This window comes from Bacteroides caecigallinarum (assembly GCF_016901995.1).
In the GTDB taxonomy this organism is placed as follows: Bacteria; Bacteroidota; Bacteroidia; order Bacteroidales; family Bacteroidaceae; genus Phocaeicola; species Phocaeicola cellulolyticus.
The window spans coordinates 1-80,986 of record NZ_JACJLE010000011.1 but is presented as its reverse complement, the minus strand read 5'-3'; the positions used below and the strand labels follow the sequence as shown (position 1 = coordinate 80,986).

At 42.6% G+C, this 80,986-nt stretch carries 66 protein-coding genes, 1 tRNA gene and 1 pseudogene; 26 read left to right on the top strand and 42 right to left on the bottom strand.

Translation table 11 applies throughout. From position 1 onward, the window contains the following. The 14 genes from H6A61_RS04505 to H6A61_RS04440 all read right to left on the bottom strand — a co-directional run. Nucleotides 1-454 (bottom strand): hypothetical protein (locus tag H6A61_RS04505; protein ID WP_204391417.1); only part of this gene is annotated, 454 nt, incomplete at its 3' end. Between the two features lie 14 nt (nucleotides 455-468). After that, the gene (locus H6A61_RS04500) at nucleotides 469-885 is read right to left on the bottom strand and encodes a hypothetical protein (protein WP_204391415.1); all 417 of its coding nucleotides are present in this window, start codon (nucleotides 883-885) and stop codon (nucleotides 469-471) included. 653 nt (nucleotides 886-1,538) lie between these two features. Further along, on the bottom strand, nucleotides 1,539-2,126 hold the full coding sequence (locus tag H6A61_RS04495; RefSeq protein ID WP_204391413.1) for a tyrosine-type recombinase/integrase: 588 nt from the start codon (nucleotides 2,124-2,126) through the stop codon (nucleotides 1,539-1,541). Nucleotides 2,127-2,426: 300 nt separating this feature from the next. Beyond that, on the bottom strand, nucleotides 2,427-3,449 hold the full coding sequence (locus tag H6A61_RS04490) for a DUF3871 family protein (protein WP_204391411.1): 1,023 nt from the start codon (nucleotides 3,447-3,449) through the stop codon (nucleotides 2,427-2,429). Nucleotides 3,450-3,877: 428 nt separating this feature from the next. Next, nucleotides 3,878-5,722: a hypothetical protein gene (locus tag H6A61_RS04485; RefSeq protein WP_204391409.1), complete on the bottom strand. Its 1,845-nt coding sequence runs from the start codon at nucleotides 5,720-5,722 to the stop codon at nucleotides 3,878-3,880. Between the two features lie 138 nt (nucleotides 5,723-5,860). Beyond that, nucleotides 5,861-6,838, bottom strand: coding sequence for a hypothetical protein (locus H6A61_RS04480; protein WP_239469106.1), 978 nt, complete (start codon nucleotides 6,836-6,838; stop codon nucleotides 5,861-5,863). A 222-nt stretch (nucleotides 6,839-7,060) separates the two neighbouring features. Next, the gene (locus tag H6A61_RS04475) at nucleotides 7,061-8,260 is read right to left on the bottom strand and encodes a site-specific integrase (protein WP_204391407.1); all 1,200 of its coding nucleotides are present in this window, start codon (nucleotides 8,258-8,260) and stop codon (nucleotides 7,061-7,063) included. Nucleotides 8,261-8,382: 122 nt separating this feature from the next. Next, nucleotides 8,383-8,455, bottom strand: a tRNA-Phe gene (locus tag H6A61_RS04470). A gap of 265 nt (nucleotides 8,456-8,720) precedes the next feature. Further along, nucleotides 8,721-9,344, bottom strand: a complete 624-nt coding sequence (locus H6A61_RS04465; RefSeq protein WP_154044942.1) for a hypothetical protein — start codon at nucleotides 9,342-9,344, stop codon at nucleotides 8,721-8,723. 183 nt (nucleotides 9,345-9,527) lie between these two features. Continuing rightward, nucleotides 9,528-10,562, bottom strand: coding sequence for a thiamine-phosphate kinase (thiL, locus tag H6A61_RS04460; RefSeq protein WP_204391405.1), 1,035 nt, complete (start codon nucleotides 10,560-10,562; stop codon nucleotides 9,528-9,530). Nucleotides 10,563-10,576: 14 nt separating this feature from the next. Continuing rightward, entirely contained in the window at nucleotides 10,577-11,386 is an 810-nt protein-coding gene (locus H6A61_RS04455; RefSeq protein WP_154044940.1) for a purine-nucleoside phosphorylase, read from the bottom strand. Next, the gene (gene lpxK, locus H6A61_RS04450) at nucleotides 11,325-12,461 is read right to left on the bottom strand and encodes a tetraacyldisaccharide 4'-kinase (RefSeq protein WP_204391403.1); all 1,137 of its coding nucleotides are present in this window, start codon (nucleotides 12,459-12,461) and stop codon (nucleotides 11,325-11,327) included. Before lpxK ends, H6A61_RS04455 begins: the two co-directional genes overlap by 62 nt. 23 nt (nucleotides 12,462-12,484) lie before the next feature. Next, nucleotides 12,485-14,248, bottom strand: coding sequence for a signal peptide peptidase SppA (gene sppA, locus H6A61_RS04445; RefSeq protein WP_204391393.1), 1,764 nt, complete (start codon nucleotides 14,246-14,248; stop codon nucleotides 12,485-12,487). 9 nt (nucleotides 14,249-14,257) lie between these two features. Then, entirely contained in the window at nucleotides 14,258-14,671 is a 414-nt protein-coding gene (locus H6A61_RS04440; protein WP_204391391.1) for a hypothetical protein, read from the bottom strand. Between the two features lie 302 nt (nucleotides 14,672-14,973). Here H6A61_RS04440 and topA point away from each other — a divergent pair, with 302 nt between their 5' ends. The 5 genes from topA (at nucleotide 14,974) to H6A61_RS04415 (ending at nucleotide 21,611) form a co-directional block, all read left to right on the top strand. Next, nucleotides 14,974-17,292, top strand: a complete 2,319-nt coding sequence (topA, locus tag H6A61_RS04435) for a type I DNA topoisomerase (RefSeq protein ID WP_204391389.1) — start codon at nucleotides 14,974-14,976, stop codon at nucleotides 17,290-17,292. A gap of 93 nt (nucleotides 17,293-17,385) precedes the next feature. Beyond that, entirely contained in the window at nucleotides 17,386-17,919 is a 534-nt protein-coding gene (locus tag H6A61_RS04430) for a shikimate kinase (RefSeq protein WP_204391387.1), read from the top strand. Nucleotides 17,920-17,979: 60 nt separating this feature from the next. Further along, complete coding sequence (speA, locus tag H6A61_RS04425; RefSeq protein ID WP_204391385.1) at nucleotides 17,980-19,872, top strand: biosynthetic arginine decarboxylase; 1,893 nt, start codon at nucleotides 17,980-17,982, stop codon at nucleotides 19,870-19,872. 109 nt (nucleotides 19,873-19,981) lie between these two features. Beyond that, nucleotides 19,982-20,758, top strand: a complete 777-nt coding sequence (gene argB, locus H6A61_RS04420; RefSeq protein WP_204391377.1) for an acetylglutamate kinase — start codon at nucleotides 19,982-19,984, stop codon at nucleotides 20,756-20,758. A 142-nt stretch (nucleotides 20,759-20,900) separates the two neighbouring features. Continuing rightward, complete coding sequence (locus H6A61_RS04415; protein WP_204391375.1) at nucleotides 20,901-21,611, top strand: YgjP-like metallopeptidase domain-containing protein; 711 nt, start codon at nucleotides 20,901-20,903, stop codon at nucleotides 21,609-21,611. Here the strand turns inward: H6A61_RS04415 and H6A61_RS04410 are convergent. From H6A61_RS04410 to H6A61_RS04380, 7 genes are all read right to left on the bottom strand, one after another. Then, the gene (locus H6A61_RS04410) at nucleotides 21,592-22,950 is read right to left on the bottom strand and encodes an MATE family efflux transporter (RefSeq protein WP_204391373.1); all 1,359 of its coding nucleotides are present in this window, start codon (nucleotides 22,948-22,950) and stop codon (nucleotides 21,592-21,594) included. The genes H6A61_RS04415 and H6A61_RS04410 overlap by 20 nt on opposite strands. Before the next feature lie 75 nt (nucleotides 22,951-23,025). Continuing rightward, nucleotides 23,026-23,802, bottom strand: coding sequence for a pyrroline-5-carboxylate reductase (proC, locus tag H6A61_RS04405; protein ID WP_204391371.1), 777 nt, complete (start codon nucleotides 23,800-23,802; stop codon nucleotides 23,026-23,028). 12 nt (nucleotides 23,803-23,814) lie between these two features. Beyond that, nucleotides 23,815-24,939 carry an aspartate aminotransferase family protein gene (locus tag H6A61_RS04400; protein WP_204391369.1) on the bottom strand — a complete coding sequence of 375 codons (1,125 nt, stop codon included), beginning with the start codon at nucleotides 24,937-24,939 and terminating at the stop codon, nucleotides 23,815-23,817. Nucleotides 24,940-25,101: 162 nt separating this feature from the next. Then, nucleotides 25,102-26,070 (bottom strand): N-acetyl-gamma-glutamyl-phosphate reductase, encoded by a 969-nt coding sequence (argC, locus tag H6A61_RS04395; protein WP_204391367.1) that lies wholly within the window; start codon nucleotides 26,068-26,070, stop codon nucleotides 25,102-25,104. Then, a complete protein-coding gene (locus H6A61_RS04390; RefSeq protein WP_154044927.1) occupies nucleotides 26,067-27,272 on the bottom strand; it encodes an argininosuccinate synthase in 1,206 nt (401 codons plus the stop codon). Before H6A61_RS04390 ends, argC begins: the two co-directional genes overlap by 4 nt. Nucleotides 27,273-27,302: 30 nt before the next feature. Continuing rightward, nucleotides 27,303-27,872 carry a GNAT family N-acetyltransferase gene (locus H6A61_RS04385; RefSeq protein WP_204391365.1) on the bottom strand — a complete coding sequence of 190 codons (570 nt, stop codon included), beginning with the start codon at nucleotides 27,870-27,872 and terminating at the stop codon, nucleotides 27,303-27,305. Nucleotides 27,873-27,919: 47 nt separating this feature from the next. After that, nucleotides 27,920-28,396 carry an arginine repressor gene (locus tag H6A61_RS04380; protein ID WP_204391363.1) on the bottom strand — a complete coding sequence of 159 codons (477 nt, stop codon included), beginning with the start codon at nucleotides 28,394-28,396 and terminating at the stop codon, nucleotides 27,920-27,922. A gap of 178 nt (nucleotides 28,397-28,574) precedes the next feature. Between H6A61_RS04380 and H6A61_RS04375 the strand changes: the two genes are divergently transcribed. The 4 genes from H6A61_RS04375 (at nucleotide 28,575) to H6A61_RS04360 (ending at nucleotide 30,933) form a co-directional block, all read left to right on the top strand. Next, nucleotides 28,575-29,306 (top strand): class I SAM-dependent methyltransferase, encoded by a 732-nt coding sequence (locus H6A61_RS04375; protein WP_204391361.1) that lies wholly within the window; start codon nucleotides 28,575-28,577, stop codon nucleotides 29,304-29,306. A gap of 129 nt (nucleotides 29,307-29,435) precedes the next feature. Beyond that, entirely contained in the window at nucleotides 29,436-29,660 is a 225-nt protein-coding gene (locus tag H6A61_RS04370) for a helix-turn-helix transcriptional regulator (protein ID WP_154044923.1), read from the top strand. Beyond that, complete coding sequence (locus H6A61_RS04365) at nucleotides 29,660-29,998, top strand: HipA N-terminal domain-containing protein (protein ID WP_204391358.1); 339 nt, start codon at nucleotides 29,660-29,662, stop codon at nucleotides 29,996-29,998. Before H6A61_RS04370 ends, H6A61_RS04365 begins: the two co-directional genes overlap by 1 nt. Next, nucleotides 29,995-30,933 (top strand): HipA domain-containing protein, encoded by a 939-nt coding sequence (locus H6A61_RS04360; RefSeq protein WP_204391356.1) that lies wholly within the window; start codon nucleotides 29,995-29,997, stop codon nucleotides 30,931-30,933. Before H6A61_RS04365 ends, H6A61_RS04360 begins: the two co-directional genes overlap by 4 nt. A 3-nt stretch (nucleotides 30,934-30,936) precedes the next feature. On the opposite strand, the gene H6A61_RS04355 is transcribed toward H6A61_RS04360, so the two are convergent. After that, nucleotides 30,937-31,713, bottom strand: coding sequence for a Cof-type HAD-IIB family hydrolase (locus H6A61_RS04355; protein ID WP_204391354.1), 777 nt, complete (start codon nucleotides 31,711-31,713; stop codon nucleotides 30,937-30,939). A gap of 357 nt (nucleotides 31,714-32,070) precedes the next feature. Between H6A61_RS04355 and H6A61_RS04350 the strand changes: the two genes are divergently transcribed. The 5 genes from H6A61_RS04350 to H6A61_RS04330 all read left to right on the top strand — a co-directional run bounded on the left by H6A61_RS04350 (nucleotide 32,071) and on the right by H6A61_RS04330 (nucleotide 36,490). Continuing rightward, nucleotides 32,071-32,697 (top strand): hypothetical protein, encoded by a 627-nt coding sequence (locus tag H6A61_RS04350; protein ID WP_204391352.1) that lies wholly within the window; start codon nucleotides 32,071-32,073, stop codon nucleotides 32,695-32,697. Beyond that, a complete protein-coding gene (locus tag H6A61_RS04345; protein ID WP_204391351.1) occupies nucleotides 32,682-32,966 on the top strand; it encodes a winged helix-turn-helix domain-containing protein in 285 nt (94 codons plus the stop codon). Before H6A61_RS04350 ends, H6A61_RS04345 begins: the two co-directional genes overlap by 16 nt. Nucleotides 32,967-33,128: 162 nt before the next feature. Next, a complete protein-coding gene (proB, locus tag H6A61_RS04340) occupies nucleotides 33,129-34,211 on the top strand; it encodes a glutamate 5-kinase (RefSeq protein ID WP_204391349.1) in 1,083 nt (360 codons plus the stop codon). 52 nt (nucleotides 34,212-34,263) lie between these two features. Continuing rightward, nucleotides 34,264-34,821 (top strand): helix-turn-helix domain-containing protein, encoded by a 558-nt coding sequence (locus tag H6A61_RS04335; RefSeq protein ID WP_204391347.1) that lies wholly within the window; start codon nucleotides 34,264-34,266, stop codon nucleotides 34,819-34,821. A 13-nt stretch (nucleotides 34,822-34,834) separates the two neighbouring features. Continuing rightward, nucleotides 34,835-36,490: an AMP-binding protein gene (locus H6A61_RS04330; protein WP_204391345.1), complete on the top strand. Its 1,656-nt coding sequence runs from the start codon at nucleotides 34,835-34,837 to the stop codon at nucleotides 36,488-36,490. Nucleotides 36,491-36,616: 126 nt separating this feature from the next. Here H6A61_RS04330 and H6A61_RS04325 read toward each other — a convergent pair whose 3' ends face one another. Genes H6A61_RS04325 through H6A61_RS04305 form a run of 5 tightly spaced genes read right to left on the bottom strand, consistent with a single transcriptional unit; the run spans nucleotide 36,617 to nucleotide 39,796 of the window. Further along, nucleotides 36,617-36,841: an immunity 17 family protein gene (locus H6A61_RS04325; RefSeq protein ID WP_154044916.1), complete on the bottom strand. Its 225-nt coding sequence runs from the start codon at nucleotides 36,839-36,841 to the stop codon at nucleotides 36,617-36,619. 2 nt (nucleotides 36,842-36,843) lie between these two features. Then, on the bottom strand, nucleotides 36,844-37,266 hold the full coding sequence (gene tsaE / locus H6A61_RS04320; RefSeq protein ID WP_204391343.1) for a tRNA (adenosine(37)-N6)-threonylcarbamoyltransferase complex ATPase subunit type 1 TsaE: 423 nt from the start codon (nucleotides 37,264-37,266) through the stop codon (nucleotides 36,844-36,846). Nucleotides 37,267-37,306: 40 nt separating this feature from the next. Then, nucleotides 37,307-38,116 carry a metal ABC transporter permease gene (locus H6A61_RS04315; RefSeq protein WP_204391333.1) on the bottom strand — a complete coding sequence of 270 codons (810 nt, stop codon included), beginning with the start codon at nucleotides 38,114-38,116 and terminating at the stop codon, nucleotides 37,307-37,309. A 26-nt stretch (nucleotides 38,117-38,142) separates the two neighbouring features. Further along, nucleotides 38,143-38,562, bottom strand: a complete 420-nt coding sequence (locus H6A61_RS04310) for a phospholipase (RefSeq protein ID WP_204391331.1) — start codon at nucleotides 38,560-38,562, stop codon at nucleotides 38,143-38,145. Between the two features lie 4 nt (nucleotides 38,563-38,566). Further along, the gene (locus tag H6A61_RS04305; protein ID WP_204391329.1) at nucleotides 38,567-39,796 is read right to left on the bottom strand and encodes a 3-phosphoshikimate 1-carboxyvinyltransferase; all 1,230 of its coding nucleotides are present in this window, start codon (nucleotides 39,794-39,796) and stop codon (nucleotides 38,567-38,569) included. A 131-nt stretch (nucleotides 39,797-39,927) separates the two neighbouring features. Between H6A61_RS04305 and H6A61_RS04300 the strand changes: the two genes are divergently transcribed. Continuing rightward, nucleotides 39,928-40,932 carry an aldo/keto reductase gene (locus H6A61_RS04300; protein WP_204391327.1) on the top strand — a complete coding sequence of 335 codons (1,005 nt, stop codon included), beginning with the start codon at nucleotides 39,928-39,930 and terminating at the stop codon, nucleotides 40,930-40,932. A gap of 56 nt (nucleotides 40,933-40,988) precedes the next feature. Here the strand turns inward: H6A61_RS04300 and H6A61_RS04295 are convergent, their stop codons facing one another. The 15 genes from H6A61_RS04295 to H6A61_RS04225 form a co-directional block, all read right to left on the bottom strand. Continuing rightward, complete coding sequence (locus H6A61_RS04295; protein ID WP_204391312.1) at nucleotides 40,989-42,296, bottom strand: sensor histidine kinase; 1,308 nt, start codon at nucleotides 42,294-42,296, stop codon at nucleotides 40,989-40,991. A gap of 11 nt (nucleotides 42,297-42,307) precedes the next feature. Next, complete coding sequence (locus H6A61_RS04290; RefSeq protein WP_204391310.1) at nucleotides 42,308-43,663, bottom strand: sigma-54-dependent transcriptional regulator; 1,356 nt, start codon at nucleotides 43,661-43,663, stop codon at nucleotides 42,308-42,310. Nucleotides 43,664-43,703: 40 nt separating this feature from the next. Continuing rightward, entirely contained in the window at nucleotides 43,704-45,203 is a 1,500-nt protein-coding gene (locus H6A61_RS04285; protein WP_204391308.1) for a TolC family protein, read from the bottom strand. Between the two features lie 27 nt (nucleotides 45,204-45,230). Further along, complete coding sequence (locus tag H6A61_RS04280; protein WP_204391306.1) at nucleotides 45,231-46,484, bottom strand: ABC transporter permease; 1,254 nt, start codon at nucleotides 46,482-46,484, stop codon at nucleotides 45,231-45,233. 3 nt (nucleotides 46,485-46,487) lie between these two features. Continuing rightward, the gene (locus H6A61_RS04275; RefSeq protein ID WP_204391304.1) at nucleotides 46,488-47,837 is read right to left on the bottom strand and encodes an ABC transporter permease; all 1,350 of its coding nucleotides are present in this window, start codon (nucleotides 47,835-47,837) and stop codon (nucleotides 46,488-46,490) included. Nucleotides 47,838-47,873: 36 nt separating this feature from the next. Further along, the gene (locus H6A61_RS04270; RefSeq protein WP_204391302.1) at nucleotides 47,874-49,175 is read right to left on the bottom strand and encodes an ABC transporter permease; all 1,302 of its coding nucleotides are present in this window, start codon (nucleotides 49,173-49,175) and stop codon (nucleotides 47,874-47,876) included. Between the two features lie 4 nt (nucleotides 49,176-49,179). Next, on the bottom strand, nucleotides 49,180-50,499 hold the full coding sequence (locus H6A61_RS04265) for an ABC transporter permease (RefSeq protein WP_204391300.1): 1,320 nt from the start codon (nucleotides 50,497-50,499) through the stop codon (nucleotides 49,180-49,182). Between the two features lie 20 nt (nucleotides 50,500-50,519). Continuing rightward, nucleotides 50,520-51,185, bottom strand: a complete 666-nt coding sequence (locus H6A61_RS04260; RefSeq protein ID WP_204391425.1) for an ABC transporter ATP-binding protein — start codon at nucleotides 51,183-51,185, stop codon at nucleotides 50,520-50,522. A 55-nt stretch (nucleotides 51,186-51,240) separates the two neighbouring features. Next, the gene (locus H6A61_RS04255) at nucleotides 51,241-52,551 is read right to left on the bottom strand and encodes an ABC transporter permease (protein ID WP_204391298.1); all 1,311 of its coding nucleotides are present in this window, start codon (nucleotides 52,549-52,551) and stop codon (nucleotides 51,241-51,243) included. Nucleotides 52,552-52,557: 6 nt separating this feature from the next. Continuing rightward, a complete protein-coding gene (locus H6A61_RS04250) occupies nucleotides 52,558-53,862 on the bottom strand; it encodes an ABC transporter permease (RefSeq protein WP_204391295.1) in 1,305 nt (434 codons plus the stop codon). 14 nt (nucleotides 53,863-53,876) lie between these two features. After that, on the bottom strand, nucleotides 53,877-55,127 hold the full coding sequence (locus tag H6A61_RS04245; protein WP_204391293.1) for an efflux RND transporter periplasmic adaptor subunit: 1,251 nt from the start codon (nucleotides 55,125-55,127) through the stop codon (nucleotides 53,877-53,879). 180 nt (nucleotides 55,128-55,307) lie between these two features. Next, nucleotides 55,308-56,723: an AAA family ATPase gene (locus tag H6A61_RS04240; RefSeq protein WP_204391291.1), complete on the bottom strand. Its 1,416-nt coding sequence runs from the start codon at nucleotides 56,721-56,723 to the stop codon at nucleotides 55,308-55,310. A 311-nt stretch (nucleotides 56,724-57,034) separates the two neighbouring features. Then, nucleotides 57,035-58,153 (bottom strand): PepSY-associated TM helix domain-containing protein, encoded by a 1,119-nt coding sequence (locus tag H6A61_RS04235; protein ID WP_204391289.1) that lies wholly within the window; start codon nucleotides 58,151-58,153, stop codon nucleotides 57,035-57,037. 61 nt (nucleotides 58,154-58,214) lie between these two features. Next, nucleotides 58,215-59,615 carry a DUF4374 domain-containing protein gene (locus tag H6A61_RS04230; protein ID WP_239469105.1) on the bottom strand — a complete coding sequence of 467 codons (1,401 nt, stop codon included), beginning with the start codon at nucleotides 59,613-59,615 and terminating at the stop codon, nucleotides 58,215-58,217. Between the two features lie 28 nt (nucleotides 59,616-59,643). Further along, nucleotides 59,644-61,974: a TonB-dependent receptor gene (locus H6A61_RS04225; RefSeq protein ID WP_204391421.1), complete on the bottom strand. Its 2,331-nt coding sequence runs from the start codon at nucleotides 61,972-61,974 to the stop codon at nucleotides 59,644-59,646. 307 nt (nucleotides 61,975-62,281) lie between these two features. On the opposite strand from H6A61_RS04225, the gene H6A61_RS04220 reads away from it, so the two are divergent. The 11 genes and pseudogenes from H6A61_RS04220 to H6A61_RS04175 all read left to right on the top strand — a co-directional run bounded on the left by H6A61_RS04220 (nucleotide 62,282) and on the right by H6A61_RS04175 (nucleotide 80,200). After that, nucleotides 62,282-63,559: a hemolysin family protein gene (locus tag H6A61_RS04220; protein WP_204391287.1), complete on the top strand. Its 1,278-nt coding sequence runs from the start codon at nucleotides 62,282-62,284 to the stop codon at nucleotides 63,557-63,559. 872 nt (nucleotides 63,560-64,431) lie between these two features. Then, nucleotides 64,432-67,368 (top strand): SusC/RagA family TonB-linked outer membrane protein, encoded by a 2,937-nt coding sequence (locus H6A61_RS04215; protein ID WP_204391285.1) that lies wholly within the window; start codon nucleotides 64,432-64,434, stop codon nucleotides 67,366-67,368. Nucleotides 67,369-67,413: 45 nt separating this feature from the next. Then, nucleotides 67,414-68,928: a RagB/SusD family nutrient uptake outer membrane protein gene (locus H6A61_RS04210; protein ID WP_204391283.1), complete on the top strand. Its 1,515-nt coding sequence runs from the start codon at nucleotides 67,414-67,416 to the stop codon at nucleotides 68,926-68,928. A gap of 18 nt (nucleotides 68,929-68,946) precedes the next feature. Next, the gene (locus H6A61_RS04205; protein ID WP_204391281.1) at nucleotides 68,947-69,864 is read left to right on the top strand and encodes a DUF4984 domain-containing protein; all 918 of its coding nucleotides are present in this window, start codon (nucleotides 68,947-68,949) and stop codon (nucleotides 69,862-69,864) included. A 307-nt stretch (nucleotides 69,865-70,171) separates the two neighbouring features. Continuing rightward, entirely contained in the window at nucleotides 70,172-71,905 is a 1,734-nt protein-coding gene (locus H6A61_RS04200) for a hypothetical protein (protein ID WP_204391279.1), read from the top strand. Nucleotides 71,906-71,920: 15 nt separating this feature from the next. Further along, the gene (locus tag H6A61_RS04195) at nucleotides 71,921-74,698 is read left to right on the top strand and encodes a DUF4458 domain-containing protein (protein ID WP_204391277.1); all 2,778 of its coding nucleotides are present in this window, start codon (nucleotides 71,921-71,923) and stop codon (nucleotides 74,696-74,698) included. 30 nt (nucleotides 74,699-74,728) lie between these two features. Then, entirely contained in the window at nucleotides 74,729-76,699 is a 1,971-nt protein-coding gene (locus H6A61_RS04190; RefSeq protein ID WP_204391275.1) for a BACON domain-containing protein, read from the top strand. 21 nt (nucleotides 76,700-76,720) lie between these two features. Beyond that, complete coding sequence (locus H6A61_RS04185; protein WP_204391419.1) at nucleotides 76,721-78,835, top strand: S8 family serine peptidase; 2,115 nt, start codon at nucleotides 76,721-76,723, stop codon at nucleotides 78,833-78,835. Between the two features lie 8 nt (nucleotides 78,836-78,843). Further along, a pseudogene (locus H6A61_RS16275) lies at nucleotides 78,844-79,284 on the top strand (DUF1573 domain-containing protein); the annotation flags it as partial. 51 nt (nucleotides 79,285-79,335) lie between these two features. Continuing rightward, complete coding sequence (locus H6A61_RS15920) at nucleotides 79,336-79,659, top strand: hypothetical protein (protein WP_239469104.1); 324 nt, start codon at nucleotides 79,336-79,338, stop codon at nucleotides 79,657-79,659. 43 nt (nucleotides 79,660-79,702) lie between these two features. Beyond that, complete coding sequence (locus H6A61_RS04175; RefSeq protein ID WP_204391272.1) at nucleotides 79,703-80,200, top strand: lipocalin family protein; 498 nt, start codon at nucleotides 79,703-79,705, stop codon at nucleotides 80,198-80,200. Nucleotides 80,201-80,986 lie beyond the last annotated feature (786 nt).

Sequence of the window (80,986 nt, the reverse complement as noted above, 5' to 3'; positions counted from 1 at the left end):
CACCATTTTGCATTAGATATGTTATATATTTATTATCATCTGGCTCTTGAACAGTTGGCAAATTAATATCCATCCATTCAGTAACTTTATTAATGACTTTATCTGTAGCACTAATATTTTGTCCCAAGAATCTATCCAATAATCCTCCATTTGCTGAAAATCCACATGATTTGGTCTGTTGGGTATTTGTAAATGAACTAATATATCTCTTTGTATATAAGAGGTATTTTTCATAGTCAGCTTGTCTGTAAGTACCTCTTTTTTTCAGTATCTGTTCAACTTCATCTGGCACAATAATATTCCAATAATCAAAGTCAATATGCGGTGGTATAAATGTTGCTTCAACTTTGACATCCTTAAATAAATCTATCTTTTTTTCTAATTTTACACGCCATCCTTTATACCTAAAATGTATAGGAAACATGTAATTATGAATAGTTACTTTTATGCTCATACTCTTTATCCCGTTTAAAAGTCCATAATTTCCCCATCACTAAAGACTACTCTATCCAACATTATTTTATCAAAAGAATATTCAGCTCCAAGTATTGTAGAACAATTTATTTTGCGTGAACTATAACTTGAAATTGAAACATCTATTGTTTTTTTATCGTAATTATAAGCACTTGTGTCAAACATATCACGGCTTGTATCATAAGAAGAAATAGTAACGATAATTTTTATTATATCTTTATTGGTATTGTTATTAATGTCAGCAGATATTTGATAATTACGTCCATCTCCACTTTTTTGAGCATTACTGATAGTTACCGTGCCTGTCATAGCATCTTTAGCTTTCTTTATGGCATAAGGGTCAAAATGTGGTATCTCCTCTTTTTTAGTTTCAGATTGTTCAAGAGCTTTTTTTTCCTCATCTGTAGCCAAAGATTTAACAACTTGTTTCCTTACCCTCATCACATGAGATAAAAGATGTTGAGATAAAAGTAAAAATAAGCACACCTGTTAATTTAGTATAGTACTTCATTCCTTTAGTTTTGCACTATCCAGTACCCAAAGATAGCCGTTTCTAAAAGTCTGTTAGCATATAAAGAAAAGGTGTGGGTACTTTGGCTTATTATTCTACTGTGGCTCTGGACTGCCTGTCATGTATAATAAGCAAAGCCCACACCAAGATAGTATATAGTTTACCCCATGAGAGGTAAGTATATAGCTATGGTGTGGGCGTTTCTGCTCATTACCCACATGACGAGAATTGTCCAGATTCCAGTAGAGGATAATTTTAGCTAAACGCCCTTTCGTTTATATGTCCTTTCAGCTTCCTAACACCTTAGTCCGTTGAAATTGCTACAAAGTTACTGAAAAGTGTTTGTTTTAGCAATTTTATTCTATTTAAAGGTATGTAACTTATTGACTTTAACACATTATCCATTTATAAAGTCTGAAATTTTCAGTAGTGGAAAAACTTAATGGACTGCATATAGCATCTCAACTATCCGTTTTTTCCACTATAAACAGGTAGAAAATCCAATCCTGCCCATATAAGAGCAAAATTTTCAGATTTCCTACCTGTAACAGATTTAGAAGCTAAGACATTCGTAAGTATTCAAAAGTTCTTCCTGTCTTAGTCCAAGATACCTTTTAGTAATTGCAATACTTGAATGGTTGAAAAGTTCCATGAGCTTTACTAAAGCCAACTCTGAATTTTCACTGTTCATGTTATAAACCTGTCTGCCAAAAGTCTTTCTAAGAGAATGACAGCTAAAGTTACCTATATGCAACCTGTATTTCTTTTTCAGTTCTTTTAGTATGATGTTTATCCTCTGAACTGAAAAGACTGTACCTTTCTGGCTTACTAATACAGGTGCATTGATTCCTGTTGGTCTGATAGATTTGTAACATTCAGATATATGCCTTTGGAGTTGTGGGTTTATACGGATAGTTCTTTTCTTTCCTGTTTTCTTTTCTATTATGGTGAACTCACTTGTATTTAGAATCTGATGCCACCTTAAAGAAAGAATGTCACCTATCCTTAAACCAAAGAAACAACCTAAAGCTATCAATAAACTCATGTTGTAATTTCCATCCTTATAAAGTTTTCTGATAAGGTTCATAGCTTCGTCCCATTCCAAGAAGTCAGCCGTTGTATTACTATATTTCAAACTCATAACATTTACTTTTGAGGGTTTAATAATAAAAGTGAATGTCCGCTGTATATCCATAATAGCTAACTGATTGAATGATAGCGAAACATTCACTTTGTGCATTAGTGATTGTCTGATAAATAAAAGAATAGCCCTACTATAAAAAACGCAAATGTAGGACAGACGAAAAGCAATATTATTAGTACAAATAAGAATAATATAGCCAAACTCATAATTTTGAAATTCTTCTGATTCATAAAATCTTTAGTAGTAGAAAAAATGGAGAATACTCATTTTATAGAATATCCTCCATTTAAAGATTAATTAATCAATAAACCATTTGTAACGCTCGTCACCGTGTAATGCTTCATTTATTCCAGTTGCTATTTCCGTTGCATTTAAGGAACGGTCTAAAAATGAATCTATGTAGCTACTTTTATTCGCTCCAGTGAGTAAATTATAAAACTTCCACATATTCAAGTCATTGCCAAAACTTCCAAAATTCTCATCCTGTATGTATGCTTTGGCTACTGAATTAATCTGTGTATCAGTAATAAGCAAACGTGGAATACTCTTTTGAAAACCTTGTGGCAGACATTGATATAAGCGCATCTTTCCTAAAATCTGTGCAAATTGGTGTTCACTCATACAGGTATTTCCCAACTGCTGCATTAAATGAATGTGTTTTGCAGGATTGTAGGCATGAAACATTTCCAAGACAGAACGATATAAATCACATGTATTTGAAACTTCCAAGTTACTCAAATATCCATCCGTTGAAACGCATAAATTGCAGCATACCATATTCTTGAATCCTATAAAAACCTTGAATTTCTCTACTGTTTTCTTACTGTAGAGATTCATGTGATTATAAGCACGCACGCCACCTACTGAAAGAGTGAGTTTGTTCCCTTCTACCGTTTCATAGATAGTAGGAATTTCAATGCAAAACATCATCCTTTCAAAGTATTGTGTTTTGTCACTTTCCAAAAGTTGGTTTGCAGGCTTATGGATTGCTTCTGGTATTCTGCCTTTGATAATATGAGAAACTCTAATATCTGGTTTCTCTATCGTTTCACCTGTAAAGAATGAGTTTGCGGCATCCCAAACTGTTTCAATAAAGGCATTATGAGATATTGTAAGCTCATTGTCCTTACTGAATACTGGAACTATGCAATCACTCTTTAAATGCTGTAAATCAATCTCCATAGTGTTTGCTTCTATGAAATGATTTACTTTCTGGACTTTTGTAGTTTCTTCTGTGATAATCGTTGCGTCTTCTGCATACTGATTAAAACCACTACTTCTTTTCTGTGCCTTAGATGGCAATAAGATAAAATTTTCCATACTTTAAAATTTAAAATGGTGAATAATATTGTTTTTATTATCTCTTTTTGTTCAAGTATGGTAGGGGGAGTGAAAACGTAGTCAACACGTGAGCCTGTAATCATCATAATTTTAAAAGACAGTAACCAAAGTAACAGATAGGGGGATTTATTTGTAAGTACCTGTATATAATTGTGTGTGCCTTTATTTATGCTTTTTCAATCTGATTAAAAATCAAGTAAAATCAGTGATATTATGTGTATTTCCTTATTATATTGATTTTTTGAGTTTGGCTATATTCACTGTAATAGTAGGGATAATTATTTAATAGATAGGAGATTAATTCCTTTATTTGGTTACTTGTGTACTCTCTTGGCATAAAAAACTCCACATTTTAAATATGGAGTTGAGGTATATTTTTTGAAAATTTTGCTCTTTATAGGCTCTGCCTAGAAATCTACCAAACTGAATTTAAAAGCTGTAAGTTTATATGAGCCACCATTTATTGAGCCGCTGTTGTCTGTATCGTAGTAATCTTTAATAGTGTCCTGTTTTACTTTAAATTTTATGCCATATTCGTCATATATAGCTTGTAGTGTATTCTTTATTTCGTTCTTGTTTATATAGACATTCATTTCAAATTCCTCATATATGGCTTTTTTCACTTCAGGAGAGAATCTAAGGATTTCAGCCTGTTCTTTTTCGTATTGGTTGATAGCTTTGTCTATTTTTTCTTTCTGATATTGCGCATTTTCAATTCCCACCTTTCCAATTTTCATATAAGTATTAATGGTATATTGTGCATCTGTTTGTTCACCTAATAACTTGATATAGCTATCCTTATCCTCAAAACTGATTCTGCCATTTTCAAAATCATTATGAATCTTGTCTAAGAGTTGCACAAGTATCTTTCTTCTTTCTATTGCTTGTTTGGTTGTGTTGAGTTTCCTTATATCATCATCACCAACACACTCTGTAACGTCATTTAGTGTAACATTAAAGAATCCTGTATCTTTATAGGCTTGATATAAAGTCTGTGCTGAAATATAATAGGATTTAACACGTTCTTCATTATAAAGGTTATCTATTGAAAAAGAATTTATTTCACCTTTTTCATCTATCAGTTCTTGATATTTTAAACCTTTCATATCGTCAAATATGGCTTCTTTTCTTATGTAATCAATTTCCTTATCGTGTCTTTCTTTCAGTATATTATAATCATCTATAAACTGATGGATTCTTATATCTAATTCTTCCTTACTTCTGATTCTCATTTCAGGATTGATAGTTGAGATATGGGTTAGTGAGTTATAAGTAACATTATCATTTTTCTTGGTCTTTCTGAATCTGCCCTGTATTTGTATAGCTTCTGTGAAAGGGTCTATCATCGTCCAATTTGCACTACTAAAATCTGTTAGCATAATAATATCAGGTTTGCATTTTCTAAGCACTATATCCAACCCTGAATAGAAACGGCAAGTGAAGAAGTTGTATTTTGCTAATGGATAATCTATCATAGAATGGGCTTTGCTTATTCCTTTTTTCATTAGCTTATCCACACTCTTTTGTGAACAGAATATCTTATAATCAGTTATGCCAAGATTCTCTATAATTTCATTGATTCCGTCCGTCACATTAAAAAAGATACAGACACATTTACTGTCTTTCATGCCGTCAAGCACTTTTTTCAATCTCTTATAATAGCTGTTAGTTACAATCAGCTCCAAGTCTTTCTTATAGTCATATTCAGGCTTTATTTTTATTTTCTGAAATTTCTGTCGTTCAAATTCCTTATGCGTCATGGGTAAAGGTGTGGCAGAAACAAATGCCTTGTTTTCAAATTTAAAGAAGTCATAGATAGGTTGTGCTATTTTTCTTCTGTAATCAATATCCTGTGTGACTTTCTCGCACTCGTCAAACAGGCAGAAATATTCTTTATAGATGTTGATTCTTAATTCTTCTGCTGCCTTTCGTATCTTATGGAAACTTTCAGGGGTGCAAAGTATCTTCTTGTATGGAATATCCATTTGTAGGTACTTCTTTATATTATAAGGTGTACATTTCTCATAAACTGCTTCCAAGTTTTCATTGTTATTCAACTTGCCAAGTATAACTGTAACATTAGGCTCTATGATTATGGAATTACGTTTTGAATGTATTTCACTATGGGTCGCACCCAAACCTGTTAAAGTCTTGTCAAGAATGGTATTTGTGGGTATCAGGTCATAACCGATGCGTTTTAATGCGTCAAGTAACCATTCTCCTTTTTTAATGATAGCTTCTTTTATCTCCATATCTTCTCCTTTATATTAAAAGTGCATTCTACTTGATTTTTCAGGATAGGTAGAAAATGGGAAAAATTCGCTTGTATATAGCCATTCTCCAAAATTCTACCTATTCTTAGATTCTCATGTTTTGTTGCATTTATGTATTCAATTTTGTGTCGTACCTTGATATTCCAGCCAAACAGATTGTAGGGCATCTGTATAAGCTGCTATTTCCATTGAGTGCCCTTTCTCCGCAGTAAAATGGTTTTCCCATATATCGTTGTCTATAAGGGCAATCACATCAAGCAATGTCTGAAAGTCCTGATTGTTATCTATATAGAACTTTTTTAGGGCTGTTCCAAATCGACCGTTGCAGCGGTCAGATGTAAATGTTTTATTCGCTTGTATCGTTTCCATAACTTTATCTCCCATTTCTGTTGTTATAGGTGAAAGTTGCAGTTTCTTAAAATCCTGAATCTTTTTATAGCCTTGTTGTAGAGCTTTTATCTGTTTGGCTTTCAACGTGCTTGTAGTGAGGGTATAAATGGAATAAAAGAAAGTATCCTCAATCTTACTACTTTTGCATTTAGTGAGTATATGGTCTATCTCTTTGTTGTTAGTAGCAATTCCTGAATGGGTGAAGTCATTGTTTTTCCACGGCTTTCCATTATTGCGTATTGCGACATAAGCAAGAATATCCATGTTTTGAGGTATTTCAGCTTCTGCATAAGTGACTTCCTCATTCTGTAAGTTACTAAAAAGGAGTGCTAATGTACGGTGCTGACCGTCCACGCAAACACCGTCATAGTTATCGTATTCTTCGGGCTTAACCGTTTCAGTCCTTATGTCAAAGTTGGAAATTGTAGGTTCTCCCTCTCCAGTCTTGCGAATTACAGTAGCCTTAAATAGAGCCTTGTTGCCAATCTTGGATTTAGCCTTATCCATTGGAACGTACTCCAGTGCCATAGATTTTATAAAGCCATATTCCTTTATTTTCAAGTAGGCTTCTTTTACGTTGGTTTTATCAATTTTCTGTCTGTTACCCTCAATAAAGAGCAAGTTCAATCTTTTCATGCCATTTCCGTTTTTATTGTTATCTACTATGTTCATATTATCACTGTTGAGATTTTTAATTGTTTCCATTTTCTTTCTTTTTTTTATTTGTTTATATTCCGTTTCCTTGTAATCATTCAACTTATGCGCGCTTGGCTTTCTGATTATGACGCAAAAGTATAGCGAAGCTGAAAGTAACTTAGTGAATAAAAAATGAGCCATTTTCATTTTACGGTAATGAAATAGCTGATTCTCAATCAGGTATAAAAAAGAAAAAAACTCACTCTTTTTTCAAGAATGAGGTTGTATAAGTTAAAGTAAGTTCTTCATTGCGTCGTTAATCTGCTCATTATCGAAGCTATCTAAATAAATCTGTGTTACCCTTTCTGAACTGTGTCCCATTATCTGACCTATTATAGCTGTTGAAACACCTGCTTTCTTCATTATGGTAGCTTGGCTGTGCCTTGCAACGTATGTCGTAATGGATATTGGCAGTTTCAGTTCTTCGCCTATCTGCTTCAATCTTTTGTTTACGTTGGTGATAACCTTGTGCAACCTGTTTGCTTTCTGCTGTTCCGTGATATGCTGTGCTGAAAATATAGGAAATAGATAAGGACTATTGGGGTTGTGGTACTTGCTTATGATTTCCTTTGCTTGTTGTGTCAATGGCAGTTTTATTAGTTTTCCAGTCTTGCACCTTTTATAAATAATCCTATTGTCAATGATATTGTCTTTAGTGAGGTTGGCAATATCCACAAAGTTTATTCCACCTGCATAATAGGTAAATGCAAACAGGTCTATTGGCAGACGCATGAATCTGTTTTTGGATTGATAATGCAGGATTTTATCTATATCCTCTTTGCTCAATGCCCTTTTAGCGGTTTCTTGGTTCAACTTGGAAACCTTGTATTTCTTAAAAGGATAGTATTCAGCCTGTACGATGCCTTTCTCTATGGCATAGTTGTAGATGGTGCGTAATGTTCTGAAACGTATTCCAATGGTATTCTCTGCAAGTCCGTTGTTTCTGAGCCATGCTTCATATTTCTTTAGCCATGCAGAATCCAAGTCTGTGAAATAAAGGTCTAAATGTCTGTTGTACTTTATCAGTGAATTGTACACTTGTTGTACTGAAAGCATATATCCCCGTCTGTTTTCTTCCTTTAAAAGCGAAATGTATTCTTTGAATGTTTCTTCTACTGTTCTTGGTTTAACTGAACTTGTAATTCTGTCATTTAAAGTATTGGCAGTAAACAGTTTATCCTCTGATTTCAGTTTAACTATCTCTGCTTCGTATTCCTTTTTCTTGTTGGCAATGAGTATGTTTATGTGTTCCCTGTTGGGACAATTAGGCTTTGGAATGTTTTTTTCAAAGTTCCAATGCTCTGCTTTTACTGACAGTCCAAGACTGACATACTTCTTCTTTCCATTCTTGCAGATACGAATCATTAATGGGTGTTCACCGTTACTAAGAGTTTTTGACTTGTAACACAGTACGTTAATAGTTTCAGCCATGATGTTTCTTGGTTTAACTCATGGTTTAACTCTGTGGTTAAAAAACGGTAGTTTTGGAGAAAAACAAGTGGAGATATAAAGGAAAAAGCAGCTACAAATTAATGTAACTGCTTGATTATCAGTGGTGCCACCAGGAATCGAACCGGGGACACAAGGATTTTCAGTCCTTTGCTCTACCAACTGAGCTATGGCACCGTTGTTTCTCGTTTGCGGTTGCAAAGGTAGGCATTTTTTTTATACTACCAAATCTTTTTGAAGAAAAATTTAATAAAAAGTGATTTTTTGACGGTAAAACAGTATTTCAAATATTATGAAGTTGTGGATTATAGTGCCGGCAGTGTATTTAAGGAAGGCTATAAATCAAATAAGGATGTACCGAATGGCACACCCTTATTCTAGTTAGAAAGAGTAGTAAAGTTTTTGTGAAAAGCTTAGTCAAGCTGTTTAGATATTGTGTTGTTTAGAATTTGAAGCTTACACCGGCAGTTACGAATCCTTTAGTTCCAAGACCTGCTTCAACGAATCCTCCTACACGGTCGTTACCTACTCTCAGAGCTATAGGGTTTACCTGGTATGCAAAGTCTGTATTTAATGTTGATTTGCCTGCTGTCGCGTTTTTAGCCAATGCTGTTTCTGAATGTCTTGACAAGTTTACACCTGCTGCAGCCGAACCGTAAAGCTCTACCAGTCTGCGCTTGAAGTAAACGAATTCAGCAGTAGGAAGAACCAGGAATCTCAAATCCTTTTCCTTTATTGATGGAGAGTTTTCTCCTGCCAATGCAAGCTTGCTTGTTGTCATTCCGAATCCGAGGTCTGCACCTAATCTGAAGCGGTTGATGCTGTAACGGTATCCAAATCCGTAAGTGAGGCTTGTTTTACTGTCGGAACGTTTTGATCCTAATACAGCATCAGCGATACCCATTCCTAAAATGTCCGAAGTTCCTTGTGTCAGTCCGTCGCTTACAGACAGGCGGATATCATGTTTTCTGTCTTCCGATACGTAATCTTTGGTTGAGTTCTGTGCGTTAACCATGTTTACACCAGCTACCATTAATAAAGACAATGCTAAAAATTTCAGTTTCATAATTTAAATAGTTTAGTAAGTTAGTATTCAATTTTTGTTTATTTCTTTGTTTCTTTCACTGACATAACGCAGGTTTATTGGAAAACCCCTATGCCCCTACGAAAAAAAATAAAAAAAAATGTCAGCAACACTCTTTTATAAGTATCGCTGACATTTAAATCAGTCTAAATTATAATGGTATTTTTATTTCAAAGGGTTCCATCCCTGAGCTTTAAGTTCAAGCTCGTTGCCGTCTCTTGTCACGAGCGCACAGCCTAGTTCTTCTTTTGTGATGTGACCAATCACTTTCACATCCTTTATCTGTGAAACTGCTTCGTGCATAGTCAGTGGAACAGTGAAAAGAAGTTCATAGTCTTCTCCTCCGTTCAAGGCACAAGTGCTGAGGTTCATGTTGAACTCTTCTGCCATAACGGCTGTCTGATAGTCTATAGGAATACGTTCTTCATAAACGCGACATCCGCATTTGCTCTGGCTGCATATATGCATCAGTTCAGATGAAAGTCCGTCTGAAATATCCATCATTGCAGTAGGTTTGATACCGGCTTTTGCCAGTTCCTCAATGATGTCTTTTCTTGCTTCCGGTTTAAGGAATCTTTCCAGTAGATATTCTTTTCCTGCAAAGTCTGGTTGTACATCCTTGCTACCGTTGAATACAGCCTTTTCGCGTTCCATAAGCTGGAGTCCCATATATGAAGCTCCAAGGTCGCCTGTCACGCAGATAAGGTCTGTTTCCTTTGCGCCGTTACGATAGACCACGTCTTCTTTTCTTGCTTCACCTATACATGTAATAGAGATGGCAAGTCCTGTTACAGATGAAGTGGTGTCGCCACCCACTATGTCAACATTATGCAGCTGACATGCCAGTTTCAATCCTTCGTAGAAATCTTCCAGATCTTCAATACAGAATCTTTTTGATACTGCAAGCGATACTGTTATCTGCTTCGGTGTTCCGTTCATTGCGTATATGTCGGAGAAGTTTACCATTGCCGACTTATATCCCAGATGTTTCAACGGTGTATATACCAAATCGAAATGTACACCTTCCATCAGCAGGTCTGTAGTAACGAGCACCTGACGGTCGTTATATTCCAAAACGGCAGCATCATCGCCGATACCGTATTTTGTTTCGTTGTTTACTAACTTTATATTGTCGGTCAGATGTTTTATCAGTCCGAATTCTCCCAAAGTGGAAATTTCTGTTCTGTTTCCTTCGTGCATGATTATATAATTGTTTATACTCTGTTTATAAGTTCTTTCATTATGCTGGTCATTCGTGGCTGTGCGGCATCGGCTGCTTTCTGTACTTCTTCATGTGATACTTCCACTATCTTGCCTTCCACACCCAGGTCAGTGATTACCGAAACACCGAATACTCTGATTCCGCAATGGTTTGCCACAATCACTTCCGGCACTGTTGACATGCCTACAGCGTCAGCTCCCAATATTCTGAACATCTTGTATTCTGCAGGAGTTTCGAAGGTCGGTCCCTGAGTACCGATGTAAACTCCTTTCTGAAGTTTTATACCTTTTTCGGCTGCAATTTCGAATGCCTTTTCAATAAGTTCGTGTGAATAAGCTTCGCTCATGTCCGGGAATCTAGGACCGTAGTCTATGTTTTTGCCTCTCAGCGGATTGTCCGGGAAGAAGTTTATATGGTCTGTAATAACCATCAGGTCACCGATTTCGAAATCAGGATTAGTTCCACCTGCCGCGTTCGATACGAAAAGTGTCTTTATGCCGAGCTCTCTCATTACTCTGACAGGGAATGTCACTTCTTTCATCGAGTAACCTTCGTAGTAGTGGAAACGTCCTTGCATCGCTAGGATGTCCTTACCTCCAAGTTTCCCGAAGATGAGCTTGCCGCTGTGTCCTTCTACTGTCGATATAGGGAAATTCGGTATCTCGGAATAAGGAATTTCATACTTGTCGGTAATGTCGTGTACCAAGCTGCCCAGTCCTGTGCCCAATATGATGGCAGTCTCAGGATTTGTCTGCATCCTTGCTTTCAGGAATGCTGCTGTTTCTTGAATTTTTTCTAACATACTCGGTTATTTTTTGGTTGAACTTTATTGTTTCGTTGTTTAGAAAGCTTACTTCCACAGGCAGAGCGTAGATATATGGTTTCAGTTCTTCGCTCAGGTGCGGATGGGTGATAAGCCTTGCTGCATCTTTCTCGGTTGTTATTATCATTCTTCTGCCTTCGGGCATTGACATGAATCTGCTTCTGAGGGTTTCCATATCTTCCCGGCTGAAATTATGATGGTCGGCAAACACCATTGATTCTATGTTTCCGGTATATTGCTTCAGCTTCTCTGTTATAGCCTTTGGTGATGCTATTCCGGTGAGCAGCAGTATATGTCTGTCCGGTGATATATCCTCAGGCTTCATTTCGTCGTTATTTCCCTGACGGAATATGCGGTACAGATTTCCGTATTTCATATATGTGAAGAACACTTCCTGTTCTGCTGTAGGTGATATTTCAGAACGCAGCCTGTCCATCTCCTCTGAATTCAGGTTCTCCGGACATTTACTTACTATGATGATATCAGCCCTGCTTTTCCCGCTTGCCGGTTCCCTTAGTCGTCCGGCGGGTAGGAGTGTGTCATGACAGATACGTCTGTTATAGTCTATCAGCAGTATGTACATTCCTGCCTTGACATATCTGTGCTGATATGCATCGTCCAGCACTATTACCTGCTTCTTCTCACGGGTGCCGGCCTTGGCGATAAGATTGTCAATACCGTTGCATCTGTCGCTGTCGGTGGCTACATTGATATCCGGAAACTTCTGCCACATCTGGAAAGGTTCGTCGCCTATATCTTCTATAGTGCTCTTCCCTTTCTCTGCCAGAACGAAACCTTTCGATTTACGTTTGTATCCTCGACTCAACACACACACACTGAATTCATCTTTTAGCAGTTTTATCAGATATTCAGTGTGAGGCGTTTTTCCGGTTCCACCCACGGTGATGTTACCCACGCATATCACCGGTATCGGGAAACTCCTTGATTTCAGGATATCCCAGTCGAACAGCTTGTTTCTTAGCCATACAGCCATGCCGTATAATGCCGAGAAAGGAAGCAGCGGAATGTATATGCGTGGTTTGTCTTGTTTCATCTTCGTGTGGTTGGGTTATACATTTAGTTTATTGATACGTCGAAAGGCATTCTTGCCTGTATGCGGTCAGCCTTGTCAAGGTTCTTTATCATCATGAATCCGTTGTAGAATTCTCCGAACGAATCTTCCAACTTGCTGCTGATATATCTTTCTGGCTTGGCGTTGCTGATGAGGCTTGTGATGAAATCCACTTTCTTAGGATAAGAAGCCACCTTATAGTCTCTTATACCGCAAAGCTCAGAAGCCTTCTTGATAGCACATTCAAGATTTCCCAATTCATCAACAAGTTTCAGTTCTTTAGCCATTTCACCAGACCATACACGTCCTTCTGCAATCATTTTCAGACTGTCGATAGGCATATTTCTGCCTTCGGCGCATCTCTTGGTGAATAGTTCGTAACCGCTGTTTACCATACCCTGTATCAGTGCACCTTCTTCGGTGTTGAACGGACGGCTCATATCGCCCATATCAGCAAGCTTGTTGGTTTTTACGCCATCGAAATGTACTCCGAGTTTCTTTGTGATAAGTTCCGATGCATCAGGAATCATTCCGAATATACCGATAGAACCGGTAAGAGTAGTTGGCTGAGCCACAATCCAGTCGGCTGCACAAGAGATATAGTAACCGCCTGAAGCAGCATAGTCACCCATAGAAACTACTACCAGTTTCTTTTCTTTCAGCAGTGACACTTCTCGCCAAATCTGTTCAGAACCGTATGCGCTACCACCCGGTGAGTTCACTCTGAGGACTACGGCCTTAACATTGTCGTCATTTCTCAGGTCACGCAGATGTTTTGTCACTTTTTCAGATACGATACCTTCATTATATGGGTCAGCAGCATTGTCTATCTCTCCGAAAGCATAATATACAGCTATTACGTCACGGCTCTTCGCTGTCGAAGGTACTGCCAGGTTCTTCATGTCGTCCAGAGTCAGAGTGTTCAGAGTTGATTTTTCGCTGATATTTGTCAGTTTCTTCAGATACGACAATACCTCATCCTTATACATCAGCTGGTCCGCCAGTCCGTTTTCAACGTATGCTTCAGCAGGCTGGAAATCCATACATTTGTCGGCCATTTCATTCAGCTTTTCTACTGAGATGTTTCTAGATTCTGATACTTCGCTCACAATCTCATTCCATATTGATTGAGTGAAAGCAAGAGTCTGTTCTCTGTTTGCAGGGCTCATTTCTGTAGCGATGAACGGTTCTACAGCCGATTTGTATGTACCTACTCTGAATATCTGCATTTTTACTCCCACCTTGGCAAGCAGGTCTTTCAGGAACATAGTCTGTGCAGAAAGACCGTGCCATGAAATACTACCTGAAGGATTAAGGAAAACCTTGTCGGCTACAGTAGAAACATAGTATGCTCCCTGAGTATAGGCGCCCGAGTAAGCAACTACAAATTTGCCTGATTCTTTAAAGTTGGCTATTGCAGTTCTGATGTCCTGGAGCGATGCTGTGGAACAGGCGAAAGCTTCGGCATTGATAAGCATACCTTTAATCTTTGGATCGTTTTTAGCTTTCTCTATTGATGCAAGGATGTCTTCAAGTCCTCTTGTGGTTATTTCTTCACCCAAAAGCTGTTCGAATGGGTTATCTTCATATCTCTCCACTACGCTACCCTTAAGGTCAAGCACGAAAACTGAATTTTCCTTCACTACAGTTGCCACCTCAGTAGTAGCCACCATTCCGCCTATAACTGATATACCAATTATGAGCAATACGAAACCGGCAATCACCATTCCGATGATTGAGGCAAATGTCATTTTCAAAAAGTCTTTCATATCAATAAATTATTTGGATTGTTCGTTACCCTCGTACAGAAAGAATATCTGTCCATTCTTTTTCTCTACAGTGACCTTACCTCCCTCTTTGCTGAGGTTGAAAGGAGTCATGATGTCTGTTTTTGCATCTACCACCATAAGTACGTTTTCATCTGCAAATCTGTTTACCTGGAATGTGATGTCGGCATTATTCATTGTACGTGCCATTATCAGGCTGTCATTGATGAATATGTTCAGTGAATCACCGGCAAATGATTTTGTCAGGCATACTTCGTAGATGTCTTTGTATGTTTGCTCAATGGCAACTTTCTTTTGAGAACGAAAACCGAGATAAAGGAACAGGCATACGATGAAGAATACTCCGAAAGCAAGGAGACCGTTGCCTATCATGAACTGTTTGTTACTTTCTATACTTTTACTCATATAAATGTTATGTATTTTCTATTATACAAAAGTAGTAAAAAAACTTTGTTACACAATTACGTTTTGTTTCATTGTTATTTAAAATTATCATCTTTGTGTAATAGTAAAGGTGTAATAAAACAACAGGAGAAAAGATATAACATTGATATATGTTTTTGCGTGGAAACTAGTAAAGAAAATATACGATATCGCATTTAATTCGGTAAAAAAATAAGAAAAATCATCTTTTAATACCTTATTATATAATATTCCCTCAATTTTTTTTCTACATTTGTTCCCATAATTAATTTCATCCTGAAAATATGCAGAATAATCTGGTTATAGTAGAGTCTCCCGCTAAGGCCCGTACCATAGAAAAATTTCTGGGCAGCGGATATAAGGTGATGTCCAGTTACGGACATATACGCGACTTGAAGAAGAAATCGTTCAGTGTGGACGTCGAACATGGGTTCGCACCTATATATGAAGTGCCTGCCGATAAGAAAAAGCTCGTGGCACAATTAAAGGCAGAAGCCGACAGTGCTGACATTGTATGGCTGGCAAGTGATGAGGACCGTGAAGGAGAAGCCATAGCATGGCATCTGCAGGAAGTCTTGAAACTAAAGCATGAAAACACACGTAGAATAGTATTTCACGAAATAACTCCAAATGCAATAAAGCATGCAATAGAGACGCCACGAGGTATTGACCTCAGTCTGGTGGATGCACAGCAGGCACGTCGTGTACTTGACAGAATAGTAGGTTTTGAACTTTCTCCGGTATTGTGGAAAAAGATTAAACCGTCGCTCTCGGCAGGAAGAGTGCAGAGTGTTGCGGTAAGACTTATAGTGGAACGTGAACGCGAAATCAATGCATTCAGTCCGAAACCGGCATTTAGGGTGATTGCTGTGCTGACTGATGCTGATGGAGCTGAAATAAGGGCAGAACTGTCCGTACGTCCGGAAACTGAAGAAGAGGCACGTCGCATACTTGAACAATGTGCAAGTGCGGATTTTGTGGTGGAAGATATCAATACCCGTCCGGTGAAACGTAGTCCGGCACCTCCTTTTACTACTTCTACACTTCAGCAGGAAGCTGCCAGAAAGTTGGGCTACAGTGTTGGACAGACTATGATGCTGGCTCAGAAACTTTACGAAAACGGATATATCACATATATGCGTACCGACTCCGTTAACCTTTCGGAATTGGCTCTTGGAGCATGTGCTAAAGTAATTACCGAAAAGGCAGGAGAAAAATATCTGCGTACGCGACAATATCATACTCACACCAAAGGAGCACAGGAAGCACACGAGGCCATCCGTCCTACATATATGGATAAGGAGAAAATTGATGCTACAGCTCAGGAACAGAGACTTTACGATCTTATACGCAAGCGTACTTTGGCTTCGCAGATGGCTGATGCCGAACTGATGAAGACTACTGCCGTTATTGCTGCCGAAGGTACAGACTATAAGTTCAATGCTGCCGGACTGGCTGTTACATTTGATGGTTTCATGCGTGTATATAGCGAAAGTCTTGACGATGATTCAGAACGCGAAGACGAAAGCCGTCTGTTGCCACCTATGAAGGCTGGACAGAAACTAGAGCGTAAAGATATACGTGCTACGGAGCGTTTCAGTCAGCCACCGGCAAGATATACAGAAGCCAGTCTGGTCAGAAAACTGGAGGAACTTGGTATAGGACGTCCTTCTACATATGCTCCTACAATATCTACAGTACAGCAGCGCGGATATGTGGAAAAAGGTAGCCGTGAAGGTGTGGAACGTGAATACAGATTGCTGACACTTGACAAGAAAGGCAATATCTCATGTGAGACCAAGACAGAAACAGCAGGTAGTGAAAAGCAGAAACTTATGCCTACGGATGTTGGTGTGGTAGTGACTGACTTCCTGATGGAATATTTCCCGGAAATTATGGATTATAACTTTACTTCCGGAGTGGAAAAGGAATTCGATGAAGTGGCTGCAGGCGAAAAATCATGGACAGACATGATAAGCCGTTTCTATACAGCATTCCATCCGCTGGTAGAAAAGACATCTGCTTCGAAGGCTGAACACAAGGTGGGCGAAAGACTGTTGGGCGAGGAACCTTCAACGGGAAGACCAGTATCTGTTAAAATAGGTCGTTTCGGTCCTGTGGTACAGATTGGTAGTGCCGATGATGAGGAAAAACCACGTTTTGCACAGTTGCGCCGTGAGCAGTCTATGGAGACTATCACTCTGGAAGAAGCTTTGGAACTGTTCCGTCTGCCACGTATGCTTGGCGAACACGAAGGAAAGCAGGTGAGTGTGGGAGCCGGAAAGTTCGGTCCGTATGTCAAGTATGACAATATATATGTGTCTGTACCTAAGGATAAGGATCCTTTGTCAATTACTTTGGAAGAAGCTGTACAGATGATAAAGGACAAACAGGATGCAGAAGCAAAGAAGGTAATAAAAGTATTTGCTGATTATCCTGACCTGCAGGTGTTGAACGGAAGATACGGACCTTACATTGCAAGTGAAGGAAAGAATTACAAGATACCTTCTGGTGTAGAGCCTGCCGACCTTACTGCAGAGGCTTGTTTCAAGGTGATTGAACTGCAGAAAACAAAGGCTGAGACACGAAAAAGAAAGAAATAAGTATAGTAAGAGTTGTTAGTTTTTAGTTCTGGTATTTTTCTAATAAAAAAGAACTAAAAACTAACAACCGATAACTAAAAACTAAAGAAATCAATGAGAATTTTCCTGACCGGATATATGGCATCGGGTAAGACTACTCTTGGTAAAGCTTATGCTAGGGCATGTGGTCTTAGTTTTATTGACCTGGATTGGTATATCGAGGAGCGTATGCATTCTACCATACGCGATATATTTGCAACCCGTGGGGAAGATGGTTTTCGTCAACTCGAGAGAAAGATGCTTCTAGAAGTCGCAGAATTCGAGAATGTGATAGTTGCATGTGGTGGAGGTACTCCGTGTTTTTTTGACAATATGGAGTTTATGAACAGCTGTGGGGTAACTGTCTTTTTGGATACGGCATCCGATGTACTGTTCAGAAGGTTGAAACAGGCAGCGGCCAACAGGCCTTTGGTGGCAGGAAAATCGGATGATGAGCTTAAACAGACAATTGCCGATGGACTGGAACACAGAATGCCTTTCTACTCGCAGGCTGCGATAAGGCTGGATGGAAGCAGACTTGAAAGCAGAAGTCAGATAGACGAAACAGTGGAAGAACTTAGAAAATTGATAATAAATATTGATAACTAATAATTGGGGGCGGTTTACAAACTCAGATACTTATTAACTCATAAATTCACAACTTACAAAATGCGAAAATGGCGTATTGAAGACTCGGAAGAGCTTTATAACATCACCGGATGGGGTGTTTCTTATTTTGGAATAAACGAGAAGGGACATGTGGTGGTTACTCCGCGAAAGGACGGAGTGGCTGTGGATCTGAAGGAATTGGTGGACGAACTTCAGCTTAGGGATGTCACAGCTCCTATGCTGGTGCGCTTCCCGGATATCCTGGACAACCGAATTGAGAAAATTTCGAATTGTTTTGTAGAGGCATCGAAGGAGTATGGCTACAATGCTCAAAACTTCATCATCTATCCCATCAAGGTGAATCAGATGCGTCCTGTGGTGGAGGAAATAATCAGCCACGGAAAGAAATTCAATCTAGGACTGGAAGCCGGTTCAAAACCTGAACTGCATGCCGTGATAGCCATCAATACCGATTCTGATTCTCTTATAATCTGTAATGGATATAAGGATGAAAGCTACATCGAACTGGCTCTTCTGGCTCAGAAGATGGGTAAACGTATTTTCCTTGTAGTGGAGAAAATGAACGAACTGAGACTGATTGCCAAGATGGCAAAACAGCTTAATGTCCGTCCTAACATTGGTATCCGTATCAAGTTGGCTTCGTCTGGTAGTGGTAAATGGGAAGAAAGCGGTGGCGATGCAAGTAAGTTCGGACTGACTTCAAGCGAACTTCTTGAAGCACTCGACTTCATAGAAAAGAAGGATATGAAGGACTGTCTGAAGTTGATCCATTTCCATATCGGTAGCCAGGTGACAAAAATTCGCCGTATCAAGACTGCCCTCAGAGAGGCCTCACAGTTCTATGTGCAGCTACATCAGTTGGGATTCCCTGTAGAGTTTGTCGATATAGGCGGTGGTCTGGGAGTAGATTACGACGGTACCCGTTCTCCTAACAGCGAAAGTAGTGTGAATTACTCTATTCAGGAATATGTGAACGACTCAATTTCTATAATGGTGGATGCCAGCAACAAGAACGGTATCCCTCATCCTAATATTATTACAGAGAGTGGACGTTCGCTTACTGCCCATCATTCTGTATTGATTTTCGAAGTGCTCGAAACAGCTTCATTACCTGCTATGGATGATGATTTTGAGGTGTCACCGGATGATCATGAACTAGTGCAGGAACTTTACGAAATCTGGGATAATCTGAACCAAAGCCGTATGCTGGAGGCTTGGCATGATGCTCAGCAGATTCGCGAGGAAACTCTTGACCTGTTCAGCCATGGTATCGTAGATTTGAAGACAAGAGCGCAGATTGAGAAACTTTACTGGTCTGTCACACGTGAAATAACCCAGATAGCTTCAGGATTGAAGCATGTACCTGAAGAATTCAGAAATATAGACAAATTGCTTGCCGACAAGTATTTCTGTAATTTCTCTCTTTTCCAGTCTTTGCCTGACTCTTGGGCTATCGACCAGATTTTCCCTATCATGCCTATACAGCGTCTTGATGAGAAACCTGACCGTACAGCTACTCTGCAGGATATCACTTGTGACTCTGATGGTAAGATTGCCAACTTCGTTTCTTCAAGGAGTGTATCCCATGATTTGCCTGTTCATACTCTTAAAGGCAAGGATTCGTATTATATCGGTGTATTCCTTGTAGGTGCTTATCAGGAAATCCTTGGCGATATGCACAATCTGTTCGGTGATACAAATGCGGTTCACGTAACTGTAAACGAGAAGGGTTACAGCATCGACCAGGTGATAGACGGTGAGACTGTAGCGGAAGTGCTCGACTATGTACAGTACAATCCTAAGAAACTTGTGCGTACGCTGGAAACTTGGGTTACCAAGTCTGTGAAAGAAGGACGTATCTCGCTCGAAGAAGGAAAGGAATTCCTCTCTAACTATCGTTCTGGACTTTATGGATATACTTATCTTGAGTAATTTTGTTAGAAGTTAACAAGGCTTCAGTTACAAGTTGACAAGGTTCTCCATCCGGATGGTAACCTTGTTAACTTGTCAACTTGTTAACTTGTAACCTAAAAAAACATTTATGGAAAAACTTACTATTATAAAGGTGGGCGGAAAGATTGTAGAGGAATCTGATACGCTTGCACGCCTGCTTGACGATTTCGCTTCAATACCAGGATATAAACTGCTGGTGCATGGCGGTGGACGTTCTGCCACTAAGGTTGCTGCACAGTTGGGAATAGAAAGCACTATGGTGAACGGTCGCCGTGTAACCGATGCTGAGACTTTGAAAGTCGTTACTATGGTTTATGGCGGTTTGGTGAACAAGAATATAGTAGCCGGATTACAGGCTAGAGGTGTGAATGCCATCGGTCTGACAGGTGCGGATATGAATGCCATTCTTTCTGTAAAACGTCCTGTCAAGGATGTGGACTATGGTTTTGTGGGCGATGTTAAGGAAGTGAACGGAAAGATGCTTTCTGCGCTTATTTCCCAGGGTATAGTTCCTGTAATGGCTCCGCTTACTCACGACGGCAAGGGAAATATCCTGAACACAAATGCAGATACCATAGCCGGAGAAACTGCAAAAGGTCTTTCTCCTTACTTCGATGTCACTTTGGTGTTCTGCTTCGAAAAGAAGGGTGTTCTTAGTGATGAAAACGATGATGACAGCGTAATACCTGTCATTACTCCTGAACTCTTCCGCAAATATACTGAAGAGGGTGTAATCCAGGGAGGTATGATTCCAAAGCTGGAGAACTCTTTCTCTGCTATCGACAATGGTGTGAAGCAGGTAATAATAAAACAGGCATCGGATATAGGAGATGTTTCTGCAGGAACTGTTATCAGAAATGATTAATTATACTGGATATAGGGGTGGACTTTTGATTCCGCCCCTTTTCTTTAATGATTTTTACCAAAACTAAATGTGATAAAATTGACTTCATCAACCTTCACCCTTTAACTCTTAATTCTTTAATTTTTAATTCTTAATTCAAAACGTGGCAACAAAACGAATAATCCCTGATGATGATTTTGGTAAGATAGTGATAGGTACACGCATAAATGCCAGAAACATTTCCATACGCATAAAGAAAGATGGTCTTTATGTCACTGTTCCTCCGTTCACTAAGACAGAACGCATTATGCAGGTTATAGCCGATTACAGGCAGAAACTACTTGCCTCTTTCACCAAGGTATCCCCGAAGATGATAACAGACGGATTTTCGATTGATGCTCCATGTTTCAAGCTTACCGTTGGAGTGGGAGGGATGAAGTGTTTCTCTGTCCGTCGTGAGGAAGAGGGAGTTATGAAGATTCTATGTCCACAAAATGTGGATTTCAGTTCTTCGCAGACACAGAAATTACTTAATGCAGCCATTGTGCGAGCCATGAAGAAAAGTGCCGAAGAATTTTTGCCACCTTTGCTCGGATTTTGGGCTGAAAAGTACGGTATGTCATATCGTAAGGTGAGAATAACCGGAGCCAAATCGCGTTGGGGAAGCTGTACCTCGCGTGGAACTATCAGTCTTTCATGTTATCTGATGCTGTTACCTGTTCATCTGATGGATTATGTCATCTTGCACGAATTGGCACATACAAAAGAAATGAATCACGGGCCTGAATTCTGGAAACTGCTTGACAGTATGACTGAAGGTAATTCACATCAGCTCAGGGCACAACTCCGTAAATTCAAGACCGATTTCTTGTAAAGCTTTTCTTGGCCCATTTCATGCTGTTCCATCGTTTTACAAAAACTATGGCACGAATGTTCTCGTCGAATAGGAATGCTACCCACATTCCTACGAGTCCCCATCCCCAGTAAATACCGAGCATGTAGCTCAATCCTACAGAGACACTCCACTGTACGATGACACCAAGGTAGAACGGGAAGTTAACATCTCCTGCAGAACGAAGTGCATTTGTAGCATATATGTTTACGGTTCTACCTATTTCCACAAGTACGTCTATCATAAGAATAGTAACCCCCAGTTTGATTATTTCTTCGTTGTTTGTGAGCATGCTGAATATGGCATGACCGCATACAGCCCAGATACATGAAAGGATGAGAGATACCAGGATGGAAATACGCATTACAAACTTGCCTAACAAATATGCGGCACGTATCTTGTTTTGTCCCACAAGGTGTCCGATGCTGATTGCGCCACCCTGAGCCATTGCGATGGCAAACAGATAGACAAACATCACAATGTTTACGGTGTATGTACGTGTGGCAAGTGCATTGTTGCCCAATATATTTATCAGATAAGTGATTACAACCTGTGAGAAACTGTATGACATGTTTTCTCCGGCAGAAGGTATTCCTATTTTAAGCAGGTTTTTAAGCTCAATCCATGGGAATGGTCTGAACAGTTCAAGAGGAAATCGTGAAATATGTTTTCTGAAAAGAATCACGAACAATACTACCATACTTACACCTCTTGCTATGGATGTTGATATAGCGGCACCTTCGGCACCCATGGCAGGGAAACCGAATTTTCCGAATATGAGGATATAGTTTCCTATTATGTTCATTATATTCACCAGGACAGTGACAAGCATAGGGTAAATGGCCTTGTTGGCACTACGGAGTGATGCTGAAATGGTGAGTGATATTGCCTGGAAGAAAGCGAACGCTCCTACTATTTCCATATAGCCTATACCATATTGGAGAAGTTCGGGGCGAAGTCCCATCCAGTTTAACAGGGTTACAGCACCGAAATGCAATATAGCACTGACTATTAGTCCTACAACAAGGTTTAACAATAGTGATACTCCTACCACCTGTACCATTTTCTGTTGTAGTTTGGCTCCCAGATATTGAGAACAGAGTACTGATGTTCCGATGTTTATAACCTCGAATATGAGGAATGCGAACATTACTATTTGGTTTACCACTCCAACTGCAGCTACACTTTCGTCGGAATATTGGCTAAGCATCACTGTGTCGATAGCTCCCAGCATCATTATCAGGAGCGTTTCTATAAAAATAGGGACTACCAGTTTGGTAAGTCCCCTTTTAATATTAGTCTGTTGAATAACTTTGTCCACTTGGCTTTTGATTTTTCCGGCTGCAAAGTTACGTCATTATTCCAATATGGCGTATTGATATATGTCAAGTTATTTTCAGATGCAAGTTTCTTTTATTGCATTTATCACAGCCGATGTAAATCCGTCATGTTCCAGTCGGTTCAGCCCCTTGATGGTTATACCGCCAGGAGTGGTAACCTTTTCTATTTCAGTAGCCGGATGTGAGTCCTCATCATTAAGTAGAATCTGTGCGGCGCCAAGCATGGTCTGTGCAATCATTTTCTTTGCTTCCTTTGGCTTGAATCCAAGTTCGATACCTGCCTGCATGGCTGCCTGAACATATTTGAGAACGTATGCTATTCCGCACGATGTGAGCGAAGTGCCTGCCGGAAAAAGCTTTTCTTCTATCAGTATGGCAACTCCCATCTCATTGAACAGCTTGATCATCATGTCAGTCTGTTTTGTCGAAGCGTTTCTTGAAGCTATTAGTGTAAGACTTTCGTTTATGGCAATTGCAGTGTTAGGAATTACACGGAATATAGGCATCTCCGGATCAACAAAATGAGCCAGATCCTCGAAGGTAAGTCCTGCTGCAACTGATACCAGAATCTGTGGCTGTCGCAGACGTAGAGGCTTGAGCACCTCTTCCATCTTCCATGGTTTCACAGCAAGGATTACTATGTCAGCTCCGTCGGCCGCTTCCTTATTGTTGTTGGTTATGTTTATGTCAGGATATTCTTCTTTCAGTTTCTCAAGCTTTGCGTTGCTTGGATTTGAAACTGTTATGCTGCCTGCATCAATATACTGTCCGTGTGCCAGGCCGCGCGCAATGGCGCCACCCATGTTTCCTGCACCGATAATTGCTATTTTCATACTTTTCTGCCTTTATTTTACTACATTGTGAAGTCTTTCCAGGAATTCGTCAGCTTCTGCCATACTCAAGCAGAGAGGAGGCAACAGACGGATGACATTTGTTCCGCTTACACCTGTAAATACTTTCTGTTCGAAAAGAAGTTTGCTGCGGATTTCCTTGATCGGTTCTTCAAACTCCAAACCAATCATAAGTCCCAGTCCGCGAAGTTCCTTTATTCCCTTGAAGGATTTGAGCTCTTCCATAAGGTGTGCACCTACTTTTGCAGCGTTTTCTATCAGGTTCTCTTCCTTCATCACGTCAAGTACAGCTATTGCGGCTGCACATCCCAGATGGTTTCCGCCGAATGTCGTACCAAGCTGTCCGTATACCGGAGTGAACTTAGGGCTGATAAGTACGGCTGCCATAGGGAATCCGTTTGCGATTCCTTTTGCTACAGTAATCATATCCGGCTTGATACCCATATACTGATGAGCAAAGAATTTACCGCTTCTTCCGTAGCCTGACTGTATTTCGTCAAGAATGAGTACAGTATTTGTCTCATCACATGCACGTCTAAGTTCTTTCATGAACTCTGTGTTTGGCACCTGGATACCGCCCACACCCTGTATACCTTCGATGATAACTGCGCATACATCACCTTTTGAAAGTTCTGCCTTTACAGCTTCAGTATCATTAAGAGGAAGATATGTTACATGTCCGTTGTCGTTTATCGGAGCTATGATTTTAGGATTGTTTGTCACTTCCACTGCCAGTGAAGTACGTCCGTGGAAAGCTTTTGCAAAAGAAATAACTCTGGTACGTCCGTTATAGAATGAAGCCAGTTTCAATGCATTTTCGTTGGCTTCGGCACCTGAGTTGATCAGGAACAGCTGATAATCATCGTAACCACACATAGCTCCAAGCTTTTCGGCAAGGTCTTTCTGCAGCGTATTGATTACCGAGTTTGAATAGAAGCCCAATTTTGCTACCTGATTGCTTACGGCTTCTACATAATGCGGATGGGCATGTCCTATTGATATTACTGCATGTCCTCCGTACAGGTCAAGATATTCATTTCCTTTCGCGTCCCATACGTGACAGCCTTTACCTTTCACAATGTTTACGTCGAAAAGGGGATATACGTCGAAGAGGGTCATAATCTAATTAAGAATTAATAATTAATAATTAAGAACTGAGAGTTGGCTATACCAATAAATAATTATTCTTTATATGATTAAGAATTAATAGTTGGTATTTTGAACTTGAAATATAGTTCGCTGTATCCAAATATTAATTCTTAATTTTAAATTATTCATTAACTAAAACGCACTTGGTTTCAGTCTCAGTCCTACTGTTTCCTCAAGGTTGAACATCAGGTTCATGTTATGAACGGCCTGACCGCTTGCACCTTTCAGCAGATTGTCGATACATGATATGATGAGCAGCTTATCGCCATGTTTCTCCAGATGGAGCAGACACTTGTTAGTGTTTACCACCTGTTTCAGATCGATATTTTTGTCTACAATATGTACGAAAGAATCTTCTTCATAATAATCTTCATACATCTTTTTGATTTCCTCAAGTTCTACTTTAGTCTTTACCACAATAGTAGCGAAGATTCCTCGTGCGAAGTCGCCACGGTAAGGAATGAAATCTATATCAGAATCGAAACTGTTCTGCAGCTGACACAGTGACTGCTTGATTTCAGGAACATGCTGATGCTGGAACGGCTTGTAGATGCTCATGTTGTTGTTACGCCAGCTGAAGTGGCTCGTAGCGCCAGGTTTTACTCCTGCTCCTGTACTTCCTGTGATGGCATTAACCATTACATCTCCGTTGAGCAGCAGGTTCTTGGCCAAAGGTAGAAGTCCCAACTGGATACAAGTGGCAAAGCATCCCGGATTGGCTACATGCTTGCTATGGCAGATAGCGCGTCTGTTCAGTTCCGGCAGTCCGTAGATGAAATCATGGTCGTCGCTCTTTATACGATAATCCATAGACAGGTCAATAATCTTCAAGTCTTCAGGTACGTTGTGGCTGTCCATGAACTTCTTTGTATCGCCGTGAGCTGTACAGAAGAAAAGAACGTCTATCTTGTCTAATGGGAGCTCGTCTGTAAATGTAAGTTCTGTTTCTCCGTACAGACCTTCGTGAACATCTGTAATCTTGTTTCCGGCGTTGCTCGAACTGTTGATAAATACTATCTCTACTTCAGGATGGTTGATAAGCAGACGAATAAGCTCGCCTGCCGTATATCCTGCACCACCTATAATTCCTACTTTTATCATACGTCCGCCTCGTCTTTATGGTTAGCATAATAGGCTCTGAGCGGAGTAGAAAGAACCTTGATGAATCCTTTTGCATCGTCGGCTGTCCAGCCTTTCTGCATTTCACCGTATTCACCGAACTTGTTCTTCACTAGGTCATCCTTAGAATCAACGCCTACAGTTGAGAAGCAGTAAGGACGCAATTCCAGAATAACAGTACCGTTTACGTTACGCTGGCTTTCTGTAAGCATAGCTTCGATGTCGCGCATAACAGGTTCCAGATACTGGCTTTCGTGAAGGAACATACCATACCAGTTGGCAACTTGATCCTTCCAGTACTGTTGCCATTTGCTCAAAGTATATTTTTCAAGGAACTTGTGTGCGCCGATGATAAGCATAGGAGCAGCAGCTTCGAATCCTACACGTCCCTTGATACCGATGATAGTATCTCCCACGTGCATATCACGACCGATACCGTAAGCAGCACCTATTTCTTCTATCTTCTGGATAGCCTTAATCTTGTCGTCAAATTTCTCGCCGTTTACAGCGCAGATTTCACCTTTCTTGAATTCAAGTCTAAGTTCTTCCGAACCTGTTTTCTTTACCTGCTTCAGATATGCACTTTCTGGCAATCCCTGAGTAGAGTCCAAAATTTCTCCACCGCAGATTGAAGTCCCCCATATACCTACATTGTAAGAGTATTTCAGTTTAGTGAAATCAGCTTCGAAACCATGTTCTTTCAAGTAGTTGATTTCGTATTCACGACTCAAAGCCATATCACGTGTAAGTGTGATGATTTCAACACCTGGAGCCATAACAAGGAAAGTCATATCGAAACGAACCTGGTCGTTACCTGCACCTGTAGAACCGTGTGCTATGGCGTGTGCACCGATTTCGTTTGCATAACGTGCAATGGCCAATGCCTGAAAAATACGTTCCGAACTTACAGATATAGGATAGGTTCCGTTACGGAGTACGTTTCCGAAAACCATATATTTCAGACTCTTTTCGTAGTATTCCTGAGTAACGTCAAGAGTAACATATTTTACAGCTCCTAGTTTATAAGCATTTTCTTCGTTCTGTTTCAATTGTTCCGGGCTGAAACCTCCGGTATTGGCACAAGCCGCATATACTTCGTATCCTTTTTCTTTTGCTAGATACATAACAGTGAATGATGTATCAAGACCGCCGCTGAATGCCACAACTACTTTTTTCTTTTCCATATATGTATGAGTTTTTGGGGTTCTTTAATTTTAGAAATTGTTTACTTTGTCATCCTGGTGTAAAGCAGGATCATACAACATAGCTGTACAGATACAGAATTTTCTGTTCTTAGCCATCAGAATTTCGTGGTTGATGCAACCTTCGCATCCTTTCCAGAAAGCTTCATCGTCAGTAAGTTCGTTGAATGTTACTGGAACATATCCAAGTTCTGTATTCATTTTCATTACTGCTGCTCCTGATGTAAGACTGAATATTTTTGCTTTAGGCCATCTTAGTCTTGCTAAAGTGAACGAAGCATGTTTGATCCTTTTTGCAAGTCCCAGTCCACGATATTTTGGATGAACAATAAGTCCCGATGTGGCAACATATTGCTTGTTTCCCCACGATTCGATATAGGTAAATCCTGCAAGATCATCTCCACACAGCGCTATAATAGCTTTACCTTCTTTCATTTTTGTAGCTACGTATTCATGAGTACGTTCGGCTATACCTGTTCCTCTTACTTTAGCAGCCTCTCTTATGGTGTCCAGTATATAATCCACATATTTTTCATGTGAAGCGTCAGCCACCATTACGTCTATTTGTTTTTCTTTTTCCATCGTTTTTTGTATGTTGTTTCCTTCAGCTTTTTTTATGTTCTATTGTTTCAGTTTATATTTGGAATTATCAGTCTAAGTGTGTCTGTCACATTCTGGCGTGAATAACCTTCTCTGATTACCAGCATTATGGTATCATCACCAGCAATGGTACCTATTATTTCGTTAAAGTTATGATCATCTATATCGTATGCCAGACTGCTGGCATATCCTGGTCTTGTTTTGATTACAGCTATGTTTCCTGAGAATTCTATTCCCATGAATCCGTTATGGCGCAACATCTCTGTAGCTCCAGGCGGATTGGTCATTCGCTTGTACATAGTATTGTTCGGAAGTACATACACATAGTTGCCGTTCATGCTGGCAGCTTTAGCCACTTTCAGTTGTTTCAAGTCCCTTGAAAGCGTGGCCTGTGTCAGGCTGAAACCCTCTTTAGTCAGTTCCTGAAGAAGTTCATCCTGGCTTCCGATTTCTTTTACGGAGATAATCATTTTAATGGCATCAAGCCTTGTACTCTTACTTTTCATTGTATAATTATTCTATATTGAGCGCAAATATACACCTATTTATTTGATTTCATGCATAAATACGAAGTTTTTTATATGTTTATTCGTAAAAAATGTGAAATTGGTGCATAAATAATCATCAGTACGGTATATGTATAACTTTTTTGTAACTTTGTGCATTGTAATATAAATAATGTATATGAACTACGGATTGCTTGAAACAGGCAAAGACCCAATGGGAAATGCCATTTATGATTACTTCTGTAAAGGTCAGGCCGGAAGGCTCAGAGTTTTCTCGCCACAGTTTGATGAGGATGAAATTCCTGTAGAGACTCTTTTCCGCGAATATGATGAAATGCCCGAGCTGGAGCGAAAGGCGTTGGATATGGCTACAGGCAAAATTCTTGATGTAGGTGCCGGAAGTGGTTGTCATTCTGTCGCTTTGCTAGATATGGGCAAGGATGTTGAGGCTATAGATATATCTCCTTTATCTGTAAAAGTGATGGAAGAGAGTGGGGTTAATGCCCGTCTGGTTAATCTTTTCGACCCGTCGTTTGTCGGTGGTTATGACACTATATTAATGTTAATGAACGGTTCCGGAATTATCGGTTCTTTGCAGAATATGGAGACATTCTTTACGCGTATGAAGGAGCTGTTGAAGCCGGGTGGATGTATCCTTATGGATTCGAGTGACCTGAAATATCTGTTCGAGGATGAGGACGGAAGTATGCTTATTGATCTGGCTGCCGATTATTATGGCGAGATAGAGTTCAGTATGCAGTATAAGCAGATAAAAGGCGAACAGTTCAAGTGGCTGTATTTTGATTACGAAACTCTGAATTTTTATGCATCTCAGTATGGTTTTAAGACCGAACTTGTATATAGCGGAGAGCATTACGACTATTTGGCAAAACTGACTATTGCGGTATAATTTTAATTGGCCCTTAATTTTAAGCTATACCCGTTTGGGTATAAAAAATAATTTTGGATACTGAATTATACCCTAAAAGGTATAATAAGTCGAATATATTATTATATTTGTACCCGAAAGGGTATAATTATGGAATACACAGTAATAGCAGATTTTGTAAAGGAGATGCGTCGCCAGTTCGGATTGACACAGGTCGATCTGGCTGATAAGTCCGGAGTAGGGTTGCGCTTTGTTCGTGATTTGGAGCAGGGCAAACAGACCTTGCGTATGGATAAGGTAAATCAGGTTCTCAGTCTTTTCGGTCGTCAGGTAGGTCCTGTTGAGCTGAGTCCAAAATCAAGGGAGGATAAGTAATGAAACGTGCAAAAGTATTTCTGCATGACCGCTTGGCAGGCAGACTGGTGGAAGACGAAAACGGATTCACCTTTACATACGACACAGATTATCTGAAGCTGCCGGATGCAGCCGCAGTCAGTCTGACACTTCCTCTTGGAGAGAAACCGTTTCACGATATGGTGCTGTTCCCGTTCTTTGACGGTATGATACCGGAAGGATGGTTGCTGGATATTGCCGAGAGAAGTTGGAAAATAAACCAGCGGGACCGTATGTCGCTTCTTTTGGCTTGCTGCAAGGATTGTATAGGAGCCGTAAGTGTTATACCCGACGACGAAATAGAGGAGGATAAATTATGAGCAGATGCCTGTATTGCTATAAGGAATTAGGAGAAGGCATGAAGGATTTTCATCCTGCATGTGCCAAGAAATTCTTCGGAACTCGTACCGCACCTGAGTTACCATACGTACGTGCCCAATTGGGAGATTTGGCTCGTCAGGTTGTACGTAGCCAGACTACGCTGACAGGTGTGCAGGCCAAGTTGTCGCTTGATATTAACCGGGGCGGACGCAATGAGCCTGACCGTTTTACAATAGTTGGTCTTTGGGGACGTTTCATCCTAAAACCTCAGACTCATTCATACCGTGCCTTGCCCGAACTGGAGGATGTTACCATGCATCTTGCCGAGGCTGTGAAAATCAATGTGGTTCCCCATAGTCTGATACGTTTCAGTGATGGTGAACTGTGTTATATTACCCGCCGTATAGACCGCCAGCCGGATGGTCGTAAGATAGCTATGGAAGATATGTGTCAATTATCCGAAAGACTTACCGAATATAAGTATAAGGGTTCATACGAACAGATTGCCAAACTTATCCGCCGTTACTCTTCTGCGCCGCAACTTGATGTTATAAATTTTTGGGAAGTCGTGGTCTTCTGTTGGATAACCGGCAATGCCGACATGCATCTCAAGAACTTTTCTCTTTATAATCAGATGGGCGGTTACACACTTACACCGGCATACGATATGCTTTCCACAAATCTTGTTATGCCTGAAGATACTGAGGAGCTTGCTCTTACCCTCAACGGAAAGAAAAGCCGTTTGCGTAAGGCTGACTTTTACAAGGCGATAACGGCATCGGGAGTTGACGAGAAAGTTATCGAGAATCTTTCCCGCCGCTTCAGCCGTGCATTGCCCAAGTGGTTCGAACTGATAGATAATTCTTTTTTGCCCGATGATATGAAAAAGCAGTATAAACAGCTTATCTTGCGCCGTGTGGTAATGCTGCGTTGAGTACTATAATATATTGAAATGTCTCAAAGCATTTATGATGCCGTTATCATCCACAGATGACGTGATATAGTCGGCTGCAGCTTTGACTTTGTCCGATGCATTGTCCATGGCAACCCCTATTCCGGCATGTTCAAGCATGTTGATATCGTTTCCGCCATCGCCGAAAGCCATTGTCTCTTCGAGCTTTATGCCGTAATGCTTTATTACTTCATCTATGCCGCGGCTCTTGCTTGTACCTTTATTTATGATGTCAGCAAATAGCGGGTGCCATCTCATTGTTTCGCAATGAGTAAGTATCTTGCCGAAGATTTCTTCATCGGCTTCAGTAGGGAAGTATCCCATAATCTGGAGAATATCTTTTCCGAGTGCTTCTTCTCCCGGTTTAACAGGAGGAATGGAAATCTCTATCAGTTTGGCTATGTCTTCCACCGCTTTATCCACTTTTGTGATAAACCATTGATTGTCGTGCACAAAGACGAACGGATAGTCGTGGTTTTTAGTATATTCCACAACTCTTTCTATATCTTCGGCAGGTATCAGTCCCTTGTATATATCCTTGTGGTCAGCTGTAAAGCAGTGGGCACCGTTCAGGGTTATATATCCGTCGAATTCAAGATCTTCAAGATTGTTTATAAGCAATTTCGGGCGTCCTGTAGCGATAAATACCTTTATACCTTTTTCTCTTAACTCTTTAAGTGCCTGTTTGGTTGATTCCGGTACTCTGTGTGTCTTGAACGAAACCAGTGTTCCGTCGATGTCGAAAAATATAGCTTTAATCATAAAAGTCCAATTGTAATTTAGTCAGGCAAAGTTATCAATAAAAACTGATATCAGAAAAAATGTAGGATGGTTATTGATTGACTGATGCTTTGTACGAGCTTTGTCTTAATAATACACGATATGATATTTCAATTGTTTAAAATGGTATTAGATATAAAAATAATTGCTTTTTTATTTGGTTTATAAAATAAACTGTTTTATATTTGCACTGTAAAGAAGACAAGTCTTCTTTTTTTTAATAAGTATATGGTTTATTTTATAAACTAATTTATGTATGAATAAACTGATAAACGGGAAATGAGCTTTTTGTACAAAAACGTCCATATAGAAGTGTAGAACATTAAAAAATTATTGTGTATGAAAGAAAATCTATTTTCGGAGAAAGACAGTTTGGAACTGATTTCCCAGATGTTAAAACAGACAAAGCAGAATATGGAAGTTGGAAGCGGCAATGTTTTCCTTTATTATGGTTATTCGGCTTTTATTATTTCAATTGTTGCTTTTGCTATGGTTTATTTCACTGCCAATCCGTTATGGGCAGCTTTATGGTTTCTGATGTTTGTTCCGGGTATAGTGATGAAGATCAAGGACAGAAAAGAGAAGCATCAGGTTGTGACGTATATGGATAAGGCGATAGCAAATACATGGTCTGTTATAGGCTCAATGTTCTTGTTGACTATTATTGCTATAGTTCTTTTCGGTTTTCATACAGGAGTATGCAGTTTTACTCTGATGCTTCCGTTGAGTCTGCTCTATGCAGGAATAGGAACATCCATTACAGGCGTCATAACCAACATGAAAGTTCTTGTCTATACACCGCTGTTGGCATTTTTTATCGGTTTGTACATGCTTGTAGTACTTGTTTCGGATGGCAATTCCACAGTATATTGGCATTTGTATTTCGGAATAGCTTTTCTATTTATGATGATTATACCTGGACATATTATTAACAGAAATTCCAGACAACAATGCTTAAAGAATTAAATCCTCTGATACATTCTCAGTTAAGGCTTGCGATAATGACTCTTTTACTGTCAGTTGATGAGGCTGATTTTAATTATTTGAAAGAGAAAACTAATGCTACTGCAGGTAATATCAGTGTGCAGCTTGATAAACTGAGCAGTGCAGGATATATTGAAGTGACGAAAGAGTTTATCGGAAAGAAGACAAGAACTTCATGCCGTATGACTGAAGCCGGAAGGAAGGCTTTCGAAGAATATGTGGCAGTATTAAAGACGTATATTGATTTATGATATGGTGAGGCAGTCCGGTGTCGCGCTGCCTTTCTGTTGGTAATATTCTTGTGAAAATTATGTCAATAAGTAATCTGAAATAAAAATACAGCATGATTTTGTAATTTGATGTCCGTAATTTCTTATATTTGCGTCATTAATAGATATGAAATCAAAAAATGTATGGAATGTAAATATAAAAGAATAGCGGTAAAAATTGGCAGCAATGTACTTACACGCAAGGATGGTACGCTCGATGTTACGCGAATGTCCGCATTGGTTGACCAGGTGGCAGAACTTCACAGGGCAGGAGTTGAAATAGTACTTGTATCATCTGGAGCAGTGGCTTCCGGACGCAGTGAGGTAAAGCCTTTGCGCAAGCTTGACAGTGTTGACAGCCGTCAGTTGTTTTCGGCAGTAGGGCAGGCCAAGCTGATAAACAGATATTACGAACTGTTTCGCGAACATGGAATTACGGTAGGTCAGGTGCTTACAACTAAGGAAAGTTTCTCCACAAGACGACATTATCTCAATCAGCGCAACTGTATGCAGGTTATGCTGGACAATGATGTTATTCCCATTGTGAATGAGAACGACACTATTTCTGTTACGGAACTTATGTTTACTGACAATGACGAACTCTCAGGACTGATTGCAGCCATGATGGATGTTCAGGCATTGGTTATTCTAAGCAATATTGACGGCATATACAATGGCGCTCCTTCTCAGCCGGGAGTGACTGTTATCAGAGAAGTGGAACAGGGTAAGGATCTGTCAGATTATATCAGTACCGAAAAATCAGGATTTGGCAGGGGAGGTATGCTGACTAAAAGCAGCATTGCCCGCAAGGTGGCAGACGAGGGGATTACAGTATTTATTGCCAATGGAAAGAAGGACAATATACTCGTTGATCTGATTTCCAATCCTGAAGAAACCGTATGCACGAAGTTTGTTCCTTCGGAGAACGGTGTGTCAAGTATCAAGAAATGGATTGCCCACAGCGACGGTTTTTCAAAGGGTAAGATTGTAGTCAATCATAAAGCTGCGGATAAACTGCGTGGTGACAAGGCGGTAAGTCTTCTTCCTGTAGGAGTGACAGATATAATAGGCGATTTTGAGAAGGATGATATTGTCACTATCGTAAATCCTGATGACGAGAAGATAGGTGTAGGTCGTGTAAGTATGTCATCAGCTGATGCAAAGGCTGTAATGGGTATTCACGGTAAACCTTATCTTGTACATTATGATTATTTATATTTAGAATAACTTTCATAATGACATACTTTTTATTATTTTTGTGGCAAATAACTTAAAGACTATGGATGAACAGATAAAACAAATAGCAATGCGCTTGCATGGATTGCGCGATGCTCTTGACCTGACAGTTGAGCAGGTAGCTGAAAAGATTGGAGTAACTCCAGAACAGTATGTCGCTATGGAAAGTGGTGAGACAGACCTCTCGGTAAGTACACTTCAGAAGATTTCGGCCGAGTTTGGAGTTTCATTGGATGAACTTATGTTTGGCGAAGAACCTCATATGCGCTCATATTTCCTTACACGCCGTGGAACAGGTATTTCAGTGGAAAGAACAAAGGCTTACAAGTACGAGTCATTGGCCTCAGGTTTCAAGAACAGAATTGCAGATCCGTTTATTGTAACGGTAGAACCTAAGCCTGAAACCACACCTATATATTATAACACTCATGCCGGACAGGAATTCAATATGGTGATTGAAGGACGTTTGTTGCTTGATATCAATGGCAAGGAGCTTATCCTCAATCCGGGCGACAGCTTGTATTTCGATTCCTCTCTTCCTCACGGAATGAAGGCACTCGACGGAAACAACGTTAGATTCTTAGCTATAGTAATGCAATAATCAGATACGAGATATGTTAGAGAGATTTGTAAAACAGACACATTTTACCTCACAGGAGGATTTTATAAAGAATTTCAGGATAGAAGTTCCTGAAAATTTCAATTTCGGCTACGATGTAGTGGATGCGTGGGCTGCCGAAGAGCCGGAAAAAGAAGCGATATTATGGACAAATGATAAAGGTGCATGCATTCATTTTTCATATGCCGACCTTAAGAAATATACTGATCAGACTGCATCTTACTTTCAGAGTCTCGGTATTGGTCATGGTGATAAGGTTATGCTTATCCTAAAGCGCCGTTATGAGTTCTGGTATTCCATTATTGCTCTTCACAAATTAGGTGCTGTTGTAATTCCTGCTACACACCTTCTTACCAAAAAAGATATTGTTTACCGCTGCAATGCTGCATCTATCAAGATGATTGTAATGGCGGGCGAAGAAGTGATTACAAAACATGTGATAGATGCAATGCCTGAGTCTCCTACAGTAGAGAAACTCGTTAGCATAGGTCCTGACATACCTGAAGGCTTCCTTGATTTTCATAAGGGAATAGATAATGCGGCTCCTTTTGTCCGTCCTGAGCATGTAAATACCAACGACGATATATCATTGATGTATTTCACATCCGGTACCACAGGCGAACCTAAGATGGTGGCACATGACTTCACTTATCCGTTGGGACACATCGTTACAGGAAGTTTCTGGCATAATCTTCATAAGGACAGTCTTCATCTTACTATTGCCGATACCGGATGGGGTAAGGCTGTTTGGGGAAAATTGTACGGACAGATGATAGCAGGTGCAACAGTCTTTGTATATGATCATGAGAAGTTCACTCCTGCAGATATTCTTCAGAAGATACACGACTATCATATCACATCTCTTTGTGCGCCTCCTACAATATATCGTTTCCTCATACGTGAAGATCTGTCCAAGTACGATCTTTCATCATTGGAATACTGTACTACTGCCGGTGAGGCTTTGAACTACTCAGTATATGAAACATTCCTCAAGATAACAGGAATACGCCTGATGGAAGGTTTCGGACAGACAGAAACAACATTGACACTTGCCACATTCCCATGGATGGAACCGAAACCGGGAAGTATGGGTGTGCCTAATCCACAGTATGAGATAGATCTTATCAAGCCAGACGGACGCAGTGCCGAAGATGGCGAGCAGGGACAGATTGTGGTACGTACAAATCATGGCAAGCCATTAGGATTGTTCAAGGAGTATTATCGTGCCCCTGAGCTTACACACGAGGCTTGGCATGACGGTGTTTATTATACTGGCGATGTGGCATGGCGCGATGAAGACGGTTATTACTGGTTTGTTGGCCGTGCTGATGATGTAATCAAGAGTTCCGGTTACCGTATAGGCCCGTTTGAAGTGGAAAGCGCGTTGATGACACACCCTGCTGTAGTTGAATGTGCCATTACAGGAGTTCCTGACGAAATCCGCGGACAGGTGGTCAAGGCTACAATTATCCTTGCAAAGGATTATAAGGATAAGGCAGGCGATGCGTTGATAAAGGAACTTCAGGATCACGTGAAGCGTGTTACCGCTCCATACAAATATCCTCGTGTGATAGAGTTTGTGGATGAACTCCCAAAGACTATCAGTGGAAAGATCCGTCGTGTGGAAATTCGTCAGAAAGATAATCAGTAACTGTAGATTAAAGTCCTGAATATAAATCTGAAACTTTTCTCGGAATACAATATTATTTTATGAAAAAACAGCCGGTTGGGATTTTTCCTGACCGGCTGTTTTTTGATTATGTAAAATAATAATTGTCTATTTGTAGGCTTCGCGTACGGACAGAAAGAAATATATCCCTGCCGCAATCATAGCCAAACCAAGTATTGCATAGAATATTCTGGATTTGTTTCTCCCAAGAGTTCTCACTATGAACTGTGAGTTCTGTGCTGTGAAGAACCATTCCCAGTTAAAGACTGATGCCATGAGAGACAAAATCCCTACCAGTACAAAAACCGATTGTATTATGTAGTGTGCAATCATCGTTATTCAGTTTCGAAACGTACGGTACGTGTTCCGTCTTCTGTCTCTTCTATATATACGTTTACGGTGTTACCCGGAAGCACGTCCTCTATCAGTTCAGGCCATTCTATGAAGCAGAGTGCGCCACTATAGAAATAATCTTCATATCCCATGTCGTAAACTTCTTCCAGCTTCTTGATTCTGTAGAAATCGAAGTGATAAATCAGTTCGCCTGCAGTTTCAGAACGGTATTCGTTTACGATAGCAAAAGTAGGTGAGTTTATAACATCTGTCACTCCAAGTTCTTCACACACAGCCTTGATGAATGTGGTTTTTCCTGCACCCATCTTGCCGTAGAAAGCAAAGACTGTATTGTCGCCCATTTCAGCGATGAATTGTTTCGCTGCTTCATGGATCTGTTCCAGTGAATTAATCTTTATTTCCATAATTATATGAGTTTGTTGAATCCTTTAATACTTAACTTCATTAACTTTTCCTTCTTATAATCTTCGCTATGGCATAAATCACTATAGAAGTAAATATGATTGATGCTCCTGAGGGTACTTGAAGCTGATATGACAGTATCAGACCACCCAGACAGCTTATGTAGCCTATCAGTATTGACAGCCAGATAATCTTCTTGAAACTGTATGTAAATAGATTTGCTGTCATTTGTGGCAGTGTAAGCAATGAGATGACAAGAACTATACCTATCATTCTTAGACAAGCCACTATGGTCAGTGCAATGAACATCATCAGCGTATATTCGAACAGTGTCACCGGCAGACGCTGTGAGCGTGCAAACTCCCTGTCGAATGCTATTGATACTATAGGTCTCAGGAATATTGCAAAGAATACGGCGAGTGCGAGACTTATTATGCCAAGCAGTATGATATCACCGGGAGTAATGGTCAGAATATTTCCAAAGAGGAATGAAGAAAGCTCAGGCGTAAATCCCGGAGCGAGAAAACTGAAGATAATTCCCACTGCCATACCGAAAGTCCAGAACACGGCAATGGCGGAGTCTTCCCGCATGTCGCTTCTCTTGCTTAGCCATTCCACTCCAAATGCCGACAACACAGAGAATATGGCAGCTGTAAGAAGCGGCGAAATACCTGTATATAGCCCTATTCCTATTCCTCCGAATGAAGCATGGGTTATGCCTCCGCTGATGAAGACCAGGCGTCTTGTCACGATGTATGTACCTATTATTCCACAGGCAATACTTGCAAAAAGACTTCCCAGCAGTGCATTCTGGAAAAATGTATATTGGAACAGTTCTATGAAATCGGTCATAATTAGTTTTTTTGTTCTTAACTAAATCAATGTATTCTTCTTTCTCCCACAATCAGGAACAGTTCGTCCTTAAGTTCGTCCGGCAGTTCAATGCCGCGCAATTGCAGGCTTCGGCACCATCCTGCCACCTCTACTTCCTGAGTGGAGTAAAGAATGTCTCTGAATTCTTCTATCTCTTCCTCGGTGTAGCTATCTGATGTACGTCCCTTGAAACGGTCCAGCTCTTCATCGTCGTAGTATTCTATTTTCTTGCTTACGGCTGCCAGAAGACTATCCTTCTCGCATGTCTCGTGCTGACCGCAGCATTCGCTGTCCACCTCAACCACTTGCGGCTCTTCGGTTATTTCTCCTTTTTCAATTTTCTTCTGGATGTTGCGGTTATAGAAGTATCCGGCAATAAGTCCGAACAGCGCAACACCGATGAGTGCTAAAACGAGTATCCACATGTCTTTATTCCTCCATTATGTTGAAACCTGCCTTGGTCAAATCATTCCAGAAACCGGGATATGATTTTGATACCACTTGCGGATTGTTTATTCTGATGTTCTTCAGCTTCAGTGCTGCTGGTGCAAATGCCATTGCCATTCTGTGGTCTTCGTATGTGTCTATGGCTGGGTTTGCGTCACTTTCGCATCTTTCTCCGTCCCACGACAATACCGAACTGTCGCTTTCCGATATTACGTATCCCAGTTTCTTCATCTCGTTTATAAGTGCAGCCATACGGTCTGTCTCCTTTATCTTTAGACTTTGCAGACCACTGAAACGGAACGGTATTCCCATCATGCAACAGGTCACTACGAACGTCTGTGCCAGGTCTGGCTGGTTTACGAAATCGTATTCCATTTTGTCTGTTACTTTTCCGCTTTTGGTCAGAACTACATTCTTGTCTCCATATTCGGTTGTTACACCCAGTTGCTCAAACAGTTCTGCCACTTTTGAGTCGCCCTGAAAACTCTTTTCGAAAAGTCCTGGAAGTTCCACACGAGCGTTGTCCGACAGGGCTGTCATCTCATACCAGTAAGAAGCAGCGCTCCAGTCACTTTCCACATAGTATGGAGTAGGTTTGTAAGTATCGTTGCTTATGCATATAGTGTGTTCGTCTGCCCATACGGCATCAGCTCCGAACTCTTTCATTATCTGGATTGTAAGATTGATATATGGTTTTGAAACAATATTGCCTGTCAGGTTTAGAGTAAGTCCGTTTTTAAGAGTAGGACCTATCATCATAAGAGCGGATATGTATTGTGAACTGATGTCTCCCGGCAGTGAGATAGAATTCCCATTAAGTTCTTTTCCTCTGATTTTCAGTGGAGGGAAACCTTCTTTTTCGGTATATTCAATGTCTGCTCCTAAGCTTCGCAAGGCATCCACCAGAATTTTTATAGGGCGTTGTCTCATCCTTTCAGTCCCCGTAATGATATGTTCGCCTTCTGTAACCGAAAGATATGCAGTGAGAAATCTCATGGCTGTACCTGCCGCCATGATGTCTATAGTGTCGGTCATTTCACTAAGTGCGCGCACCATCACGAAAGTGTCGTCGCATTCGGACAAGTTCTCTATTTTCCCGTCATGTTTTGACAGTGCTTTTATAATAAGAGCCCTGTTGCATATACTCTTTGACGACGGTAAAAGTATGTTTGTATTTATATTTTCAGGTGCTGAAACTTTTATTCTACCCATATTGCAATCTTTCAGTGTTCGTTTAGATTGCAAAGATAATGTATTTATTTGTTTTTTTGATGGAAAGCAGTTTCATATAATATTTTTATCTTTGTAACAGATTAACTTAAATACTAAAATCTGGTATAATTATGATAGAACCGGTATATTCTGCATCTCCCGACAGATATGACGGGAAGATGAAGTATCGCAGATGCGGTAAAAGTGGAATTCTTCTCCCTGAAATTTCATTGGGATTGTGGCATAACTTCGGCGATGTTGATACATTGTCAAACAGTAGGAAAAAGTTGCATTTTGCCTTCGATAATGGTATAACCCATATAGATTTGGCCAATAATTACGGACCTTCGTACGGTTCAGCGGAAGAGACCTTCGGGCATATAATGAAGACATCATTCGCTCCGTATCGTGACGAACTCTTTATTTCTACCAAAGCCGGACATGATATGTGGCCCGGACCATACGGAGAGTGGGGCTCAAGGAAATATCTTTTTGCCAGCCTTAACCAGAGTCTTAAAAGAATGAACCTCGAATATGTCGATATTTTCTATTCCCACAGGTATGACCCTGAAACTCCGTTGGAAGAAACATTGCAGGCGCTCGTGGATATAGTAAGAATGGGCAAGGCATTATATGTCGGTATATCGAAATATCCTGCCGACAAGGCCAGGTTCGCATACGAATATCTGAAATCCGAAAAAGTACCGTGTCTGTTGTATCAGGGCAGATATAATATTATTAACCGTGAGCCTGAGGAAGAAGGTGTTCTGGATGAAGCTTATAATACAGGTGTTGGCTTTATAGCTTTCTCTCCACTTGCCCAAGGCTTGCTGACAGACAGATATCTGAATGGAATACCCGAAGATTCAAGAGTCGCACGTGGTGGATACTTGAAGAAAGAAGCGCTCACCCCTGAGATGTTGGCGAAGATAGCTGAGTTGAACCGTATAGCTTTGGAACGTGGACAGACTCTTGCCGAAATGTCATTGGCATGGTTGCTGAAGGATAATAAGGTGACATCCGTAATAGTAGGCGCAAGCTCTGTGGAGCAGTTATCCGATAATATCAAGGCTTTGAACAACACATCGTTCGATGAGACTGAACTCAAGCGTATTGATGAAATTATAAAAGGTTGATTTTAACAGACTATATATGGAGGTAGTATAGTACCAATGTGTGCTATACTACTTTTTTATTGTATATTGGGGAAAGAGATGCGGAAACGGGTCAGTCCGTCGGAATATGTACGCAGCGAGAAAGTACATCCGTGCTTGGTCAGTACTTCACGGATGAATATCAGACCGATACCCTGGCCGTTCGGTTTTGTGGAGAAGAAAGGGCTGAAAAGTTTGGCTTCAACTTCCCGGCTGATACCCTTACCTGTATCTGCTATTTCTAGCGTTACTGGTGAATCCGTAGTACGGATGTATATGTCGCCACACTCGCCGATACTTTCAGCGGCATTCTTTATTATATTGACCAGTACCTGTTCAAACAGTACAGTATCTATTTTTACAACAGGATTTTCCGGACAAAGCTCGTTGTGGAGAGTTATTTTACGGTCGCGACAGATAGTTTCCATAAACATCCGGCAGGCGGAAACTCTGTCGTTCAGCCTTACCTGTTCAAGATTTGGCTCCGGTATCTTTACTACATTTGCAAAATTGGTTATGAAGCTGCTCATGCCATAACAGCGTTCCACACATACTTTCATAACTTCCTGTACGTCTTCCGTATCTTCCATCTCTTTCAGTGCCTCGCTTGCTGTTTCCAGAGTAGATGTGATTCCGGCCGTGGTATTGTTTACCTCGTGGGCTATCATGCGGATAACCTTCTCGTATGCCTTCTTTTCGGCTTTAACCACTTCGGCAGTCAGACTTTCTATCAGAACAAAGGGGTGTGCAAACCCTCTGTCAACAAACGAAAGCCGTGAGCAGCGGTAAATCATCGAGTCGCTCAGGCGGATAGTGTCGGTCGTATCTTTGGGCAACCGGTCTATCTCTTCAGCCAGCGGACATTCCAGATTCTTGAACTCTTTTCCTATCAGTTCGTTTGTCGTTGTGTATCCCAGAAATCGTAGTGCGGCAGCATTAAGCATGGAAATCTTTCCGTCGAAATCGAGTATGATAACTCCCATTGGGGAAACATTGATGAGCAAATCAAGGAAGTAATTCTGTTCGCGGAGTCTTAAACGTTCGTTTTTCAACTGGTCCATCATTCTGTTGAACATATCTACTATACGGTCTGCTTCAGCCTGTCTTACAGGAGCGAGACGGCTGCTGAAATCCTGCTCGCGAAGCAAATCCATTCCGTTGGCTATACTGTCCAGAGGTTTTACCACTTTGCGGTAGAAATAAACCAGAACAATAAGGCTGAGCGTTATGACTGCCTCGCCTACATAGTGGAGTGTTCCCTTTTCTTTTAAAGTGAAGAAGAACAGGATACCCCATGCGAACATCAGTAATATAGCCAGCAGAAAGAACAGGTTTTTCAGTTTCATCCTTATTGGGTTTAGTCGTTGAACGAAATGCCGTATTTTTCCAGACGGCGGTATAGAGCCGCGCGGCTGATACCTAATGAGAGGGCAACTTGAGAAAGATTATTGCCGTGTGCTTCAAGTGCCTGCATGATGGTACGTTTCTCCAGTTCCTCCAAGGTCAGACCTTGCAGGTTTTCAGTTACGGATGTAGTAGAAGTCGGATGATACTGTGCCTTGAAGTCATCTGCTGTAAGCTGCTGTTTGCCGCATACCAGTAATGTACGTTCTACCAGATTTTTCAGCTCACGTATGTTTCCGGGGTAGGGCAGGCGGCTCAGGTAATCCAGAGCATCGTCAGTCAATTCAACTGGAGAAAGTCCATCGGCTTTGCAACGACTGTCGGCAAAATGACGTGCAAGTAATGGTATGTCTTCCCTTCGTTCGCGCAATGCCGGAAGATGTACCGTTATCAGATTTATACGATAGAAAAGATCTTCGCGGAATGTGTGTTCACGTACCATCTGCTCCAGATTAGCATTTGTGGCGCACACCACTCTCACATCTACCTTTCGCGGACGGCTTTCGCCAAGAGGTTCGAATGTCTGCTCCTGCAGGACACGTAGCAACTTGACTTGACATGACAGATCCAGCTCACCTATTTCATCGAGGAAGATTGTTCCTTTGTCCGCCAGTTCAAAACGTCCTTTACGGTCCGTCACGGCATCGGTGAATGCCCCTTTCTTATGTCCGAACATCTCACTTTCGAAAAGAGTCTGTGAGATACCTCCAAGATTGACTTTTACAAACGGCTTGTTCCTGCGCGGACTGTTCATATGTACGGCCTCAGCAATAAGTTCCTTGCCTGTTCCGCTTTCGCCTGTTACCAGTACCGAAGCACCTGTACGTGCCACTCTTTTTACTGTAGTAAGAACATCAAGCAATGCCTTGCTCTTGCCTATGATATGGCTGCGGTCGAATCCGTCATCGTCAGTTAAAACCGTATCTGCAGACTTGTCTTTTGATGTAAGTTCCAGAGCTGTTTCTATGCGTTGCATAAGGGTAGCGTTATTCCATGGCTTTGTGATAAAGTCGAAAGCTCCTGCCTGCATACCCTGTACTGCCAACGGGATACTTCCCCACGCTGTCATCAATATTACAGGAACATCAGGGCAGAACAGTTTGACCTGCCTGAGCAGTATCAGTCCTTCTTCGCCATTGGTGGAAAGACTGAAATTCATATCCATCAAAATAAGTTGTGGTGTAACGGAACGGACTGTTTCTATAGCCTCTTTAGGACAGGAAACAGCCAGAACATCGTACTTTGCCCGCTTCAGCATGAAACTGAGCGAGGAACGTATTGCACTATCATCATCAATTATCAGTATCATAACTCTGCAAAAGTAAATATAATTCCTTTAATCTGTGGTTTTATCTTCTGACAATCTTTTCAAAGTCTGCATCAATTCCGGTGTTCGTCGCGAAATCCCAAAGTGTCAGACTGCGCAACTGATAATAATAATACCAGTAATAAAACAGTTCGTTGATATGCTTGCGGCGTGCCTCATCCTTCTGGCTTTGCGAGTCGTTCAGGTCGAGTGTGGAAATCTTTCCTATCATGAAAGTCTCTACATTGGTGTGATAGCGTTTTCTTGCTATCTGATCAGCCTCATCTGCCAGATGAAGCTGTGTCTGCTGGTTGTTGAACTGCTCAACCAGTATAAAGATATTCTGATTGAAATTCATGGACTCCTGACGCAGTTTGCTTTCTGTCACTTCGCGGTTACTCTGTGCCACTTTTACCTGTCCGCGACGCTTTCCCCAGTCCAGTATTGGAATCTTGAATCCTACTTCCACAACCTGATTGTCTTTCAACCGGCGGTAGGCACTGTCGAAATTGTTGTTTGTACCAGTGAAACCTACCTGGGCGAAGAGAGTAATTTCCCGCATATTTCCTTTTGCCTTTGCCACCTCATAATCAGCCTCAAGTTGTCGGCGACGTATATTGTGGGCGAAAGAGTTATTGGCAAGAGCTTTCTGGAGTACATCATCATAATCTAACCGTACGTCCGGTACAGAATCGGGAACTATTGGTTCGAGTTCTTCGTCTTCACTTAAGGCGAGGAAAGAACGTAGAGTAAACATACAGCTCTTCAACGAGCTTTCATTTGAAGTCAGAGTAGAACGGGCATCCAGCACATTCAGCTCCAGTTGCAGCAGATCATTCTCGCTGATCTGTCCCATACGGCGTTTAGCTTTTGCCACTTCGTGAAGCTTTTCGGCATTGGCAAGGTTCTGACGTGCTATCATTACATTTTCCTTTGCCAGCAGCAGATTGAAGAAATGATTTATGGTTGTCATTGTCACTTCCTCGGTTGCGCTTAGAAAAGCTGCTTTGGCTTCGGCATAGCGTACCGGTTCTATACGGCGGTTCCATTTGATGTTATTTACTCCGAAAATAGGCTGGCTCAAAGTCAGTGCGAGAGGGACGGACATAAAACGATTTTCAGCAGTTCCGTCCATCTGACGCAGGAAATCGAGTGAAGTGTTCAATGACAGTTTACCTCCCGTAAACCAGATGTTCTGGTCGATGGAAAGCTGTCCGTTCATCTGCATATAGTTGTTTCTGACAAATGTGTATGAGCCGTCATCCTGCTGATAAGAATTGTAATTCTTATTGTATGAAGGCAGATTTGCAGAAAAGTTTATTTCAGGCAGCAGGTCTGCACGGAACGTACGATACTCCCAGTAGGCTGTCTTCAGCTCGTTCAAAGCTACGGCTGCATCCACACTCTGTACGCGTGCCAGTGTGATAGCCTCGTCCAGTGATATGGTGCGCCGCTGCACCGGAGAGTCTGTTTCTCCGGTTGCAGACACCAAATTAATGTTAAGAGAGATTAGAGAGTAAATTAATATAATGCTTCGTTTCATAATTCAAAATAGAATTTTCAATAATGTTTATTCATCGTGCAATGCTTCTGCAGGCTGTATCTTCATGGCCCGGAGGGCTGGATACCAGATACCCATAACAATCATCAGTACCATGAGTAGAAATGCTCCTGCAAAACACTCCACGAAACGGAGCGTCGAAACATCGACTAGTGTATGTACTGTAAGGTCAGCCAATTGAATGTTGCAAGCAATTACCAGCGCAGGTATCACTGCTAATATCAAAAGAATGAGTCCTTCCAATAGAAAATATTGCATTACCCTCAGGCGACTGCTTCCCAATGCCATACGTAGAGCAATCTCACACCGACGCTTGCGGGTACGGTACCAGAAGGTAGCACAAACACACAGGAAAACATTGAACAGGAAGAAGGCGGCTACAGCATAAACTGTATTGAGGTAGTTTACAGTTCCTCTCTGTATATCGTAAGCCTCTTTCATATCATCATACGAACTGATATTATCCAAATAGAAGATTCCACGGTCGAACACCGGCTGCATATCGCGGCGGAAACGTTCGGCAAAACCTGCCACCTGGTCTGGTAAAACTCGTATTGCTACATGCTGCCAGAACAAAGCCTTGTCAGCAGGCAGGTATATGAAAGGCTCGTATCGGTCATAGTCACCCAGCTTGTGACGGGGTAGAATAGCGGCTACACGGTAATTTGTCACTTGACGCTTAGTGTTCGTACTATAGGGATTGAAGCAAGTCTTGCCTACTGCATCGCTAGCATGAGGCAATAGGAAAAGAGAATCTACTAAGTCCACACTCATCAGCACGGGAACGGGATTCTCGGTTGATGACCAGTGTTCCTTATTCAAATGTCCGGTCAAAGGTTCCAGGCGGAACACCTTGAAATAGGAAGATGTCACGTATCTGATGTAACAATTTACAACATGCGTAGAATCGGTATGCGGTGCATAGCCTTCGAACATCACCTCATTCGTATAAGGGACACTTCCGTAATAGGCACAAACCTCTTCCACTCCGGGATAATCTTTTATCAGGTTGTACAGATAAGTGAAATCTTCTCCTGCCCGCAGGTTGTCGGCATCGTTAATAAATTCCAACGGTTTGGTACCCATTGTCAGGTCGAATACACACGAGGTATCATATCCTTTGGGTTTCCAGGCTGCCCCTTCGTAATTGTACACTAAATCGATACCATACCACAACAATACGGTTACGATACATAATTCACTCCAAAGCCAGGCATTGACGCGCCGCTGGTTCCATATCTGATTGAAAATTTGTTTCCACATAGTTTATTCTCCTCCAGTTAATGTATATGAAATACTTCTGTGTACGGCTATCCATGCTGGTAACAGTACTGACAAGGCGTTAAACACCAGACAAATCGCAAGTACTGTCAGGAACAACGAAGGACGCAACAACAAATCGCTACTCAACACGATACCTTCCAGTTCCACACCACCTGTACCAAACAACCAAGCACCACATGCCAATACCAAAACACACGACAATGCATAACCCAACATGCCTCCTATCAAAGTGGTAGTCAGGCTCTCGAAAAACAATCGTCCGATAATGTTGGCATTAGAAGCCCCATACGCCTTACGGATGGCTATCTCGCCTAACCGGCTCTGCATTTGGGCATGAACCAGTCCTGATATACCTATGGCTGGTACTACCAGTAGAATCACTAGTAACAACACATAAACCAATCCAGAATTGATACTTCCATCGCGGAAAAAGGTGTACTCCGTATGCGTATATAGATGCGGATCCTGGAGAATATATTCCAGACCCTGCTTGTTTAGCAGTTCCATCCGACGGTTCACTTCAGCACGTATCTCATTTGGTGAAGTATTTGACGACAAGTGGAGAACAGTATAATGAAATCCTATCAGACCAGCTGTACTGGTACAAGGATCAACGTTTTCTTCATAGGTCAACGTAAAAGGTTCCCATATATCAGCGTATGCCGTTTGGAAAATTGAACTGACATTACGTACCACACCTGTTACACGGACTTCCTGAAAGTCCAGTAAGAATTGTTTGCCTACCGCCTCAACGCTTCCTCCAAACAACTCCCTCGCCAGTTTTTCAGTGATAACAACGAAACGGCGTACCACTCCATCATTTTGGTTGCGAACAAGTCTCCATTCGTTATCAGCCTTTTCGAAAGCAGATTGTCCGGCATCGTACTCAGCCTGAGTAAACGGACGTCCAGCCAGGAAATCATAACTGAAAAATTCAAACCAATTGGCTGCTACTGGGCGTAGCAATACAGAGTGACGGTCGGATGAGGCCGGCAGAGCACATACAGACTTCCTTAAACCTCCGTGCCATGTCAGGTCATCTACTCCCGGCAGGTCGTCAAAAAAAGCATGGAAGGATGTCGGTCCCAATCCCCGGTATCCCCACATATTTGTACCGTCGGGACGCATACACTGAGTGCCATAGTTGTAAAGTACCTGACTACGACGTGTCTCCGGTGCTATATCTGCCGTACGGAAATCATAAACCATCACCACCACCATCACAAAGGCCATGGTAACCGCCGTTCCTACTACACACACCGCCGTATAGAAACGGTGCTGATTCAGTTGGTTGAAAAGTATCTGTAAATTATGTATCCAAGCATATTTCATAGTTTAAATCGTTTATGAATCAAACAAAAAACTGTTTTATTCGTCTCTCAAAGCTTCAGTCGGGGCAATATTACTTATCCTATGTGCTGGAATATAGATACCTGTCAGTACTACCAGAAGCAGGATGAGATAGATGATGAATGACACTATAAGGAAGTGCTGTCCGAAATTGTCAATCCAACAAGGTTGTGTTATGGCATTGATATAGCTGCTTACCTCATGTAGCCCTTCACTGAGACCATATTGCATATATATTATGCAGCCTATAAGTGTAGCTATGGTTGTCAGTACCGCACCTTCACCAAGCAGTAGCAGTCGGATGTTGTGTGGAGTAGCTCCATACGACAGCATTACACCGACTTCTTCGCGTCGTGTACGTGTCTGTAGCCAGAAGGTACCTATGACGCCGAGACAAAGATTTATAAGGAAGAACATAGCTACACTCAGATTTCGGCGATATAGTGAAGTACTGCTGTAAAATTCGCTATCCGCAATAAGGTCGTCATACGACTGAAGGTCGCGTGCATAAAGATTGCCCGCCCGCATCTCACGAAGCATCCATGGCTTGAAATCATTAAGGAAGCGTTCCATGCTGACTCCTTCTTTTATACGGACCACAATATGCATATCTTCCAGATTATCAAGAATGTCGGGATGACTTTCTGGAATGAATACAGTCGGCAAAGGACGAAGATCATTGGCATATTTGAAAGGTTTTACAGTACCCACAACAGACATATAGATGGTATCTTTTCCCTCTGCCTCCCAACAGCGCTGCCTGTTATAGGTATTGGTGTGAAACATGCCTTCCAAAGCATCCTCTGTCAGTATTATATCGGACTCGTTATAAGTATAGTCGGAAAGTTGGCTTACATTCATACTGCCTTCTCCACGCTTGAAACCGTATGTCTCAAAGAAATTGGTATGTGGCCAGAAGTAAATATTCATGATGCTGAAATCTGTAGAATCGCCTTCTGCTGTCAGGCTGGAACTGCTGCTGCCCACAGAGCATGGATATACGAAAGAAACCATAGGAGTGGCATTCTTTACATCCGGATGTTGCCGTGTACGTTCAACAATATTCATGTATGCTTGCATCAGAGAAGCTGAATCCGTGCTTTGGGCATCATAGCCGGGTGCTTGTGGCTGAAGCATGGCTACCGATACCATGCATAGTCGGTCTGCATCATAGCCAAGTGGACGTTGACGGTCGTATGTAACTACAATCACTGGGTCGAATATAATCCACGAAAGTACAGCTACCAATATCAGTTCAGCCATAAGCCAACCGTTATTGCGGCGGCGTGACCATAAGTTTTTAAGTATAAGTTTAAGCATAATATTATCTTTTTTCATAAAGAGAATATACAATAGGTTTACGGAGCGACATCCATGCCGGAAGTAATGCTGATAGAAGATTCAGCAAAAGGCAGAGCAGAAAGGCAATGCCAAACACCGTAGGCGCGAAAAGCATTTCGCCGGACACATAAAGGTTAGCACCTTCAGGAGTGGCCGTCGGCCAGTCGCTGAGTAGAGTGAAAATCCATTCACGTCCCAAATAGACGGTTGTCCATGCCACAATCAGCCCTATAATGCCGCCTGCTACGGTAAGAAAGAGATTTTCCCACATAACCTGCGACAGAAGTGCGCTTCTGTTGGCTCCGAATGACTTGCGGACACCCATCTCCGGCAGGCGGTTTTCCATACGGCTGGCAATGAGTCCGCTCAGGTTCAGGGCAGGTACCAGCAGGAGTACCAATACCACTACAATAATATATCCTGCCGTTTTCCAGAAACTGAAGCTGACATCTGATGGACGTTCCTGAAAAACACTTGCGAAGTGTGAAGTTGGTTGCTCCCACAATTCTATACTCCAGAAATCCTTATATTCCAGATTTACACGTCTTGTCAGTTCCTTTATTTCGGCACGAAGGGTGTCAGCCTGTGCGTTATCCCTAACAAGGAAAGTAATGTTATATTGTCCGCAATATGGAAACATTTCTGTGAGTGGTTCCTTATAATTCGGAATAACCGAATAGGGCAGATAGACCTGTGCATATGATTCATTTGTAAGGTAACTTGCTCCACGGACTACTCCACATACACGATAGTCAATATAGTCAAGTGTGAACGAACGTCCCACCACTTCATCTGTGCTTCCGAAAAGTCGTCGGGCTAGATCATCCGATATGACAGCTGTACGTATGCCGCTTTCCAAATCAGAATCAGTGAATGGGTTGCCATCTACAAAACGTAATGGGTAGATACGGAAGAAAGCAGGGTCCACCAGCTTTAATGCCGGGCGAAAATCTCCGCTGCGGTCAGCTGGCTGGATATATCCGGCTCCAGACATTCCGCTTCCCAAATGGGCTGAAACCGCTACAACGTTTTTTAGAGGATATATCCATTCCTGTAAGGCGCGATAACTTAGGCCTGCATTCAAGTTGGATTTCTCTTTTTCCGAATGAAACATGGCATTAGTCAAATATAAAGTGTTGCTCCGGTTTTCTTCGGGATACACCGGTGCCAGCTTTACATAGTAAATCACAGCCATGATAACCGTCATTGCAATTGCAAGGCCTGTTCCTGTAATGTAAAGAGTACTGAAGAGGCGGTCCTGCCTCATCAATTCAATGGCTTGTTTAAAGTATGTTTTTATCATATAGAAATCTTTAAATCTTTTTATCCTATCTGACGTCCGTCGAAGAAACGTATAGTTCTTGAAGTCTGTTTTGCCTGTTCTTCGTTGTGTGTAACCATCACTATCGTGCGTCCGTCTTCCTTATTGAGCTGATGCAGCAGTTCCATTACTTCAGCACCCATTTTTGAATCCAGATTACCAGTCGGTTCGTCGGCAAGTATGATTTCCGGATTTCCGATAATTGCGCGTGCTATCGCAACACGCTGGCACTGACCGCCGGATAGTTGTGAAGGCATGTGTCGCATACGGTGGCTCAGTCCTACCTTCTTCAGAACCTCTTCTGCCAGTTGTCTGCGTTCTTTTGCCGATACGTTTCTGTACAGAAGTGGAAGTTCCACATTGTCAATCACATTCAATGAATTGATAAGATGGAACGACTGGAACACAAATCCCAGGTTCTTATTACGGAAAGCAGCCAGTTCCTTGTCTTTCATCCCTTCTACTACTGTTCCTGCTATTTTAATAGTTCCGCTTGTAGGAGCATCCAGCAGTCCCATAATGTTCAGCAATGTTGATTTTCCACAACCGGAAGGTCCCATAATACTTAGAAACTCACCTTTTTCCACATTCAGGTTTACATTTTCCAAAGCCTGTGTCTCTATTTCGTTAGTACGGTAAATCTTGTTGATCCCTGTCAGTTCAATCATGTTCATAGTCTGTTATAATTTAATTGTTAGTTATATGTTTTTTTATTATAAATCTTTATTCGTTTCTCAAAGCATCGGCCGGCAAAGTGCGTGCAGCCCGTACAACCGGAATATATGTCCCTATCAGCGCTATTATCAGCAATATCAGATAACTGATTATCAGAACTATTGAGAAGTGGAAGCCGAAGCGGTTCTGCCAGTATTCAGGATTCGGTACGAAATAACGGTTCATTTCCACTGCATATAGTCCGTTGGTTTGTGCATGATAAAGCAAGAAAGGAATGACCAGCACGAAAGCTGTTGTCAATAATAACCATGCTTCGATAAGGAATTGTCGCACAATACACCTTTGCGATGCTCCTATACTACGCATAACACCTATCTCTTCCCGACGGGCATTGCTACGAATCCAGAAGGTTCCCACCATACCCAAGAAGATGCAAAGCAGGGCGAAACCAGTCAAGGCATATTGCAGGCGGAGCTTGTTGGTTACGCCGCTTGCCATCGCATAGGCCTCACTCATGTCTGAAAATTTTTTCAGACTGTCAAAATAGAAATTGCCAATGGATAGTTGAGGCCCCACTTCCTGCTGGAAACGCTGTATGAAGGCTGATTCGTCTACATCTGGTTTCAGACGGATGATAAAATTATACCACCATGGCATATACTTGCTTCCATACATTTCGCTGTAAGTAGTGATAATGAGTGGGTAAGGTTGTTCGTAGTCGCGGTGTTTGAAATCGACGAATACTCCGGCTATCTCTAATGTCTCATCTTCCTGGTAGATTTTTTTTCCTATTACATCAATACTTTCAAAAAGGCGTTTTGCAAGCCTTTCCGAGATAAAAGCTTTGCCGTCTGTTTGTTCCGGCAACCGGAGGTTTTTACCGGTAAGTGCATCCTTTATTTCGTATGTTTGGAGCATGTCGCTTCCTTCTGTTGCCACAAAGCTGTATTTTTGAGCATGTACGAATCCTTCATTTTTGTGTAAAGAGGTGGTATCAGCAAAAACTTTTGTTCCGATCCACGAGTTGCTATTAGGAAAACTTTGATTACCGGAAATTGTCCAGTATTCCACTTCTGGCAGTTCACGCACTATGCGGGCGATACGATGGTAAGCCACCAGATTCATAGAGTCGGAAGCCATATCGGGATTGAAGTTCCCGTTCGTCGCGTCGTACATGCCGATGTTCATCACATAAAGTCCTTCGGGATTATAGCCACGGTCGATAGCACGGTTGGCGGTCAATACATAGATAGGATCGATAACTGTCCACAAGAAAAAACTGACAACCAGCAATTCCAAGAATATCCAGCCGTTCTGACGGCGCTGGTTCCATAGTTGGTGTAAAATAGTTCGTATCATGACATTTTATCTTTTCGAGTTCAACGATTCTGTGATGGTATGTCGCAACGCATACAAAGCAGGTACAAGCGCCGACACCACATTGAGCACAACGCACACGGCCAAGGCAATGCCGAATACCGCAGGATTGAACAACATTTCTACCGTGAACGAAGTGGAAAGGGAAGTATCGTAAATGTTCTTGTCGAATAGTGTCAGAATCCAGTCGCTGGCCGTCAATACAATCAAGTATGAGAATACCAGTCCAACCAGTCCTCCCAATAAGGTCAATAATAGATTCTCGCAAAGCACCTGCTCCAACAAACATCGACGGGTAGCTCCGTATGCCTTGCGGAGACCCAATTCTGAAATACGGCTATCCATTCGCGAAGAAATCATTCCACTCAAGTTCAATGCCGGAATGAAAAGTAAAGCCAGCAGGATATAAAGAAAATCTTTAGCCAGATCCATCGTGTCCGGAACCTTATCCAAATCCTGACGGAAGGTGCTGAGCCAATATATGTCCGGTTGTCCCATAAGGTCGTATTCATAGTCTTTGTCCTGCTGTGAATACCGGCGGAACACATCCTGTACCTCACTACGTACCTTTTCAATATTCGCCTTATCGTCAACCAACAGGTAAGCGTACACATTACCCAGCAATCCCATACGGTCCAACTCTTTTTGGATGTATTGTGCATTGAGCAATGGCAGCCAAAGATCGCCCACCGTTTCTGGTGTGGCATTGGATACGTCCTGTACCACGCCACACACACGGTAATCACGTCCATTGAAACTGAAATGACGTCCCGTTACTCCCTCGACCGTAGCAAACAGACGTCTGGCCAGTGATTCGCTAAGGACGGCTACCGGTGACTTGGCTTCAACATCTTCCTGTGTAAAAGGGTGGCCTTCGATGAAACGGAAAGAAAAGAGTTTCCAGAAGTCTTCGTTGGCAAAACGTGGAACTGCCTTGAAAGGCTTTACACCCGTAGCAGACACCTGATAGTTTTCCCAAGAATCAAACATACTACCGGCTACCAACTCCACATGGGGCAGGTCTGTAAGTATTTCATCAATCACATAATAAGCCATACCACCGTTGATAGTCCAGTTTTCGGGCTTGCCCTTCGGGTAGCGTTTTATCGGTTTGACAACGAGTGTCCTATTACGGTTGTATTCAGGATAGACAGGACCGAACTTTACGTAGAAGATAATAAAGAGAGTCATCACTAACGCAATGGACAGACCAGTACCCACCACGTATATACCGGTAAAAAGTTTGTGTTGTCTGACAAGTGTCCATGCTTGTCTGAAGTAATTCCTTATCATACTTATCGCTGTATTTATTTTCTTAGTTTCAACTTGTTCTTGTTTTTATACTGACTCATGTCGCTTATAACAACTCTGTCACCGGGCTGAAGTCCTGATACCACTTCCACATATTCGAAATTGGAATCTCCCAGACGGACCTTTCGTTTTACCAGCTCATCTGAACCGTCAAGTACAAAAAGCTGATAATCGCCGCGTCCGACGTAATAGCTTGAATTGGCAATGCGCAAAACATCTTCCTTTACGGCATTCATCACATACACATCTGTTTTCAGTCCTGAGCGGAGACGGCGGTTACTGTCGTCTTCCAGCTGAACGGTAAATGAAATGACTCCGTTCTTTGAAAGCGGTGTCACACTGCTCACCTGTCCCTCAAGTTTCTCACTGCCTATCTTTACTACGGCCTTTCCGCCGGCCGCAACACGGTCACCATAAGTGTCGGCTATCTCACCCTCAACCTTGAAATGGCTCAAATCGGAAATCACTGCTATACGCGAACCTTCGTTTACCTGAGCTCCAATCTGATTGTTGATATACGTCAGGATAGCCTTGCGTGGCGAGCGTATCTGTGCCTCGTCAAGCGTACGTTTTGTCTCGGCAAGTCCTTTAAGGAAAATCTCATACTCCAGTTGTTTTACCTTCAGGTCGGCGGCCTTGACCTTTCGTTCATTGGCGAGTTGCTGATGCAGCTGTTCCAGTTCCAGCTTTCCTGTTTCGAAATTCAGTTCTGCCTGATGAACCCTGTCCATAGTACCCGAACCCAGACTGTCGAGGTAACGCTCATTGCGTAGTTCCACTTTCATGCGGTTCAGTTTCATTTCAGCCACCTTTACTTTCATCTCAAGGTCACTCAGGTACGTACTGTTGTTCACTTTCAGCTGTTCCAGTTGGTAGCGTTTCATCTGTTCCTCATCCAGCAGCTTATTGTATTCTGTCTTGGCGCTCTGCAGATCCAGTTTAAGAATTGGTGTACCTATATTTACGCTGTCTCCACCTTTTTTATATACTTCCAATATACGTGTGTTGATAGGGGAGTTGATAATTTCCTCGAATGCGGGAACCACCTTTCCTGAAGCGCTGACGCTAACCTCTATAGTACCCTTGCTTACTTCCGAGAATACCAGGTCTTTTTCTTTCACACTGCTGCGCATCAGGGAAAAAAGTATTAGGATGAGGGCAATGCAGCCACCTCCTATACTTCCATATTTTAATATTCGTCTGTTACGTTCTTTTTTCAGAACTTCTTTTGGTATTTCTCTATCCATAATAATCTGTTTTGAATAAAATTGTTCGTTATGACGCTTTTTATTATGCAAGATGTGTGCCAAAATATTAATCCGTTGATTATCAGTGAAAGACGAAAAAATAAGGTGTCCGAAAACGGACACCTTGTACGGTTTTGTATTTAAATACTGTTTAAATGGTGTTTAAACGCTGATTAAACGCTATGCAAACAAATCTTCCAACGTTATTTCGCTTTGCACTATACCGGAGTGAGAGTTCTTACGGATTCCGTATGTCGTTACCATAGTAATATGTACAGCCTTGCGCGTATTTGTGGTCTCGATGAATGCGCTCTTTTTGTTGCGTAGGTTACGTTCGTACTCAGCATCGATAGAAAACTCTGACAGGGAGTATTTCATTTCGCATATATTCACTACCTGGTCATTGCGGTCTATCAACAAATCTATTTGTGCTCCTTCGCCATTTTCATCTGCTTCCTTTCGCCATGAGTAGATGTTGCTTAATACTCCGGAAATGCCTAATCCTGCCTTGATTTGCTGCGTATGAGCCATACACAGGCGTTCAAAAGCCAAACCACTCCATGCTCTATGCGTTGCAGAATCAATAGAAACCGACCAGAAGTGCTCGTCATTGTTTGTGTTTTGCCGGATAAATTTGAAATAAAAGAGCGTATAGTTGTCTGTCAATTGATAGATTGCCTCTTTTGTTTTTTTTCCATAACCATTGAATTTCCGTATAAATCCGCAGTATTCCAACTCGTCAAGCACTTTGCTCAATGCACCATTGCTTTGCTTGTCTGTTGCTGTTATAATTTCTTCGCGAGTCATACCTGCCTTTTTTCTGCCGAGAGCTGTTACTACATCTATATATTGTTCAGGCGATTTAAACAGAGAAGCATAGAGTTGGTTAAACTCATTTGTCAATTTCCCATTTCTGGAAAAGAACATTTTATCGATGTTTTGAGCAAGACTAAGTCCTTTTTCAAGCAAGTTCCAATAAAATGGTATGCCTCCCAATACCATATAGCACTCGGCAATTTGATACCGGCTCATTTCAATTCCCTTGTTTTGGACGAACATTTCGCACTCTTTCAGAGTAAATGGTTGAAGGGCAATACGTTGTGTCACACGATTATGAAGTCCTCCGTGGTCGTTAATCACCTTATTGATAATCCACGATGTGGCAGATCCGCATATAATCAAAACAATATCCTTGCGGGCTGAAGCCCATCCATTCCAGAAGTGTTCAAAAGCAGAAATGAAATTCGAACGGGGGGTGTCCATCCACGGAAGCTCATCAAGGAATACTATCTTTTTCTCGTCTGTTGAGTTCTTAAGAAAATGAGATAACAGACTGAATGCTTCCAGCCATGATTTCGGAGTAGGACAATCGTCGTAACCTGCATCGCGAAGTGAGATAGCAAAACTGAACAATTGGTCTTTGGTTTTGGCATTGGCCAAGCCTGTATGCTGGAATGTAAACTTATAGCCAAAAGTTTCACGAATAAGATATGTTTTGCCTACGCGTCTGCGACCATAGACTGCTATCAATTCCGAATACTCCGACTGTGCTGCCGAAAGTAATGTTTTCTGCTCTTCTTTTCGTCCAATTATCATAACTGTTGAATTTTACTTTAACAAATATAGTATAAAAAATCCATATAAATTGCCAAATCTCATATATTTTTGAAGATTTGGCAATTTATGATATGTTTTTGAATTGAGAAACTGCTTTACTGCTATAAAATGTTTGGTTTTTGCCGTCGAAAAAGTATTTTCTTCAGCTTATTTTCTATAAACAACAGTGTGGTTTATAAAAACAGAACTTGTGTTTATATAAACCACACTGTTGTTTATACAAACACAAGTTCTATTTACAGAATATGTAAGCCCGTTACGAACTTTCAGATATGTTGTCTGGAGTTTTGTTACCTCATCTTCTTTTTAAGCCAAAGATAATATCCCGTAAGTGGGAGAGTTGCACCTATCAGTGCTGCCAGGAAGTAAAGGACTTTGGTTACAGGACCGCCCCATGTTCCTACGTGCAGCGAATATATCAATCCTTTGAGGTTCTGCCGGACACTGTTATCCTCGAATTTTCTGATTTCGGTTATTTTGCCGGTTTGGGGATTGAACTTTATGTTGTCAGATTTCTGTCTGTATCCGTTTTTATTCAATGATACAGTGGCTTCATTTTTGCTCAGCTTGATATAGTTATATTCGGGATAGAGATTTTGTATCTCCTTCAAGGCAGCATCGTATGCTATGCTTGTTTCCTGTCGGCGTTCTGTCTTGCCGTTTTCTTTTTTCTCATCATGTCCATGTCCGTGAGCGTATCCGGCTTGTTGGCTCTGTGGTTGAGGCTCGGCTCCAAGAAGTGAGGACACGGCTTCCCTATACCATCCGAACGACCATGTAGGTCCGGTCAGTGCCATAATCAGTAGGAATATTGTGGCATAGAAACCGAGTGCTACGTGAGAGTCGTACATCAGTCGTCTTGTACCTTTGCCGCACGCCACTGTAAGTCTGTTTTTCAGAGCCTTACGGGTACGTGGAATCCATATCACCAGTCCGCTTATGAGGATTATTGTCATGGCTATTGTAGAAATACCCACTATAAGTCTACCGGTTGACATGCTGCCTTTACTTTTAGGAATATCAAGAAACCATCTGTGGAGTTTCCTCATAGTCTGAAAGAAAGGATATGATTTCGACCATCCTATGCTTTCTCCTGTGTAAGGATTGACGAACAGGACTTTCTTTCCTCCGTTGCTGAAGCTTATCTGATAAGTTTCTTTGGGAGAGTTAGGAATCCTTACTGATGAAATCTTCATTCCATCGTGCTTCTCCTGTAATATATTTATGACCTCAGAAGGACTGAGTCTTTCCTTGCCTTGCGGTATTTCCACCTGATACAGATTTTTGTTTAGGGCACGTGTGATATCCTGTTCGAATACAAGTGTGGCTCCGGTGAAACATATCACAGTGATTATCAGCCCTAATGGGATAGAAAGCCAGAGATGTATCTTGTGTAATGTTTTATTCATTCTTATTTTTTTGTAATAAAATATTATAGGAGATGGAAGCTCTCCTATAATGCTATCAATGTTATTCTGTTACATTAAGTCTTCCTACACCTGAAAGCTGAGTCGCCTCTACGGTAAGTCCTTTTGTCGCAACTCCTGTAGTAGGGTCTATCTTATAGATGGCAGGATATCCGGAAGTGGTAGTAACTGCTACATAAGCTTTTCCATTTTCTATGTATGGAGTGTTTCCGAATCCGCTTACGTCCGAAGGCATGCCTGTTACGTATGTAAGCTTCTTGTCTTCAGCCTTGAAAATAGCAAGCTGGTTTGCTGTATAACCTGTTTCTGAGAATGGACGGTCGTACATGAGCAAAAGGAAATAGTCGTCAGCTATAGGCCAGCAGCGCATGAATGATTTTCCGTCTGTTTTCTCTTCTATATTGCAGTAATAATCGTCAAAAGCTTCTGTTCCGGCAGGAATTCTCACAACTCCGGCAGGCAGTGTAGTCTGCTGGCGGCTGTCTTTCATCGTTTTGGCATAACTTGGTGAGAATACGTAAATATCACCGTTGCCTGCACTCCATACCATTTGGTAGTACTGCGATTTCATTCTTCCGGCTGCATAGCTTATCTTGTCTGTCGTTATGATTTTCTTTTCTGTGAGAGTCTCGTCAGAGAATATAGCTATGTGGCATTCGTTTGGGTACTGAGTCCACTGAAGTTCATCTTTGTCATACGCACTACTTCCGCTACCACCTGATTCAGTCTTTACCAAATCCTCATTGCCTGGCAGAACCCATTTCCCGTTTTCAAATTTGGTTCCGTACTGGCTCAATCCCATAGGTATGGCTGCCGAAAATATCTTGCCGTTATTTTCAAGAAGACCTGCTAAGGTAACATATTCTCCGTTTCCAAGGAAGTTTTCCGACAGATACTTTTCGTTTTGAGTATCGTTAGTTGTATAAACTTCTCCTGCGGCATCCAAATAAGAAATGAGGAATGATTTCGGTGTATAACCGTTTTCATCGTTCCATTCTGTAGGTCCGTCGCCGGTAGAAGTAGTCATGATATACTTTCCGTATGTGCCAAAAGTAGTAAAACGTCTTATGGCAAATTCTCCGTTTCTCTTTTTAATATTATTGTTTGCGTCAAGGATGAATGATGTTGTGACCCCCGCATTACCTTGGTTGTATGCCAGCCCGTAAAGATACTGGTTGTTATAGTATATCCACTGTGTAGCTCCGTCGTTAACAAGTCCGTTGTTTTTGGTTGAAACAGTTCCTTCGTCTAGCGATGAGGCTGTAAGAAGTACGTTAGTGGTATTTCCGGATGCTGTGACCGATGCAGCTATTACATATTGACCTTTTTGGTCTGTATTGTTGTTATTATTGTTGTTGTCAACTGTCTCCTCGCTGCATGAAGTTGCAGATACTGCTACGCCAAGTAATATGGCCATGTTTCTGATAAAATTTTTTTTACTCATTTTTTTGCTCATTTTAGATTGTATTCTTTTATTTACCAAAATATACTCTTACTTTTCCGTAGAATGCTCTTCCTGCTTTCTGTAAACTAAAATTGTCGTACAGTTTTTCGTCTGTCAGATTACGGCATTCGAAGGAAATGTTATATCTTCCTTTCTTCATGCTGTACGAAAGACTGATGTTGTGCGAAAACTGGTTTGGAACAATGTAGTCGCTGCTTGAGCCTATCACCTGCGAATAGTATGAAAAGCTGTGCAGATACTGGTTGTCGTATGTAAAGGTCAGCGTGTTGCCTTTCTCAAACAGGTTGTGCCAGTATAGGTTTATGTCCGAATCGGCAAACATATAAGGTATGTTTGGCATACGTTCCTTGTAAGCCAGATTAGGCTGGTTGGTACCTATTGCCTTTTCCTGATTGTCCCTTACATCCATTCGGGTGAAATTCCCTCCGATACTCAGCCAATTGCTGAATCCGTATCTTATTGAAGCATTTACTCCTTTGGTAAGAACCTTTCCATAGTTGATATATGTTGCAGCCATTTTGCCACCGCTGAGGTCGGCAATGTTTCTCTGTATATAATCCTTTGTATCACGATATACAAGTCCACCTTCCAGATAAACACTATGTTTGCCAAAAGTCTTGTTATAGCTTATATTCAGATTTATATTGTCACTGTTCTCAGGGCGAATACTTACATCACCCATTTCCAGGTCTTCATCACCGAACATTTCTTCTATGGTAGGCAGACGGTAGGCTTTTTCATACGAGAGTTTTACCTGCAATGAAGGTATTACGAAGAATGTACCAGCTGCTCCATAACCGGTTGAACTGACTTTTCTGTCTGTACGTACAAAGTCTGAATTATTAGCATCTGTGGCTTGCGGACCTGATACATACTGTAAATATTGTTTTGCAAAAGCTGAAAAGTTCCATCTTTCCGACATCATAAGTCTGTATGACAGTCCGCTGATGTTTTTCCTTGTACGTTTGTCTATAGGGTCGGTCTGTTCTTCTTTGGTTAGTAGAGAAGTGTTTTCGCGTCTGAATGCATTGAACACATTATTAAATGTAATGAAATGTGCCTTACCTATTCTGTAGTTCAGTGTTACTGTATTGTTCCAGTTATCATTGTCTGCACGCGAATATTGATACGACTGTTCTCCACGGGTATTCATCAGTTTCTTGTCGCCTAGCCAGTTGTATTCGTATGCTGCAGTGTCTACATTATAAGTAGTATTTCTGTTGTAGTTACCTGTTATCATCAGTTCAAGTCCTTTAATAATAAGGTCTCTTTTACTGTATTCCACTGAAGGCATAAGCGAATGTCCTTTTCTGTGCTTTTCGCCATAGACGATATTCTGACGTACACCTGTCTGTATGTCCTGATACATATTTGAATATGTAAATCCGAACATTAGTCGGTCTGCCCATTTCTTATCTACTACACCAATTTTCCCGATTACAGCTTCATTGTGGTAGGTGTCATTGAATCTTTTTACTCTGCCTGTTCCTGCGTTGATGTTTCCGGTTTCAAAGTCTTTTATAGGTCCGTCTATATAATAATTGTTGTCCGAATAATTCTGAAAAGCATTTATCTCGTAGGTAAATCCGTTTTTCAAAGTCTGTCCGAAATGAATGTTTGATTTATGAGTATTGAAAGAACCGTATGAATACGAAGCATCAAGGAACCAGTTCTGTCTCTTTTTGTTCGTGACAATGTTGATAACTCCTCCTATGGCGTCCGAGCCGAAGCCTACTGGAACTACACCTTTATATACTTCTATTCTCTCTGCAAAGTTTACCGGGATGTTATTCAGGCCGAACGAACTTCCAACGCCTTCCTGCGGAACGCCGTCAATGAAAACCTTCACGTGCTTTCCACTGAAACCGTCAAGCATTAGCTGCATGTCCGAACCTACACCTCCTGATTCTCTGAGTTTCATTCCAGGAGCTTTGGCTAGAGCATCACTCAGGCTTTTGGTACTGTTCTTCATCTCCTTTGTGTCAACAGCCACTGCATTGAATGCTGAACGTTTCAGACGACTCACTCCGTTTGATACTACAACTACTTCGTCCAGTTCTGTTACTGACGGTTTTAATGTTATTATGTGTCTGCTGTTGTGATGACCGACATTGATCTTTCTTTCGTAAGTCTCGAAACCTATGGCCGAAACTACAAGTGTGTATTCTCCAGCAGGAGCGTTAAGTCTGTATTCTCCTTTTTCATTAGTAGTACATCCGAAGTTGGTGTTCTTCAGATAGACGGTTGCAAAATCCACAGGACTCTTGTCTGTAGATTTTACTATACCGGATAAGATAATCTTCTGTACCTCCGCTTTGACTGTCATACATAATGTCATTGCGGCAAAAAGAAACACAAATTTAAAATACTGACTCCACAGCTTTTTGCTCATAAACTAATACCTTATAAATATATTTTCTAATCTTTTAATTCCGGATGCAAAGTTACTGCCATGAGCATTTTCCCACAATCGCAATTTTTAGGTATATTTCATGCTGTTTTTTGTATGTATTACTAATCATTTTTAGGTATTGCCCAAAATGGACAATAAACATATTGTTAAAACTTTCTAATAGAATGTTATTAATTCGTCTTGAGCGTGAACAATCTATTATTTTTGCTGTTGAAAATATTTATATATATCTATGAACGAAATTTTTATAATCATCTGGTTGATATTGCTTAATGGAGTTTTCGCAATGTCCGAGGTGGCGCTCATATCAGCCCGTAAATCACGTCTTTCCGCTGACGCTAAAAACGGAAACAAATCGGCCAAAACAGCCCTTAAACTTGCTAATGAACCGGACAGGTTTCTTTCAACAGTACAAATCGGTATTACTCTTATAGGAATCCTCACCGGTATTTATTCCGGAAACCAGATTGCGGTTGACCTTACAGAAGCTATGAAATCTTGGGGAATTTCTTCTACATACGCTTTTGGCTTGGCCCAGGGAATTATAGTTGTAGTCGTGACATATCTCACTATTATATTTGGCGAGCTTGTTCCTAAGCGTATAGGTATGAGTATGGCTGAAAAGGCTGCAAAGGTAATGGCTCAGCCGATGAACATACTTTCTGTAATAGCTCTTCCTTTCGTTTGGTTGCTAGCAAAAAGCACTGAGGTTATCTTCAATCTTCTTGGAGTAAAAGAGGAGGATAATAAGGTGACAGAAGAAGAAATCAAGTCTATTATTAAAGAGGGAGCCGAAGACGGTGAGGTGCAACCGGTTGAGCAGGATATCATGCAGAGGGTATTTCTTTTGGGCGATTTGAAGGTAAGCTCTATTATGACGCATAAGTCGGATATCGTATGGCTGGACACAGATATGACCGTAGATGATGTAAAAAGCATTGTGAATGACAATCTTTATGAATTCTATCCTATTGCTGATGGTGATTTGGATCATGTAAAAGGTGTTATTCATTTGAAAGATCTCGTTTTGCATCTGCATGAAAATGATTTTAATCTTGTTTCTTTGACACAGGAAGCGGTGTTCTTCCATGAAAACATGAATGTATATAAGGTGCTTGAGCAAATGAAGATGAAGAAGATAAGCCGGGCTCTTGTATGTGATGAATTTGGGGCATGTACTGGTATTATTACATTGAAAGATATTCTTGAAGGACTGGTAGGAAATGTAGATGAAGCCGATGATGAACCAGACATTATCAAGAGAGTAAATAACGACGGGTGGTTGGTTGACGGACAGTGTCCTATGTACGACTTCCTTAATTATTTCAACCGTCCTGAATTGTTTGAAAAATCAGATTTCCATACCCTTGGAGGACTTATATTACAACACCTGCAGCATGTACCTCAAAGTGGGGAGACTCTGCAATGGAATGGATTTAATTTCGAAGTAGTTGATATGGACGGGGCAAGAATTGATAAGGTTCTTGTTACTCAGGTCAAACATGATTAGAAAAGATTTTAACCGCTCTATTATGGGCGGTTTTTTGGGGGGGGATAATTAAGAATGAGTTGAAATGCAATAAAAGATGAAATGTTTTATGAACCGAATAGCATCCATTTTATAATGTTAGATTTGTATATGTATTTGTTCACAATGTTTTATGAAATGATAATTTATTTATGACGAGAATCCGTTCTTTTTTATTTGTTTTACTGCTTACAATATGTATTACAGATTTTCGATAGCTCTGAAAATGGATGTTCAGAATAAGTATTTTTTATAATTTATATTCTTGTATTGATTAAAAATCTTATAAATATTCACATTAACAATATTTATACTTTCAAATTGGTGCTTTCATATTTGTGTAATATTATTGCTTAATGTGTTCCTGTTATACTTATTGTGTGACATAATTAAATGAAAAATGCGTGTCTGTGTGTTTTTTTGTAAAGGATGAATATGTTTATGTAATAAGCAGGTTATATATTGTAATGAAATAACTTCATTAATTTATTTTATGCTATGCCATACTTTTGTAATTTTGCGCCCACAAAGAATTAAGGAATAGAATATAGGTGTAATAAAGTTAAAGGAATAGAAATGGAAACAAATTTGGAATGTTCTCTATTTTTTAACAATTGGGATATCGTGTTTCGTAACGTCAAAGCACGGGATTCTTTCTAAAAATTAATTTGCGTTGAGAGTTATTTATGAAAAAGTGTTTTCATAAGTACTTGTGTATCTTGTAGCTATTACCAGGTGAATGGCGTAATCGTGGTGCATCATGCTTTCGGTGGAAAAAATGATGCCTGTTTTTTCGTTTGCCTGTTTTGCATGAATATTCATTTAATTTTTAATTTAATATTTACTAGCGGAAGATGAAAAGATTTATTCTTTTGTTTTTCTCTTTTGCTTTATTCTCATTCCATTCGGTTTTTGCCCAAGGTTTTGTGGTGAAAGGTACCGTTACCGCCCACGAGGACGGTAGCCCGCTGATAGGAGTGACGGTATTGCAGAAGGGGACTACTAACGGTGTAGTTACCGACATGGACGGTAATTACAGCTTCGAGGTTAAAGGCGCGTCAGATGCGACCTTGGTATTCTCTTATATCGGTATGCAGTCGCAGAGCCATCAGGTCAATGCTTCCACCGGAGTTTTGAACGTTGTTTTGAAATCCGATGCGGAGATGATAGACGAGGTGGTGGTGGTAGCTTACGGCGTTCGTAAGAAAGGAACCATAGCGGGTGCCGTGTCAACGGTTTCGGCCGACAAGATGGCCGATGTGCCTGCCGCAAGTTTCGACCAGGCTTTGCAGGGGCAGACGCCGGGTTTGTCCGTAATCTCGAATTCGGGAGAGCCGAGCGAGCCGGCCGTTTTCCAGATTCGTGGTACAAACTCCATCAATTCAGGTACGGCGCCGCTCTTCATTCTTGACGGTGTACCTATTTCAAGTTCGGATTTCAATGCCATCAGCCCGGGTGATATAGAGTCTATTTCCGTGCTGAAGGACGCTTCTTCCACATCCATTTATGGAGCGCGTGCGGCAAATGGAGTGGTTGTAATCACCTCAAAGCGAGGACTTTCCATGGATAAGGCGAAAGTGACGTTGCGTGCGCAGTTCGGTTTCTCACAGCTTGCCAACACCGGCAAATGGAATTTGATGAACACGGAGGAGCGTATAGCTTATGAAAAGGAAGTGGGGCTCGATTCCGGACAGGATTATGACTTGCTCTCGCGTGTGGATGTCGATTGGCTTGACGCCGTGTTCAAGGACGCTGCCCCGCTACAGAGCTACGAACTGTCGGTCAACCGTGCCACGGACAGGCTTAACTATTACGTGTCTGGCGGTTTCTATGACCAGGACGGTATAGCCCAAGGCTCTACGTTCCGCCGTTATAACATACGCGCCAATGCCGAAGTGAAGGCTAGCAACTGGCTGAAGATGGGTACCAACACAATGGCGGCATACGAGGAAATACAGCAGGCGGAGTCAGGCTCATACGCCCTCTATACTCCTATTTCGGCATGCCGCTTCATGCTCCCGTATTGGAATCCATATAATGAGGACGGTTCCATAGCCTCGCAGAACGACGGTTCGTGGCAGGGCACGGGGCAGAACCCTATAGAGTGGATGGACATGAACCCTGTGGAATATACTAAATACAAGATGTTGTCCACCATTTACGCGGAGATTACGCCGATAGAAAACCTCACCATCAGGAGCCAGTTCGGAGCGGATTACACATATTCCAAGGGATTTATGAGGTCGTTCCCGAGCTATATCATCAACGATGGCATGGGTAGCGCGGGACGCAGTGCGTCGGACATGCTCAATCTTACGGAGACGACCACGGCCAACTATCGCTGGAACTATAATGAAGACCATTCGTTCAACTTCCTCCTCGGACAGGAAGCCGTGAACTACATGTCGGAAGGTTTCCAGGTCGTTACTGCCGGCCAGACGCACGACCTGCTCACGAACGTATCGTCCGGAACACGTGCCTCTTCATGGACGGACAGCACATCATCGTATTCATACCTCTCGTTCTTCTTTCGTGGGGAATACAATTATAAGGATTTGTATTACGCCGATTTCTCCGTGCGTACCGATGCTTCCTCGCGTTTCGGTAGCAAAAACCGTTGGGGTGCGTTCTGGTCTGTGGGTCTGATGTGGAATATGAAGAACGAGGCATTCCTTAAGGATGTAAGTTGGCTGACCGGTGCGCAGGTGACACTCAGCTCAGGTACTTCAGGTAACTCCGAGATACCGGACTATGACCATCTGGCACTCGTGGGCGGCGGTCCGAACTATGCCGACGAGGCGGGTATATACCCGATGCAGAGCGGCAACGAGGATTTGGGATGGGAAAAAACGTGGGCAAACAACCTCGGTTTCCGTCTTGCGTTCATTGACAGGATAAATGTGGATATCGACCTTTATAATAAGAAGACCACGGACATGCTTATGCTGGTGCCGCAGTCGTATGCCGTGACCGGCGAGGGCTACCGTTGGGAAAACATCGGAGCGATGGTGAACAGGGGAGTAGAGTTGAACGTGGCGGCAGACGTGCTCCGTGTGAAAGGCTTCACATGGAACGTGAGTGCTAACGTGTCGTATAATAAGAACAAGTTGGTGGAATTGTATAACGGGGTACAGGAGTACGTTAACTCCACTACCGGACTGAAATACCAGGTGGGACATCCGGTGGGCGAGTTCTTCATGAACAGGTACGCCGGAGTTAACCCGGCCAACGGTGATGCCCTCTGGTACACTAAGGATGGAGAGATAACCACCGAATACAACGAGAGCGACAAGGTGATGACGGGCAAGTCGTATGATGCTCCATGGGCCGGAGGTTTCGGTACCACGCTCTCGTGGAAAGGACTCTCGCTCTCGGCACAGTTCAGCTGGATGGCCGACAAGTGGGTAGTGAACAACGACCGCTATTTCGAGGAGAGCAACGGGCTTTATACCGCTTACAACCAGTCGAAACGTCTGCTTTACGACCGCTGGAAAAATCCGGGCGACATAACGGACATACCGCGCCACGGCGTTACGCCCCAGCTTGACGACCGTTTCCTCGAGAACGCGTCGTTCCTGCGCCTGAAGAACCTGACGCTTGCCTACAACCTGCCGCAGCTGTGGCTGAGGAAGACCAACTTCTTCACATCGGCAAAGATTTACGTGCAGGGGCAGAACCTGCTGACGTTCACCGGCTTCACGGGATTGGACCCGGAAGTGGCGGCCAATGTTTATCAGGCACAGTATCCGGCGTCACGACAGTTCACCATGGGTGTGGAACTATCATTCTAAGAATTTGAAAGAATATCATAAATATAATATATAGTAAAGAATAATATGTTTGGAAAAATCAGATATTACCTGCTTCCGGCGGTATTGGCGTTCTCTACGGTGTCATGCCTCGACAAATATCCGTCCGACGCCATGACGTTCGACGAGTCCATACAGACGGTGGACGACGTCAATCTGGCCGTGATTGGCATTTACGACGCTTTCAAAAGCTCGTACCTCTATTCCGGGGCGTTGACGCTCCTGCCGGACATACAGACAGACCTTGTGTATGGCATAAACAACAACACGAATGTTTACGGCGAGGTTTGGAGATGGAACGACATACTTTCCACCAATACGGACATAGAAGGCGTTTACGGTTCTCTTTATGATGTCGTAAACCGTTGCAACTTCCTGCTCGACAGGGTGGACGCGGTACGCGAAAGCACTACCGACGACGACCAGCTGGACAAGCTCGACCAGTGTTGCGGCGAGACGTATTTCGCGCGCGCCCTGGCTTATTCGGAGCTTATAAAGCTGTTCTGCAAGCCTTATGAGAAAGACCGGGACATGACGCAGGAACTGGGTGTAATCCTTACGGAACACTACGGTGGCGACGAGACTATGACTCGTTCCGACCTGAAGACTTCATATGAATTCGTGATAAACGACCTCGACCGCGCGGCGGAGCTTCTGAAGGTGGAGGACGATTACGAGGGCGGACTTTACGACCTGGAGTATTTTTGCGAATATACGGTCTATGCCCTCCGCGCACGCGTGGCTCTTTACATGCAGGACTGGGACGCGGCTATAGAATATTCGTCCAAGGTCATAGACAGCGGCTATTACGCTCTTTCCAGTTCTACGCTGATGGCCACCAGCTCGCAGAGCTATTACCAGTATATGTGGTCATACGATACCTCTACCGAGATAATATGGAAGGTGGCGTTCACCATCAATTCCTACGGGGGAGCCTTGGGCCAGGTCTTTGCCAACTACGACATGGTGTCGTTCCGTCCGGACTATGTGCCGGCTGCGTGGGTGCTCAATCTTTATGACGCGAGCGACTTGAGGTATGACGCTTTCTTCAGCAATATTACCACCGGCTACACCCACGGGCTTACATGGCCGCTGCTCATCAAGTATTTCGGCAACGAGCAGTTCATCTCGTATAACATATACCACGTCACGATGCCTAAGGTGTTCCGCCTCTCCGAGCAGTACCTGATACGTGCAGAGGCTTATGTGCAGAACGGCAGATACGGCGACGCTGGCGACGACATAGCATCAATACGCCGCGCGCGCTATTCCTCCTTCAGCGGAAGCGTTTCCATGAGCGAGGATGACGCCATGGACATTATAGAGGAGGAACGCGTGAAGGAACTCTACATGGAGGGTTTCCGCCTGAACGACCTGAAACGCTGGCACAAGGGCTTCGAGCGCGAGCCGCAGGAACAGTCGTTGTCCAACGGCAGCAGCCTGAAGGTGGAAGCCGACGACCCTCTCTTCGTATGGCCGATACCGCAGCACGAGCTAGATTCGCCGGGTTCCGAAGTGCAACCGAATGAAAGTAACAAATAAGAAATAAAACATATGGTAATGAAGAATTTATTTATTGGATGTATGGCGGCCGTTGCCGCCGTGGCAGGGCTGTCGGGATGCGACGAGAAGAGGGTGTCCTACAGCGGACCCGATTATCTTATGTTTTCCGATACCATTTACAACTATCCCGTGCAGGAAAGCGGCGAGACGTTCAAAGTTCCGGTGTCAGCCACCGTGAAGTCAGACCGTGACCGTACTTTCGCCGTTGAGGTGATAGACAGCAAGAGCAACGCCGTGGAAGGAAAGCATTACCGCCTGCTTAACAATAATGTCACCATCAAGGCGGGCGAGATGGCCGGATACGTGGAGGTGAAGGGTATATACGAGAATATCGGGATTTCGGACTCGCTCGGCTTCGCGCTGCGCCTTATAGTGCCCGACGAATACAAGTGGGATTTGTACGGGACGGATGCCAACGTGGTATTGCAGAAGGTATGTCCTTTCGACATAAACGCCTTTTCGGGATATTGCTTGGTCACATCGCTGTATTTTCTTGACTATTCAAGTACCGTTAACAACACTCAGGGGCTGACGAGCCGCCTCATAAAGACGGAGGTGTCGCCCGACGAGGAAAACACAGTGATACTCCACGGGCCTTATTATGAGGGATACGACGTGAAGCTGAAGTTCAAGACGGACGACGTGGCCGAACCATATATAGAGATGGACGACACTCAGTGCGGCACCACAGGCGAGGCTTTCAATACCGTCTATGGCGACGGCAAACTGATGATGACCCAGCCTTCGGGATATGTGTCTTACTACAGTTCCTGCGAGAACTTCGTCATGCAGTACGTCTCCGTACAGGTGTTCAACAAGGATGGTAGCCTTTACGGAACCGTAGGTACTTACGCTACCATCTACGAGTGGATAAGCGACGGCGAGGCGGAGGACTTGATGGAAGATGGATATTGATGTATGTACTTTTCTTTTTGTCGGATGTACTTTTTCTTTCGTTGGATGTACTTTTCTTTTTGTCTTGACACAAAAAGAAAAGATACCAAAAGAAAAAAGTCAAGCGCTGACGCTCCGGGGCTACTCCGGACGGATTTCAGCTTGAGTGGCCGGAAGAGGCTTCGGAGTAGCCCGACGGGCGCAGACGGTGTACTTTCTTTTTGGTATCTTTTTCTTTCGGACAAGCGAAAGAAAAAGTACATAAAATTAAACATTAAAAAAACATATACATTTTATTATATTATTGTATGACTTAAAAAAAGGAATTATGAAAAACTTAAAGAAAATGTCAGTAAAGTTTTACCTTATGCTCGCGCTGTCCGCTGTTGCGGTATTAGCAGGCTGTAAGGACGATGAAGAAGTTGTTACACCGCAGTTCCCGGATTTGAAGGAACAGACGGTTACTCTTACTGAGACTACGGACGAAAATGGAAATAATGTATTTTCTGCAAGCCTCGATATAACATTTAGCGCGAACCTCGACTGGACCCTGAAGAGCGATGCCGCATGGTGCAGGTTCGTAAACGGAGAGATCAAAGAAACGACAGCTTCGGGAAAGGCCGGCGACCAGACTCTGAAAGTAGAGATTTCCGATGCAAGCTGGAACTATACTTCAGCAGACGTTGCGCAGATTACACTTTCTATGGCATCGCAGGAGCAGGTTATTTATAAGATAACCCGCGGAATGAGGGAATATCAGAACCTTGTGGTTACGAATGAGGCAGGAGACATATCTTACAGTTCTTCAACTCCGTTGGAAATAAAAGGCAATAATGCAAATGTTGTAACTACTTCGTTGAGAGCTTCCGCCGAAGCCGGCATGGAGATAGGTCTTCAATATCCGGAATGGTTGACGATGAGTATTAATCAGGAAACTGGAGCCTATGACTTTACTTTCAATACTGAAAGTGAAAACGACATCAGATATCCGATAGAAAACACAGGTGATGTAATATCTTTTTATACCTCTGACGCTGAAACAGCGGAAACAGACAAAGTAAGAAGAATAGACATTCCGGTTTCTTATGAAGGTTTCGACAAGAGGGCTTTGGTTATCCAATCGGCTCACAATGGATTGTCTGTAGATGCTGATGGAACAATCAATACTGAGGAAGGTCAGAAACAGTCGGTTTCTTCGACTATTACTGCGAACTCTAATGATTTTGTAATTTTGAAAGGATTGGTTGAGAAGTACGAACTTCCTGATATTTCAGATGGAGAGGGTGGAATGATTGACCAAAGTTTTGCTTATAGATATGATTTTGAACAAGAACTGAACTGGGTGGAAGTAACGCAGCCTACAACTGATGGTGTTGTGACTTTGTCAGTAAAAGCAAATGATTCCGAAGAAGAAAGGGAGGCGATAGTTGTGCTTCTGCCAAAGGCTTTGGTCGATGAATATGGAACAAACTATAATGACTATTTGTTGATTCGTGAAGGAGATGTTGACAGTGAGGGTAATCCTCTTACGGCTGGAGATTTGAAGTCAGAATTCAGTACATTCGTAATGGCTTCTATTACTCAAGCTAAGAAAAATGTGGCTCAAGAAGAAATCAGTTTTATTTCGAGAGCGATAGATGGTGGTGGAACGTTGATGTCTTATAGTGATGTAGGATTATCAAATATTGAGTCTGTAAAAATTGAAAGCTCTGAACTTGAAAGTATAAAATCAGAATATGCAGATTTAGCCGATGTATCAAATGTTTGGAAAATTGTTATACCAAAAGATATTTATGAAATGGGGTTAGTTAGCGGCATGCCAATCATTATTGAGGCTGTTGGCAGAGGAGATGGACAGACCATGTCCAATTTGTCAACCGATAGTGGTATAACATGCTCTGAAGATAAGCGTCAAGGTTCATTATGGATACAATCCGAAATGTCTAATGTTGATATATATGGCTTGTCTATATCCGGTACTCTTACTGACCATTATGATATAGTAGTCAAGAATTCTGACGGTACTATCGCTTCATTCTGTAGATTGGAATTAGGAAACTAATAAAACAACAATTAAATGACAACATACAATAAAATAATAAAACTGTTTCTTGCACCTATCATTGCCGTACTTTTCTGTACGGCAGTGACAGGCTGTAAGGACGACGAAGGACTGCAGGGCAGCGAGTACGGCTATGTGCAGTTCAAGCTTTACAAGGCAGCCTCGTACCAGCCGGCGGAGGAAACACCGGCTTCGCGTGCTGCTTCAGAAATGCTGAGTGACATACAGAAAGTGGAGGTCGAGCTTAATTACAACGGTACTTCCATCACACAGACACTTGTGCTGAACTCTTACAACTCGGAAAATGCGGAGTACGGCATGCGTAGCGACAAACTGCAATTGATGGCAGGAACATACACCATGGTGGGCTACAGACTGCTCGACAAGGTGGACGAGGTGGTAAGCAGCTACAATGCGTCGGGCGATATAGAGGTACGTCCGGGAGAGCTTACCGTGCACGACCTTACCGCCGAAGTGCAGGAGAGGGGACAGGTACAGTTCAAACTGATGAAGTCGTGGGTGAGCGACTCACGAGCTTCGACACCGTCGGAAGAGACATACCTGTTCAGCGACATAGACATGGTGGACATTACACTGAGGAATACTTTTACACAGGCTACGGTGGAACTTGAAAAGATTCCTGTGAGACAAGAACTGAACTATAGCGACTCGGAACAGGGCGACGTGCCTTCCGAGACTGGCGACAAGTATTATTCAAGCGAGATTGCCTATACGGACTCACTTGTATGGGTTCCCGCGGGCGAATACCAGGTGGTGGAATACTCCACTTACAGGAAGTCGGGAGCGGTAACTTACAATCTCGAAATAGGCACGGGAGTAGAGGGAACAGCGTTCACCGTGGAAGACAACCAAGTGACCAAGGACGCCGAAGTACCCGTATTGCTCTCTGAGACTTCGGAAAAGATAAAAGACTACATGGCTCTTTATGAGATATGGAAGGCCTTGAACGGTCCGGAATGGAACTATGTGGGAGAGGCTTATCCGGCGGGAGCCAACTGGAACTTCAACAAGGAGAAAGATATGTGGGGCGTACAGCCGGGCGTACAGCTGGACGACAATGGCCGAGTGACGGCTCTCACAATAGCCGGATTCGGAGCGAAAGGAGTAGTGCCTGATGCGATAGGCCAGCTCACGGAACTGAGGATATTGGCTTTCGGAGCGCACGACGAGAAGCTGGGAGGCAACATCACAGCCTCGCTGAGAGCCGACATGAGCGAAGCTGACAAAAAGAAAGTGCGCGAGAATTACGCCAACCTATTCCTGAAGAAAGACTCGCGCGAGGACTTGTCGGAAATGCTGCAGTGGGTTATAAACAGAGACCCGAAGCAGAAAGCCATAAAGAAAAGTACCCGCATAAGCCCGAAAGACGTGCAGATAGGTGCGGTCACGAACGAGATTACGGAAATATCCAAGGCGGTGATGAGACTAACAAAACTGCAGAACCTGTTTATCGCGAACTCTACCATAACGGCGGATAAAGTATTTACAGATTGGGTTCCAAATCCGGTTGAAGGCGTTCCTACAAGGGATTACGAGGAAGAATGGAAGGATGAATCATGGGATTGGGGAAACTTCAAAGACCTTACCGACATGGAGCTTTACAACTGTAAGAACTTTACCGAGATACCGGAATTTGTGCTTCATCTTCCGGAACTGCAGGTGCTGAACCTTGCGTGCAACCGCGGAATGAAAATGAAGGAGCAGTGGATAAGGCTCGTTACCGGCAGTACAAGCGGGGACGGTTCAGAAGATCCCACTACGGTAGCCTCAAAGATACAGATGCTTTATCTCGGCTATAACGATTTCGGGGATGAAGACAACGAAGACAACAATTTCCCGCCGCTTAAAGTGTTGAGCCATATGAAGAACCTCCACATGCTCGACTGCACCAGCAGCGGGGTAAAAGGCAAGGTGGAAGGTTTCGGTTCAGATATAGTTTTGTCACAGCTTCTGCTTAGCGACAACGAGATAACCGAGATAGGAGACAAGTTCTGCAGCTTCTCGAATGATGTAGAGACATTGAACTTCGCCAATAACAAGATAGAGCGGATACCGAACATATTCGATGCCTCATCGCTTTACGTGATGGGCGGTGTGGACTTCTCCGGCAACCAGATAACAGGCGTGGCAGATCCGGACAATTTCAAAGGTATAAACGCCAGCTCCGTCAATCTGTCCAACAACAAGCTGGTGAAATTCCCTAAGGAACTGTTCCAGGCTGAATCGCCGATAACTACACTTAACCTGGCTGGCAACGGCATCGAGAAGATAGAAGAAGGTGACATAGTGAACAACAGGGCAGGAGGCAGGAACAAGAATGCCAACCTTATTTCTACCATCGACCTCCGTTTCAACAAGCTTAGTTCGCTGCCCGACGACTTCAGGGCTACGGGTATTCCTTACCTGAGAGGGTTCGACGTAAGCTACAACTGTTTCAGCAAGGTTCCGGAACAGCCTTTGAACTGTAGCGAGCTTGAAGCCATAGGAGTGCGCCACCAGCGCGACGCGGAAGGAAGGAGAATCCTGCGCGAATGGCCTGTCGGCATCACGGAATGCCCCAGCCTGCTACAGCTCCAGATAGGCTCCAACGATATCCGCAAGGTGGACGAGGAGATGACACCACAGCTGTGGATAGTGGAAGTCAAGGACAACCCGAGCATAACGCTGGACGTTACGAGCGTATGTTCCTACATCAGCGCCGGTCTGTGGATGCTTATCTATGACAAGACACAGGATATACGCGGATGCGATGCTTTGGACATTGAAAACTGAAAATGAAAACAAACTAACAAACGTAGAAAAATGAAATATATAAGTAAGATAACGTTGGGCCTGGGACTGTTTGCCTCTCTGCTGGCATCGTGCAAGGACGATGAAGTGGCGGACTCGAACATGGGAATATCCCTCGACAAGGAAACCATAGCCATAGGCCCTGACGGCGGAACAGAGAGCATTGTTGTCACCGCAGGCAGGAACTGGGTATCCAGTGCCTCCAGACCGTGGGTAGCCGTGTCGCCGGCCAACGGTTTCGGCTCCGTGGAAGGCTCGCTTGCCATCGACTCCACCCTTGAGGTGACAGCGCGCACGGCGCAGGTACGTTACCGCCAGGAAGACAACCAGGAGGTGATACTCACCATAAACCAGTTCGGATACGGAAAACAGATTATACCTTCGGAGAGCGAAATCCGGATAGAGAGTTCAGGCACGTATGACGAGCGTCATTTCGACCTGACAGTTTCCACAAACGTTGAGTTCAAGGTGGACGAAAACATCACCTACGAATGGGACGGCGAACCGACTTCGGAAGACGGATTGACGGACAGCGACCTCACCGGATGGATTACGGCGCCGCAAAACACTGAAGTGGACCTCGACAGGAAGGACCGCCCGAGAACGGTGAACATCCGTTTCCGCTGGGACATGAATACGGCACCTTACAGCCGCATAGCGAAGATCAGGCTTGTCCCTACCGACGAAAGTGTGGTGCTTGTTGACCAGGATGGAAACCCTACGGGCGACGTGGTGGTGACAGTGGTGCAGGAAGCTGCCGTAAGGATTACCGATGACCGCCGGGGAGACTCTCTTGCCGTGGTAATGATAAACGAGAAACTACAGTCGCTCTTCACTTACAATTTCTCCGACAAGATGGAGAACTGGGAAAATGTTACCCTGTGGGAGGAAGGCGATGAAGGCATGCCTGATGGTGCGCTCGGACGTATCCGTTCGCTGTCGTTCATGCAGTTCAACCTGAACAAGGAAGAGACTTTCCCGAAAGAGATAAAATATCTCAAGTATTTGGAAGAATTGTCCGTAACAAGTAATACCAACCGCCAGACCAAGGATATGGAATTTGGCGAGGAAGTTTGCGAACTGGAACACCTCAAGAGGCTCGCCATTGTGTCGTACGGGCTTTATAAGCTACCCGAGAACTTTGGTAAACTTGCCGGGACGCTTGAATACCTCGACCTTGGAAGCAACAATTTCCGGAAATTGTCCGATATAACCGAGGTTGTTGACAAAGATACTTTCAAAAAACTGAAGGGCCTTGAACTTTCTACTTGCCGCAAAAACGATACCACTTCAGAACTGGCGGGAATTGACTGGGCGACCGAGAAACTGGGTCTTCATATTGATTTGGGAACGCAGGACTCTCCGGGCGAAGGACGACAGGAATTTATAGAGCTCCTCAAGTGGGAAAAACTCGAGTATCTCGGACTCTCTTACATGTTCATAGAAGGCGAGTTGCCTACAGACGAGGAGTTGATGGAACCGGACGCAAACTTCGGTAGCTATCTGTCTAGTGACTTCTTTGAAGGCGACGCATATAAGTACGAGAAAATTTCAAAGGATACGTGCGGCTGGCTTCTTACCGACAGGGAGGTGGAACTTCTTGGTGAAAAAGTGAAAGGCACCGACATAGCAAGGGTGCTCCCGAGAATGCATAATTTCAGCATAAATCTGAACTTCATTACCGGAGAGTTGCCTAACTGGCTGCTTTTCCACCCGTTCTTAATGGAATGGGATCCGGAGTCGCTTGTCATGAACCAGTGGGAACAGGGAAAAGACAGCGATGGCAAGTCGGTAGGTTTCAGCAACAGGAATGACGTGGTGAATACCAGGTACGTATATTATTACGGCGACGGCAAAACAGAGTCCGGCTATCCTGAGGATATAAGCGTAGCCTATCCGGGCTATTATAACAAGTTCGTGGGTGGAGGAAAGGATTGGAAACCCGGAAGCACGGATGCCGGCGAAACTACTTCTAAACAATAACTATATTTACGGATAAAAATGATGAATAATAAAATATTATATTCTGCGATATTCGCGCTGTCGCTTGCGGCGTGTACGGACGATACCCTTACACCTGCCATAGATGCCCCCGAGGCGGAAACGGAAGTAACCATTCCCGCCGGGGCAAAATCCGGCGAACTACTTATCAAGTTCAAGCCGGAGATGACAGAAATCCTTGACAAGACACTCTCCGCCGTTTCCAGAAGCGGAGGGGCGGCAAGCCGCTCGGGAATACCTTCTACCGACGAAGTGCTGGAAATCCTTGGAGGATACCGTTTCGAGAGGGTTTTCCCGGTGGACGAAGCCACTGAGGAACGTACCCGCGCGGTGGGACTTCACCTGTGGTATGTGGTGAAATTCGATGAAAACGCTAGTCTTCAGGAGGCTGCCAACAGTCTTGCAAGACTGGGAGAGGTCTCAGCCGTACAGGCCAACCACGAGATAAAGCGTGCATACCGCACCGACATGAAGAGGACATACGTCAGCGCGGCCGCGCTGGAAAGCCGTACCTCGGCTCTTTCCGCTTCCAACGGTTTCTTTAACGACCCCGGATACAAATACCAATGGCATTATAACAACGTTGGCAATTATCCGTTCGATGACCTGAACTTAGATGAAACAGGTGTCGCTTCGCATTCCAAGGCCGGCTCCGACATCAATTGCGAGGAGGCGTGGCAGCTTTGCACCGGCGATCCGTCAATCATCGTGGCCGTTCTGGACGAGGGCGTGATGAATACTCATCCGGATTTGGAAGGTAATATATGGAAAAATGAAGACGAGACATACCTTTCCGGCGATGATAATGACGGCAACGGATATAAGGGTGACTTTTACGGATACAACTTCGTGAAGAACTCGCCATTGGTGTCATGGTCTGACGAGTCAGACACAGGCCACGGCACTCACGTGGCCGGTACTATAGCAGCCATGAACAACAATGAAGGAGTATGCGGTATCGCCGGCGGCGACGGCACCCAGAATTCCGGTGTGAAGATAATGTCGTGTCAGGTGTTCGACGGTGAGAACGGCGTGACCCTCGACGGAGAGGCAAAAGCCATAAAATATGCCGCCGACAACGGTGCGGTCATTCTCCAGTGCAGCTGGGGGTATAACTCTGCCTATGCCAATATGGCGATGGGCTTCACACCCGGACCTGAGACGGAGGAAGAATGGGCCGCCACTTATCCACTCGAAAAGGACGCGTTGGATTATTTCATTAACAATGCCGGCTCGCCGAACGGTGTAGTGGAAGGCGGAATAGTGGTGTTCGCGGCAGGTAATGAATATGCCGCAAAACCGGCATTCCCCGGCGCATATTCAAAATGTATAACCGTAGCCGCGGTCGATGCAAGTTATACTCCGGCGAGCTACTCCAATTACGGTGTTGAGACAGACGTGTGCGCCCCTGGCGGCGACGGCGAGTATTATGACCTTTTAGGCCAATCAGCTCCGGAATATGTGGACGTGAACATTGATGCCGATAAGAACAACTACATTTCGCAAGGCTCCATATTGTCAACCTTGATACGCAATGGTCAGCCTGTTTACGGATACATGGACGGTACCTCTATGGCATGCCCTCACGTGTCCGGAGTCGTGGCGTTAGGTCTGTCATATGCCGTTAAGGAACGTCGCCACTTCAAGGCTGAGGAATTCATCGAACTTGTTAAGTCTTCAGTAAAAGACATATACGATGAATATTATACAGGCAAGAAGACATACTACTACGGACATTCCAATTTTTCCGCGCCTCTTACTGAGATGGTTCTTTCCGAATATGTAGGGAAGATGGGTACCGGCCTTATCGATGCCGGACTGCTTCTTAAGAATGTGGCCGGTGCCGGAACAGACATGAAAGTGCCTAACGTATATGTAGCCGTTGGTGGTACCAGTTCAATAAACCTTGCCGGCTACTTCAAGGCCGGTGAGACGAAAACTTACATTTGCAGTGTGGCAGACTCTTCAGTGGTTACGGTGACAGTAGATGGCAGCGTGATGAAAGTAACCGGTGTGAAAGCCGGCTCTACAAACCTTACCGTCACTACTTCTGCAGGAGAAGAGCAGACTGTGGTTGTTACGGTTCGAAACTCCGCTAACGATAACGGTTGGATGTAATTATTTTAATGATGGATAATATCGGAATAAAATCAATACTTCTATTCACGGGCCTGGCATTGTCATGCGACTTGATGTCACAGGTCAAAGCCGGGTTTCCCGATGAAGATGTAGAGGCGATAGTCAATCCTCCTTTGGAAGAGAACGCTGCCCATATTTTGAAATTCGACAGTATCGTGTGTCATCTCGGTACCCTTACTGAGGACGATTCCCCAAAGACGGTGCGTTTCTCTTTCACCAATGTAAGTGACAAACCTGTACTGATAGATAGAGTCCGGACGACGTGCGGATGCGTGTCTGCCGGTGTGGAAGCCCGAAGGATACCGTCAGGCGAAAAAGGTTCGGTGACGCTGAAGTACGTGCCTAAGAACCATCCCGGAACCATAGATACGAACGCTTTTGTCTATGTGGAGGGAATGGGAAAAAGCCCTGTGGCCAGATTGACACTATTGGGAAACGTTTTGCCCGGAAAGGACGTTTGGGCAAGATTCAGGTACTCCATGGGTAAGCTCAGGCTCAAGACAAAGTCGGTGAGTATCGATGAGGTAGCCCCCGGCAAAAAGCCTGAAGTGAGAATATTGTGCGGCAACAGTGGCTCGACTCCGTTAAGGCTTTCCGCCGTGATAGTACCGTCGTTCGTTTCATTCAGGACTGAGCCGGAAGTGATAGACCCCGGATGCGAGGCCGACATTGTGATAGGAATAGATGCTGACGTATTTTTAACTGCCGGAAATGGGAACAAGTCTTTCCGGCTGATAGTGGAAGGAGTTGGCGGAAAACCGTCCGACAGGACTATCACTGTGAACGTTGCAATGGACAAGTGATTTGGTTTTATTCTGTATTTTTGCAAAATAAAAAACAATGTATATGAAAAATTTATTTAAGACAATATTTTTATTCTCTCTAATGTTTTGTCTCGCCTCATGCGAAGACGACTTTCATTCCGGCTCCGGCTCCCACTCCGGAGGCTCAGGAATGGATGTCACTCCGGCCAACATAAACGGTACATGGCAGCTTTCCGAATGGAACGGTGCTCCGTTGGCGGAGGGGACATACTGTTATGTGGTTTTCAGCCGCCGGGAACGTACTTTCGAAATTTACCAGAAGTTCGACAGTATGTACGCCCGCTACATCACTGGAACCTATAGTATAGAGGACGATCCATACAAGGGTTATGTCATTAGCGGCGTGTACGACTATGACAACGGTGACTGGAACAATGACTATGTGGTGACAGACCTGCTAGAGAGTGGCTCCATGGTGTGGACTGCAGTGGGAGACGAGACTGACGTGTGCAAATATGTGCGTGTAGATGCCGTTCCTGATGAGATAGAAGAAGAGGCTCGGAAAGAGCAGGGCGATTGATTGCTGTTTTGTTTCTCTTCGAGGAAACGCTCGTTTCCTCGAAGAGAAATTGTCGTTTCCTACTGAGGAAATTCTAGTTTCCTCCCACCGGAAACTGTGTCTCTCCGGAAAAGCGCATGTATGATGCGGTCTGCCTTAGGCACCGGCGCGATACATGTGGTTACGGGTCTTATATCGAACTCACGTTTTGAGCCTGTTTAAATTTTGCTCATGTTTATTTTGAGAATTGTTTTCGAGAATATTTTTCTGATTTTACGAGGATGATAGCGGGCTATCTGACGAATAAAATCGGGAAAACAGGCAGGAAACAAACTCAAAAGAAAATGATATAACATTAATTTATTGGAAAATTTAAACAGACTCTAATTATTGGGAAATTTGTGTAATATGCTTGTTAGGATTAAAAATATTGATTAACAAAGAGATATCATATTTCATATAATTTTTCTGAAAAAAAAGTTTGTCAAAAGTATTGCGGGAATGGAAAATGTTTGTACCTTTGCATCCGCTTTCGAGAGGGAAAGACGTTGAGTTGACACGGTGAAGGTGTAATAATGGGTATTTGAAAAAAAACTTCCGAAAAATTTGCATCTTAAAAAGAAAGTCCGTAACTTTGCAAATGCTTTCTCTTCTAAAAAAGTGAAGCGATAAGAAAAGAGTTCTTTGAAAGATTTTAAATAAACAAACAGAATGTAGTACAAGCGTCACATTATATATATGATGTGATGAAAAGTAAGAATAAACCGTCAATTGAATATAAAACGGTATCCTGAACAGAGACAAAAC

Excerpts from the sequence above, each read along its gene's own strand:
- H6A61_RS04495 (WP_204391413.1), bottom strand. The coding sequence starts at position 2,126 with ATGAGTTTGAAATATAGTAATACAACGGCTGACTTCTTGGAATGGGAC.
- H6A61_RS04490 (WP_204391411.1), bottom strand. The coding sequence starts at position 3,449 with ATGGAAAATTTTATCTTATTGCCATCTAAGGCACAGAAAAGAAGTAGT.
- H6A61_RS04485 (WP_204391409.1), bottom strand. The coding sequence starts at position 5,722 with ATGGAGATAAAAGAAGCTATCATTAAAAAAGGAGAATGGTTACTTGAC.
- H6A61_RS04480 (WP_239469106.1), bottom strand. The coding sequence starts at position 6,838 with ATGGAAACAATTAAAAATCTCAACAGTGATAATATGAACATAGTAGAT.
- H6A61_RS04475 (WP_204391407.1), bottom strand. The coding sequence starts at position 8,260 with ATGGCTGAAACTATTAACGTACTGTGTTACAAGTCAAAAACTCTTAGT.
- H6A61_RS04465 (WP_154044942.1), bottom strand. The coding sequence starts at position 9,344 with ATGAAACTGAAATTTTTAGCATTGTCTTTATTAATGGTAGCTGGTGTA.
- thiL (WP_204391405.1), bottom strand. The coding sequence starts at position 10,562 with ATGCACGAAGGAAACAGAACAGAAATTTCCACTTTGGGAGAATTCGGA.
- H6A61_RS04455 (WP_154044940.1), bottom strand. The coding sequence starts at position 11,386 with ATGTTAGAAAAAATTCAAGAAACAGCAGCATTCCTGAAAGCAAGGATG.
- lpxK (WP_204391403.1), bottom strand. The coding sequence starts at position 12,461 with ATGAAACAAGACAAACCACGCATATACATTCCGCTGCTTCCTTTCTCG.
- sppA (WP_204391393.1), bottom strand. The coding sequence starts at position 14,248 with ATGAAAGACTTTTTGAAAATGACATTTGCCTCAATCATCGGAATGGTG.
- H6A61_RS04440 (WP_204391391.1), bottom strand. The coding sequence starts at position 14,671 with ATGAGTAAAAGTATAGAAAGTAACAAACAGTTCATGATAGGCAACGGT.
- topA (WP_204391389.1), top strand. The coding sequence starts at position 14,974 with ATGCAGAATAATCTGGTTATAGTAGAGTCTCCCGCTAAGGCCCGTACC.
- H6A61_RS04430 (WP_204391387.1), top strand. The coding sequence starts at position 17,386 with ATGAGAATTTTCCTGACCGGATATATGGCATCGGGTAAGACTACTCTT.
- speA (WP_204391385.1), top strand. The coding sequence starts at position 17,980 with ATGCGAAAATGGCGTATTGAAGACTCGGAAGAGCTTTATAACATCACC.
- argB (WP_204391377.1), top strand. The coding sequence starts at position 19,982 with ATGGAAAAACTTACTATTATAAAGGTGGGCGGAAAGATTGTAGAGGAA.
- proC (WP_204391371.1), bottom strand. The coding sequence starts at position 23,802 with ATGAAAATAGCAATTATCGGTGCAGGAAACATGGGTGGCGCCATTGCG.
- H6A61_RS04400 (WP_204391369.1), bottom strand. The coding sequence starts at position 24,939 with ATGACCCTCTTCGACGTATATCCCCTTTTCGACGTAAACATTGTGAAA.
- argC (WP_204391367.1), bottom strand. The coding sequence starts at position 26,070 with ATGATAAAAGTAGGAATTATAGGTGGTGCAGGATATACGGCAGGCGAG.
- H6A61_RS04390 (WP_154044927.1), bottom strand. The coding sequence starts at position 27,272 with ATGGAAAAGAAAAAAGTAGTTGTGGCATTCAGCGGCGGTCTTGATACA.
- H6A61_RS04385 (WP_204391365.1), bottom strand. The coding sequence starts at position 27,872 with ATGGAAAAAGAAAAACAAATAGACGTAATGGTGGCTGACGCTTCACAT.
- H6A61_RS04380 (WP_204391363.1), bottom strand. The coding sequence starts at position 28,396 with ATGAAAAGTAAGAGTACAAGGCTTGATGCCATTAAAATGATTATCTCC.
- H6A61_RS04375 (WP_204391361.1), top strand. The coding sequence starts at position 28,575 with ATGAACTACGGATTGCTTGAAACAGGCAAAGACCCAATGGGAAATGCC.
- H6A61_RS04370 (WP_154044923.1), top strand. The coding sequence starts at position 29,436 with ATGGAATACACAGTAATAGCAGATTTTGTAAAGGAGATGCGTCGCCAG.
- H6A61_RS04365 (WP_204391358.1), top strand. The coding sequence starts at position 29,660 with ATGAAACGTGCAAAAGTATTTCTGCATGACCGCTTGGCAGGCAGACTG.
- H6A61_RS04360 (WP_204391356.1), top strand. The coding sequence starts at position 29,995 with ATGAGCAGATGCCTGTATTGCTATAAGGAATTAGGAGAAGGCATGAAG.
- H6A61_RS04355 (WP_204391354.1), bottom strand. The coding sequence starts at position 31,713 with ATGATTAAAGCTATATTTTTCGACATCGACGGAACACTGGTTTCGTTC.
- H6A61_RS04350 (WP_204391352.1), top strand. The coding sequence starts at position 32,071 with ATGAAAGAAAATCTATTTTCGGAGAAAGACAGTTTGGAACTGATTTCC.
- H6A61_RS04345 (WP_204391351.1), top strand. The coding sequence starts at position 32,682 with ATGCTTAAAGAATTAAATCCTCTGATACATTCTCAGTTAAGGCTTGCG.
- proB (WP_204391349.1), top strand. The coding sequence starts at position 33,129 with ATGGAATGTAAATATAAAAGAATAGCGGTAAAAATTGGCAGCAATGTA.
- H6A61_RS04335 (WP_204391347.1), top strand. The coding sequence starts at position 34,264 with ATGGATGAACAGATAAAACAAATAGCAATGCGCTTGCATGGATTGCGC.
- H6A61_RS04330 (WP_204391345.1), top strand. The coding sequence starts at position 34,835 with ATGTTAGAGAGATTTGTAAAACAGACACATTTTACCTCACAGGAGGAT.
- H6A61_RS04325 (WP_154044916.1), bottom strand. The coding sequence starts at position 36,841 with ATGATTGCACACTACATAATACAATCGGTTTTTGTACTGGTAGGGATT.
- tsaE (WP_204391343.1), bottom strand. The coding sequence starts at position 37,266 with ATGGAAATAAAGATTAATTCACTGGAACAGATCCATGAAGCAGCGAAA.
- H6A61_RS04315 (WP_204391333.1), bottom strand. The coding sequence starts at position 38,116 with ATGACCGATTTCATAGAACTGTTCCAATATACATTTTTCCAGAATGCA.
- H6A61_RS04310 (WP_204391331.1), bottom strand. The coding sequence starts at position 38,562 with ATGTGGATACTCGTTTTAGCACTCATCGGTGTTGCGCTGTTCGGACTT.
- H6A61_RS04305 (WP_204391329.1), bottom strand. The coding sequence starts at position 39,796 with ATGGGTAGAATAAAAGTTTCAGCACCTGAAAATATAAATACAAACATA.
- H6A61_RS04300 (WP_204391327.1), top strand. The coding sequence starts at position 39,928 with ATGATAGAACCGGTATATTCTGCATCTCCCGACAGATATGACGGGAAG.
- H6A61_RS04295 (WP_204391312.1), bottom strand. The coding sequence starts at position 42,296 with ATGAAACTGAAAAACCTGTTCTTTCTGCTGGCTATATTACTGATGTTC.
- H6A61_RS04290 (WP_204391310.1), bottom strand. The coding sequence starts at position 43,663 with ATGATACTGATAATTGATGATGATAGTGCAATACGTTCCTCGCTCAGT.
- H6A61_RS04285 (WP_204391308.1), bottom strand. The coding sequence starts at position 45,203 with ATGAAACGAAGCATTATATTAATTTACTCTCTAATCTCTCTTAACATT.
- H6A61_RS04280 (WP_204391306.1), bottom strand. The coding sequence starts at position 46,484 with ATGTGGAAACAAATTTTCAATCAGATATGGAACCAGCGGCGCGTCAAT.
- H6A61_RS04275 (WP_204391304.1), bottom strand. The coding sequence starts at position 47,837 with ATGAAATATGCTTGGATACATAATTTACAGATACTTTTCAACCAACTG.
- H6A61_RS04270 (WP_204391302.1), bottom strand. The coding sequence starts at position 49,175 with ATGCTTAAACTTATACTTAAAAACTTATGGTCACGCCGCCGCAATAAC.
- H6A61_RS04265 (WP_204391300.1), bottom strand. The coding sequence starts at position 50,499 with ATGATAAAAACATACTTTAAACAAGCCATTGAATTGATGAGGCAGGAC.
- H6A61_RS04260 (WP_204391425.1), bottom strand. The coding sequence starts at position 51,185 with ATGATTGAACTGACAGGGATCAACAAGATTTACCGTACTAACGAAATA.
- H6A61_RS04255 (WP_204391298.1), bottom strand. The coding sequence starts at position 52,551 with ATGATACGAACTATTTTACACCAACTATGGAACCAGCGCCGTCAGAAC.
- H6A61_RS04250 (WP_204391295.1), bottom strand. The coding sequence starts at position 53,862 with ATGATAAGGAATTACTTCAGACAAGCATGGACACTTGTCAGACAACAC.
- H6A61_RS04245 (WP_204391293.1), bottom strand. The coding sequence starts at position 55,127 with ATGGATAGAGAAATACCAAAAGAAGTTCTGAAAAAAGAACGTAACAGA.
- H6A61_RS04240 (WP_204391291.1), bottom strand. The coding sequence starts at position 56,723 with ATGATAATTGGACGAAAAGAAGAGCAGAAAACATTACTTTCGGCAGCA.
- H6A61_RS04235 (WP_204391289.1), bottom strand. The coding sequence starts at position 58,153 with ATGAATAAAACATTACACAAGATACATCTCTGGCTTTCTATCCCATTA.
- H6A61_RS04230 (WP_239469105.1), bottom strand. The coding sequence starts at position 59,615 with ATGAGTAAAAAAAATTTTATCAGAAACATGGCCATATTACTTGGCGTA.
- H6A61_RS04225 (WP_204391421.1), bottom strand. The coding sequence starts at position 61,974 with ATGACATTATGTATGACAGTCAAAGCGGAGGTACAGAAGATTATCTTA.
- H6A61_RS04220 (WP_204391287.1), top strand. The coding sequence starts at position 62,282 with ATGAACGAAATTTTTATAATCATCTGGTTGATATTGCTTAATGGAGTT.
- H6A61_RS04215 (WP_204391285.1), top strand. The coding sequence starts at position 64,432 with ATGAAAAGATTTATTCTTTTGTTTTTCTCTTTTGCTTTATTCTCATTC.
- H6A61_RS04210 (WP_204391283.1), top strand. The coding sequence starts at position 67,414 with ATGTTTGGAAAAATCAGATATTACCTGCTTCCGGCGGTATTGGCGTTC.
- H6A61_RS04205 (WP_204391281.1), top strand. The coding sequence starts at position 68,947 with ATGAAGAATTTATTTATTGGATGTATGGCGGCCGTTGCCGCCGTGGCA.
- H6A61_RS04200 (WP_204391279.1), top strand. The coding sequence starts at position 70,172 with ATGAAAAACTTAAAGAAAATGTCAGTAAAGTTTTACCTTATGCTCGCG.
- H6A61_RS04195 (WP_204391277.1), top strand. The coding sequence starts at position 71,921 with ATGACAACATACAATAAAATAATAAAACTGTTTCTTGCACCTATCATT.
- H6A61_RS04190 (WP_204391275.1), top strand. The coding sequence starts at position 74,729 with ATGAAATATATAAGTAAGATAACGTTGGGCCTGGGACTGTTTGCCTCT.
- H6A61_RS04185 (WP_204391419.1), top strand. The coding sequence starts at position 76,721 with ATGAATAATAAAATATTATATTCTGCGATATTCGCGCTGTCGCTTGCG.
- H6A61_RS15920 (WP_239469104.1), top strand. The coding sequence starts at position 79,336 with ATGGGTAAGCTCAGGCTCAAGACAAAGTCGGTGAGTATCGATGAGGTA.
- H6A61_RS04175 (WP_204391272.1), top strand. The coding sequence starts at position 79,703 with ATGAAAAATTTATTTAAGACAATATTTTTATTCTCTCTAATGTTTTGT.